Here is a 90166-nt window from a genome sequence, read left to right on the forward strand (position 1 = left end):
GCCCACATTCCCCCGCCCGCCTCTGGCCCCGCACCGCGGCAATGACTAAGTTCGCATCCGAACCGAAGGGAAAGGCCCGGAACTCATGGTCATTGGCGCCATCGCCGACACGCTCACCCGCAGCGTCGAGAATGTCACCGGCACCCTGTCGGAAACCTTTTTCGAGCCGACCCTGCGGCTGGGCGTCACCGGGTTGTCGCGGGCCGGCAAGACCGTCTTCATCACCTCGCTGGTGGCGAACCTGATGGACCGCGCCCGCATGTCTCAGCTGGTGGCCGAAAGCGAACAACGCATCCTTTCGGCCTTTCTCCAGCCCCAACCCGACGACACGCTGCCGCGCTTCGACTATGAAACCCACTTGGGCGCACTGACCGCCCGGACGCCACAGTGGCCGGACAGCACCCGCGCCGTGTCCGAACTGCGCCTGTCGCTGAAAATCCGTCCCGCCGGGCTGCTGTCGGGCCTGCAGGGGCCGCGCACGCTGCATATCGATATCGTGGATTACCCCGGTGAATGGTTGCTGGACCTTTCGCTGATGGAGAAATCCTATACCGAGTGGTCGCAGGACATGCTGGAACGGCTGAAGCTGCGTCCCGGCGGGCCGGAAACGCTGGACCGCCTCCGCTCGGAGGACGCCAGCGCGGAACTCGACGAGACCCGCGCCCGCGCGCTTTCAGAGGCCTATACACAGAGCCTGCACAGCGCCCGCGCCGCCGGGTTTTCCGACTGTTCGCCGGGGCGCTTCCTGCTGCCGGGCGAACTGGAAGGCTCGCCCGTGCTGACCTTTGCTCCGCTGCCACCGATCGATGGCGCCCCGCGCCGCTCGCTCTACCGCGAATTCGAAAGACGCTATGACAGTTACAAGGCGCGTGTCGTCAAACCCTTCTTCCGCGACCACTTCAGCCGCATCGACCGCCAGATCGTGCTGGTGGATGCGCTCGGCGCGATTCACGCCGGGCCGCGCGCGATGGAGGATCTGCGCCGCACCCTGGCCGAGATCCTGACCGCCTTCCGCCCCGGCACCAATGCCTTCCTGACCAATCTTCTGATGGGCAAGCGGGTGGAAAAGATCCTGTTCGCCGCCACCAAGGCCGATCACCTCCACCACCTGCAACATGGCCGCCTGACCGGCATCATGGAGGCCCTGACCCGCGAGGCGCGCGACCGGGCGCGCTTTGCCGGGGCAGAAACGCAGGCCATGTCCATTGCAGCCCTGCGCGCCACGACCGAACAGATGATGACCCACCAGGGCAACGAGCTGCCCTGCGTGCGCGGGACCCTGATGGGCAGCGGCAAACAGGCCGCTTTCTACCCCGGCGAATTGCCGGAGGACCCCGCGCATCTGCTGGGCAGCGCCCGCAACGGGGCGGAAAACTGGCTCGATCAGGATTACTCGGTGATGAATTTCGCACCCGCGCCGCTGACCCTGAAACCCGGTGAAGGCCCGCCGCACATCCGGCTGGACCGCGCGGCGCAATTCCTCATCGGGGACCGGCTGTGACGACCGCGGCGATCACCCTGCGCGCCGCGGACCCGGGCGATGCCGGACGGCTGGGCGCGATGATCACAGAGGCGGTGGAGGCGCGCGCATGGAAGCCGCGCCTGCATTCGGCCGCGCAGGATATCGCGCACGCCGGGACGCTGATCGACCGGGGGTGGGTCACGGTGGCGGAACTGGGGCCGGAGGTGGCGGGCTTCCTCGCCCGCGAAGGAAGCGAGATCCACGCGCTTTTCGTGGCGGGCTGGGCGCAGGGACGGCGGCTGGGCAGCGCCTTGCTGGACAACGCCAAAGCCCGGACCGATCGGCTGGAACTCTGGACCTTTCAGCAGAACGCGGGAGCGCAACGCTTCTACCTGCGCCACGGTTTTGCCGAGACCGGTCGCACCGCTGGCGACAACGAGGAAGGCCTGCCCGACATTCACTACCTATGGCGCCGCGATGCGGGCGCCATCAAGGAGCCCGTGACATGAGCCATCCCCCCAAGGGTCCCGTCCTGATCGACCTCGACGACGACGCAGCCGCACCCAGCCCTTCCGAGGCGCCGCCTGTCCCCGAACCGCACCTGCCCCCGCCAGAGGGCACCGCGATGACCACCGTCGCGGCGCTGGCCACCCGTGATCCCTCGCCGCTGGCACGTTGGTTCTGGCGGCTGCTGCTGGCGCTGGTGGGCACGCTGGTCTCGATTGCGGCCTGGCGCTTTGTAACCGACCTGATCGCCAGCAACCCGTTGCTGGGCTGGGCCGTGACGGCGCTTTTTGCCGCCTTCGGCCTTGTCTGCCTGATGATCATCATCAAGGAAATCGCAGCCTTCTCGCGGCTCGCCCGGATCGACGCGCTGCACCACGCCGCCGAAACCGCCCTGGCCGACGAGGACCTTGCCGGCGCGCGCAAGCTGACCGACGATTTGGTGACGCTCTACAAGGGGCGCGAGGACACGCGCTGGGGCCGGGACAGGCTGAAGTCCCGGCGGGACGAGATTTTCGACGCCTCGGGATTGCTGACCCATGCCGAGGATTCGCTGCTGGCGCCACTGGATGCCGCCGCCCGGCGCGAAGTCGAGGCGGCGGCGCGACAGGTGGCGACGGTGACGGCGCTGGTGCCGCTGGCGCTGGCCGACGTGGTGGCAGCGCTGACCGCCAACCTGCGGATGATCCGCCGCATCGCCGAAATCTATGGCGGGCGTTCGGGCACGCTGGGCAGCTGGCGGCTGACTCGGGCGGTAATGTCCCACCTCGTCGCCACGGGGGCCGTGGCGGTGGGCGACGACATGCTGGAACCGATCCTGGGCGGCGGCCTTCTGGGCAAGCTGTCGCGGCGCTTTGGCGAGGGCATGGTCAACGGCGCCCTGACGGCCCGCGTCGGCGTCGCGGCGATGGAGGTCTGCCGCCCGCTACCCTTTGGCAAGGGCAAACGCCCCTCTGTCCGGGCGATCATCCGCACATCTCTCAGCGGGCTGGTGATGCAGAACAAAGGCTGATCCAGCGCCGCGCCCGGGGTCCGGCATTCCGGACCTGTGCAGTGCCAGCCCGCCGTCCTAGACTGCGCGACCGAAGCCATCGGAGACCCTCGACGGATGGAAGCGCTACTCGTCATTCTGGGATTGGGCCTTCTGGCCCTGCCCATCGTGGTGATCGTCATGGTCATCATGCAGGTTCGTACGCGCCGCGAAGTACGCGCCTTGCAAGCCCGCCTGCAGGATCTCGAACGCAGCCTTGCGCAAACCACCCGGCCTGTCCCCAGAGAGGGGCCAAGGCCCGTCGCCGTGACCGCCACTGTACCGCGGGACGCCGCCCGATCCACTGCACCAGAGCCGGCCAACCTGTCGCCCGCGCCCGGAGAGGCGCCCAAGGCGCCTTCGAATCAGGCCGACGCGTCAAGGTCTCTCGCGCCCCGGACTACGCCGCCCCGGACCGAAGCGTCCCGTCCCCCCGCTCCGGCCCCTGCGGCGCCATCGGCCTTTGACCGGCTGGGGCGCTGGTTACAGGAAAACTGGTTCTACGCCATTGCCGCCGTCTCTCTGTCGCTGGCCGGGATCTTCCTGGTCCAATACGGCATCGAGACCGGGCTGCTGACACCGACAGCCCGCGTGATCGCGGCCCTTGTGTTCGGCGCGGCCCTGATCGGTGGAGGCGAGACCATCCGCCGACGGTTCGGCGACGACGAAAGCAGCTCGACCATCTACCTGCCCTCGGTGTTGTCGGGGGCAGGCCTTGTCTCTCTGATGGGGGGCGTCCTTGCGGCACGGCTGCTGTATGATCTCATCGGGCCGGAATCCGCCTTGGCGGCGCTGTTCGGTGTCGCACTGTTCGGGCTGGTCCTGGGTTGGCGGCACGGTCCTCTGCTGGCAGCCATCGGGCTGATCGGCGGCACGGGCGCCCCCTTTGTCGTCGGCGGGCAAAGCGACGCGCCAGAGTGGTTCCTGGTCTATTTCGGCCTGCTCGCGGGCATGGGACTTGGCATTGACACCCTGCGCCGCTGGGCCTGGGTCAGCGTGCTGTCGGTGGTTCTGGCAATTGGCGCCGGGCTGCTGCTGGCCGCGTCGGGCGGCGAGACAATGATGGCAGGCCTGGGAGCCTTTGGCGTCGCGCTGGTGATCATGGTACTGCTGATCCCCTCACGCGGACTGGCGCCCGACCATCAGGGACCGGGCCTTGTACAATCGGTGCTGGAGACAGGGGCACGCGGGCGTCCCGGTTTTCCGCTGATCCTGGCCCTGGGCACACTGGCCGCCTCTTGCGCGATCCTCGGGTATGCCGCCCCTGAAAGCGCACTGACCTGGTGGCTGTCGCTGGCGCTTGCCTCCGGCCTTGCCGTGGCATTGGCGCTGTGGTCACGCGGCGCGCCGGCCTTGCAGGAGCTGGCGGCGCTGCCGGTGCTGACCCTGTTGGCGCTGATCGGGCTGCCGGATCTGAATGCCCCGGCGCAGGACGCGCTAACGGCTCGGTTCATTGCCGGGCAGGACCTGACCGAACAGCGGATGCTGATGGAATTCACGCTGATCCTGCTGGCAGCAGTCCTGCCCGGGCTGGCCGCGGCCTGGCGCAGCCTGCAACCCGAAGGCCATGCCACCTGGGCGGCAGCAGCGGCTCTGATTGCGCCGCTTGCAGGCTTGGCGCTGGAATTCGGCTGGCACCCGTCGATGATGATCGGCGCCTGGCCCTGGGCACTGCATGCGCTGGCTCTGGCCGGGCTGATGGTGGCCAAGGCCGCCCGGTTTGCCCGCGCCGACACAACGGACCGCCTGCGGCCGGCCTTGGCCACGGTCTCGACCCTGGCCTGCATCGCCTTTGCCCTGACCATCCTGCTGACCGATGCCGCGCTGACGCTGGCACTGGCGGCGGTGGTGGTCAGCGCGACCGCGCTGGACCGACGGTTCGACCTGCCGCAGATGACCGGCTTTGTCGCGATGGGCGTGCTGGCGTTGGGTTATCGGCTGTTGATCCAGCCGGGGCTCGACTGGGCGCTGGAGGCGCCGGCGGTCGAGATGCTGGGCGCCTATGGCGGAACCCTTGCCGCCCTGCTGGGCGCGTTGATGCTGGGCCAGCCCCGGCCAAGACCCCGCGCACAGGTCTTTCTGGAAAGCGCCGCCTGGTCGGTGGGCGGCATGACGGTCAGCCTGACGCTTTACCACGCCATCGAAGCCTACGTGGGCCATGTCCCGAAAGAGGCGCACTGGGCGCTTGGCCTGTATGCAACGATCTGGACCGGCACCGCGCTGGCCCAGCTGGAACGCCTGAAAGCGGGCGGCGTGCTGCGCTGGCTACGCGCCGGTCTGGCTGTCGTCTTTGGCCTGGTGGCGCTGATCTGGGTCTCGCTGGGGGTCACTCTCGGCAATCCGCTTATCGAGGAACAGGTTGTGCACGGCCCGATCGGGGTGAACACGCTGGTCCCGGCTTACCTGTTGCCAGCGACGGTTCTGTTGGTCGGCGCGCTGCGGCTGACCCACCTGCGGCGCTGGCTGCGCGTGGTGATCGGCGCGCCCGGTGCTCTCTTGGCACTCTTTTGGCTGGGGCTTGTGATCCGCCACGCCTGGCAGGGCGGCACATTGATGCACACGGCCAACGGTATCACCGACGGCGAGTTGTACAGCTATACCGTCGCCCTGCTGCTGGCCGGGGCCGGGCTGTTCTACCAGTCGCTGGCACGCAGCTCTGACGGGTTGCGCCGGGCCGGGATCGCCGTGATCGCAGTGGCGGTGGCCAAGGTCTTTCTAATCGACATTTCGGGACTGGCGGGGCTGGTGCGCGTCTTTTCCTTCCTGCTCCTGGGCCTGTCGCTGGCGGGGCTGGCTTGGGTCAACCGCTGGGCACAAACCCGCGCCACGGCGGCACCCGAAGCCTGAGGGTGCGACGCCCGCGCCCTTGACCGCAGGTTCCGGCAGCGCCAACCAAGAAGGACGGGACAAGGGAGAGCGGGCGCATGGAACTGCCGGAACATGGCCATTCCGAAACCGAAATCGCAGAGCGGCTGGCTCATCCGCCCGGCCGTGGCGACCTGAGCGATGCGGTCTATGGCGCCATAGACGGCTGTGTAACAACCTTTGCCATCGTCGCCGGGGTGGCGGGCGCCGGCCTGTCGCCCTTCGTGATCGTGGCGCTTGGGCTGGCCAACGTGCTGGCCGACGGGTTTTCGATGGCGGCCGGAAATTACTCGGCCACCAAGGCCGACCGCGACAACAAGTTGCGCCTGCGCCAGGTCGAGGAACGCCATATCCTTCTCTATCCCGATGGTGAGCGGCGCGAACTGCGCGAGATCCTGCGGCAAAAGGGCCTGTCCGGAACGACTCTGGACGAGGCGGTCGCGCAGATTGCGCAGAACCGCAAGATCTGGATCGAAACGATGCTGGAAGGCGAATACGGCATCGGGTCCGTCGACCCCCACCCCATGCGGGCTGCGCTGGTCACATTCGGCGCCTTCCTGGTGGCCGGGGCCGTGCCGCTGTTGCCCTTCCTGATCGGGCTGACGCATGGTTTTACCGTGGCCAGCGTACTGACCCTGGTGACCTTCTTTGCCATCGGATCGCTGAAGAGCATCTGGTCCCTGGCGCCGTGGTGGCGCTCGGGACTGGAGACACTCGCCATCGGCGGGGTGGCGGCGGGGATCGCCTACTGGGTGGGGTCCTTGTTCGGATAGTCCACGGGAAAGTCGGGTTTACCGCACTCGCGCCAAACGTGCCTCCGGCACAGGATGGCGGTGTTGTTTCCGCCCATTCCCATTTGCCCGGATCCTTTTCCAATGATCGATTTCCTGTCCAGCGCAAAGCCAGAGGACATCTTTCGCGCCATCGGCCTCTGCGGTTTCTTCCTCTACGTCGGTGTCTACGCGGCGCTCAGCTTTCGCGTGGTGACCGGGGATTGCCTATCCTATTTCGTCGGCAATACGGCTGCCGCATCGCTTGTGCTGATCGGCCTCAGCCATGATTTCAACCTGGCCTCGGCCCTGATTCAGGCGTTCTGGATTTGCATCGGCATTGCGGCCATTGTGCTGCGCCTCCTGCGCAGGGCCTCCGACCGCAGGGCAGAGGCCGCGCTGGCAAGCCGCGTCATGCTTCGGGCGGCACAAGCGAACCGAACGGAGGCAGAAGGTCCCCGCAGACAAGCCGCGTCAGGATACCCTGAATCGGTTTCAGCGTAGACATCGGGTACAGCACCCGGTCGCGCAGGATGGGCAGCAGGCGGCTGTCGCCCTGGTATTGGGGCGTGAACAGCCGGCTCATCAGCTGGTAACTGCGGACGTGCCAGCGCCGCGCCCGGGCATAGGTCAGCGCGGCAAGCGGCAGATCGTCATGCGCCAGTTTAAGCGCCTGCGCCAGGGCCCAGGCATCCAGCAGCGCCATGTTCGCGCCCTGCCCCAGCTGCGGGCTGGCGCGATGCGCCGCATCACCGATATGCACGACCCCCTCGCGAAAAGGGCGCCGGAGGGTGCCATGCGCGTAGCGCGCCATCGTCATCTGGCCCGGATCGGTGATCTGGCCGATGAAGGGCGCGAAATCCGGCCAGAGCGCCACGGCCTCGGCGCGCCAGGCCTCCAGCCCTCGCTCCTGCCAGGCGGCATGACTGTCGGAGGGCAATGACCAGAAGATCGCGCTGCGAAATCCCTCCTGCTCCGGAACGGCCCCCAGCGGCAGGACGCCCATCATCCGGTCGGCGCGGCGATAGGCCTGCCGCAATTCGTTGCGCGGCAATTCGGTCGCGTCCGGCCAGTTCACCGTCGCCCAGAGCGCGCCATAGCCCAGCGGCCGCGCGCGCATCGGTGACAGTGGAGAGCCAGCCCCCGTGGCATCCACGATGAGATCGAAAGGACCTGCACTGCCCCTGTCGAACAAAAGCATGCCGTCCCTTTCGCCGGTGACCCGGTGGCCGGGTTCCAAACGGGCGCCAGACGCCAAGGCGGTGTCGAACAGCGCCTGGAACAGAGCGGCCCGGTGAATCGCCAGGCCAAACCGGGGCACACCCGGGGCGTCATAGGCCACGTCCAGCACCGGCAGGCCGTTGCTGGCCTCGTGGCCGAACATGCGGTGGATGCGGTTGCCCTGCGCCATCGCGGCAGGCAACGCGCCGAGGTGTTCCAACACATCCAGCCCCACGGGCTGCATCACCAGCCCCGAGCCCACCGGCGCGGGCGCCTCGAACTGGTCGAAGACGGTCACGTCGTGGCCGGACTGCCGCAGCGCCGTGGCCGCCGCCAGCCCGCCCATTCCGGCCCCGGCGATCGCGATGTCGAGTTTTCTGGACATGCCGCCCCTCCCACCGGATAGGGAAAGCCGGAGAGGCGTGGTAGCGCAAGCGGCGCACTGCCGCAGGCGGCCCGAATCTGCAGTGATCTGCACCGTTTGAGGCAAAAAAAGACCGGGGCCGGTCAGACCGGCCCCGGTTTGTGCCCTTGTCCGAGGTCGATCACTCGGCGGGGACCGCCGGTGCGATCGGCGCGCTCGGACCGTCGGTGTCCGCTTCGGGCGGGACGCTGCCCGGTGCCGGGTCCACGGCCGAGGGCCCGGTTGCGGGATCGCCGGTCGTGTTCGGATCCACCGCGGCGGGCGCTTCGGCAGGTGCGACCGGCTCGGTGGTCGCGCCGGGGCCGAAGGCGATCAATGCCACGATGCCGATGGCAACGATCAGCGCCACGGCGATGCCCAGTGCCGAGCCGCCTGAGCGGCGCGAACTGGCAAGGCGCTCGTCGATGCGCTCTTCGGGAGCGTACCGGGCCTCGTGTTGTCGCAGGTACGGGTCTGTCGTTTGATGTGTCATCTGGCCTTCCTTTCCTCCTCGCGCGCCGGAGTGCCCGGCGCCTGTCTTTCAGATGGAGATGAAAAGCGCCCGGAACAGCCGTCGATCCCGCGCGCGGCGTGGGATCGGAAAAGGCCTGCCGAAACGGCAGTTTCGACTCGGCGGGTTCCGGCGGAATCAACCCAAGGCTGTCATCCGACAGCCATTTCCCGCCCATGCTGCAAGGCGGCATCGCAGGTTCCCGCCGACCCCTGCCCACTTTACGCGCCCGCGCGGCGGGCCTATAAGGCCCGCAAGATGACGTATCATGTGTTCATCATTCGAATTACATGCCCGGCGCTCTGAGGATACGAGCCGCCGGGACAAGGCGTATGAGACGTCGCGCCGCCCCAACATCCTGACCGACACCAGTGATTCAAAGGACGCCACAAATGTGCGCCGACACGACCGAAACGACAGTGCCCGACTACAAGGCCACGCTGTCCCTGCCGAAAACCGATTTCCCCATGCGCGCCGGCCTGCCCAAGCGCGAACCCGACTGGCTGGCCCGTTGGGAGAAAATCGGCGTCTATGACCGCCTGCGCGAAAAGGAGGGCCGCCCGGCCTTTACCCTGCACGACGGCCCGCCCTACGCCAACGGCAACCTGCACATCGGCCATGCCCTGAACAAGGTGCTCAAGGATTTCATCGTCCGCTCGCAGCAGATGATGGGCCGCGACGCACGTTATGTGCCCGGCTGGGACTGCCACGGCCTGCCGATCGAATGGAAGATCGAGCAGAAGTACCGCGAAAAGGGCCAGAACAAGGACGAGGTCGACGTGGTCGACTTTCGCCAGGAATGCCGCAAGTTCGCCGAGGGATGGATCGACATCCAGCGCGAGGAGTTCAAGCGCCTGGGCGTGACCGGCAACTGGGCCGATCCCTACCTGACGATGAATTTTCACGCCGAACGCGTGATCGCGGAAGAGTTCCAGAAGTTCCTGATGAACGGAACGCTCTACCAGGGGTCCAAACCGGTGATGTGGTCCCCGGTGGAAAAGACCGCCCTGGCCGAGGCCGAGGTCGAATACCACGATCACAAGTCGCACACGATCTGGGTGCCGTTTGCCGCGCAGAACGCGACCGGCGACTTGGCCGGTGTCCGCGTCGTCATCTGGACCACCACCCCCTGGACCATCCCCTCGAACAAGGCCGTCGCCTACAATCCCGAGATCTCTTACGGTCTCTACGAGGTCACGGGCACGCCCGAGGAATGCTGGGTCAAGGTCGGCGACAAATACTTGCTGGCCGATGCGCTGGCCGAGGAAGTGCTTACAAAGGCGCGCCTTTCGGACGGCCAATGGACGCGTGTGCGCGATGTTTCTGCCGATGAACTGGCAGGGTTGACCCTTGCGCATCCCTTCCGCGGCGTCGAGGGCGGCGAAGGCTTCTGGGACTACGACGTTCCGATGATCGACGGCGACCATGTCACCGACGAGGCCGGCACGGGCTTTGTCCACACGGCGCCCAGCCACGGCCAGGAGGACTATGATGCCTTCGTCAAGCGCGGCTGGATGGACCGGATGACCCACAACATCGGCGAGGCGGGCGAATTCCTGTCTCATGTGCCGCTGCTCAAGGGGCTGGAGGTCATCACCGCCAAGGGCAAGGAAGGCAAAGCAAACACCGCTGTGATCGACAAGCTGGTCGAGGTCGGCGGGTTGATCGCACGCGGGCGGATGACACACAGCTATCCGCATAGCTGGCGGTCCAAGGCCCCGGTGATCTACCGCAACACGCCGCAATGGTTCGCCGCCATCGACCGCGAGGTCGGCGACGGGCAGGACGACTATGGCAAGACGATCCGCGAACGCGCCCTGACCAGCATCGACAAGCTGGTGACATGGACGCCGCAGACCGGGCGCAACCGGCTGTATTCGATGATCGAGGCGCGGCCCGACTGGGTCCTTTCGCGGCAGCGCGCCTGGGGTGTCCCCCTGACCTGCTTCGTGAAACGCGCCGCGATGCCGACGGATGCGGATTTCCTGCTGCGCGACGAGGCCGTGAACGCCCGCATCCTGGAGGCCTTCGAGGCCGAAGGCGCGGATGCCTGGTACAAGCCCGGCGCCAAGGAACGCTTTCTGGGCAATGACTATGACCCCAGCGAGTGGGAACAGGTGTTCGACATCCTCGACGTCTGGTTCGACAGTGGGTCGACCCATGCCTTCGTGCTGCGCGACCGCCCGGACGGGTCCGAGGACGGCATCGCGGACCTGTATCTTGAAGGCACCGACCAGCACCGCGGCTGGTTCCATTCCTCGATGTTGCAGGCCTGTGGCACGCTGGGCCGCGCGCCCTATCGCGGCGTGCTGACCCATGGTTTCACGCTGGACGAGAAGGGCAACAAGATGTCCAAGTCGCTCGGCAACACCGTGGCGCCCGAGGATGTGACCAAGCAATACGGCGCCGATATCCTGCGGCTCTGGGTGGCGCAGGCCGATTACACCGCCGACCTGCGCATCGGCCCGGAAATCCTCAAGGGCACCGCGGACGGCTATCGCCGGTTGCGCAACACCCTGCGCTACATGCTGGGAGCGGTGACGCATTTCACCGAGGACCAGCGCGTCGACGCCAAGGACATGCCGGAACTGGAACGCTACATCCTGCACCGTCTTGCGGAGTTGGATCATGTGGTGCGCGAAGGCTATGCCGCCTATGATTTCCAAGGCGTCTACCAGCAGCTTTTCAACTTCTGCACCGTGGAACTGTCGGCCTTCTACTTCGACATCCGCAAGGACGCGCTGTACTGCGACGGCGACACCGCGCGCCGCCGCGCCGCGCGGACGGTCATGGACCTGCTGTTCCACCGTCTGACCACCTGGCTGGCGCCGATCCTGGTGTTCACCATGGAAGAGGTCTGGCTGGAACGGTTCCCGGGTGACGACAGTTCGATCCACTTGCAGGACATCCCCGAGACGCCCAAGGACTGGCTGGACGAACCTCTTGCCGCCAAGTGGCAGATGGTGCGCCGCGCCCGCCGCGTCGTTACCGCCGCGCTTGAGGTGCAGCGGACCGACAAGGTGATCGGCGCCTCGCTGGAGGCGGCCCCGGTGGTGCATGTGCGTGAGCCCGACATGCTGACGGCGCTGAAGTCGGTCGCCTTCGAGGACGTCTGCATCACCTCGGACATCTTCCTGACCGGAGATCCGATGCCCAACGAGGCCTACCGTATGCCCGAGGTCGAAGGCGTCGGCGTGGTCTTTGAAAAGGCCGAGGGCGAGAAGTGCCAGCGTTGCTGGAAGATCCTGCCCGACGTGGGCCACCATGCCCACCCCGCCACCTGCAAACGCTGCGACGCCGCCCTGGGCTGAGCCACGGCGCGCATCGCGGACGCGAAGAGGCCCGAAGTCCCTGCCGGACTTCGGGCTTTTTCATGGTTGCCAAAGGGGCCGCCATCGGACGTTGCCCAAAAAATGACGTGGCGTTAACCTGACCGAAAACCAGACGAGAGTTGCCATGAACCGCCGTTTCTTCCTGCTGGCCACCGCCGCGCTTGTCCCTGCCTGTGGCATGATGCCGAGCCAGAATCTGACGCTTGCCCCCAACTCCACGCTGATCGTCACCCGCCACGCCGACCGAGACGGCGAGGACCTGAATGCACGGGGCCACGAACGCGCGCGGGCGTTGGTCGAGGCGGTCAAGGATTTCGACATCGACCTGATCTTCAGCCCCGGCATAAAGCGCAACCTCGACACCGCCGCGCCCCTGGCGGGCGCGCGCGGGCTGGCCGTAAACCGCCTGCCACAGGAAGCGCCGACCGCCGGCCTGGTACAGAGCGGTGCCGGGAAAACGCTGATCTGGATCGGGAACAAGGGCAATATCGCAACGATCTGGGAAGACCTGAACCTGTCCGCCCCCATGCCGATCGAGTACGGCGACCTGCATATCGTCCGGGCGGATGCACAGGGGCGCGTGACGATAGAACGGCGCCGCTATGGACCCAACTGACGCAGAGATCGCCTCTGCCCTGATGGATCTGGCCCGAGCACGCGGGCCCGGCAAGAGCCTGTGCCCGTCAGACGTGGCAAGGACGCTGGCCCACGACTGGCGCCCGCTGATGCCAAGGGTGCGCCGGGTCGCTGCGACGCTGCCACTGACTGCCACGCAGAAGGGACGTCCCGTGGACCCAATGGTCGCCTCCGGCCCGATCCGCTTGGCCTTGCGCCAAGAGTAGAACGAACGCGGGCCCGGTGTTCAGATCAGTCCCCGGTCCCGCCCGATCATGGCGGCATGTGTCCGGTTGCGCGCCTCCAGCTTGCGCGAGAGCGTCTTGACGTGAAGCTTGACCGTGACCTCCTGCAGTTCGAGATCGCGGGCGATTTCCTTGTTGGACTTGCCCTCGCAGATGCCTTGCAGAACCTGCTGTTCCCTGCGGGTTAGAATGTCATCCTCGCCCTTGCCAGAGGATTTCAGGAACTCGATCGGGGTGTAGACCTCTCCTGCGGCCATGAACCGGGCTGCCGTCAGCAGCGACCGGGCGCTGAGGGTCTTGGGGATGAACCCTTGTGCCCCCTCTTTCAACGCCGCCGTGGCCACGTCGCGCGTGGCGCTGCCGGACAGGATTGCCACGGGCCGCCCCTCGTTCGCGGCGCGCATGCGCTCCAGCCCCTCAAGTCCATTCATGCCCGGCATGTTGTAATCCAGAAGGACGAGATCAAAGCTGCCGCTCGACCTGGCGAGCGAAACCGCGTCCTGCAGCGTGGCAACGGTACAGACTTCTTCGACATCCGCGCCATCCAGGTAAGCCGCAATCGTATCCCGCACCAGGTCGTGGTCGTCTGCAACCAGAATTCTCATCTTTCAACTCGTCCCATCTGTGCCAATGGCGGATATACACGCCGGGGTAATATAGCTCGGCGCGGCGTCTCAGGAACCCTGAAATATACAGAAAACGATATCTAATACAAACCCCAGTTCCGGTCAGATGGCCGCCTGACCAGCTTTGGCCTCTTGCATCCGCCCTTCTGCCCCGTTTTTCTGGGCAGGGCCGTTGGCCAGCTAGGAGATCCGGATGATCCGAGCCACCCATGCCTCGATCACGCAAAGATACAGCCAACCGCGCTCTTCCTCGGGCGGCTGCGCCACATGACCCAGGGAACCGAAGGCACCGCCCGGGGCCGCGACGGACCCGCCTGGACATCCGGCCTGCCGAACTGGGTGACGGGGATCGTCCTCGTGATGATCATTTTGTCCATCGCGGTGCTGGTCCTGGACCTGCAGAAACAGACACGGCGGCTGGCCTCCTCGGCGGCGGACAACATGCAATGGACCCTCGGCCAGGCCGAAGTCGAATTGATGGCGCTGGAAATCGCCGCCCTGCGCGCCGCCACGGGCGATGGTTCCCTGAGCGAAGTCCGCTTGCGCTATGACATCTTCTACAGCCGGATCGAGACGCTGACCGAGAGCCACCGGTTCGAAACCCTGATGCAGATCGGCGTGATGCCTGAACGGATCGAGGAAATCCGGGCCTTCCGCGGCAAATGGCTCCCCCTGATCGACGGGCCGGACGCAGCCTTGGAGGCCGCCCTGCCCGGACTGGCCGAAGACACGCGATCGGTGCGCAGTATCGTGCGCGATACCAGCCTCGCCGGGGTCGAGTTCTTTTCGCAACAGGGATTTGAACAGCGCGACAGCCTGAGCCGGAGCATGGTGCGCGTCGGCCTTCTGACCGTGGCCCTTGTGATCCTCCTGGCGGTGCTGGCCCTGATGCTGTTCCGACTGGCCCGCAAGAGCGAGGCCGAGGCCCGCGCCAACCGCGAAACCCGCGAGCGGATCGAGACCATCCTTTCCACATCACTGGACGCGGTCGTTGTCTCTGACGCCGGTGGGCGCATCCTCGACTACAACGGCGCCGCCGAGCGCATCTTCGGCTATGACCGCAACCAGGCTCTGGGCGCGGACATGGCCGACCTGATCGTACCGGATCACTACCGCGCCGCGCATCGGCGCGGGATGGCCCGGTTCCGCCGGGACGGCGACGCGCGCGTGATCGGCAAGGGGATCGTGCGGCTGGATGCGCGCCGCAGCGACGGCACGGTCTTTCCCGTCGACCTGTCCCTGGCCCGGGTTCAAAGCCCCAAGGGCGAAATCTACGTTGCCTTCCTGCGGGACATCTCGGATCGGGTGCGCAACGAGGCCGAGCTGAAGCGCGCCCGAGACCGCGCCATTGCGGGCGAAAGGCAGAAGGCCGAGCTGCTGGCCGTCATGAGCCACGAAATGCGCACGCCGCTGAACGGGATGCTGGGCACGCTGGAACTGGTCGACGATCGGTCGCTGGATGCGCGGCACCAGCGCTACTTGCGGATCGTGCGCGATTCCGGGCGCATTCTGCTGGGCCATGTGAACGACGTTCTGGACATCTCGCGGCTGGATGCGGGCAAGATGACCCTGCGCAAGACAGGCTTTGACCTGGTAACGCTGCTGGAGGACATCGTCGACAACCAGAGCCAGCACGCAAGCGCCCGCGGCAACAGATTGATCCTGGTCCCGCCCAACCCCGAACTGCACCGGGTCTACGGCGACCCTGACCGGCTGCGCCAGATCCTGCTGAACCTCGTCGGAAACGCGATCAAGTTCACCTGGAACGGGCGCGTCACGGTGGAAGCGGATTGTGCGGCCGGGCTGGAAGCGGTCGAGTTGCGCGTGACGGACACCGGGATCGGCATCGCCGAAGAGGACATCGACCGGATCTTCGAGGACTTCGTCACCATCGACAGCACCTATGGACGCAGCACCTCGGGCACCGGGCTGGGGCTGGGTATCTCGCTGCGACTGGCCTCGGTCCTGGGGGGCGAACTGGGCGCGGAAAGCGAACCGGGTGATGGCAGCGTCTTCTGGCTGCGGGTGCCGCTGGCCCCACCGGAAGAGAAACCCATGCCCGAGCCGCCCAGCAGGGAACCAAGCGCACCTCCCCCGGCCTGCGATGTCCTGCTGGTCGAGGACAACGAGATCAACCGGTTGGTGGGGCGCGACCTGCTGGAGCGCGACGGCCACCGGGTCGAGACCGCGATTAGCGGCGAGACGGCGCTCGAGATCCTGGCGTCCCGGCGTTTCGACGTGATCATGATGGATATCTCGATGCCCGGAATGGACGGGATCGACGTGGCGCGCGCATTGCGGCGCGCCGATGGGCTCAACGCAGCGACACCGGTGGTCGCCACCACAGCCCACGCCCTGCCACAAGAGGTCGATGCCTTTTATGCCGCCGGAATGCAGGCGGTCCTGATCAAGCCGTTGACGCTGGACGCGATCCGCAATGTCCTGACCGAGGTCCTGACAGAAGGAGCGCCGGTCCGCCCTGCACCGCTGACCTCACCCGCGACGGGTGACCGGACCGCCGTGATCGACGAGGCACACCTCGAGGAAATGCGTCAGGGACTGGCCCCGTCGCGTCTGCGGCACCTGCACGAGAGATTCCTGTTCGAAATGACCGATTTCCAGCATTCCATGCCAGACCTCGCCAAGGCCGGTGCCGGTGGGCGGGCCACGTTGGCGGCAGAGGCACACCGCATGGCCGGTTCCGCCGGGATGATAGGTGCGGCCCGGCTAGGGGCGCTGTTGCAGGAGATCGAACAGGCGGCCAAGGCCGGGAACACACTGGAACTGGGCGCGCACCAGGCCGATCTGGCCGAATGCTGGCAGACGACCCGGGATGCGCTTTCGGCCCTCTTGCAGCCGATCGACCACCCGCAGTGAGCGCGCTTTACCCCCCGTGCAACCTGCGTTTAAACACGAGGGACCAGCCCAGCAGGAGAGCCCCATGCCCAACCCGCTATACGACACGCTCCTCGGTCATCAGACCGCGAACAGCTCTGTCTTTCTGCACCTCCCGGACGGTGGGCAGATCAGCTATGCCGGGTTCACCGCGCGCGTGGCCCAGTTCGCCGGGGCGCTGCGCGATCTGGGCCTTGCACCCGGCGACCGGCTGGCCCTGCAGGTGGAAAAATGCGCCGACGCGCTGGCGCTGGTCTTTGGCTGCATCCAGGCTGGGGTGGTCTTTCTGCCGCTGAACACCGGCTACACGGGCGACGAGATCGCCTATTTCGTCGAGAACTCGGGCGCCCGGGTGCTGGTCTGCGACCCGGCCGATGCCCGCCTTCTGGGCGAGGTCGCCGCGCGCTGCGGCGCCCATTGCGAGACGCTGGGCCCGGACGGGACGGGCACGCTTGCCGAACGGGCAGACGCAGCCCCCGAAGAAGCCGCCGTCGAACCGCGCGCAAGTGATGACATCGCCGCCTTTCTCTACACATCGGGCACCACGGGCCGCTCCAAGGGCGCGATGCTGAGCCAGGATAACCTCCTGTCCAACGCGCTGACGCTGGTCGACCTCTGGCGATTCACCAAGGACGACGTGCTGTTGCACGCGCTGCCGATCTTCCACACCCACGGGCTGTTCGTGGCGACCAACGTGATGTTGGCGGCGGGAGGCGCGATGGTGTTCTTCCCGAAACTGGACCCCGACGCTCTGATCGACTGGATGCCCAAGGCGACCAGCCTGATGGGCGTGCCGACCTTCTACACCCGCCTGCTGGACAACCCGCGTTTCGGGGTCGAGGTGGCGGGGAACATGCGGCTGTTCATCTCCGGCTCGGCGCCCCTGCTTGCCGAAACGCATCGCCAGTTCGAGGCACGCAGCGGGCACCGCATCCTTGAACGCTACGGCATGACTGAAACCAACATGAGCACGTCCAACCCCTACGACGGCGACCGCCGCGCCGGCACCGTCGGCCTGCCGCTGCCGGGGGTGGAGGCCAGGGTCTGCGACGAAGCGGGAGCCGAACTGCCGCGCGGCGAGATCGGGATGCTGGAGGTGCGCGGCCCGAACGTCTTTCAGGGCTACTGGCAGATGCCGGAAAAGACCGCGGCGGAATTGCGAGAGAACGGCTTTTTCATCACCGGCGACCTCGCCCAGATGAGCGAGGACGGTTACGTCACCATCGTCGGACGCGGCAAGGATCTGATCATCTCTGGCGGGTTCAACATCTACCCCAAGGAGATCGAGGAACTGCTGGATGACCAACCGGGCGTGCTGGAAAGCGCCGTGGTCGGCGTGCCGCATCCGGATTTCGGAGAGACCCCGGTGGCGGTCATCGTGCCCGAACCGGGCGCCACACCCGACCTAGACGCCGTCCGCGGCGAGGTGACGGCAAAGCTGGCGCGGTTCAAGCATCCCCGGCACATCGAAGTCGTCGACGCCCTGCCGCGCAACACGATGGGCAAGGTGCAGAAGGCGGCCCTGCGCGAGCGTTTCGGGGGGCTGTTCTCAGGTTGAGACACCGGGCTTTGCCCGCGCCTGAACGGCAAAGGAACACCGGTACGGCTTGATATCCAGAAGCGGCGTGTTGTTCAGGCAATCCAACCCGCGCACCGTGAGGGCTGCGCCATCGCGTGCGATCAGCCGGACGATACTGGTGCCGATGGGATTGGGGCGCAGCGGGCTGCGCAGTGAAAAAGTGCCGCGTGTCCGCCCGTCGGCCTTTGGGCTTTGCGTCAGCAGATCGCGCCGCGCCTCGTGCAGCCAGTACAGCACTTCGATGAATTCGAACTGTTCGATCCCGTCCAGTGCGGGTGAGTAGACCGCATCAAGGATCACGGTACAGTCCGGCCCCTGCTCGGGATCGCCCTGCCGGGGGCAATCGGCGCGCACCCTGAAAGGCGTCTCGATCCAGCCGATGAACCGCAGACCCGCGTCGGTGGCAGGGGGAAACTGCGCAAGGGTTTCCCCGGGACGCAGCTGGTCGCGATGGGTGGATGTGGACATGGGGGATAGAGTGCCCGTGTCGTCCGCTTTGGACCAGTGGATTTTTGGCCGCAGGCGGGGTTTACGCGCGTGGACAGCCTAGGAAACCATGGACTCAGGGTTCTTGTGAACGGCTTGTCGGCATGTCGTGGTGTGTCAGTGGAAACCGCCTGCAGGTCCCGCCGGTCTGCCAAGCTTATTCGATCTGCATCCAGTTCGGCCGGGGCAAACGGCCATGTCTATCACAATTCGCTCACGGTTCGATTTGACCGCTTCTGCAAGTAGCAAGCCGCAATCCTTCGAAAGCTTGGATCAGAACGCGGGCCCATGGCCATTATTGACAGATTGAGCGCCCGGCTTGACTTGCCTCAATTCCGGCACCCAAGCAAAGACAGGAATTGAGCAAATGGAATCACACGTGTGGCAACCACAGATTGAACAAATTAAACGTGTACCGCCAAGGGAACGCCTGGGCGATTTCAATTCAGGATTGTCAACAGAAACCGATTACCAGATGTAAAACTCCCTGTCTTTGAGGCGCCGCAAGGCAAATCGAATCCGCATTGATTAAAATTAGTGGACAACCACGATAGAAAAGCCGGGAGGTGGCGGAAATTGAGTAAGGTTAAATGTGATCTCTTGGGGCGGTTGACCCAGGAAGAACTGGATAGCGCAATCGACTTTGTGGAGTGTTTTCATTGCGGTGTAACGGCAATGGAGTTGATGCGGGTGGGCGCCGCGCTGGACGTCTGCGGTGACGAGTTTTGTTCTGATATCTGTAGCGGTGAACGCGTGTTTACGGCCATAGCGCTTTGCCGGTCATGTCACTGCAAGAACCACCAGGAAGAGAAAAATTACAGGTTTTCCTGAAGCTTTGTTTCCACGTTGGAATGCAGCTGGATAAGGATTGACGGCTGTATTGGTTGCACGGTGAAGGGATTGAGGTGCGCGGAAGATGCGCACCTTACGCCAGAACAACGCGCGGTTCCGCCCTGCCCCGAGCATCCGTCTTGAAAACAAAGGTGTTCCCTGCCGCCCCGTCCTCCTCCGGGCGGCCTTCGGCGGCAGAGGTGACCATCAAACGGTCGAAATCCGCCCCCCCGAAGGCCGGGCAGGTCGTCTGCGTAGTGGGCAGGGCGAAACTGCGCAGGAACCGCCCGTTCGGCGCGTAACTGGCAACGCGGCTGGCCTCCCATTGCGCATTCCAAAGGTTGCCTGCCGCATCGGTGACAGCGCCATCGGGGTTCAGCCCCTCGGGCCGCAGGTCCAGCCAGGTCTCCGGATCGCCCACAGGCCAGCCCTCGGCGTCCAAGGCGACGCGGCGGATCACCCGGGTCGGCGTATCGGTGAAATAGGCGTGCCCGCCATCGGGGGCGAAACAGATCGCGTTGGGAATAGTAATCTCGCCAAAAAGCTGCCGCAACTCGCCCTTGTACCACCGATAGATCGCCCCGGCTCCCGGTTCGGCCTTGTATCCCATCGTCCCGATCCAGAAACCGCCCTGCGGATCGGCGCGGCCATCATTGGACCGCGTCACCGGGTTGTCGGCCTCGAGGTCGCAGAGACGGGTTTCCGAGGCGCTGTCCAGGTCGAACAGGAACAGGTCCCGCTCGGAGGCGATCAGCAGGCGCGAGACCTCCACGATACCGGCCGCCGAAACCGCGCGATCGAACTGCCAGTGTCGTTCCGTTTGCCCGTCGTGTTCGTAAAGCCGGTGCCCCAGGATATCGAACCACAGGAAACTGCCGCGATCCGGGTGCCACAGCGCCCCTTCGCCAAGAATGCATCGGGTGGCGGAAAGCGTGGCGGGTTGCGGCATCTTTGATCCTTCAGGCGGCGGTGGTGACGACCCCGCCGTCGACGGCAAGGCATTGTCCGGTAATCATTGCGCTGGCCTTGGAAGCCAGGAAAAGCACGGGCCCGGCAAGATCCGCCGGTTCCAGATGACGGCCAAGACACTGCTTGGTCAGAAAGTCGTCCAGGGCCTCGGGCGAGGCCCAGAGCCGCAGCTGGCGTTCCGTCAGGACCCACCCCGGCGCCACTGCGTTGACGCGGATGCCGTCGCGGCCGAATTCGCGCGCGTGGCCGCGTGTCATGGCGGTGATCCCGCCGTTGGCGGTGGTATAGGCCGTCATCTCTGCCATGCCCAGCATGTAGCTGATCGAACTGAAGTTGACGATGGCCCCGCCGCCCGCCTCCATCATACCTGGCACGGCGATCTGGGTTGTCAGGAAATAGCTTTTCAGGTTGACCGCGATCAGGTCATCCCATTCGGCAGAGCTGATCTCGAGCGTATCGTGGCGGGTGTCATTGGCCGCGTTGTTGACCAGCACCGTGATCGGGCCATGTTGCCGCGCCGCCTCGGCCATCGCGGCGCGCAGCGCGGGTTCGTCGGTGACATCGCATTGCAGGAACAGCGGGCGGTTGCCGTGCCGGGTTTCCATCCGGTCGCAGAATACCGTCACGTCCGAGCGCTGGCAAAAGGCCACCCGGGCGCCCTGTTCGAGAAAAGCCTCCGTCAGCGCGGCCCCGATCCCCGCGCCGCCGCCGGTGATGAAGACCGACGTGCCGCGCAGGTCCGGGAACACCGCATCCCCCGCAAGTTGTTCGGTCACTGGCTTTCTCCCCTGCAGACATCCCTGTCACTGTCGCCGCGCAGACCGTTCCGCGCAAGAGCCTGTCAAAGGGCTGGAATCATGGCGCGATATCGGGTCTAGTCTGCGCACGACCGGAAAGGAGGGTTCCATGAACTGCGTATTCGTCCAGATCCGATGCCGCCCCGGCACCGCCTATCGCGTGGCCGGCGACATCGCCCTGCGCGAAATCCATTCCGAGCTCTACTCGACCAGCGGCGAGTATGACCTGCTCCTCAAGATCTACATCCCCAAGGAAGAGGACACGGGCAAATTCATCAACGACAACCTGCTGGACATCGACGGGATCGAACGCACGCTGACGACGCTGACGTTCCGCGCGTTCTGACATCTGACAACCGGGAGAATTCCATGAGTCTCAAGACATTGACGACGGGCGGGCTGCTGTGCGCCGCCCTTGCCCTGCCGGCCGCGGCCGAGGTCAAGGTGGGCATGATCACCACGCTGTCCGGCGGTGGTGCAAGCCTTGGCATCGACACGCGCGACGGCTTCATGCTGGCCATCGAACAGTCGGGACGGACCGATCTCGAGGTGGTCATCGAGGACGACCAGCGCAAACCCGACGTGGCCGTGCAACTGGCCGACAAGATGATCCAGTCGGAAAAGGTCGACCTGCTCACCGGCATCGTCTGGTCCAACCTCGCGATGGCGGTGGTGCCTTCGGCAACGGCGCAGGGCAAGTTCTACCTGTCGACCAACGCCGCCCCGGCGCAGCTGGCCGGGCGGGGCTGCAATGCCAGGTATTTCTCGGTCTCCTACCAGAACGACAACCTGCACGAAGGCGCGGGCGCCTATGCCACGCAGGCCGGGTTCAAGAACACCTTCATCCTCGCGCCCAACTACCCCGCGGGCCAGGACAGCCTGACCGGCTTCAAGCGCTTCTACGAAGGTGACCTGGCGGGCGAGGTCTATACCAAGCTGGGCCAGACCGACTATGCCGCCGAGATCGCGCAGATCCGGGCCAGTGGCGCGGATTCGGTCTTTTTCTTCCTGCCCGGCGGCATGGGCATCTCTTTCCTCAAGCAATACGCGGATTCCGGCGTGGACCTGCCGCTGGTCGGCCCGGCCTTCAGCTTTGACCAGGGCATCCTGCAGGCCGTGGGGGACGCGGCACTTGGGGTCAAGAACTCTTCGACCTGGTCCAAGGACCTGGACAACGCCGCCAACGCCACCTTCGTCGAGGCCTTCGAGGCGAAATACGACCGGCTGCCGTCGATCTACGCGGCGCAGGGCTATGACACCGCCAACCTGATGCTTTCGGCGCTGGACAAGGCCGAGATCTCGGACGAGGCCGGGTTCGGCGCGGCGCTCAAGGCGGCAGAGTTTGACAGCGTGCGGGGTGAATTCTCCTTCGCGGCCAACAACCACCCGATCCAGAACGTCTACGTCCGCGAGGTCATCAAGGAAGGCGACATCTTTACCAACAAGATCGTCGCCACCGCTATGGAAGACCGCGCAAACGCCTACGTCGACGACTGCAAGATGTAACACACCTGTACGCCCCGGGCCGTCCCGGGGCGTCCGACCCGACGACATTCCCCATGACAACCACCCTGATCCTCGAGCAGTTCCTGAACGGTCTGCAATCCGGCATCATGCTTTTCCTCATGGCGGCCGGTCTGACGCTGATCTTCGGCGTCATGGGGCTGATCAACCTGGCGCATGGCTCGCTCTACATGGTCGGCGCGTTCTGCGCGGCCACGGCGGCGGCCGCAACCGGGTCCTTCGCGCTGGGACTTGTGGCCGCACTGGCCGGCGCGGCGGCGGCGGGGGCATTGATCGAACTCGTGGTGATCCGGCGCCTCTACGACCGCGACCACCTTGACCAGGTGCTGGCCACCTTCGCGCTGATCCTGATTTTTTCCGAAGGCACGCGCTGGGTCTTTGGCTCCTTCCCGCTCTACCTCGACGTGCCGGAAGCGCTTTCCGGCCCCGTGACCCTGCCCGGCGGCATCCAGTATCCGCTGTATCGGCTGACGCTGATCCTCGCCGGTCTTGCCGTGGCGGTGGGCCTCTTCTGGCTGATCGCGCGCACCCGGATCGGCGTGCAGATCCGCGCGGGCGAGAACGACCGAGAGATGATCGCCGCGCTGGGAGTCGATATCGACCGGCTCTATACCTTCATCTTTGCGCTCGGCGCGGCGTTGGCGGGACTGGCAGGCGCGCTGGTGGGCGCAATCCAGTCGGTGCAGGTGGGCATGGGTGAACCGGTTCTCATCCTGGCCTTTGTCACCATCGTGATCGGCGGGATCGGCTCGATCAAGGGCGCACTTGTGGGCGCACTGCTGGTGGGGCTGACGGACACGCTGGGCTCGGTCTTCCTGCCGGAACTGTTCAAGCTGTTCATGGCACCCGCCGCCGCCACGCAGACCGGCGCCTCGCTCTCTTCGATGGCGATCTACATCCTGATGGCGGTTGTCCTGATCTGGCGCCCGACGGGCCTGTTCGGAGCACGCGCATGACCCGCGAAACCCTGTTCAACCTCGCCGTTCTGGCGGGGCTCGTCGCATTGCCGCTCTACGCGCATCTGGCGGATGAGCCCTTTACCATCACGCTGGCCACCCGCGCCGTGATCCTGTCGCTGGCGGCGGTGGGGCTGAACATGGCATTGGGGATCGGCGGGCTGGTCAGCCTGGGGCACGCGGTGTTTTTCGGGATCGGCGGCTATGCGATGGGCATTCTCGCCTTTCACGCGCAGAACTACATGCCGCTGATGGAGACGCCTTTCCTGATAGAGGGCACCAAGTCGATGCCACTGATCTGGCTCGCGGCGGTCGTCGCCTCAGCGCTGGCGGCCCTGGTCATCGGCCTGCTGTCGCTGCGCACCAGCGGTGTCTACTTCATCATGATCACGCTCGCCTTCGGACAGATGTTCTACTATTTTGCCATCTCGTGGTCGGCCTACGGCGGAGAGGACGGCATGTCGATCTATGTCCGCAACGGCTTCCCGGGCCTCAACACGCTGGTGCCGATCCAGTTCTACGGCCTCTGCCTTGCGGCACTGGTGCTGGCGCTCGGGTTCAACGGCGCATTGGCACGCTCACGCTTCGGACTCGCGCTCAACGCGGCGCGACAGGTGCCCGAGAGGGTGCGCGCCGTGGGGCTGGACCCGTTCCGCCTGCGCCTTGTGGCCTTCACGATCTCGGGCGCGATCACCGGGCTGGCGGGCGCGCTGTTTGCGGACCTCAACCGATTTGTCTCGCCCACCATGTTCAGTTGGCAACTGTCCGGAGAGTTCATCGTCTTCATCATCATCGGCGGCACCGCGCGTCTGTTTGGCCCGGTCGTCGGCGCCTGCCTCTTCGTGGTGCTGGAACATTACATCGGCGGCTGGTCGGACTACTGGCACATCTGGTTCGGCCTGCTGTTGCTGGGCATCGTACTGTTCGGACGCGGCGGCGTCATCGGGCTGATCGCCGGAAAGGCGCGGGCACATGGCTGAGGCGGTTCTGGAAACCAGGGGCCTGCGCAAGGCGTTCGGCGCTCTGCAGGCGACGGATGACGTCTCGATCTCGCTGCGCGCCGGAGAGATCCATGCCATCATCGGACCGAACGGGGCCGGAAAGTCGACGCTGATCGCGCAGATCAGCGGCGCGCTGGCCCCGGATGCAGGGCAGGTGATGCTGGGTGGTCGCGACGTCACCGGTTTGCCGGTACAGGCCCGCGCCCGCGCCGGTCTGGCAAGAACCTTTCAGATCAGTCAGTTGGCGATGGAGGACACGGTTCTCCAGAACGTCGCGCTGGGGGCGCTTGGCGCGCAGGGACGCCCCTTTGGCATGTTCCGCCCGGCGCTGCGCGACCGGGCGATCCGGGACCGTGCCGAGGCGGCGCTGGAGCGGGTCGGGCTGGCCGGGCAAGCGGCGATGCGAACCGCAGAGCTGTCGCACGGAGAGCGGCGAAAACTGGAGGTGGCGGTGGCGCTGACTCTGGACCCCCGCGCCTTTGTCATGGACGAGCCGATGGCGGGCCTGGGCACCGAGGGATCGGCACAGCTGACCGACTTTCTGGACGGGCTGCGGGCACAGGCACCGATCCTGCTGGTCGAGCATGACATGGACGCGGTCTTTGCGCTGGCCGACCGGGTCAGCGTGCTGGTTTATGGACGGGTGATCGCCAGCGGCACGGTCGAGGACATCCGCCGTGACAGGGCCGTGCGCGACGCCTACCTGGGGGACGAGACATGAGCGCGCTCTTGCAGGTCGAAGGGCTGAAAGCCACCTATGGCGCCAGCCAGGCGCTGTTCGGCGTCGACCTTCAGGTCGCCTCGGGCGAGGTCGTTGCGCTGATGGGGCGCAACGGCATGGGCAAGACGACGACTGTGAAATGCATCTGCCGCCTGCTGCGCGCCGAGGGGCATATTTCGTTTGACAGCAAGGATTTGCGCCGCCTGCCAGCACATCGCGCCGCGCGACTGGGGATCGGGCTGGTGCCCGAGGGGCGGCGCTGTTTCGCGGACCTGACGGTGCAGGAGAACCTGACCGCCGCCGCCCGCCCCGGCCCCTGGGACATGGGCAAGGTGGGCACCTTGTTTCCGCGCCTGAGCGAGCGCAAGACGCAGGTCGCGCGCTCTTTGTCGGGTGGCGAGCAGCAGATGCTGGCGATCGGGCGGGCGCTGATGACGAACCCGCGCCTGTTGATCCTGGACGAGGCGACAGAGGGGCTGGCGCCCTTGATCCGGCAGGAAATATGGGACGCGGTGGGACAGCTCAAACGCGAAACGGGCATGGCCATCCTGATCATCGACAAGAGCCTGAAGGAACTGACACAGGTGTCCGACCGGGCGGTGATCCTGAACCGGGGGCGCACCGCCTGGACCGGGGTTCTGGACGATCTGAGCGCCGATCTGGCGCAGCGTTACCTGGGCGTCTGAGCCCCTGACGTTTGTACGTTTTGTACAAAACGTACGGCGATTCCGGCATTTTGTACAAAGCGGTGAAGTTTCGTTAACCCGCCTCTTGGCGCCCTATTCGAATCCGACCGGGCGGATCATCAGATCCCATCCCGCCAGCGCCGGCACGTCGATGTAGCGGGCGCTGGCCCAGCCGGTCTGCCCGCCGTTCCGGACCTGGTACCAGACCCCCTGCCCGTCCGCCGAAAGGGCGCAATCCAGCACATCGACCGGCGTTCCCTCGGACCAGCGGGCAAGCCGGTCGCCGCCGGGCGCGGTGCGGATGTTGACGTTGGACCCGAGCCGCGCACCGGACCAGTCCATCGGCAGGATCGGCGCCTCGGGCGCATCGTAAAGCTCACCGACCCAACTGTAGGCCTCCGGGTCTTCCTCTTCGAAGAACCGGTTGCCCGCGTCCCAGCGGTAGTAGCGTGTGGTCAACTGCCCGCCGTGACAGCCGAGGCTGTCCGCAAGCAGGGCGCCGGTGGCGCGTGGCAGGGTGTCGCCGTGCTGGCTGTAGCCATAGTCGTTGCGTGGCGCGGCACACCAGCCGCCGCCAGTGGATTGGCGGCCACAGTCGCCGAAGGGCGTGATGCCCAATGTGTCGCCCTCCTGCCACTCGATGCTGCATCCATCGTTGGCCAGCCGGCGGTCGCCGTATCTTTCGAACAGGGTCCGCAGCGGTGTGTCATCGGGAAACTCGCTGCCAATTTCGACCGGCCAGAACTCGTACCCGGCGGCGATCATGTCCCGGCCCTTTGAGTAAGTCAGGTACTGGCACATGTTGAACGCGTCGCGCTGGGTCAGCCCCGCCAGCGCAAGCGGCGTGCCGCCCTTGGGTCCGGCGACGGGAACAAAAACCATGAAGCGCGTCACCAACCCGCCGCGCAGCAGGAAGAAATCATTCGGCCGGCGATAGTGCAGTGCGTTTTGCACCAAGGCCGAAGGCGCGATGCCGTTGCCGATCAATTGGATGTACTCCGACATGATCTGGTAGGTCAGATCCATCGCGGCGGCGATTTCCGTCTGCCGGGCCTGCTGGTCCAGCGGGACGAACGGCATGTGAAAGCCCAACCGCGCGCCCTGTTCGACATAGCGCACCGACCGGCCGGAATCGCGTGGCAGGGCCGCCAGCGCAAAGGCCACGGCGCAGGCGGACATGCATTCGCTTTCGGCCAGCACGACAACACCGTTCAGCGCGGGATCGCCGTTGCCCTGACGGTACAGGCGCAGGGTTTCGCCCATCGCCACGCCTTCGAGGAAGTTGCCGCCCGGGCTGTCAAGGACGACGGCAAAGGAGGTGACCGAGTCCTCGGGGCCGATCAGCGCGGCCAGCCGTTCGGCATCGCCGGGTTCGATCACACCGGAAACGGAGATGATCCGCAGCCCGCCGTAATAGGGATGGTTCACGGATCCGGCGGGCAACAGGACGGGGCTGTTGCGGCCCGCGTTGGTGTCCTCTCCGTAGATCGGCCAGAGCTGGGCCAGCCTTGGGCGCAGGTCATCGCGCAGTGAAATCTCGGCCGCCTGGGCCGCGCCGCCAACAAAGGCCAGCGCCGCGGCGAGGACCGCGCGGATCACGCCCATCACTCGATCACGTAGCTCTTGAAGGCATAGTCGACGGTGCCGCCATCGAGTGTGACCTTGCCCGAAAGCTGCCCCTTGTTGAGGTCCGCCAGCACAAGCCGCAGCGCCGATTTCAGCTCTGCCGCGTCGCTGACGCCGCTGCTGCTGCACAGGTATCCGATGCGATGTTCGCCTTTTTCGTCCTGCTCCTGCACGACGACGGCATATTGGCTGGTGGGGGTGACCTGATAGCGGGTCTGGCCGGGCCCAAGATCGACCTTTTCGAAAATCTCCAGCGGGATCGGTGTCAGTTGCAGGCTGGGCGAGATGTCGACGAAGGCCGGCGTGCAGTCCGATGGCATATCGGCCACCAGAGACAGTTCCCCGCCCACCCCGAGGCTGTCGGGAAAGGCCGACATGAGCATCGGCTGGGGTTTGGGTGCGGGCAAGGGCCCCGGTTTCAGAACCTTCGACTGGCCGATGATCTCGGCCATCGGGATGCCGTAGTTGATGCCCACGTTGCGGTTGCCGGAATTGTGCAGCGCGATCACCTGGCGGGCGGAACTGTCGATGATCGGAGAGCCGGAATTGCCGCCCAGCGTATCGCAGGTATGGCGCACCCGCTGACCGGACTGGGACTCGGGCGCCTTTTCCAGCGGCGGGCGCGCGGCGCGGCAGCCCTCGCGGCTGATGTGCTGGGACTTGCCCATAGGGTGGCCGATGATCCAGAAGGGCATCCCCTCGACCGGCGGGGCCGAGGAGAGCGGCAGCGGCGGAAAGCGGTCGATCGGCACGCCCGTCACCTCGAGCACGGAATAATCCAGTTCCGCCGAGCTTTCGACCGGGACCGGGTTGACGGCGAAACGGGCGGTTTCCTCGTCCCGGCCCGGTTCGACGAAACCGGCGATCCAGGTGACCGAGGTGATTTCGGTGGCGCCGATGCGCGGGTCTTCCAGTACGCCGGGAATGCAATGGTAGTTGGTCATGATATGGGTGGCATCCACCAGGAAGGCGGTGCAGGGGTTTTCGCCCGCGTCTGTCCGGATCTGCAGCTTGCCGACGCCGCGGCCCAGTTTCCGGAAATCCGCGCTGGGAGAATAGGTGTAGATCGCCTCGTTGTTGTAGCCCTCGATGGCCAGTTCCTTGACGATACCGTCATCCGCGCAAAGCGCGGCAGGCAGGGCGACAAGCGTGGCGGCCAGGGCCGGGAGGCGGGCAAAGAGGGGCATGGCAATCCTCTGGTCAGACAAATCCGCGGCAACCATAGCAAATCCCTACCTGCGCGCTTGGAAAAAATGCGGTAAGTGAAAACGAAAGCGATTTCGTCTATCCTGTCGCAACAACTTCAGGGGGCCACGATGCACCGTTCCTTTTCCTTTCCGCCAATTGGCCGTCGCGCCCGGCCCGCGCCGGGCCTTGCGCGCATCGGCAGGATGGGACGTGGCTTTGACGCCCGGGTTGCGGCCACCGCCTTGAACCGCCGGCGACAATGGGCAATCGTGCGCCCCGCTGTGCTTTCCTTTCGACCAACGCTGGATATTGCCATGACCAAGACAATGTTTCCCCTTCTTGCCGCCGCGCTGGTCCTTCCCTCCGCGGCCCTCGCCCAGTCGACCGTGACGCTGGACAGTTTTTCGCTGGGTGATGCGCCCAAGCCCGATGCCGACGCCGCCGAGATGCGCGATTGCCTTGTCGACCCTTCTGCCTGCGAGAACTCCGAATTCAGCGGCGGCTCAAAGTTCACGCTGGACGACGTGGTCAACCTGGGCGTGGTCAAGCGCCAGCCCAAGCCGCCCGCCTCGGAGACGCAGGCCCGGATCGGCGGGACCATCGCCGTGGAAGACCGCACAAAGAAACCCGAGCCGCTGCCGACCATCGACCTGGAAGTGCTGTTTGACTATGGATCGGACGCGCTGACCCCGCAGGCGATGGCGAAACTGTCGACCCTTGCCAATGCGCTCAGCGATCCGCGGCTGAAGGACAGCAAGCTGATCTTCATCGGCCATACGGACGCGGTGGGCAGTGCAGAATACAACAAGGCGCTGTCACAGCGCCGCGCGAATTCGGTCGCGCGCTTCGTGCAAGGCACCATGAGCCTGGGCACCGGCCAGATCGAGGCGGTGGGCGTGGGGTTTGACTATCTCAAGAACACCCGCCGTCCCGACGCGGCCGAAAACCGGCGCGTGCAGCTGGTCCTGGTGCCCGGCGCCTGACCAGCCGGACGGTTTGCCGACGACAAGGGGGCCCATCGGCCCCCTTTTTGCTGCGCGCATGGGCAAAGACCGGCAAATGGGGCCGGTTTTTGGCCCCGACAGAATTTTACCGTTTGATAAAATTCCGACCTGTGGCAGGCTGATTCCACAAGAACATGAAAACAGGGAGAGGCCATGACCAGCCCGCAGACCCCCGGCATCCAGTCCGGGCGCCTCAGCCAGGATCAGTTGGCTCGGAACTTCGAGGATCTTCACGCGCCTTACGACCCGCACGAGGCGGCGGTGGCAGCGGACCGCTGCTATTTCTGCCACGATGCGCCCTGCGTGACCGCCTGCCCGACCGAGATCGACATCCCGCTGTTCATCCGGCAGATCGCCACCGGCCAGCCGGAAGCGGCGGCGAAGACGATCTTTGAACAGAACATCCTGGGCGGCATGTGCGCCCGGGTCTGCCCGACCGAAACGCTCTGTGAAGAGGCCTGCGTGCGCGAGACCGCCGAGGGCAAGCCGGTCGAGATCGGGCGCCTGCAACGCTATTCCACCGATGCGCTGATGGCGCGGCAGGGCCATCCCTTCGACCGCGCGGCCGAAACCGGCAAGCGCGTGGCAGTGGTCGGCGCTGGCCCGGCGGGCCTGGCCTGTGCGCATCGCCTGGCGATGAAGGGCCATGCCGTCACGATCTACGAGGCGCGCCCCCGCCCCGGCGGGCTGAACGAATACGGCATCGCCGCCTACAAGACGGTGGACGGCTTTGCGGCGCGCGAGGTCGACTGGCTGATGGGCATCGGCGGAATCACCATCGAATACGGCAGCACGCTGGGGGTCGAGGTGACCCTGGAGGGCCTGCGCGAGAACTTCGACGCGGTGTTCCTGGGGGTCGGCCTGGCCGGGGTGAACCTGCTGGAACTCGAGGGGGGCGAAAAGGCCGGGGTCGAGGACGCCGTGCGTTTTATCGCCGACCTGCGGCAAAGCGAAGACCTGGCCGCCCTGCCGGTGGGCCGCAACGTGGTGGTGATCGGCGGCGGCATGACCGCCGTGGACGCCGCCGTGCAGTCGAAACTGCTGGGCGCCGAGAACGTGACGCTGGCCTATCGCCGGTCGCGCGAAGAGATGCCGGCCAGCGGCTTTGAACAGGACCTGGCGGCGTCAAAGGGCGTGCGGCTGATGTTCAACGTGATGCCGGTGGCCATGCACGGCAACGGCGCGGTGCGCGAGATCGAACTGGAATACACCGCACTGGTGGACGGCAAGCTGCAGGGCACGGGCGAAACCATGCGCCTGCCTGCCGACCAGGTGTTCCGGGCCATCGGCCAGACCCTGGCGCCGGTCGAGGGGCTGGACCTGGACGGCCGCAAGCTCAAGGTGACGGAGACAGGCCGCACCTCTCTCGCGGGGGTCTGGGCCGGGGGCGACTGCACGCCCGGCGAGGACCTGACCGTGGTCGCCGTGGCCGAGGGCCGCGACGCCGCAGAGGACATTCACGCGACGCTGATGGCGACGGCGGGGTAAACCCCGCCCGACGCCTCACCCCCAACGGGAGACGAGACATGGCTGATCTGACAACCGACTTCCTGGGCATCACCTCGCCCAACCCCTTCTGGCTGGCCTCGGCGCCGCCGACCGACAAGGAATACAACGTCCGCCGCGCCTTTGAGGCGGGCTGGGGCGGTGTCGTCTGGAAGACCCTGGGCGCCGAAGGACCGCCCGTGGTCAACGTGAACGGGCCGCGCTATGGCGTGATTCACGGCGCCGACCGGCGCGTGCTGGGCATCAACAACATCGAGTTGATCACCGACCGGCCCCTGGAAACCAATCTCGAAGAAATGGCGCGGGTCAAGGCGGACTACCCCGATCGCGCGCTGATCGCCTCGATCATGGTGCCCTGCGACGAGGCCAGCTGGAAGGCGATCCTGCCGCGCGTGGCGGAGACCGGCTGTGACGGGATCGAGCTGAACTTTGGCTGTCCGCACGGCATGTCCGAACGCGGCATGGGCAGCGCCGTGGGCCAGGTGCCGGAATACATCGAGATGGTCACCCGCTGGTGCAAGCAGTATTACGACAAGCCGGTGATCGTGAAGCTGACGCCCAATATCACCGACATCCGCAAACCCGCCACGGCGGCGAAGAACGGCGGCGCCGATGCGGTGAGCCTGATCAACACGATCAATTCGATCACCTCGGTCGATCTCGACAATTTCGCGCCCGAACCGACCATCGACGGCAAGGGCAGCCACGGCGGCTATTGCGGCCCGGCAGTCAAACCCATCGCCCTGTCGATGGTCTCGGAGATCGCCCGCAACGCCGACACCCACGGCCTGCCGATCAGCGGCATCGGCGGCGTGACGACCTGGCGCGACGCGGCCGAGTTCATGGTGCTGGGCTGCGGCAACGTGCAGGTCTGCACGGCGGCGATGACCTATGGCTTCAAGATCGTCGAGGAGATGAAGCGCGGGCTGAGCCAGTGGATGGACGAGAAGGGCTATCGCTCGACCTCCGAATTCATCGGCAAGGCGGTGCCCAATGTCACCGACTGGCAGTACCTGAACCTGAACTACGTCACCAAGGCCAAGATCGACCAGGACGCCTGCATCAAGTGCGGCCGCTGCTATGCCGCCTGCGAGGACACCAGCCACCAGGCGATCTGGATGAAGGAAGGCCGGGTCTTCGAGGTCAACGACGCGGAATGCGTGGCCTGCAACCTTTGCATCGACGTCTGCCCCGTCGAGGATTGCATCACGATGGAACGGATGGAGGCCGGCAGCACCGACCCGCGCACCGGCAAGACCGTGTCGGACGACTATGCCAACTGGACCACGCATCCGAACAACCCGATGGCCAAAGCCGCGGAGTGACGCGGGAGGGGCCGTGCCCCATCGCCTGCGGCACGGCCCCGTCGGGGCATGTGACAAGGAAGCAAGGGAAGCGCCGGAGCGGGATGGCCGTTCCGGCGCTTTGCACATCCGGGGGCCGGTCGCGCCGGGGGCTTGCCCGGCGCCACGCGGCTTGCCATTCTGCGCGGTGGGAGGCGGATCATGGCGCTGTTCAATCTCACCCGCTGGCCGGGTTTTGCCGTGTTCCTGCTGGCCGGCGGGGCGGCAGTGACCTTTGCCTTCGTGACCGTGAACCTGTTTTCACAGGCCATGGCCAGCCTCGCCTTTCTCAAGAAATTCGGCTGGGAGGCGATCCGCCACGGGGCGCTGTGGCAGGTGGCCGAACTGGCGGTCTGGGGGGCGCTGTCGCTGTTCTGCTGGCTGGTGTTCAAGGTCTGCGAACACCAGCTGACGGACCGCTACCTGACCTGGGCGCGCCGCAGACCCGAGCGCGACGACCGCTAGGGCGTCAGCAGGCGCCGGAACAGCACGTCGAGATGCGTTTCGGCCCCCGGAAAGGGATCATCCGCGTTCAGCACGGCGCGCACCTGCACGTCGAAATCCGCGTAATGCTGGGTCAGCGACCAGACAGAGAACATCAGGTGGCGCGGGTCGACCGGCGCCAGCCGTCCCTCGGCGATCCAGCCGTCGATCACCGTCGACAGATTGTCGACCATGCCCCGCAACTCGCCCTCGAGCACGGGCATGATGCGCGGCGCGCCCTGCACGATCTCGTTGGCGAAGAGCCGACTTTCGCGGGGAAAATCCCGCGACATCTGCAATTTCCGGCGGACGTAGCCAAGCAGTTCCTCGACCGGCTCTCCCTTTGGGTCGATGGCCTGCAACGGGTCCAGCCAGGTTTCCAGCAGCCCGCGCAGGAGCGCCTCGTAGATCGCCTCCTTGGAAGGGTAGTAATAAAGCAGGTTGGGTTTCGACAGGCCCGCCTCGCTGGCGATTCGATCCAGCGTGGCGCCGCGGAACCCGGCCTCGGAAAAGACCGTCAGACCGGCCTCGAGGATCGCCTCGCGCTTGGCCTTCTGGATGCGTGTCTGAGGCACGGCCTTTCCGTTTTTCCCCGATGCCGATTTTCCGATCATGGCCACGCGCCCCTGCCCTTTTTACCAGCATCTGCCGGATTTGACGGCAGGACGCTTGACTGACTCCATCCCTCTGGTAGCGTTGATTTGACCGGTTGGTCAAATCGGAACACCCGCGAGAGACGGGGAATTTCACGGGAGATACGACATGGCCGCACCTGCTGCAAACATGACCATCAATGCCGACCGGCTGTGGGACAGCCTGATGGAGATGGCCAAGATCGGCCCCGGCGTCGCGGGCGGCAACAACCGCCAGACCCTGACCGACGCGGATGCCGAGGGGCGCGCCCTGTTCCAGCGCTGGTGCGAGGAGGCCGGCTGCACGATGGGGCTGGACACGATGGGCAACATGTTCGCCCGGCGCGAGGGGACCGACCCGGACGCGCTGCCGGTCTATGTGGGCTCTCACCTCGACACCCAGCCGACGGGCGGCAAGTACGACGGCGTGCTGGGCGTGCTGGGCGGGCTGGAACTGATCCGGACCCTGAACGACCTGGACATCAAGACCAAACACCCGATCGTCGTGACCAACTGGACCAACGAGGAAGGCACGCGCTTTGCGCCGGCCATGCTGTCCTCGGGCGTCTTTGCCGGGGTGCATGAGCAGGACTGGGCCTATGCGCGCGAGGATGCCGAGGGCAAGTCCTTTGGCGACGAGCTTGTGCGGATCGGCTGGAAAGGCGACGAGGAAGTGGGCGCGCGCAAGATGCATGCCTTCTTTGAGCTGCACATCGAACAGGGGCCGATCCTCGAGGCCGAGGGCATCGACGTGGGCGTTGTCACCCATGGCCAGGGTCTGTCGTGGACGCAGGTGACGGTGACGGGCAAGGACGCGCACACCGGCTCGACCCCGATGCCGATGCGCAAGAACGCGGGCCTTGCCATGGCGCGCATTCTGGAAAAGGTCGAGGAAATCGCGCTGAGCCATGCGCCGCACGCGGTGGGCGCGGCGGGCCATATCGACGTCTACCCGAACTCGCGCAACGTGATCCCGGGCAAGGCGGTCTTCACCGTCGATTTCCGCTCGCCCGAACTGGCGGTGATCAAGGACATGGAGGCGCGGCTGAAAGCGGCGGCAGAGGAAATCTGCAAGCACATGGGCCTTGAGGTGGCGTTCGAGAAGGTCGGCGGGTTCGACCCGGTGGCCTTTGACGAGGGCTGTGTCTCGGCGATCCGGGGCGCGGCGGAGCGGCTGGGGTACAGCCATATGAACATCATCTCCGGCGCCGGGCATGACGCCTGCTGGATCAACCGGGTGGCGCCGACGGCCATGGTGATGTGCCCCTGCGTCGACGGGCTGTCACACAACGAGGCCGAGGAGATCAGCAAGGACTGGGCCAAGGCCGGGGCGGACGTGCTGTTCCACGCGGTGGTCGAGACGGCGGAGATCGTGGAGTGACAGCTGCGGTGCAGACCCCGACAGAGGTTGCGTCATGTCCCGGCTGCTGACCTTCGGCAACATTGCGTCCGCGATCGGGTGCCTTGCCGCGGGTTTTGCATTGGGTCAGGCCATGACAGGCAGCGCCCGCTACGAAGAAGGCGTCGTAGACGGTCGCGCCCGGCTTTCCTCTGCCGAAGATGCACTGAGCAAGCTGAACCAGGTGATCGTGGATCCGACGGTCACGGCCCTCTACACCGAGGACACGCGGGAAAGGCTGGATTCCCTCTCCGCGGCTGTCGCGGCACGGGACTACGACGAGATCGACAGGCTTTTGCCATTCGACCTGGTCCTTGTGGACGATGCCGGTTGCCTGCCGAACGGCAAGGCCGACACCGTAACGCCGCAAGACAACGTCAGGGTGAACTGCGAAACTGGTGTGACGGCGATCTTTGTCGTCGTAAACCAGAACCGGATCGACACCACGCTGGGGACCCAGATGAAGTCTCTTCCACAGGGCCAAGCCGGAACCTGGACACTAACGGACGGACAAGAGTGCAGTGTATTGGTGACTCACGCATCGATCGCCGGGGACAACCCGACTGCAACCATAATGTTTCAAGACTGCAAGGGGAGTTGAGCCAATGACCACAGTCATCAAGAACGGCACCATCGTCACGGCGGATCTCAGCTACAAGGGCGACGTGCTGGTCGAGAACGGCATCATCACCGAGATCGGCGAGAACCTGAAGGGCGACGAGGAACTCGACGCCACCGGCTGTTACGTCATGCCGGGCGGGATCGACCCGCATACGCACCTCGAGATGCCCTTCATGGGCACCTATTCCTCGGACGATTTCGACAGCGGCACCCGCGCGGCGCTGGCGGGCGGGACGACGATGGTGGTGGATTTCGCCCTGCCCTCTCCCGATGGTCAGGGTCTGCTGGATGCGTTGCAGATGTGGGACAACAAGGCCGGTCGCGCCCATTGCGACTATTCCTACCACATGGCGGTGACCTGGTGGGGGGAACAGATCTTCAACGAGATGAAGACGGTGGTCGAGGATCGCGGCATCACCACCTTCAAGCACTTCATGGCCTACAAGGGCGCGCTGATGGTGCAGGACGACGAGATGTTCGCCAGCTTCCAGCGTGTCGGCGAGCTGGGCGGGATCGCGCTTGTCCATGCCGAGAACGGCGACGTGGTGGCGGACCTGTCGCAAAAGCTGCTTGCCGAGGGCAACACCGGGCCGGAGGCGCACGCCTATTCGCGCCCGCCGCAGGTCGAGGGTGAGGCCGCCAACCGCGCGATCATGATCGCCGACATGGCGGGCGTTCCCCTGTATATCGTGCATGTCTCCTGCGAAGAGGCACATGAGGCGATCCGGCGCGCGCGCCAGCAGGGCAAGCGCGTCTGGGGCGAGCCGCTGATCCAGCACCTGACGCTGGACGAAAGCGAGTATTTCAACAAGGACTGGGACCATGCGGCGCGGCGCGTCATGTCGCCCCCCTTCCGCAACAAGAAGCACCAGGAAAGCCTGTGGAACGGGCTGATGTCCGGCTCTCTCTCGGTCGTGGCGACGGATCACTGCGCCTTCACCACCGATCAGAAACGCTATGGCGTGGGAGATTTCACCAAGATCCCCAATGGCACCGGCGGACTTGAGGACCGGATGCCGATGCTCTGGACGCATGGGGTGGGCACCGGGCGGCTGACCCCCGAGGAATTCGTCGCCATGACCTCGACCAATATCGCCAAGATCCTGAACTGCTACCCGCGCAAGGGGGCGATCCGGGTCGGGTCGGACGCGGATATCGTGGTCTGGGACCCGGAGAAGGAAAAGACCATCAGTGCCGCCAGCCAGGTGTCTTCGATCGATTACAACGTCTTCGAGGGTAAGGCGGTCAAGGGCCTGCCGCGGTTCACCCTGACGCGGGGCCATGTGGCGGTGCACGACGGCGAGCTGCGGTCGCGCGAGGGGCATGGTGAGTTCGTCAAGCGGACACCGGGCACGCCGACCAACAAGGCCCTGTCGAAGTGGAAGGAACTGACCGCGCCGCGCCCGGTGAAACGCACGGGCATCCCGGCGAGCGGGGTGTAAGGCTTGGTGCGAGGCGGAACAGGGGCGACACCCGTTCGCACGGGTGTCACGGCGCCTTCGAAGCGCCTGGCGGCGCGGCGCCCGGAGCGTGACGCAACGGGGGCGCCATGACCGCCCCTACCCTCTCCGGCGTCCTCGAAGCCGCCATCTATGTCGATGACCTCGACGCCGCCGAGGGGTTCTACGGCGGCATCCTGGGACTGGAAAAGATCATCCGGGTCGAGGGGCGGCACGTCTTCTTTCGCTGCGGCAGCTCGGTCGTGCTGGCCTTCATCGCCGAGGCCACCGAGGAACCGCCGAAACCGGACGCCCTGCCCGTGCCGCCGCATGGGGCGCGGGGGCCGGGGCACTTGTGTTTCGCCGTACCGGCGGCAGAGCTTGACGCGATGGTGTCGCTGTTGACGGAAAGCGGCATCGCCATCGAGAGTGATTTCAACTGGCCGCATGGGCCGCGATCCGTCTATGTCCGCGATCCGGCGGGCAACAGCGTGGAATTCGCCGACCCGGCGCTTTGGGAGATGCCGGAATGAACGTGACCGCGTCAGGCCGGAACCAATGCCTCCAGTTCGGGCAGCAGGACCACGGATTCCTGTTCATGAGGGTCGGTGCGGGCGATCACCGCGACGGCGGGTTCGTCGCCGTCATTCAGGGGCAGATGCGGCATGTCCGCCGGTATGTAGATCATGTCGCCCGGCCCCGTCTCCATGCAATGTTCCAGCCGCTCGCCCCAGTACATTTTCGCCCTGCCGGAAATGACGTAGATCGCGGTTTCATGGGTCGCATGTTTATGCGCCCTGGCCCGTCCGCCCGGCGGAACGGTCAGCAGGTGCATGCAAAGCCCCTGCGCGCCGACGGTCTCTTTCGCGATACCCTCGAAATAGGAAAAGCCCTGCTTGCCGTCATATGTGCCCCCCGGGCGCAGCTTTTTGCAGTCGGTCATGGTAGAGCCCCGGTATCCAACATCCTGAAAGTCCAGCCTACAGCGGCCCTGCCGCTTCGCCAAACAAGGATCACGCGTGTTGAGCGATGAAGAAATCATGAACTGGCCGGAGGCGGGAACCGCCACCGCCGCGCCCGTCATCCGGGCCGACCACCTCGACCTGACCTTTCAGACGAATGACGGGCCGGTGCATGCACTGAAGGACGTCAGCCTGGACATCGCAAAGGGCAGTTTCGTCAGCTTCATCGGCCCCTCGGGCTGTGGCAAGACGACCTTCCTGCGTTGCATCGCGGCGCTGGAACATCCCACCGGCGGCAGCCTGACGGTGAACGCCATGACCCCGGACGAGGCGCGCCGGGCGCGGGCCTATGGATATGTCTTCCAGGCGGCGGGCCTGTACCCCTGGCGCACCATCGGGCGCAACGTGGCGCTGCCGCTGGAGATCATGGGCTATTCCAGGGCCGAACAGGCCGAGCGCGTGGCGCGGGTGCTGGAGCTTGTGGAGTTGTCGGGTTTTGAAAAGAAATTCCCCTGGCAACTGTCCGGAGGGATGCAGCAACGTGCGTCCATTGCAAGGGCGCTGGCCTTTGACGCGGACATCCTCCTGATGGACGAACCCTTTGGCGCCCTCGATGAGATCGTGCGCGACCGGCTGAACGAGGAACTGCTGAAGCTCTGGGACAAGACCGAAAAGACCATCGGCTTCGTGACCCACTCGATCCCCGAGGCGGTCTACCTGTCGACGCATATCGTGGTGATGAGCCCGCGCCCGGGCCGGATCACCGACGTGATCGAAAGCCCCCTGCCCAAGGAACGCCCGCTGGACATCCGCGACACGCCGGAATTCATCGAGATCGCGCATCGCGTGCGCGAGGGGCTGCGCGCGGGGTACGAGGAATGAGTGTCACGCGGCGCATCCCCGCCCCGGACCTGAGCCGGGACCACCACGCCCCGTGCCGGGAGGGAACGCATGGCTGAGGCAAGCGATCCGAAGGCCGGAACCAGCGCAGGAGGCTGGCCCCGCTGGCTGCGTCTGCCGCCGGTGCTGGGCATGGTGCTGGCCCTTCTGGCGATCTGGTACGTCGCCGTCGTGCCGATGAACGTCAAGGAAGTGCTGACAGCGGCGGAGCGCGCCGGCGTCGAGGTCTCTCCACCCTCCGCGGTGGACCGGCGCGACATGGGCAACTGGGCGCTGGTCTTTCGCAACACCCATGCGCTCGGGCAAAGCTGGAGCTCGGACCGTCCGAAACTGCCCGCGCCGCACCAGGTGCTGGTGGAACTGTACGACTCGACCATCGACGAAGAGCTGAACGGGCGGCGCGGGATCATGCGGTCGGGGACGCTGTCGAACCGCAGCCTGATCTACCACGCGCTGGTGACGCTGAACGCCACTTTCCTGGGGTTCCTGATCGGCGCCCTGCTGGGCGTGGGCCTGGCGGTGGGGATCGTGCATAGCCGCGTCATGGACATGAGCGTCATGCCCTGGGCCATCGTCAGCCAGACCATCCCGATCGTGGCGCTGGCGCCGATGATCATCGTGGTGCTCTATTCCATCGGGGTGCAGGGGCTGATCCCCAAGGCGGTGATCTCGGCCTATCTCTCCTTCTTCCCGGTGGTCGTGGGCATGGTGAAGGGGCTGCGCAGCCCGGACGCCATGCAGATGGACCTGATGCGCACCTATAACGCGCCGACCTCTTCTGTGCTGACGAAACTGCGCCTGCCCTCGTCGATCCCCTATCTCTTTGCCTCGCTCAAGATCGCCATAGCGGCGAGCCTTGTGGGTGCCATCGTCGGGGAACTGCCAGTGCAGAAAGGCGGGCTTGGCGCGCGGATGCTGGCGGGCAGCTACTACGGACAGACGTCGCAGATCTGGGCCGCGCTCTTGGTGGCGGCGGCGCTTGCGGCCCTGCTGGTCTGGGCCATCGGCGCGATCGAACGGCGCACACTGCGCCGGATGGGGATGATGCCATGACCTTGGTGATTTTCGCACTTGTGCTCTGGGCCGTGGGTTTCGGGTTGAACGTGATGCTGGCGAACGGGCCGGCACGGGACACGGGCGCGGTGCGCCTTGCGGTGCCGTTGATCTTTGGCCTGACCATCCTGGGCATGTGGGAGCTGATCGTGCGGGGCATGCAGGTCTCGACCGTGATCCTGCCGCCGCCCTCGCTGATCGCGGCCAGTTTTGCCGAGAACCTCGGCCTTCTCTGGGGCGATTTCGTGCAGACGATCCTGAAAGGCGCCCTGTCGGGATACATCATCGGCTGCGGCGCGGCCTTTCTGACCGCGTTGCTGGTGGATCGTTCGGACTACCTGCGCCGGGGGCTCTTGCCGCTGGGCAACTTCATGGCGGCCCTGCCCATCGTCGGCACGGCGCCGATCCTTGTGATGTGGTTCGGCTTTGGCTGGCAGTCCAAGGCGGCCGTGGTCGTTCTGATGGTCTATTTCCCGATGCTCGTGAACACGGTTGCCGGCCTGTCCGAGACCACCTCGATGCAGCGCGACCTGATGCGGACCTATGCCGCGACCTGGGGGCAGACGCTGTGGACGCTGCGCCTGCCCGCTGCCCTGCCCTTTGTCTTCAACGGGCTCAAGATCTGCTCGACGCTGGCGCTGATCGGGGCCATCGTTGCCGAGTTCTTCGGCAGCCCGACGCTGGGGCTGGGCTTTCGCATCTCGACCAGCATCGGCCAGCTTGACCTTGGCATGGTCTGGTCGGCCATCCTCGTGTCGGCGCTCTCGGGGACGCTGTTCTACGGGCTCGTGGCCCTGGCCGAACGCCGCATGACATTCTGGCACGCCTCGCACCGGGGCGGCCGATAACCGGACCGGACAAAACCGGCCACACGACACTAGGCACCAAGGAGGTACTGAAGATGAAACAGACATGGATCGCCGCCGTTGCGGCCCTGGGGCTGGCCAGCCCCGCGCTGGCGGCGGACGAGGTCACGCTACAGCTCAAATGGGTCACGCAGGCGCAGTTCGCGGGCTATTACGTGGCGCTGGAAAACGGCTATTACGACGAGGCCGACCTGGACGTGACGATCCTGCCCGGCGGGCCGGACATCGCGCCGACGCAGGTGATCGCGGGCGGCGGCGCCGACGTGATCGTGGAATGGATGCCGGCGGCGCTCTCGGCGCGCGAGAACGGCCTGCCGCTGGTCAATATCGCGCAGCCCTTCAAGTCCTCGGGCATGATGCTGACCTGCTGGAAGGATGCCGGGATCTCGGAACCCGCCGACCTGGACAACCGTACGCTGGGCGTCTGGTTCTTCGGCAACGAGTTCCCCTTCCTCGCCTGGATGAGCCAGCTGGACATCGCCACCGACGGCAAGGCCGAAGGGTCGGTCGAGGTGCTGAAGCAGGGCTTCAACGTCGATCCGCTGCTGCAGCGCCAAGCGGATTGCATCAGCACCATGACCTACAACGAGTACTGGCAGGTGATCGACGCGGGCGTGTCGCCCGAAGAACTGATCACCTTCAAGTACGAGGACCAGGGCGTCGCGATGCTGGAGGACGGGCTCTACGTCCTTGAGGAGAACCTCGAAGATCCCGAGTACGTGGACAAGATGGCGCGTTTCGTGGCCGCCTCGATGAAAGGCTGGAAATGGGCCGAGGAGAACCCCGAGGACGCGGCGATGATCGTGCTGGACTATGACGAGACCGGCGCCCAGACCGAGGGCCACCAGATCCGCATGATGGGCGAGGTCGCCAAGCTGACGGCGGGTTCGAACGGCGCGCTGGACCCGGCAGATTATCAGCGGACCGTGGACACGCTGCTGGCCGGCGGGTCGGACCCGGTGATCACCAAGGAGCCGGAAGGCGCCTGGACCCATGTGGTCACCGACGCGGCGCTGGACTGAGCCCCGGCCCCTGGAGTTGGAGAATTGAGAAAAGCCGCGGAAACGCGGCTTTTCACTTTTTAGGGTTGCTGGGGGCGCGGCCCCCAAACCCCCGGAGGTATTTTCGGCCCAAAGAAACAGGGGGCGGCGCTCACCCCCCCTTGACGCCGGCGACGTTGACGTAGAGCGCGTAGACCGATTGCGAGGCGGCCATGAACAGGCGGCTGTTGGCCCGCCCGCCGAAACAGACATTGGCGCAGCGTTCCGGCAGCGCGATGCGCCCGATGGGGCGCCCGTCCGGGGCAAAGACCATGACGCCGTCGAGGCCCGGATCGCCCATGCCCCAGCCGCACCACAGGTTGCCGTCCACGTCGCAGCGCATCCCGTCCGGGGTGCCCGGCCCGGCGTCGATCTGGACGCGGCGGTTGGACAGGCTCTGCCCATCCGCGGCCACATCATAGGCCAGGATCTTGCGGTTGGGCGTGCCGCGCGATTCGACGATGTAGAGGATGCCCTCATCCGGTGAAAAGCACAGACCGTTGGGGCCGAGGATGCCGTCGGCAACGACCGATGCCTGCCCCGTCTCCGGGTCCAGCCGGTAGACCGCCTCGGGCAGTTCCGGATCGGACCTGTAGCCCTCGTAGTTCCCCAGGATGCCGAACACCGGGTCGGAGAACCAGATCGAGCCGTCCGATTTCACGATGATGTCGTTGGGCGAGTTCAGGCGCTTGCCCTCGAAGCTGTCCATCAGGACCGTGATCGAGCCGTCGTATTCGGTTCGGGTGATGCGCCGCTGCCCATGTTCGCAGGAGATCAGCCGCCCCTGCCGGTCGCGCGTGTGGCCGTTGGCGAAATTCGACGGCGCGCGGTACTCGCTGACTGTGCCGGTTTCCTCGGTCCAGCGCATGATGCGGTTGTTGGGGATGTCGCTCCACAGGAGGTGGCGGGCATCGCCGAACCAGACCGGACCTTCGGCCCAGCGCAGGCCCGTGGCCAGCCGTTCGACCCCGGCCAGCGGCAGACGGTACTTGTCGAAAGCCGGATCGAGCGATTGCACCGCCGGGTCGGGATAGCGCGTGGTCGGCGCCCAGCCGTTCGGGAATAGATCCTTGTCGCTCACCTGTCGTCTCCTCCTGCTGACTTCGCGACGAACCTCGGGCGTGGCAGCCGGATTGTAAAGCCTCACCGGCGCTTCAGCGCGATCCCCTGCCCGGCCTCGGGCGGGTTGCCAAGCGGCTGGTGCACCGCCAGCACCTGCGCCAGCCTTTCGGCGACCTGCGGCTGCCAGGCTTCGGCGCGGCGGCTGTTCAGGTTGAACCCCAGCATCTTGGTCTCGTTCGTGGCGCTTGGGGTGCCATCGGCGTCCAGAACCCGGTGGAACAGGACGAACCGCTTGGCATCCACGTCCAGCAGCTGGGTCTCGATGGAAAAGGCCGCGCCCTCTGCCAGTTCACCGGTATAGGTGACGTGGTTTTCGACGATGGCGTATTCGTGGCCGGCGCGGGCCTCGATCGTCTGGACCGGCGCATTGATCCAGTTCCAGAAGGCCCAGTTCGCCTGGTCGCAGATGGTCAGGTAGTGGGCCATGTTCAGGTGGTGGTATTCGTCCACCCAGTCGGGTTTGACCGTATTGCGGACAAGGGTCAGCGGAGCGGCGATTTCCCCGGTCCAGTCGTGCAGGAAGGTTTCCGTGACCAGCATCAGCGGCCCTTCCAGACCGGATCGCGCTTTTCCGAGACCGAGGCGATGCCCTCGACGGCGTCTTCGCTGTCGTAGACGCGCCCGTAGGCGCCAAGGTCGCCGGCGCGCATGCGGTCAAAGGCTGCGCGTTCACCCAATCCGTCCGTGGCGCGGTCGATCTCCTTGATGGCCTGCAGGGAAAGCGGCGCCGAAGCGGCGACACGGTCTGCCAGTTCCAGTGCCGTCTCAAGCAGGGTTTCGGCGGGGACCACGCTGTTGACGACGCCCCAGCGGTGCAGATCCTCTGCCGCGGCGCGGCGGCCCGTCATCAGCATTTCCATCGCCACCGCGCGCGGCAGGCGGCGCGGCAGGCGGATCACGCCACCGCTGTCGGGCACGACGCCGATGGTCGCCTCTGGCAAGGCAAACTCGGCGTGGTCGGCGGCGACGATCATGTCCGCCGCCAGCGCCAGTTCGAACCCGCCCCCCAGCGCCAGCCCGTTGACGGCGGCGATGACCGGCTTGGTCAGGTCCCAGTATTCGGTCAGTCCGGCGAAGCCGCCGACCCCTTGCCAGGCATCCGCCGCCTCGCCTTCGGCGGCGGCCTTGAGATCCCAGCCGGCGGAAAAGAAGCGCGACCCGCCGCCGGTGACGATGCCCACGGAGAGGCCGTCGTCGTCTTGCAGGGTGCGAAAGGCCTCGCCCAGCGCGATGCTGGTGGCGGCGTCGATCGCGTTGGCCTTGGGCCGGTCCAGGGTCACCAGCAGCACGCGCCCGCGCCGCTCTGTCGTCACATCGCTCATGTTTCCACCAGTCGCGCCAGATAGGCGCCGTAGCCGGATTTTCCGAACATGCGCGCGCGCTCCATCAGCGCATCTGCATCTATCCAGCCCTGTTGATAGGCGATCTCTTCGGGGCAACCAACCTGCTGGCCCTGCCGTTCCGACAGCGTCCGGACAAAATTGCCGGCATCCAGCAGCGAGCCATGCGTGCCGGTGTCGAGCCAGGCATAGCCGCGCCCCATCTGCTGCACGTTGAGCAGTCCGTCACGCAGGTAGGTCTCCAGCAGCGAGGTGATTTCCAGCTCGCCGCGGGCCGAGGGCGTGACGGCGCGCGCCCGTTCCGGCGCGCTGCCATCCAGAAAATAGAGCCCCGTGACAGCATATGGCGATGGTGCCCTTGTCGGTTTCTCGATAATCGACCTCACCGTGCCATCGGGACCGAAATCCACCACGCCGTAGCGTTCCGGGTCCGCGACCCGGTAGCCGAACACCGTGCCGCCCGTCTGCTGGGCGTCGGCGGTGCGCAGGTGTTCCGGCAACCCGTGACCGAAAAAGATGTTGTCGCCCAGAACCATTGCCGACGGCGCACCGTTCAGAAAGGTTTCGGCCAGCAGATAGGCCTGTGCCAGTCCGTCCGGAGAGGGCTGCACGACGTAGTCGAGCGAAAGCCCCCACTGGCTGCCATCGCCCAGCGTGCGGCGGAACTGCTCCTGGTCCTGCGGCGTGGTGATGATGCAGATCTCTCGGATGCCGGTCAGCATCAGCACCGACAGCGGGTAGAAGATCATCGGCTTGTCGTAGATCGGCACCAGCTGTTTGGAGATGCCCATCGTGATCGGGTACAGCCGCGTGCCCGATCCGCCCGCCAGAATGATGCCCTTGCGCCTGGCCATGCGACCCCCTGAAATCCCTGCGTTCCATCCCTAGTGCCCCGCTACTCTGTCAAGAGTTTGGCAAAAGGGGAAACAATCAGTGTCCTGACAATCCGCTTGCGCCTTACAGTTGCCGCCTCCTTTGGGTAAACAGGCAACGGATTTCGACCGATGGGGGCCAAATGCTCGACGTTCAAGCCACCGCCTTGCCTGGTGTGCTCATCCTGACCCCGCGCCGGTTTGGCGATGCGCGCGGTTTTTTCAGCGAAAGCTGGAACCGCAAGCGCATGGCCGAACACGGCATCGAGATCGACTTCGTGCAGGACAATCATTCTCTTTCGGCCGAGCCGGGGACACTGCGCGGGCTGCATTTCCAGGGCCCGCCCCATGCCCAAGCCAAGCTGGTGCGCTGCGGGCGCGGGCGGCTCTTCGACGTGGCGGTGGACATCCGGGTGGGGTCTCCGACCTACGGCAACTGGATCGGGGTCGAACTGAGCGCGGAAAACGGCAAGCAAATGCTTGTGCCCAAGGGGTTTCTGCACGGCTTCGTCACGCGCGATCCCGACACGGAGGTGCTCTACAAATGCTCGGACTACTATGCACCCGACAGCGAAGGGACGGTACGTTTCGATGACCCGGCCATCGGCATCGACTGGGGGTTGGAAGGGCCACCGATCCTGAGCGAGAAGGACGCCAAGGCGCCACTGTTGGCGGAAATCTCCAGCCCCTTCGCCTGGGAGGAAGGGGCATGAAACTGCTGATCACCGGCGGCGCAGGTTTCATCGGCTCGGCAGTGGTGCGTCGCGCGATCACCGACGGACACCAGGTGGTGAACCTCGATGCGCTGACCTACGCGGCCTGTCTCGACAACGTCGCCTCGGTCGCGGACGACCCCGGCTATGTTTTCGAACATGCCGACATCCGTGACCGCACCGCGCTGGACCGGATTTTCGCGCAGCATCGCCCGGACGCGGTGATGCACCTGGCCGCGGAAAGCCATGTCGACCGCTCCATCGACGGGCCGGGCACCTTCATCGACACCAATGTCATGGGCACCTTTCACCTGCTGGAGGCCGCCCGCGCCTACTGGACCCGCGAGGGCCGGCCCGAGGGGTTCCGGTTCCACCATGTTTCCACCGACGAGGTTTTTGGCTCTCTCGGCGCGGAAGGACAATTTACCGAGACCAGCCCCTATGATCCCCGTTCGCCCTATTCGGCGTCCAAGGCCGGGTCCGACCACCTGGTGCGCGCCTGGCACGAGACCTACGGCCTGCCCGTCGTTCTGACGAACTGTTCCAACAACTACGGCCCCTTTCATTTCCCCGAAAAGCTGATCCCGCTGGTGATCCTGAACGCGCTGGCGGGCAAAGCTCTGCCGATCTACGGGGACGGATCGAACGTGCGCGACTGGCTTTTCGTCGAAGACCACGCCGAGGCGCTGCTCTTGGTGGTGCAGAAGGGGGCGGTGGGCCGCAGCTACAACATCGGCGGCGAGAACGAGCGCACGAACCTCGACCTGGTGCAGACGCTCTGTAGGATCCTTGACCGCAAGCGCCCGCGCGACAACGGGTCCTATGCCGACCTCATCACCTTCGTCACCGACCGGCCCGGACATGATGCCCGCTATGCCGTCGACCCGGCGCGCATCCGCGAGGAACTGGGCTGGCGCCCCTCGGTGACGGTGGACGAAGGGTTGGAAAGGACCGTCGACTGGTATCTTGCGAACGCGCCCTGGTGGCGTGCCCTGCAGGCCCGGCACGGCGTGGGAGAACGGCTGGGGGTGGGCGCATGATCCTGGTCTTCGGCAGGAGCGGACAGGTCGGGACAGAGTTGCAACGGCTGGGCAATGTCACCGCGCTGGACCAGGATCAGGCCGACCTTTCCGATCCTGACGGCTGCGCCGAGGCGATCCGCGCCCGCCGCCCCCGGACCGTCATCAACGCCGCCGCCTACACGGCGGTCGACCGGGCCGAGGACGAAGAGCCGCTGGCCACCACGATCAATGGCGCGGCCCCCGCCGCGATGGCGCGCGCCTGCGCCGAGATCGGCGCGCCGCTGGTCCATATCTCGACCGATTACGTCTTTGACGGTTCTGGCAGCCTGCCCTGGGCTCCGGGGGATCAGACGGCGCCGATCAACGCCTATGGCCGGTCGAAACTGGCCGGCGAAACCGGCATCCGCGCCGCGGGCGGCCCCCATGCCATCCTGCGGACTTCATGGGTCTTTTCCGCGCATGGCGCCAATTTCGTCAGGACGATGCTGCGGCTGGGGGCGGAACGGGACCGGCTGAGTATCGTCGCCGACCAAGTGGGCGGCCCCACCTCCGCCGCCGCCATCGCGCGGGCCTGCCTGACCGTGAGTGAGGCATTGTGCCAGCAGCCGGAAAAGACGGGCACCTATCACCTGTCCGGCGGGCCCGATGTCAGCTGGGCCGATTTCGCCCGGGCGATCTTTGCCCGGGCGGGACTGACGGCCGAAGTGAAGGATGTTCCCAGCAGCGCATATCCGACACCGGCGGCTCGCCCGCTCAATTCGCGTCTCGACAACACGGCACTTGCGCGCGCCTTCCACCTGAGCCGGCCCGACTGGCAGGCCGACCTGGACGCGGTGCTGCGCGACCTCGGCCACCTCCAGGCCGCGCGCGCCGGTCGTTCAGCACAGGCGATACGCCAGACCTAGCGCTGCACCACCACCTCGGCGCCGCGCAGGGGGGGCTCTTCGTCCACCAGCGTCTCGGGGAAACCCGGCGCCCGCACCGAGAGGCCCGTGCCCGCCTCCAGCCTCTCGATCATCCTGTCGGACTGCGCCCGGGCGCCCATCCTCTGCTGGCCGTCGCGGATCATCGCGATCACCTGCGGCGAGAGTTCCAGCGGTACGCCATGCTCATCTGCCAGCGCCTGGAACAGGCCAACATCCTTCATCACCAGGTCCAGCGCGAAGTCCACGTCACGGCTGCCGGACAGGATCAGCTGGCTTTCGGTCTCGTGGACAAAGGAATTGCCCGAGGAAATGCGGATCGCCTCGTAGGTCGTCGCCATGTCCAGCCCCGCAGCCTGCATCGTTGCCAGGGCCTCGCAGAGCGTCAGCAGGTTGGCGGTGGCCAGGTAATTGGTCATGACCTTGAGTTTCGAGGCGGTGCCGACTTCTCCGGTGTGCAGCACCTGCCGCCCGAGGATCGTCAACAGCGGCAGGACCGCCTCGAAACTGGCGCGCGGGGCGCCGCAAAAGACCGAGATATTGCCCGTCGCCGCCCTGTGGCACCCGCCCGACACCGGCGCCTCGATCGCGACCGCGCCCGTTTCGGCCACCCGGGCCGCCTGGGCCACGATCACCGCCGGGTCGGTGGTCGACATCTCGACCCAGGTCTTGCCCGGCACCATTTCGGGCAGCATCTCGGCCAGCACCGTCTCCGAGGCCGCGGGACTGGGCAGGGAGGTGATGACCACGTCGCAGCGCGCCATGACCTCTGCGGCCGATCCTGTCGCCTCGGCGCCCTCTGCGACCATTCCGGCAAGGCGCGCCGGGTCGAGGTCGAAGACCGTCAGTCCGACGCCGTTGCGCAGCAGGTTGCCTGCCAGCTTGGCGCCCACAGCGCCCAGTCCGATGAATCCCGTCTGCATCCGTACCTCCTGTTTTCAGCCAGCCTGCGACGACACCCTGCGCACAGTCCGCGCCGTTTGCGACAGAAAACTTGTGCGCGGCGTCGCCGGCCCCTAGCCTTTCGCCATGACATGGCCCGTCAAAACCCCGTCGCAGCATGCCGCCACCCGACTTGAGACCGGCAGGCAATGCCCGCGCGGCCTCGCCGCGGATCACGGCCGGCGGGGGCGCATGATGCGGGCGGGGTCAGGCTGATGCCCCGGACCTGTGTCGAGACCCCAACCGGCCCTTTCGAGATCAGCGAGACAGACGGCGCCATAACCCGCGCCACCTGGACCCGGAGCGATGCCTGCGACGACACGCCCGTTCTGCGGCGCGCGGCGGACCAGGTCGCCGCCTATTTCGACGGGAGCCTGACCGCCTTCGACCTGCCCCTGCGGGTGGCGGCAAGCCCCTTTCAGCAACAGGTCTGCGCCCAGATCGCCGCGATCCCCTTTGGCGACACCCTGACCTATGGCGATATCGCCCGCACACTTGGCGCGCCGCCGCAGGCGGTAGGGCGCGGCTGTGGCGGCAACCCGATTGCGCTGATTATCCCCTGTCACCGCGTGCTGGGCCGCGACGGTCTGGGCGGATTTTCCGGCGGCACCGGGGTCGAGACGAAGGTATGGCTGCTGCGCCACGAGGGCGCGGGCGGATTGCTGATCTGATGGCGGCAGGCCAATCACCACCGCAGCAATAGACCCGCTGCCTGCCTGTGCGCAGAAACCGTTGTCATCCACAGATGGATCCCGTCTGCCGAACCGGCGCACCTATTAACGCGGCCGGGACAGATCGCCCCCGGCGCGGGAGAGCGCCCACCTAAGCGTAGCGGATCAGTCCCGGCGCGGATCGCGGGGATAGACGCCCAGGATTTCCAGCATGTCGGTGAAGTAGTCCAGCTCTTCGAGCGCACGCTTGACGCCGGGGTCCTCGGGGTGGCCCTCGATGTCGGCGTAGAACTGGGTCGCCGTGAAAGAGCCATTGACCATGTAGCTTTCCAGCTTGGTCATGTTGACGCCGTTTGTCGCGAAACCGCCCATCGCCTTGTAGAGCGCGGCGGGGATGTTGCGCACCTGGAAAATGAAGGTGGTCATCATGCCGTGGCTGCCCCGGCGCGAGATGTCGGGCTCGGGCGCCATCAACAGGAACCGCGTGGTATTGTGAGCGTGGTCCTCGATGTGGCGGGCCAGGATATGCAACCCGTAGATCTCGGCCGCGAGGTCCGAGGCCAGCACGCCCTCGTCGCGCAGTTCCGCCTTGGCCAGTTCGGCCGCCGCGCCGGCGCTGTCCGCCGCGGCGATTCCCCGGATTCCGTATTTCGACAGAAAGCTCTGCGCCTGCGGCAAGAGCACCAGGTGCGCGCGGACCCGTTCCAGCTCCTCGATCTGCACGCCGGGCAGCGCCATGAGGCTGATGTGCACGCGGACGAATGCTTCATCAACGATGCGCAGACCCGATTCCGGCAACAGCCGGTGGATGTCCGCGACGCGCCCGTAGGTCGAGTTCTCGACCGGCAGCATGGCCAGGTCCGCCCGACCTTCGCGCACCGCGGAAATCACGTCCTCGAAATTCCGGCAGGGCAGCACCTCGGCGCCCGGACGGGCCTCGGTGCAGGCCTGGTGGGAATAGGCGCCAAGCTCTCCCTGGAAGGCGATCCGCTGTGTCATCTGAGGCCCTCGTCGCAAATCCCGCTGCACGCGGGCGATTGGTCGCGCCTTCTACCGCTTGCCCAAGGGGATGGAAAGCAATAGATACGCGCCCGACAGAGATCCAAGCAGACAGGGCTTCCCATGTTCGATACCATGACCTTTACCAAGATCGTCGGCGGCCTGTGCGGCGCCTTGCTGATCTTCCTGATGGGCAAATGGGCTGCGGAGAGCCTGTATCACACCGGTGGCGGTCACCACGGCGAAGAACATGCCGCAGGTTTCGCGATCCAGGTGGAAGAAGCCGAGCCCGTCGAAGAGGAAGAGGTTGATTTCGCCGCGCTGATGGCCTCGGCGGACGCCGGCAAGGGCGAGCGCGTCTGGGGCAAGTGCCGCGCCTGCCACAAGCTGGACGGGTCGGATGCCGTCGGCCCGCACCTCGACGGTGTGGTCGGCCGTGATGTCGGCGCAGCGGCCGGTTTCGGCTACTCGGGCGCCCTGAGCGAGGCGGCCGACGTCTGGACCCCGGAAAACCTCTTTGCCTTCCTCGAAGACCCCCGCGGTTACGCGCCCGGCACCTCGATGGGTTTTGCAGGCCTGCCCAAGGCCGAGGACCGCGTCAACCTGATCGCCTACCTGCAAACGACCGGCGGCTGATCTGACCGCACCGCGAGCATTCAAAGGGCCGTCCCGACCGGGCGGCCTTTTTTCATGCGCATTTGCCGCGCAGCCCCCCGCCGACACCGGGGTGGACCACCCCAGAGGCGTTGACGTTTCCGTAATCTCGTCTTGAATGTGGTCGCGCGGAAAACTTAGCTTAGAATTAGCAAGGAAAAGCGCTCGATTACCGGGCCGAACCGCCGGTTGACAGGGAGATGACCATGACGATCCAGGCCAAACGACCACACCGCCGCAGCACGGCCCGGGCCCGCGCCTTGCCGGACCTTCGGTTCGTCGCCACCGGGGCGCTTGCCATCGGGGTGGCCTTGCTGGGTGTGGCCGCGCTGGCGCAGGATGGCGATGAAAAGATCACCACCGCGCATGGCTATTCCTACTTCGGCAATCTCGACTACCCGGCGGACTACACCCATTTCGATTTCGTCAACCCCGACGCGCCCAAGGGCGGCGAACTGGTGATCGGCGCCACCGGCACCTTCGACAGCCTCAACCCCTATTCGCGCAAGGGCCGCCCCGGCACCCTGACCACGGTGATGTACGACCAGCTGATCGAATCCGTCGAGGATTCCGTTGGCCAGTATTACTGCATCCTCTGCGAGAGCATCGAATACCCGGAAAGCCGCGACTGGGTCATCTTTCACATGCGCGAGGACGCCAAGTTCTGGGACGGCACCCCTGTCACCGCCGAGGACGTGGTCTACTCGCACAAGCTGTTCATCACCCAGGGCCTGCCATCCTACGCGCAGGCGGTCGGCCGCATGGTCACCAGTGCCGAGGCGCTGGACGATTACACCGTGAAATTCACCTTCAACCCCGAGCTGACCAAGCGGTCGCGGATCGAGACCGTGGGCTCGACCCCGGTATTTTCCAAGGCCTGGTTCGAGGCCGACCCGGAAAACCGCCGCCTCGACGAACCGCGACTGGAGGTGGCGCTGGGGTCCGGCCCCTACAAGCTGGCAACCTACGAGGTGAACCGCCACATCGTGTATGAGCGCGATCCGGATTACTGGGGCAAGGATCTGCCCTACAACACCGGCCGCTACAACTATGACAGCATCCGGGTCGAGTATTTCGCCGACCAGACCGCCTCTTTCGAGGCGTTCAAGGCCGGAACCTATACGTTCAAGGTGGAAGGCGACCCCAAGCAATGGGCGACGGCCTACAATTTCCCCAAGGTCGAGGAAGGCGTCGTCAAGCTGGAGGAAATCCCGGACGGCAGCCCGCCGAACCCGACCGGCTTTGTGTTCAACCTGGCCAAGCCGCAGCTGCAGGACAAGCGCGTGCGCGAGGCCATCGCCCTGGCCTATAACTTTGAATGGTCGAACGAGTCGCTGCTCTACGGGCTTTACTCGCCGCGCAGCTCTTTCGTCGAAGGCACTCCGGTCGAGGCCAAGGACGTGCCCGAAGGCGCCGAACTGGAGTTCCTCAAGAGCCTGGGCGACATCGTACCCGCTGACCTTCTGGAAGAGCCGGTGCGCATCATGCATGAATCCGACCCGGCCCGCCTGCCCGACCGGCGCAACCTGCGCGCGGCATCGCGGCTCTTGTCCGAGGCAGGCTGGGAAGTGGGCGACGACGGCATCCGGCGCAACGCGGATGGCGAGACGCTGCAGGTCAACATGCTGATCCCGACCAATATCGAACCCTCGGTCGAGGCGATGCACGAATCCTTTGTCCGCAACCTGGTCCAGATCGGCGTGGATGCCAGCTTTGAGCGGATCGACCCCTCGCAGTACACGCTGCGCCGCCGGGAACGGGACTACGACCTGCTCTATTCCACCCGCTATGGCGCCTTCCTGTCCACCGGTGGCGGGTTGACGCAGATGTACGGGTCGCGAGAGGCCGAATTCAGCCTCTTCAACCCCGCGGGACTTGCCAGCCCGCTGGTCGACGCGATCATCGAGGCCAGTTTCGAGGCCGAGAGCCAGGCCGATACCGACGTGGCGCTGATGGCGCTAGACCGGGCGCTGCGCTACGAGTTCTTCGTGATCCCGACCGGCTATATCGCCGACCACTGGGTTGCCTACTACGACATGTACGAACGCCCCGAACAGATCCCGCCCTACGGGCTGGGTTACCTGAGCTTCTGGTGGGTCAACCCCGAGAAGGAAGCGGCGCTCAAGGCGGAAGGTCAGCTGGACTGACATGGGAGCCTACATTCTCCGACGCATATTGCTAATCATCCCCACGCTGCTGGGGATCATGATCATCAACTTCGTGCTGGTCCAATTCGTGCCCGGCGGCCCGATCGAGCAGATCATTGCCCAGATCGAGGGCCAGGGCGACGTGTTCGGCGGCTTTGCCGGCGGCTCGGAATCGCCCGATGCCGGCAGCATGACCCCGGGTGACGAAACCTATGCCGGCGCGCGGGGCCTGCCACCGGAATACATCGCCGATCTGGAACGGCAATTTGGGTTCGACAAGCCGCCGCTGGAACGCTTTCTGGACATGATGTGGAACTACATCCGCTTCGATTTCGGCGAGAGCTATTTCCGGTCGATCAGCGTGATCGACCTGGTGGTGGAAAAGATGCCGGTCTCGATCTCGCTCGGCCTGTGGTCGACGCTGCTCGCCTACCTGATCTCGATCCCGCTGGGCATCCGCAAGGCCGTCCGGGACGGGACCAGTTTCGACACCTGGACATCCAGCATCATCATCGTCGCCTATGCGATCCCCGGTTTCCTCTTCGCGATCCTGCTGCTGGTGCTCTTTGCCGGGGGGTCCTACTGGCAGATCTTCCCGATCCGCGGGCTGGTCTCCGACAACTGGGAAGACCTGAACATCTTCATGAAGGTCGCAGACTACTTCTGGCACATCGCCCTGCCGATCACCGCCTCGACCATCTCGGCCTTTGCGACGCTGACCCTGCTGACCAAGAACAGCTTTCTGGACGAGATCAAGAAACACTATGTCATGACCGCCCGGGCCAAGGGCCTGTCCGAGGACCGCGTGCTGTATGGCCATGTCTTCCGCAACGCCATGCTGATCGTCATCGCCGGCCTGCCGGGCGTCTTCATCGGCGTCTTCTTTGGCGGGTCGATCATCATCGAGACGATCTTTTCGCTCGACGGCCTCGGCCGGCTCGGCTTCGAGGCGGCGGTGGCGCGCGACTACCCGGTGATCTTCGGCACGCTCTTCATCACCTCGATGATCGGGCTTGTCGTCGGGCTGATCTCGGACCTGATGTACGTGGTCGTCGACCCGCGCATCGACTTTGAAAAACGGGAGGGCTGAGGCATGGTCGCGAACCCGCAGCCCGATCAGAACCCCGACAGCCCCCCGGCGGTGACGATGCCGCCGGAGCCGAAAAAGGGACTGTTTTCGCTGTCGCCACTGAACCAGCGACGCTGGAACAATTTCAAGCGCAACCGCCGCGCCTTCTGGTCGCTCTGGATCTTCGTGATCCTTTTTGGCCTGTCGCTCTTTGCCGAGTTCATCGCCAACGACAAGCCGATCATGGTGCGCTATCGCGGTGAGACCTTCACCCCGATCTTCAACTTCTACCCCGAAACCCAGTTCGGCGGCGATTTCCGGACAGAGGCCGCCTATCGCGACCCCGAGGTCCGCTGCCTGATCATCACCGGCGGGCTGGACGCCTGTTTCGACGATCCCGACGGATTGATCGAAGATGCAGAGGCCGGCGTGCTGACGGATGACAATTTCCACAAGGGCACGATCCTCTGGCCGCTGATCCCCTACAGCTATGACACGCCCGTGGACCGGCGTGGCGCGGCCCCCCTGCCGCCCAACGAACAGAACTGGCTGGGCACCGACAAGGGCAAGCGCGACCTGCTGGCGCGGGTGATCTACGGTTTCCGCCTGTCCATCGTCTTTACCCTGATCGTCACCGCCTGCGCCTCTGTGATCGGCATCGTGGCCGGGGCATTGCAGGGCTATTTCGGCGGTTGGCTCGACCTGATCTTTCAGCGGGTGATCGAGATATGGGGGGCGACGCCGTCGCTTTACATCATCATCATCCTCTTCGCGATCCTCGGGCGAAGTTTCTGGCTATTGGTCTTTCTCACCATCCTGTTTGGCTGGACGGCGCTGGTAGGCGTGGTGCGGGCCGAATTCCTGCGCGCGCGCAACCTGGAATACGTCCGTGCGGCCAAGGCTTTGGGGGTGTCGAACTGGACCATCATGTTCCGGCACATGCTGCCCAACGCGATGGTGGCAACGCTGACCTTCATGCCCTTCATCGTCACCGGCACGATCTCGACGCTGGCGGGGCTCGACTTCCTCGGCTTCGGCCTGCCCTCTTCGGCGCCGTCCCTGGGGGAAATGACTCTGCAGGCGAAACAGAACCTGCAGGCGCCCTGGCTTGCCTTCACCGCCTTCTCGGTCTTCGCGATCATGCTGTCGCTGCTGGTCTTCATCTTCGAAGGGGTCCGCGACGCATTCGACCCCAGGAAAACCTTCTCATGAGCGCATTGCTACAGGTCAGCGACCTCAAGGTCAGCTTCCGCCAGGACGGCGTCACCATCCCGGCGGTCAAGGGCGTGTCCTTCGACATCCAGAAAGGCGAGACGGTCGCGCTGGTGGGCGAATCCGGCTCGGGCAAGTCGGTCACCGCCTTGTCGACCGTGTCCCTGCTGGGCGAATCCGCGCGCGTCGAAGGCTCGGTCTTCTACAACGGGGCCGAGATGATCGGCGCCGCGGACAAGCGCCTGCGCGACGTGCGCGGCAATGACATCAGCTTCATCTTCCAGGAGCCGATGACATCGCTCAACCCGTTGCACACGCTGGAAAAGCAGATCCGCGAGAGCCTGGAACTGCACCAGGGACTTACCGGTGCCAAGGCCCGCGAACGGATCATCGAACTGTTGACCAAGGTCGGCATCCGCGATCCCGAAAGCCGGCTGGGCTCTTACCCGCACCAGCTGTCGGGCGGGCAGCGGCAGCGGGTCATGATCGCGATGGCGCTGGCCAACGGGCCGGAACTGCTGATCGCGGACGAGCCGACCACCGCGCTCGACGTGACGATCCAGGCGCAGATCCTCGACCTTCTGGCCAATCTCAAGACCGAGGAGGATATGAGCCTGCTGTTCATCACCCATGACCTTGGCATCGTGCGGCGCATCGCCGACCGGGTCTGCGTGATGAAAGACGGCGAGATCGTCGAACAGGGCCTGACCTCCGAGATCTTTGCCGCCCCGAAACATCCCTACACGCAGATGCTGCTGTCGGCGGAAAGCACCGGCAAACCGGATCCCGTGGACGAGGGTGCCGAGGAAATCGCCCGCACCGACAACCTCAAGATCTGGTTCCCGATCCAGCGCGGGCTGATGAAACGCACCGTCGGCTACGTCAAGGCGGTCAACGACGCGACCATCGCCGTGCGTGCGGGTGAAACCGTGGGCATCGTGGGCGAAAGCGGATCGGGCAAGACGACGCTGGCGCTGGCGATCATGCGCCTGATCAAGTCCGAAGGCGGGATCACCTATCGCGGCCAGGACGTGAACGCCTGGTCCACCAAGCGCCTGCGCAAACTGCGCTCGGAAATGCAGATCGTGTTTCAGGATCCCTACGGGTCGCTGAGCCCGCGCATGACCTGCGAACAGATCATCGCCGAGGGGTTGGAGGTGCATGGCGCGCCGGATGGCCGCCCCCACCGCGAACTGGTGGCCGAGGTCATGACCGAGGTCGGCCTGGATCCGATGACCATGCACCGCTACCCGCACGAGTTCTCGGGCGGCCAGCGCCAGCGCATCGCGATTGCCCGTGCGATGGTGCTGCGACCCCGGCTGGTGGTGTTGGACGAGCCGACCTCGGCGCTGGACATGACGGTGCAGGTGCAGATCGTGAACCTGCTGCGCAACCTTCAGCGCAAGTACGACCTGGCTTACCTGTTCATTTCACATGACCTGAAGGTGGTGCGCGCGATGAGCCACAAGGTCATCGTGATGAAACAGGGCGACGTGGTGGAATATGGCCCCGCCGAGGCGATCTTTGACGCGCCGCAGACGGACTATACCCGGGAGTTGCTGGCCGCCGCCTTCGACGCGGCCTGAGCGGCGTCAGATCGCGCTGGAATGGCCTGCCTTCGACAGGTCGTAGGCGTCGAAGGCCCGCGCGACGATGCGGGTCAGCGGCCGTGCCTCCTGCGGAATGAACAAACCGTCGTCGCTGATGATCAGCATGTTCTCGAACCGCGCGTTCGCCTCGCGGAACAGGGTGAACAGCACTTCGCGCGAGATGGCGAAATCGCGCAGGATCTCGGCGGCGTCGATGCGGAAATCGCACATCAATGCCTCGATCAGCCGGGCGCGCAGGCGGTCGTCACCCTTGAAGGTATGGCCGCGCGCGGTGGCGAACCGACCATCCCGCACCGCCGCGATGTATTTCGACGTGCCGGGCGCGTTCTGGGCGTATCCCTGCGGGAACTTCGAGATCGACGACGCCCCCAGCCCGATCAGGACATCCGAGGTATCGTCGGTATAGCCCTGGAAATTCCGTCGCAGGGCGCCGGCGCGCCGCGCCAAGGCCAGCCCGTCTTCGCGGGTGGCGAAATGATCGATGCCGATCTCGGCATAGCCGTCCCAGACGAACAGGCGCCGCGCCGTGTCGAACAGCTCCAGCCGCTCTTGCGGTGTGGGCAGCGCGTCCGAGGGCAGCATCTGCTGCCGCTTGGCCATCCAGGGCACATGCGCATAGCCGTAAAGCGCCACGCGGTCCGGCGCAAAGCTGAGCAGCTTTTGCACGGTTTCGGTGATGCGGGCACGGGTCTGATGCGGCAGGCCGAACAGGATGTCGGCGTTCAGGCTCTCGATCCCGCGCGCACGGATCAATTCGACCGCCGCCCGGGTCACGTCATAGCCCTGTTCCCGGCCGATCGCGCCCTGGATCTGCGGGTCGAAGTCCTGCACCCCGATCGAGGCGCGGTTCATGCCGCCCTCGGTCAGGGCATCCAGCCGCTCCGCATCAATCTCGTTCGGGTCGATCTCGACGGAAAATTCGTAGCCTTCGGCAAAATCGGCGACCCGCCGGGTCGCCGCGATCAGGCGTTTCATGAGGTCCGGGGGCAGCAGGGTTGGCGTGCCGCCGCCCCAGTGCAGCCGCGACAGGCGCACGCCCTGCGGCAAGGCACCGCGCAGCAGGTCCAGTTCCCGTTCCAGCACGGTCACATAGCTTTCGACCGGGCCAAGGGTTGACGTTCCCTGCGTCCGACAGGCGCAGAACCAGCACAACCTGCGGCAAAATGGTACATGCAAATATAGGGATATGTTACCATCTACTGGAACAGAGCGAACCCACTCTTCGAATCGTGCCGGCCCCACGTCGCCGTCGAAATGCGGTGCGGTCGGATACGATGTGTACCGCGGCACTTTGGCGTCAAAGAGTCCAAGCCGCGCGAGTTGAGTTCGGTTCGCCATACGCGTACGGTTAGGGCACGGAAAAGCGCCGGGCTTTGACGCAGATCAACATAAGGCAGGCGATATGCTGAATGAACGAAGCTTGAGTGTCGCGCCCGACTGCAACGATTGCCCGATCCGCCATCGGGCGGTCTGTGCACGATGCGAAAGCGACGAACTCGAGCGCCTTGAGCAGATCAAGTATTACCGCAAGTTCGAGGCTGGCCAGTCGATCATCTGGGCCGGCGACCGCATGGATTTCGTGGGCTCCGTCGTGTCCGGAATCGCAACCCTGAGCCAGGCGATGGAAGATGGCCGTACGCAGATGGTGGGCCTGTTGCTGCCCAGCGATTTCGTCGGCCGCCCCGGACGCAACACCGCCGCCTACGACGTGGTCGCCACGACCGATGTCGTCATGTGCTGTTTCCGCCGGTCCCCCTTCGAAGACCTCATGACACGCACGCCGCATATCGCGCAGCGCCTGCTGGAAATGACCCTGGACGAGCTTGATGCGGCGCGCGAGTGGATGCTGGTCCTGGGCCGCAAGACCGCGCGAGAGAAGATCGCTTCGCTGTTGTCGATCATTGCCCGCCGCGACGCGACCCTGAACAAGCGCGGCGCCGCGGCTGGTCCGATCGTCTTCGACCTGCCCCTGACCCGCGAGGCGATGGCAGATTACCTGGGCCTGACACTGGAAACCGTGAGCCGCCAGATCTCGGCCCTGAAACGGGACGGCGTGATCCAGCTGGAAGGCAAGCGCCATGTCACCGTGCCGGACATGTCCCGCCTGATGGACGAGGCCGGCGACGATGCGGATGGTGGCCTGCTTGTCTGAGGGATTGCCCTTTTGCACCTGCGACGTCTTCACCGAAACCGCCTATGCCGGCAATCCGCTGGCCATCGTCGAGGATGCGGACGGGCTGAGCGACGTCGCGATGCAGACCATCGCGCGTGAGTTCAACCTGTCCGAGACGATCTTTGTCCGGTCCCCAGCCGATCCGGCGCATACCGCCGGCGTGCGGATCTTCTTTCCCACGGCGGAGATCCCCTTTGCAGGGCATCCCACCATCGGCTGTGCCACCCACCTCGCGCTGAAAGGCGCACCCGAGGGCGATTTCGAAACCCGGATCACGCTGGAAGAAGTCGCCGGGCTGGTTCCGGTGCAGGTCTGGCGCCGGGCCGGTCGACTGGGCGCAGAGTTCCGCGCGCCGGTTCTGCCCCACGCGGCCAACACCGGAGAAATGCCCGGTGCCAAGGACATCGCCGAGGCGCTTGGCCTCTCGGCGGACCAGATCGGGTTCGAGGATCATCGCCCTGCCCTGTGGCAGGGTGGACCGGCCTTTGGCTATATCCCGCTGCGCGACCGGGCCGCCCTGACCGCTGCCCGGCCCAATGGTCCGGCTTGGGAGACGCTCTGCGCCGTGACCGGCCTCGACTCGCATTACCTGTATGCGCGCGGGCAAAAAACGGATTTTTCCGCACGCATGTTCGCCCCCGGCGACGGCATCCCCGAGGACCCGGCCACGGGATCGGCCTCGGCCATCCTTGCAGCACAACTGCTGGCCTCTGGCGCCCTGTCGGAGGGCGAAACGCGGTTGGTGCTGGAACAGGGCGTGGACATGGGCCGCCCCAGCCGCATCGGGCTGCGGATCCAGACCACCGGCGGCGCGCTGGAGCGGATCCATGTTCAGGGCTCTGCGGTGCCCGTCAGTTCGGGGCGGCTTGTGCCGCCCGCAGACTGACCACCCATCCGAACAGGGCCGCCCGTGTTCCCGCACGAACGGCCCCGGTCCGCTCACCGCGCCCGCATCAATGGGCCATGAAAACCGACACGCCAGCCTGTTCCAGCATGTTGCGCGTGGCCCCGCCCAGGATCGCCTCGCGAAAGCGCGAGTGGCCGTAGGCGCCCATCACGACCATGTCGGCGCTGATGTCCGACACATGCCGCAGCAGGACATCGGACACGCGCGGCATCGTCTTGGCCAGCACGTCGATCTCTGCCTTGACGCCGTGGCGGGCAAGGAATTCCGACACCATCCCACCCGGGTCCGACCGGTTTGGACCGTGTTTCGGCGGGTCGATCACCACCACATGCACCGTATCAGCCTGTTTCAGCAGGGGCATGGCGGACCGCACCGCGCGCAAGGCCTCGTTGCTTTCGTTCCAGCCCAGAACGATACGCTTGGGCTTGGCCGCCGGCTCGACATCATCGGGCACGACCATGACCGGCACCTGGCCCTCGAACAGCGCGCCTTCGAGGACGGGTTCCAGTTCCACGCCCTTGCCCTCGCCATAGGGCTGCGGCAACACCACGAGGTCGGTGAAGCGTGCCCGCGACGCCACGTGGCGGCCGATATCGGCCAACTGCGCCACGCCGTGATCGACGCTCCACAGCGTGTCGGTCTTTTCCAGCTCGCCGCGCGCGGCGGTTGCCAGCGCCTCGGCCTCGGCGGTGGCCCGTTCCAGGGTTTCCTGCAGGACCATCGCGTTGGCCCCGGCGTAGTAGTACCCCGTCTGGGTGCGATCCACGCCAAGACACAGGGCGCCAAGATGCGCGTCATGGATCTTGGCCACCGTGGCGGCATGGGAAAGCGTCGAGGTCATGAGATCATGGTCGGTGACCACGGTCAGTATGGATTTGAAGGACATTTGCGTCTCCGTCGCTGCGTGGCCCGAGGCTAACCCCGCGCCTTTCGTCGCACCTTGACCCGCGTCAAGGTTAGCGTGGCCATCCATTGATGCAGATCAAGGATGCCTTTCGGCGAACATAGCTAACACGTCCCCAGTCTAAAACCGCCCCTGCGGGCAACGAATCGCGCGGGTCAGACGAAGGGACGAAAAATGTTGAATTATCTCAAGCTCATCGTGCTTGGATTGATTGCGATATTCTCGATGATCGCAATCAACTACGCACGAGATGTGGCTTACCTGATCCATGCGATCATTGTCCTGGCGGTCTCCGCCGGGCTGTTTCTGTGGGTCCTGCGCCACACCGACGAGCCGGCGGCACCGGCTCCGCAAAACGAATACATGGACGATGTCGTCCGCTTCGGCGTCATCGCGACCGCCTTCTGGGGCGTGATCGGTTTCATCGCCGGGACCTTCATCGCCTCTCAGCTGGCCTTTCCCGCGCTGAACTTTGACTGGGCGCAGGGCTACCTCAACTTCGGCCGCCTGCGCCCGCTGCACACCAGCGCGGTGATCTTTGCATTTGGCGGCAACGCGCTGATCGCGACCTCGTTCTACGTCGTTCAGCGCACCAGCGCCGCACGGCTCTGGGGCGGCAACCTGGCCTGGTTCGTGTTCTGGGGCTACCAGCTGGTGATCGTGCTGGCCGCGACCGGCTATGTGCTGGGCTCGACCCACGCCAAGGAATACGCCGAGCCGGAATGGTACGTCGACTGGATGCTGACCATTGTCTGGGTCGCCTACCTGGCGGTTTTCGTCGGCACCATCGTCCGCCGCAAAGAGCCGCACATCTACGTGGCCAACTGGTTCTACCTGTCCTTCATCCTGACCGTCGCGATGCTGCACGTCTTCAACAACCTGGCAATCCCGGTCTCGATCTGGGGGTCGAAGTCGGTGCAGGTCTTCTCGGGCGTGCAAGACGCGATGACGCAGTGGTGGTACGGCCACAACGCAGTGGGTTTCTTCCTGACCGCCGGCTTCCTGGGCATGATGTATTACTTCATCCCCAAACAGGCCGAACGCCCGGTGTTCAGCTACAAGCTGTCGATCATCCACTTCTGGGCGCTGATCTTCATCTATATCTGGGCCGGTCCGCACCACCTGCATTACACCGCGCTGCCTGACTGGGCCTCGACGCTGGGCATGGTGTTCTCGGTCGTGCTTTGGATGCCGTCCTGGGGTGGCATGATCAACGGCCTGATGACCCTGTCCGGTGCATGGGACAAGCTGCGCACCGACCCGGTGATCCGGATGATGGTGATCTCTGTCGGCTTCTACGGCATGTCCACCTTCGAGGGTCCGATGATGTCGATCCGCGCGGTCAACTCGCTGTCGCACTACACCGACTGGACCATCGGTCACGTCCACTCCGGCGCGCTTGGCTGGAACGGCATGATCACCTTCGGCGCGCTCTACTTCCTGGTGCCCAAGCTGTGGAACCGCGAGCGTCTGTATTCGCTCAGCATGGTGTCCTGGCACTTCTGGCTCGCCACTATCGGCATTGTGCTCTACGCGGCATCGATGTGGGTGACCGGCATCATGGAAGGCCTGATGTGGCGTGAAGTGGATGCCAACGGCTTCCTCGTGAACAGCTTTGCCGACACCGTGGGCGCCAAGTTCCCGATGTATGTCGTGCGTGCCTTGGGTGGCGTGCTCTACGTCGCCGGTGGCGTCATCATGTGCTACAACCTGTGGATGACCGTGAAACGCGCACCGGCTGTCGAAGCCCGCGCCGCCACGGCCCATGCCACTCCGGCCGAATAAGGAGGACCGGACATGAGCATTCTTCAGAAACACGCCGTCCTTGAAAAGAACGTCACCCTGCTGGCCATTTTCGCCTTTCTCGTGGTGACGATCGGGGGCCTGGTGCAGATCGTGCCGCTCTTCTACCTCGAAAACACCATCGAGGATGTCGAAGGCATGCGCCCCTACACGCCGCTGGAACTGGCGGGCCGCGAGGTCTACCTGCGCGAGGGCTGCTACGTCTGCCACAGCCAGATGATCCGCCCCATGCGGGACGAGGTCGAACGCTATGGCCACTACAGCCTTGCGGTCGAGAGCAAGTACGACCACCCGTTCCAGTGGGGATCGAAGCGGACCGGGCCCGACCTGGCACGGGTTGGCGGCCGCTACTCTGACGAGTGGCACGTCGATCACCTGCGCGACCCGCAGTCGGTGGTGCCGGAATCGGTCATGCCCAAGTACGGCTTCCTCGAGGCCAAGCTGATCGAAGGCACCTATATCGGTGACCTGATGCGCACCAACCGCATGGTGGGCGTGCCCTACAGCGACGAGATGATCGAAGCTGCACAGGCCGACTTCCTGGCACAAGCCGACCCGGACAGCGATTACGACGGTCTGCTGGAACGCTACGGTGAGAACGTGAACGTCCGGAACTTTGACGGCGCCCCCGGCGTCTCCGAGGCTGACGCGCTGATCGCCTATCTCCAGATGCTGGGCACGCTGGTCGATTTCTCGACCTTCACGCCTGACGCCAGCCGCTGAGGAGGGAAAGACATGGAAACCTATTCCTTCCTTCGCCAATTGGCTGACAGCTGGGGACTTCTGGCGATGTTCGCCTTCTTCGTGGGGATCGTGATCTGGGCCTTCCGGCCCGGATCGGGAAAGGTCCACTCGGACACGGCCAACATCCCGTTCCGCCACGAAAACCGCCCCGCGCCCGCTTCGGGCGACGACACACCCGCCGCAAACTGAGGAGGCCGGGAAAATGAGCAACAACAAGAAGAACGACGATCTCGACTACGAGACGACGGGCCATGAGTGGGACGGCATCCAGGAGTACAACAAACCTCTGCCGAAGTGGTGGCTGTGGACCTTCTATGCCTGCATCGTCTGGGGCATAGGCTATACCATCGCCTATCCCGCCTGGCCGGGCATCTCGGGGGCGACCCCGGGGCTGTTGGGCTTCTCGACCCGCGGCAACGTGGAAAAGGCCATCACCGACCACGAGGCGGAACTGGGCCCGATCAACGACAAGCTCGCCTCGGTCGAACTGACAGCCATCGCGGATGACCAGGAACTGCTGCAATACGCCAACAACGCCGGCGGCGCGATCTTCCGGACATGGTGCGCACAGTGCCACGGGTCCGGCGCCGCAGGTGCCAAGGGCTATCCCAACCTGCTGGACGACGACTGGCTCTGGGGCGGTTCCATCGAGGCGATCCACGAGACCGTCAGCCACGGCATCCGCAACGAGGTGGACGACATGGCCCGCTGGTCGCAGATGCCCGCCTTCGGCCGGGACGAGTTGCTGGAAAACGAAGAGGTCGTGCAGGTCGTCAACTACGTCATGCAGATGTCCGGGCAGGAGCCGCGTGATCCCGCCGCCGCCGAAGCGGGCGCCGAAGTGTATGACATCAACTGTTCGGGCTGCCACATGGAAGACGGCACCGGCGACCGGTTCCAGGGCGCGCCCAACCTGACCGACCGGATCTGGCTCTACGGGGGCGATTACGACTCGCTCTACGACACGGTCTACAACTCGCGTTTCGGCGTGATGCCCCCGATGGGGGGGGCCGACCTGACCGAGGCAGAGATCCGCGCCGTTTCGGTCTATGTCCACGGCCTGGGCGGGGGCGAAGCCTCGGAAGAGTGACGCCCCGCATCATGGGAAACACAGCGATCCCCTCGCCGAAAGGCGGGGGGATCTCTTCATGCCGGGCCCCCGCAGTCCGCCACGCCGCCCCAGTTCGACACCCATTCCCGAAGAACAAAAAAACCGCGCGGAGACCCGGCGGTTTGATGCAAGTCAAGGCTGCCCGGTGACGGCCTGTCTATTGTGGGATCAAGGTCGTCGGGAACATCATCCCGATGCAGACTTCCCGGCCTGAAAGGCTGGGCATGGCGCTGGTGTCCTGTCCTGTTCGCGCGTTTCCTGGGACACCAGCGCCCTTTTCACTTCCTTCACCGACGATCCACCGGCAAGGCGCCCGCGGGGGATCCACTGTCCGGGCGCGGCGCACGGCAGCCGGTCGGCAATGCGACGCCGCGCCAGAGGTCGGGACGATAGACAATCGGGTCAATCATCGCGCCCGCTCCGGCGTCCGGCATGATTGCGGAACGGCAGGTCCTCGTCGAGCCAGCCCAGCTTGGGCAGATCCTGCGCGTTGCGATGCGGCGCCCGTGTCTCGTTGCGGGTGGCGGTGAGAAAGCTCTTGGCGAAAATTCCGAACATCTCGATCTCCTTTGCATGTCCTGTTCTGTCTTCAACTTGACGCAAGGGACTGCCTCATGCGACTCAGGAATAAATCCGCGGTGTAACTTTGGCTTACATGTGAACTGGTCCTCCCTGCCTCCGCTCGCTGCCCTGCGCGCCTTTGCAGCCTACACGGAAACGCGATCTGTCAACGCGGCCGGGGACTTGCTTAATGTTAGCCACGCTGCGATCAGCCAGCAGATGCGCGCGCTGGAAGGCCACCTGGGCGTCGCCCTTCTGGACCGGTCCGGGCGCAAGCTGGCCCTGACCCACGAGGGAGAGACCCTGGGCCGTACCCTGATCGAGGCTTTCGGATCCATCACCCAGACCGTCGAGGCGCTGACCGGTGCCGATGCCTCGCGTCCGCTTCAGATCTCGGTCACGCCGACCTTTGCTGCTGCCTGGCTGATGCCCCGGCTGAACGGGTTTCGGGAAAAACACCCCGACATCAACCTGATGATCGACCCTTCGGCGCTGGTGCAACCGCTGGAGCCCGGAGGATTCGACATGGCGCTGCGTTATGGCGACGGGAACTGGCCGGGTCTCGAGTCCGACCTGCTGATCCGGTCACCCATCGTTGTGGTCGCCGCGCCTGACCTTGTCGGCACCCGCGACATCACGTCACCCGCCGACCTGCGCGACTATCACTGGCTCCAGGAACTGGGCACCAACGAGGCAACGGAATGGTTCGCCCAGCACGGTGTCGACCGCGATGCCGGGCGCGGCTTTACCGCCCTGCCCGGCAACCACATGCTGGAAGCCGCCCGTGCCGGACAGGGCGTCGCCATTGTCGCTGGGGTTTTCGTGGAAAACGACGTTCGTGCCGGGCGGCTTCGCAAGCTGTTCGAAGACAAGCGGAAAAAGGGTTATCACATCGTCACGCGTCCCGGCGTGCCGCGCCCCCCGCTCAAGGCCTTCCTGACCTGGCTGCGCCGCGAGGCCGGCAAAAGCTGAGTCACAAATTCAAAAATTGATGCAGGTCAAAGCTCCTGTCCCGCCGCTCTGGGTAAACCGCTCGCGAACCCGAGTCCAACGGAGCGATTCCCCGTGTCCGACAGTAACCCACCGTCCCTTTACGCAGCGCGCGAACCGATCTTTCCAAGGCGGGTCAGCGGCAAGTTCCGCAACCTCAAGTGGGTGATCATGATCGTCACGCTGGGCATCTACTACATCACCCCCTGGCTTCGCTGGGACCGCGGCCCGCAACTGCCTGACCAGGCGGTGCTGATCGACCTCGCCAACCGTCGCTTCTTTTTCTTCTGGATCGAGATCTGGCCGCACGAGTTCTACTTTGTCGCCGGTTTGCTGATCATGGCCGGACTGGGGCTGTTTCTGTTCACCTCTGCGCTGGGCCGGGTCTGGTGCGGCTATGCCTGCCCCCAGACCGTCTGGACAGATCTCTACATCCTCGTCGAACGCTGGGTCGAAGGAGACCGCAACGCCCGTCTGCGCCTGCACCGCCAGGAAAAGATGGATTTTCGCAAGATGCGGCTGCGGCTGACGAAATGGGCGATCTGGTTCCTGATCGGCCTGGCCACCGGCGGCGCCTGGGTTTTCTACTTTACCGACGCGCCGACGCTGCTGGTCGATCTCGTGACCGGGCAGGCGCATCCGGTCGCCTACACCACCATGTTGATCCTGACGGCGACGACCTTCTTCTTTGGCGGCTTCGCACGCGAACAGATCTGCATCTATGCCTGCCCCTGGCCGCGCATTCAGGCCGCCATGATGGACGAGGACACCTTGACCGTCGGCTATCGCGAATGGCGCGGGGAACCGCGCGGCAAGCACCGCAAGGCCGAGGGCGCCGAGAACCTGGGCGACTGCATCGACTGCATGGCCTGCGTCAACGTCTGCCCGATGGGCATAGACATCCGCGATGGGCAACAACTGGAATGCATCACCTGCGCCCTGTGCATCGACGCCTGCGACGACATGATGGCCAAGATCGGCAAGCCTCGCGGGCTGATCGACTACCTTGCCCTGTCTGACGAACCGCGCGAGCGCGAGGGTAATACTCCCCGCCCGATCTGGCAGCATATCTTCCGCGTGCGGACCATCATGTATACGGCGCTGTGGTCGCTGGTCGGCATCGGGCTGGTCTTTGCCCTCTTTATCCGGCCGGATATCGAGATGACGGTTGCTCCGGTCCGTAACCCGACCTTCGTGACCCTGTCCGACGGCTCGATCCGCAATACATACGACGTGCGGCTTCTGAACAAGCACGGCGAGGACCGTCCGTTCCGGATTTCGCTGACCGGAAACGAATACCTGCGGGTGCAACTGGAAGGCACACCCTATGAAACCGTGGACGTGCCCGCCAACGAGACCTTCCTGCAAAAGGTCTATGTCATCGCCCCGCCCGACTCCGGCCCGGCAGAGGCAGAGCGCACGGAATTCCGGTTCTGGGTCGAGGATCTGACCAACGGCGACCGGGCCCATAGTGACACAATCTTCAACGGAGCGGCGAACTGATGGCCAAGAAAGAGTTCAAGCTGACCGGCTGGCATGTACTGGGGATCTTCGGTGGCGCCTTCGGCATCATCATCGGGGTCAACATCGCGCTGGCGGTCAATGCCGTCAGCACCTTCCCCGGGCTCGAGGTGGCCAACTCCTACGTCGCCAGCCAGACCTTCGACAAACGCCGCGCCGCGCAGGAGGCCCTGGGCTGGACCGTCGAGGCGCGGCTGGAGGAAGACATGCTGATCCTGTCGATCACCGACGAGGACGGGCGCCCGGTGCAGGCGGGCAAGCTGACCGCCAAGGTCGGCCGCCCCACAAACGGCCGTGAGGACCGCGTGCCCGAGTTCGCCTTCAACGGTCACGCCTATATCGCCTACGAGGACCTGCGCCCCGGCAACTGGGACGTCTGGTTGGATGCCACCGCACTCGACGGAACGCCATTTCAGCAACGGCTGCAAATGACGGTGGCAAACTGAGATGACCGCAACCCTGCGCCCGCCCGCCTCGGCCTGCCCGGCCTGCGCCGCCGCCCCGGCGGCAGAGGCGCTGGCAGAACATGACACCCCACGCGAGGCCCATATCGTCCTGTCGCTTCCCACGATCCATTGCGCGGCCTGCATGTCAGCCGTGGAACGGGCGCTGAACGAGGTCCCCGGGGTCCGTTCGGCGCGTGTCAACCTGACCATGAAACGGGTCAGCATCGAAGCCGACCCCGAATTGACCGCCGCCGACGTGATCCCGGTGGTCCAGGGGGCGGGCTACGAGGCGCATGAACTGGACAACACCGCGATTTCCGCGACAGCCACGGACAAGGCCGGGCGCGACCTGCTCATGCGGCTGGCGGTTGCCGGTTTCGCGGCGATGAACGTCATGCTTCTGTCGATCGCGGTCTGGTCGGGGGCAGAGGGGCCGACGCGCGACCTGTTCCACTGGATCTCGGCGGCGATTGTCCTTCCGGCGGTCGGTTTCTCGGCCATGCCCTTCTTCAGGAACGCCTGGATGGCGCTGTCTGCGCGCAGCCTGAACATGGACGTGCCGATTTCACTGGCGATCCTGCTGGCGGTGGGCACCTCGCTCTGGGAAACCTCGCTCTCCGGCGAACACGCCTATTTCGATGCGGCCATCGCGCTGACCTTTTTCCTGCTGACGGGTCGTTACCTCGATCACCGCACGCGTTCGGTGGCCCGGTCCGCGGCCGAGGAACTGGCCGCGCTGGAGGTGCCCCGCGCCTGGCGCGTCACGGAGGCGGGCGAAACGCAGGTCCCGGTGGGCGAACTGGCCGTCGGTGACCTGATCCGTGTGCGCCCAGGCGGGCGGATGCCGGTGGATGGCGAAATCGTCTCGGGCACATCAGAGCTGGACCGATCCTTGCTGACGGGCGAGACCCTGCCCGTTTTCGCGGAACCCGGGCGCAGGGTCAGCGCCGGAGAGGTCAACCTGACCGGCCCGCTGACCATTCGCGCCAGCGCCGTTGGCCGCGACACCTCGCTTCACCGCATGGCCGATCTGGTGGCCGTGGCCGAGTCCGGCCGCTCGCGCTACACCTCGCTGGCCGATCGGGCCGCGAAACTCTATGCCCCCGGCGTCCATATCCTGTCGGCGCTGGCTTTCGTCGGTTGGCTGATCTACGCGGGCGACCTGCGCGTGGCCCTGAACATCGCCGCCGCCGTTCTGATCATCACCTGCCCCTGCGCCCTGGGCCTGGCCGTGCCTGCCGTCACCACAGCTTCCTCTGGCAGGCTGTTCAAGCGCGGGCTGCTGATCAAGGATTCGACCGCGCTCGAACGGCTGGCGCAAGTCGACACCGTTGTCTTTGACAAGACAGGTACGCTGACCTCCGGAACACCGGAACTGACCAACCTCGGCGATTTCACCCGCCGCGACCTGGAAATCGCGCTGGCGCTGGCCGAAGGCTCCAGCCACCCGCTGTCGCAATCCCTTGCCGCCGCCGCGCGCGAGGCCGGGATCAATCCCGAGCCCCTGACGGACGTGACAGAGATCCCGGGCCACGGCACCACGGGCATCTGGCGCGGGCAGGAGGTCCGGCTGGGCCGGGCAAGCTGGGTCGGTGGCGGCCAGACCGACCGGACGGCCGCCTGGCTACGGGTCGGGGACGGGCCGGCCCAGGCCTTTCTCTTCACCGACCGGCTGCGCGACGGGGCCGAAGAGGCCGTCACCGCCCTGCAGGAGGCCGGCCTCAATGTCATCCTGATCTCCGGCGACACCACGCGGGCGGTCGAGTCCCTGGCCGAACGCCTGGGCATCACGCAGTGGATGGCGGAGGCCCTGCCGCAGGACAAATCCACCCGCATCGCCACGATGAGCCGCGATGGCGCGCATGTGCTGATGGTGGGCGACGGGCTGAACGACACGGCGGCGCTGACCGCCGCCCATGCCTCGATTTCTCCGGCCTCGGCTCTGGACGCCGCGCGCGTCGCCTCGGACATCGTCCTGCTGGGCGGCTCGCTGGCGCCGATCCCCGAGGCGGTGCAGACCGCCCGCAAGGCCACACGCCGCATCCGCGAGAATTTCACCGTGGCGACCTGGTACAACATCATCGCGGTTCCCCTGGCGGTGGCCGGGCTCTGTTCGCCGCTGATTGCCGCATTGGCCATGTCGGCCAGCTCGATTACCGTGTCGCTGAACGCGCTGAGACTGCGATAGGAGGCCTGTCATGAACATCCTGACCTACCTGATTCCGATCTCGCTGGTGTTGGGCGGCGCGGGCCTGGCCTTTTTCGTCTTCACCTTGCGGTCGAACCAGTACGACGATCCCGAGGGCGACGCACAGCGCATCCTGTCGGGCGAATACGACGACCGGCCAAAGCAGGACTGACAGGCCCATTCCGCGCGCGGACAGCCTGGCAGATCGGAACATTCCCCTTGGGACACAGGCGCTCCAGTCCTCTCCGGCCCCCTTCCGGCTTCTTCTCTGCAAAAATACTCCGGGGGTGAAGGCCGCAGGCCGAGGGGGCAGCGCCCCCTGACCCCGTTCAACCCGTCGCAACGTCGGCTCCAAGGGTTCAGCGCCGCGCCGCTGGCACCGCCAAAGCATGGGGGCGCTGCAAGTATCGGCGAAGCTGGGCCCCCTCACACCGGCAGGGCCGTGGTCCGGAAAACCGTGCGCAGGGCGAAGGAACTTTGCATCTGCGCCACGCCCGGCAGGCGGCTGAGATACTGGCGATGGATGCGGGCGAAATCCTCGGTATCCTCTGCCACCACCTTGAGAATGTAGTCTGCCGTTCCCGCCATCAGGTGACATTCCAGGATCGCCGGGACCCGCGTCACCGCCTTTTCAAAGGCTTCCAGCACCTCGTCCGCCTGGGTCGTCAGGGTGATTTCCACGAAGACCGTCGACGGGAAACCCATTCGGCGCGCATCCAGCAGCGCCACGTAGTCGCGGACGTAGCCTTCGGTCTCCAGTCGCTGGACCCTGCGATGACAGGCCGAGGCCGACAGGTGTACCTCGTCGGAGAGGTCGGCGTTCGAGATGCGCCCCTTGCGCTGTAATACGCGCAGAATGCGCCTGTCTGTCTCATCCAGCGTCATATACGCAAGATCCTCCACCCCAAACGATCAATCATCGAAAATTCGTGCGCCATGCCCCGTCAGAATGCGCGAGCTTGCGACCCCTTTGCAAGACTTCGCTGGCATACTGTCGGATACACCCCAGGAGGAGAACACATGAAGATCGGTTGCCCCACCGAGATCAAACCCCAGGAATTCCGCGTCGGCCTGACCCCGAATGCCGCCCGCGAGGCGGTGGGACATGGTCACGAGGTCATCGTGCAAAAAGGCGCCGGTGCCGGCGCCGGCTTTGTGGACGAGGATTACACTGCCGCTGGCGCCAGGCTGGCCGAGACCCCGGCCGAGATCTTTGCCGAAGCCGAGATGATCGTGAAGGTCAAGGAACCGCAGGCCGCCGAACGCGCCATGCTGCGCGAGGGGCAGTTGCTGTTCACCTACCTCCACCTGGCCCCCGATCCTGCACAGACGCAAGACCTGTTGACCTCCGGCTGCACCGCCATTGCCTATGAGACCGTCACGGACGAGCGGGGCGGCCTGCCGCTGCTGGCGCCGATGTCCGAGGTCGCCGGTCGGCTTGCGCCGCAGATGGGCGCCTGGACGTTGCAGAAGGCCAATGGCGGGCGCGGCGTTCTGATGGGGGGCGTGCCCGGCGTCGGCCCGGCGCGCGTTCTGGTGATCGGTGGCGGTGTCGTCGGCACCCATGCGGCGCGCATTGCCGCCGGCATGGGTGCGGACGTGACAGTCCTGGACCGCTCGCTGCCCCGATTGCGCTATCTCGACGACGTCTTTGGCGGCACCTTCGGCACAGGCTATTCCAGCACCGGCCTACTGGCCGAGCACCTGGAACAGGCCGACATGGTGATCGGCGCGGTGCTGATCCCCGGGGCAGAGGCGCCCAAGCTGGTGAGACGTGCCGATTTCGCATCCATGAAACCGGGTGCGGCGCTGGTGGACGTGGCCATCGACCAGGGCGGCTGTTTCGAGACATCGCGCGCCACGACCCATGCGGATCCGATCTACGACGTGGACGGCATCATGCATTATTGCGTGGCCAACATGCCCGGCGCCGTGGCACGGACCTCGACCATCGCGCTTGGCAATGCCACCATGCCCTACATGCTGGCATTGGCGGACAAGGGGTGGAAACAGGCCTGCGCCGACGATCCCCACCTGCTGAACGGTCTTAACGTGCACGCGGGCAAGCTGACCTATTACGCGGTTGGGCAGGCACAGGGCATTGACGTGACCTCTCCGCAACTGGTGATCAAGGGCTGAGGCCCGGTCCAGGCTAGAGAACCACGATCCCGCTGTGCTTGGCCTTGTGCTCGGGCTCGACGTGGATCGTGACACGGCACCCGTCGAAGGCGGCCATCATGGCCCCCCCTCGACCCGGTCACAGATATCGTGCGCCGCATCGACGGACATTTCCCCCGGCACCACCAGGTGAAACTCGACAAAGGTCGCCTGCCCCGCGTGGCGGGCGCGCAGGTCATGAGCCTCGACCGCGCCTTCGGCATGGGCCGAGATCAACTCTCGCATGGCCTCGAGGTCGGCTTCGGGCACGCTTTCGTCCATCAGCCCGCCGACAGAGCCACGCAGAACATGCCAGCCCGACCAGAGGATGTTGACCGCCACGAGGGCCGCCAGCAGCGCGTCCATCCAGAGCGCGCCCGTCAGAACGGCGGCGACTACGCCGATGGCGACTCCGGCAGAAGAAACCACGTCCGTCATCAGGTGCCGCCCGTCGGCCGCCAACGCGGGTGAGCGCAGGTTGCGCCCCTCGCGCATCAGCACAAGGGCCCAACCCGCGTTCACGATGCTGGCCAGGCCGATCAGCAGCAGGCCGGTAAAGGGCGCGTCGATGTCGCGCGGCGCGTTCCAGGCGCCCCAGGCCTCGTTCAGGATGAGGATCGCCGCCACGACGATCATCACCCCCTCCATGACGGCGCTGAAATATTCGGCCTTGTGATGGCCAAAGGGGTGGTCCGCATCGGCCGGTTGCACCGCGATGCGGACGGCCACGAAAGCGGCGATGGCCGTGGCCACGTTGACGATGCTTTCCAGTGCGTCCGACAGCAGAGCGACAGAGCCGGTCATCCACCAGGCAAGCAGTTTTATCGCAAGCACGGCAAACCCGACAGCGATACTGCCCAGGGCGATTTTCACGGCTCTTGGCATGACATCTCCTGGCAGGCGCGTCGCACCGGCCTGATAGCCAAGGCCCCCGGGCCGTGCAACCCGGGGGCACCGTTCAGCCCCGCTTCAACGCGTCGCGGATCTCCAGCAGAACTTCCAGTTCGGTCGGCCCCTTGGGCGCTTCGGCGACGGGCTCTTCCTCTTTTTCGGCGGCTTCCTTGATGCGGTTGACCATCTTGACCAGCAGGAAAACCACAAAGGCGATGATCAGGAAGTTGATCACGGCCATGACGAACTTGCCAAAGGCAAACACCGGCGTCCCCGCCTCTGTCGCGGCATCGAGCGAGGCATAGTCATTGCCGTCCATCGCGTAGAACCAGCCGGAGAAGTCGATGCCGCCGGTAAACAGCGCGATCACCGGATTGATGATGTCGCCCACCAGGGAGGTCACGATGGCCGTAAAGGCCGCACCGATGATGATACCCACGGCCATGTCCATGACATTGCCCTTGGCGATGAAATTCTTGAATTCTTCCAACATGGCTCTTTGTCCCTTTTCCGGCGCATCCGCCTGTCCACATGCGTTCTGCGCAATCGCACAGCCCGGCCCCTGTGAAACCGGGAAAAACACGCCTAGCTTTCCCCCAAACCGGAAAAAGGCCAAGAAAATGTTCGATCTCGCCACTCATCCCGTCGCGGCCCGCTGGCCCGCCCAGCACCCCGAGCGCATCCAGCTCTACTCGTTTCCCACGCCGAACGGGGTCAAGGCCTCGATCATGTTGGAAGAGACCGGCATGCCCTACGAGCCGCACCTGGTCACGCTGGCGGATGCAGACGTCAAAAGCGATGCCTTCCTGAGCCTCAACCCCAACAACAAGATCCCGGCAATCATCGACCCGGACGGCCCGGACGGGGCGCCGCTGGCCCTGTTCGAATCCGGTGCGATCCTGCTGTACCTGGCAGAAAAAAGCGGCACGCTGCTTGGGAACTCCGCCCGCGAAAAGCATCAGATCACACAATGGCTGATGTTCCAGATGGGCGGGGTGGGCCCGATGCTGGGCCAGCTTGGTTTCTTCCACAAGTTCGCGGGCGGCGAGATCGAGGATCCGCGCCCGCGTGAGCGTTACATCAACGAGGCCAGGCGCCTGTTGAACGTGATCGAAGGCCAGCTGGCGGACAGGGACTGGATCGCCGGCGACTATTCCATCGCCGACATTGCCATCGCGCCGTGGCTGAACATCCTCGATTTCTACGGCGCGCGCGACGTGGTCGGCTGGACCTCGTTTCCCCGCACCAATGCCTATCTCGAACGCTTCCTCGACCGTCCGGCCGTCAAGCGTGGCATGAAGATACCGGCGCGCGAAGCATGATCTGACCGGCTCCGGGGCGGTGTTTTCCCGCCCCGGAGACTCAGCCCGGCAAAGCGCCCGTCAGGACGTAACGCAGGACCTGCACAACCTCTTGCGGCGTGCGCGCCACCGCCAGCGCGGCGGCATCGACCTCTTTCAGGGCGTGATCGTGTTCCGGCGGTTGCAGGATGATCAGCGATTTGCCCAGCGCGCTGGCATAGCCCGCGTCAAAGGCGGCATTCCACTGCTTGTACTTGTCGCCGAAACGCACGACGACCACGTCCGCGTCCGCGATCCCCTTGCGGGTGCGGATGGCATTGACCATCGCACCCTTGTGGTCATGCCAGTACTTGTTGTCCTCTGCGCCCAGAATCTGGACACCGCAGTCGTCGCTGGCCGCGTGGTCGGTGACCGGCGCGTTGAAGGTGATGTCCAGCCCCTGCGCGCCGTCGATGATCTGGTCGCGCCAGTCGGTGTGGATCTCGCCCGAGAGATAGACGTTCAGTCCCATATCCGCTCCTTCCCATGAAAAAGGGCGCGAAAGGCGCCCTGTTTCCTGTCAACATATCCGGCCCTGCGCACATGGCAAGGCGAGAGCGACCGACGCTCACCCGTCGACCCGGATGACCTCGTTCTTCGGGTCGTAGGGGCTGTCCTGGGTGATCGTCGCGTCCCAGAGCTGGTCCAGCATCTTGACCTTCAGTCGCGTACCTTCGACCGCCAGCTCGGGCTTGACGTACCCCATGCCGATGGACTTGCCGAACGCGACCGAGTAGCCGCCCGATGTCAGACGCCCGACGCGGGTGCCATCCGGCGCGTAAAGCGCCTCGCGGCCCCAGGGATCGGCATCCGCCGGTCCGTCGATCAGCAGCGTCACGCATTTGGACCGCACGCCGGTTTCCTCCAGCTTGGCCTTGCCGTGGAACTCCTTGGTCAGGTCGACAAAGCGTGGCAGGTCGGCCTCCAGCGGGGTCGCGTCACGCCCCAGTTCGTTGCCGAAGGCACGGTAGGATTTCTCCTGCCGCAGCCAGTTCTGGGCGCGGGCGCCGACCAGCTTCATCCCGTGCTTTTCGCCGGCGGTGGTCAGTTGGTCCCAAAGGTTGTTCTGCATCTCGATCGGGTGATGCAGCTCCCAACCAAGCTCACCGGTATAGGCCACGCGGATCGCCATGACGGGCACCATGCCCAGTTCGATGTTGCGCATCGACAGCCAGGGAAAGCGCTTGTTGCCCAGCACCGTCGACGGGTCGGCATCCTTGACGATCTCTTTCAGAACGTCACGCGATTTCGGACCGGCGATGGCAAAGACGCCCCATTGGGTGGTCACGTCATGACAGGAAATCCAGCCGAATTCGTCGCGCTTGTCCTCGATCGCCTTGCGCAGGTAGTCGCTGTCATAGGACGTCCACGCCCCCGCCGAGACCAGGTAGTACTTGTCCTCGGCCAGGCGCACGATGGTGTATTCCGTGCGGGTCGTGCCATGGCTGGTCAGCGCGTAGGTCAGGTTGATGCGGCCGACCTTGGGCAGCTTGTTGCAGGTGAACCAGTCCAGGAACCGCGTCGCGCCGGGTCCTTCGACGACGTGCTTGGTAAAGGCGGTCGCGTCGATCAGGCCCACGCCCTCGCGCACGGCCCTCGCCTCTTCCACGGCATACTGCCACCAGCCGCCGCGACGAAAGCTGCGCGCGTCGTGGTCGAAGTTCTCCGGCGCATCCAGCGGGCCGTAGTAGTTGGGACGCTCCCAACCATTGACGAACCCGAACTGCGCGCCCCTGGCCTTTTGCCGGTCATATGCGGGCGCGGTGCGCAGCGGACGGCAGGCGGGGCGTTCCTCGTCAGGGTGGTGCAGGATGTAGACGTGGTCGTAGCACTCTTCGTTTTTGCGCGCGGCAAACTCGGTGGTCATCCAGTCCTGACCGTATCGTTTCGGGTCGAGCGAGGCCATGTCGATCTCGGCTTCGCCGTCCACCATCATCTGGGCGAGGTAGTACCCGGTGCCGCCCGCGGCGGTGATGCCGAAGGAAAACCCCTCTGCCAGCCACATGTTGCGCAGGCCCGGGGCCGGGCCGACCAGCGGGTTACCGTCCGGCGTGTAGCAGATCGGGCCGTTGAAATCGTCCTTGAGGCCGGATTCCTCGCAGGAGGGCATCCGGTGGATCATCGCCATGTACTGCTCCTCGATCCGTTCCAGGTCGAGCGGGAAGAGGTCGGCGCGGAAGCTGTCCGGCACGCCGTATTCAAAGCAGGCGGGCGCGTTTTTCTCGTAGACACCCAGGATCCAGCCGCCCCGCTCTTCGCGGACGTAGGATTGCGCGTCTGCATCACGGATGACCGGGTGCTCGGGGTTGCCCTCGGCCCGCCAGCCCTGCAACGCAGGGTCCGCGTCCGTGACGATGAACTGGTGCTCGACCGGGATCGCGGGGATCTTGATGCCCAGCAGTCTTGCGGTGCGCTGTGCGTGGTTGCCCGAAGCGGTGACAACATGCTCGGCGGTGATCGTGACCGTCTCGTCGCTTTCGACCAGGTTGCCGCCCTTTTCCACCATCTTGGTGCAGGTGACTTCCCAGTGCGTGCCGGTCCAGTTGTAGCTGTCGGCCTGCAGCTTGCGCACGATCTCGACGCCGCGCTGACGGGCGCCCTTGGCTATCGCCTGCGTCACGTCGGCCGGATTGATGTAGCCATCCGTGTGGTGGTACAGCGCGCCCTTCAGATCCTCGGTGTTGATCAGCGGCCAGCGTTCCTTGATCTCGTCCGGGGTCAGCCAGACGTAGGGCACGCCACAGGTTTCCGCGGTCGAGGCATAGAGCCTGTACTCGTCCATACGCTCATCGGTCTGGGCCATGCGCAGGTTGCCGACCACGGCGAAACCGGCATTCAGCCCGGTCTCTTCCTCGAGGGTCTTGTAGAAATCCACCGAGTACTTGTGGATGTGGGTCGTCGCATAGGACATGTTGAACAGTGGCAGCAGGCCCGCTGCGTGCCAGGTCGAGCCGGAGGTGAGCTCATCACGCTCGACGAGCATGACGTCTTCCCAGCCGGCCTTGGCCAGGTGATAGGCGATCGAGGTGCCGACGGCGCCACCGCCGACGACCAAAGCTTTGACATGGGTTTTCATGACGCGACTCTCCGGGTTCATTTTCCCTTCAATACCGCGCCGCACATCCCGGCGCCGCGCGCGCCCGACACGTCATGCGGGGAAAACGACGCGCAAGAAGATCGCTGTGCACGCAAAAAGCCGCGGAACGGCGCCGCGGCCTTTCTCATGCGTCATGCACCTGTTCCTAGCATTGGTAACGGTAGGTAAAGACCAGCGTATCCGTGCGCCATTCGCCAGTCGGCTGGCAATTCCTCTGGACCTGGTATTGCCCCGTGACCTGAACGCGCAGGGGGTTCTGCAGGACCGGCCCCTCGACATGGTATTCCAGCGGCGTACTCGGGCAATACTTGGAAAACCGCCGCGCCGTACCGCTGTACCACTCGCCGTTTTTCCAGCCATTGAACAGCAGCGTGCCGGGGGTCACGCCCGCCGGATACTGCCAACTGTGTGGCGTCGTTTCGTACCAGAACCAGCGGTTGTTGCCCTGATCGGTCAGGCGCATGATGGATCCGTTATGATCCCAGCAGGAATCCGCGACTGCCGGGCTGGCCACAATGCAGGCTAGGATCATGGAAATCAGTGGTTTCATTGGAATGCCTCTCGCGTTGACGCCTGGTAAGATTCCAGTCTCCGCTCTGGCTCTGGAACCTGTCAAACCTTTTCGCTCTTTCGATTTTTCCGCTTTCGATGGCATGACGCCAAACGCGTACCCGACTTGAAGGCCAGCAGATCCCCTATGGGCTGCACGGGGGTTGGGAATGGCACGCGTAAGGGTTTCGGCTTGCTGGCCCTTGCCGGGCAGACCGGCTTGGCGCTCTGCACGCACTTGCGGGACGAAACGCCCCCTGCCCGACCTGAATCCGACAAACCCCGGGCCACGCCCGATGCCCCGCGGCATGGCCGGCAGAGATCCGGCAAAAAAGTCCACCACCCTGATTTCGCCTGCCTGACAAGGCGACATGCGGCGATTCCCCGCTGATTTGCCCCCCTGCCCCCCTTCCGCATCGAGTGGCTCAGCCCTATAACGGCGCTGGCCCGGACTGGCAGAGTCGCGGGCCAATGAGGCAATGGGGCAAGAGCAATATGTTTGGCATGGATGGCATCCTGGGCCTGTTTTCTTCGGACATGGCCATTGACCTGGGGACCGCGAACACGCTGGTCTACGTCAAGGGCAAGGGGGTTATCCTGTCGGAGCCCTCGGTGGTCGCCTACCATGTGAAGGACGGCCAGAAGAAAGTCCTGGCCGTGGGCGAAGACGCCAAGCTGATGCTGGGCCGGACTCCCGGCAGCATCGAGGCGATCCGCCCGATGCGCGAAGGCGTGATCGCGGATTTCGACACAGCCGAGGCGATGATCAAGGAATTCATCCGCAAGGTTCACCGCCGCTCGACCTTTTCCAAGCCCAAGATCATCGTCTGCGTGCCGCATGGCGCGACACCGGTCGAAAAACGCGCCATCCGCCAATCGGTGCTGTCGGCCGGGGCGCGCAAGGCGGGCCTGATCGCCGAACCCATCGCCGCGGCCATCGGCGCCGGCATGCCGATCACGGACCCGACCGGCAACATGGTCGTCGACATCGGCGGCGGCACCACCGAGGTCGCCGTGCTTTCGCTGGGCGACATCGTCTATGCGCGTTCCGTGCGCGTAGGGGGTGACCGCATGGACGAGGCGATCATCAACTACCTGCGCCGCCAGCAGAACCTCCTGGTGGGCGAATCCACCGCAGAACGCATCAAGACTTCCATCGGCACCGCCCGGATGCCCGACGACGGGCGCGGCAGCTCCATGCAGATTCGCGGCCGTGACCTGCTGAACGGTGTCCCCAAGGAAACCGAGATCAGCCAGGCCCAGGTGGCCGAGGCGCTGAGCGAACCCGTGCAGGCGATCTGCGAGGCGGTGATGACGGCACTCGAGGCGACTCCGCCGGACCTGGCCGCCGACATCGTCGACCGGGGCGTGATGCTGACCGGCGGCGGCGCGCTGCTGGGGGACCTGGACTTGGCGCTGCGCGAGCAGACCGGACTGGCCGTTTCCATAGCCGACGAGTCGCTCAATTGCGTGGCATTGGGCACCGGCAAGGCGCTGGAATACGAAAAACAGCTGCGCCACGCCATCGACTACGACAGCTGACGGCGACCGGGACGGGTGCCTCGGCAGTTGGCCGGCACCCGCTGTACCGAAGCGCCGGGTCCCTGTATCATCCGCCAAACCTGACGCGAGAGACACTTGGCCAGCGACCGCAACGCATCCGACGACTTCACCGGCCCGCTCAGGCGGCTGTTGCTTGTCGTCCTTGCGCTGGTGCTCTTCGGGTTTTTCCTGCTGTGGCGGATCGACAGCCCGCGCGTGGAACGGTTCCGCGCGCAGGTCGTCGATGCCGTGGTGCCGCGCATGGACTGGGCGATGGCGCCGGTGACGGCCACCATCCGGCTGGTGCGCGATTTCCAGAGCTATCAACAGCTATTTGAGCAGAACGAGGAGCTGCGCCGCGAGCTGCGCAAGATGACCGCGTGGAAAGAGGCGGCGCTGCAGCTGGAACAGGAAAACGCACGGCTGCGCGATCTCAACAATGTGCGACTGGACCCGCGCCTGACCTATATCACGGCCGTGGTGCTGGCGGACTCCGGCTCTCCGTTCCGGCAGTCGGTGCTGATCAACGTGGGCGGGCGCGACGGCATCGTGGACGGCTGGGCAACGATGGACGGCATCGGGCTGGTGGGCCGTGTGTCCGGGGTGGGTGCCAATACCAGCCGCGTGATCCTGCTGACCGATGCGACATCGCGCATCCCGGCGGAAATCCAGCCTTCGGGCCAGCGCGCCATCATCGCGGGCGACAACACCTCTGCGCCGCCCATCGACTTCCTGGAAAACCCGGACCTCGTGCGCCCCGGCGACCGCATCGTGACCACCGGCGACGGCGAGGTCTTTCCCCCCGGCCTCCTGATCGGGCAGGTGGCGCAGGATCCCGGCGGGCGGCTGCGCGTACGTCTGGCCGCCGACTATGAACAGCTGGAATTCCTGCGCGTCCTGCGCGACCACGGCGCGCGCCGGGTCGAGGCGCCCTCGTCGCTGATCCTGCCGGAGGTGCTGCCCGACGCCGGTACGCCACCGCCCGCCGCAGCTCCGGGAACGCCCGGCGATGGCTGAGAACAGCCCGGCGCGGCTCTGGACCATGCGGGCCACCTACGTGGCGCTCGCATTGGCGATCTTCTTCGTCCACCTGTTGCCGCTGCAGATCATGCCGTCGCGCATCGCGGGGCCGGACGTCCTGACGGCGCTGACCTTTGCCTGGGCGCTGCGGCGGCCCGACTATGTGCCGATGTTGTCCATCGCCGGGGTCATGCTGTTGGCGGATTTCCTCTTTCATCGGCCGCCCGGACTTTGGGCGCTGCTGGTGCTGCTGACCTCCGAGTGGCTCAAGGTGCGGGGCCGGCATGTGCGCGAGAACACCTTTGCCGCCGAATGGCTGACCGCCGCCACCGGCCTTCTGGTCATCACCGTGATCTACCGCGTCACTCTCGCACTCTTGATCGTGACGCCGGGAATGCTTTCTCTATGGGTGATGCAATATGGTATGACGGTCGCGATCTACCCCATGGTGGCCGCGGTCAGCTACCTTGCACTTGGCGTGCGGCGCAGCACGCCCGGCGAATACGATCACACGGGACGCCCGCTATGAGACGAAGCCCACGCGAAACCGCCGACAGTGCCCGCCGCATCACGCGACGCGGGCTGATCCTTGGCGGGCTGCAGCTGGGCTTTGCCGGGGTTCTGGCATTGCGCATGCGCCACATGCAGGTCGACCAGGCGGATGAATTTCGCCTGCTGGCAGAGGAAAACCGAATCAACATCCGGCTCATTCCCCCTGCCCGCGGCCGCATCTTCGACCGCGAAGGCCGGGTGATCGCCGAGAACGAACAGACCTACCGCATCACCCTGACGCGCGAGGACGCGGGTGATGTGACCACGGTGATCCGGCGCCTGGGCCAACTGGTGGAACTGGACGAGGACGACCTGAACCGCGCCCTGGCCGAGATGGAGCGCACGGCGCCTTTCTTTCCCGTCACCATCGCCGACCGCGTTCGGTGGGAGGACATCAGCCGCGTCGCGGTCAACGCCCCTGCCTTGCCCGGCGTCACCCCCGAGGTGGGCCTGAGCCGCGTCTACCCGAATCGCGATCTCTATGCCCATGTGGCGGGCTATGTCGGACCGGTCTCGGAACGCGACCTGTCGCGCTACGAGGATCCGCCGCCGGTGCTGCGCATCCCCCGGTTCCAGATCGGCAAGGTGGGCGTCGAGGCAAAATACGAGGAACAGCTGCGCGGCAATGCCGGCGCCAAGCGGGTCGAGGTCAATGCCGTGGGCCGCGTCATGCGCGAGCTGGACCGGCGCGAGGGCGAGGCCGGCGCCGACCTGCAGTTGACCGTCGATACGGCGCTGCAGGAATACGTTCAGGCGCGCCTTGGCCAGGAAAGCGCCTCTGTCGTGGTGATGGACGTCAACCGGGGCGACCTGCTGGCCATCGCTTCGGCCCCGTCCTACGACCCCAACAAGTTCGTGCGCGGGATTTCGGTGGCCGACTACGGCGAGTTGCGTGACAACGACCACCGCCCCCTGGCTTCGAAAACCGTGCAGGACGCCTATCCGCCCGGCTCGACCTTCAAGATGGTCACGGCGCTGGCCGCGATGGACGCAGGTCTGATGACGCCCGAAGACACGGTCTGGTGCCCCGGCCATCTCGAGGTCGGCGGGCGCAAGTTCCACTGCTGGAAACGTGTCGGGCATGGCCATATGACGCTGGAGCAGAGCCTTCGCGAAAGCTGCGACGTCTATTACTACGAAATGGCGCTGAAGGTGGGTATCGAGCGGATCGCCAGCATGGCGCGACGCCTCGGGCTGGGCGAGGCGCATAACATCCCCATGTCCGCCGTGACCAGCGGCCTGATCCCGGACAAGAACTGGAAACGGCTCAACCGCGGCGCGGACTGGGTGATCGGGGACTCTGTCAACGCCTCGATCGGCCAGGGCTTTGTCCTGTCCTCGCCGCTGCAACTGGCGGTCATGACGGCGCGCATCGCAACCGGCAAGGCGGTGACGCCGCGCCTCGTCAAGAGCGTCGACGGCATCGAGACCGTGCACCTGGAGGGGGCCGATCTTGGGCTGAACCCAAACCACCTGCGCCAGATCCGCCGCGCCATGTTCGCGGTGTCGAACCACCGCCACGGCACCGCCTACCGGTCGCGCATCAACGCCGCGGAAATGCGCATGGCCGGCAAGACGGGCACCAGCCAGGTCCGCAACATCACCGCCGCCGAACGTGCACGCGGTGTGACCTCGAACGACGACCTGCCCTGGGAACGGCGTGACCACGCGCTGTTCGTGAACTTCGCCCCGGCAGAGGCGCCACAGATTGCCGTTTCGGTGGTTGTGGAACACGGCGGCGGCGGCAGCACCGCGGCGGCCCCGATTGCCCGCGACGTCACGCTGCAGGCGCTTTACAAGGGCGATCCCCCGCTCGAGGCCTATCCCACGGCGGACCGACGCCGCATCAAGGCCCAGCAGGAACGGCTGGCGCGCGAACGCGCCGAGCGCCGCGCGCAAGGGAGCGACAGCGCGTGACCTATCTTGAATACAACGTCAAGACGGTCCCCACCGGCTGGCGCAAGATCCTGCACCTGAACTGGCCCTTGATCGTCTTGCTGACGGCGGTGGCGGGTATCGGTTTCCTGATGCTCTACTCGGTCGCGGGCGGATCGTTCAGCCCCTGGGCCGAACCCCAGATGAAACGCTTTGGCCTTGGCCTGGCGTTGATGTTCGTCGTTGCGATGGTGCCGATCTGGTTCTGGCGCAACATGGCGCTGGTCGCCTATTTCGGCGCGCTCGGCCTTCTGGTGATGGTCGAGCTGTTCGGTGCCGTGGGCATGGGCGCGCAGCGCTGGATCGACCTTGGTTTCATGCGGTTGCAGCCCTCCGAGGTGATGAAAATCGCGATGGTCATGCTGCTGGCCGCCTACTATGACCGGCTGCCGCTGTCGCGGACGTCGCGGCCGCTCTGGGTGCTGGTTCCCATCCTGATCATTCTTGTGCCCACGGGCCTGGTCCTGACCCAGCCGGACCTGGGGACGGCGATCCTGTTGATGACGGCAGGCGGGCTGATGATGTTCCTTGCCGGGGTGCACTGGCTTTATTTTGCCACCGTGATCAGCGCTGGCATCGGCACCATCTGGGCCGTGTTCCAGAGCCGCGGCACCGATTGGCAACTGTTGGCGGATTACCAGTTCCGCCGTATCGACACGTTCCTTGACCCGTCACAGGATCCGCTGGGCGCGGGCTATCACATCACCCAGGCCAAGATCGCGATGGGCTCGGGCGGCTGGACGGGGCGCGGTTTCATGCAGGGCACGCAGTCGCGGCTGAACTTCCTGCCTGAGAAGCACACCGACTTCATCTTCAACACGCTGGCCGAAGAGTTCGGTTTTGTCGGCGGGGTGTCCCTGCTGGCGCTCTACGTGCTGATCCTGCTGTTCTGCATCGTGGCGGCCCTGCAGAACCGTGACAGGTTCTCTTCGCTGCTGATCCTTGGCATCGGGCTAACCTTCTTCCTGTTCTTCGCCGTGAACATGTCGATGGTCATGGGGCTGGCGCCGGTCGTCGGCGTGCCGCTGCCGATGGTCAGCTATGGCGGGTCTGCCATGCTGGTCCTGATGCTGGCCTTTGGCCTGGTGCAAAGCGCCCATATCCACCGCCCAAGGTGATCCGGGCTGCACCCGGCCCGGTGCACCGGCTTTCCCTTGGCCCGTGCGCGTGGTCTAAGGGGCAAAAAGCAGACCGGAGCCCCGACCATGACCAATATCCTCTTCGCCGCCCGCTCCGAGAAATGGGAAGACTACGAGGTCCCCCTGCGCAGCGCGCTTGACGCCGAGGGGCTGGACTATCGACTGGACACCAACCTGCCCGCCGACGAGGTCGATTACATCGTCTATGCGCCGAATTCCGACGTGCAGGATTTCACGCCGTTCACCCGGCTCAAGGCCGTGCTCAACCTCTGGGCCGGGGTCGAGGGGATCGTGGGCAACGAGACCCTGACCGTGCCACTGACCCGCATGGTCGATGAGCACGGCCTGACCCAGGGCATGGTGGAATGGGTGACCGGCCACACGCTGCGCCATCACCTTGGCATGGACGCGCATATCGTGAACCCGGACCGCAAGTGGGATACGACCCCGCCGCCGCTGTCGGCGGACCGCCCGGTGACGATCCTCGGGATGGGCGCGCTGGGGCAGGCCTGTGCCAGCGCGCTGACCGCGCTGGGTTTCCCGGTCACGGGGTGGAGCCGCACGCCAAAGGATCTGCCCGGTGTCACTTGTCATGCAGGCGAAGACGGACTGCGCAAGGCGTTGACCGGCGCGCAGATCGTCATCCTTCTGCTCCCGGACACGCCTGCCACCCTGAACCTGATCGACGCCGAGACGCTGGCCATGCCGGCGCGCGGCGCCTGTCTCATCAACCCGGGGCGCGGGCCGCTGATCGACGATGAGGCACTGATCGCCGCGCTGGACGCGGGCCAGATCGCCCATGCCACGCTCGACGTCTTCCGGGTCGAGCCGCTGCCGGAGGATCATGCCTTTTGGTCTCATCCGCGTGTCACCGTCACACCGCATATCGCCTCGATAACACGTCCCGGGACGGCGGCCCGCGTGATCGCCGAAAATATCCGCAGGGGCGAAACCGGGGACCCCTTGTTGCACCTCGTGGACCGCGACGCCGGCTACTGACCCCCTCGCGGGCTTGACCCGGCGCCGTTCAACGGCCAAATCCCTGTCCAACCGCCTTGCTTTCAGGAAATCCCATGCCCTTCGACCGCACCGTCAAGATCGCCCCGTCCATCCTGTCCGCCGATTTCGCCGACTTCGGGCGCGAGATCCGCGCCGTCGAGGATCAGGGCGCCGACTGGATCCACGTTGACGTGATGGACGGACATTTTGTCCCGAACCTCACCTTCGGCCCGCCCGCGGTCAAAGCCTTTCGCAAACATGTCAAGACGGTCATGGACGTGCACCTGATGATCGCCCCCGTCGATCCCTACATCGAGGCCTATGCCGAGGCGGGCGCCGACATCCTGACCGCCCATGTCGAGGCCGGTGCACATACCCACCGCACCCTGCAGGCGATCCGCGCCGCCGGCATGAAGGCCGGTGTGGCCCTGAACCCCGGCACCCCGGCGCAGGCCGTCGAACACCTGCTGGACCTGACGGACCTTGTCTGCGTGATGACCGTGAACCCGGGCTTTGGCGGGCAGAAATTCATCGACATGACCAGCAAGGTCCGCACCCTGCGCCAGATGATCGGCGACCGCCCGGTGCATATCGAGATCGACGGCGGTGTCGATCCGACCACTGCGCCGCTTGTGGTCGAGGCCGGGGCCGACGTTCTGGTGGCGGGCTCTGCGGTGTTCCGCGGCGGCTCGGTCGAGAACCCGGCGCCTTATGGTGAGAACATCCGCGGTATCCGCACCGCGGCCACCACGCTTGCCGCATGAGCCTGACCATCGCCTTCGACCTCGACGGCACGCTGATCGACAGTGTGCCGCATATCCATCACGGCGTGGCCTCGGCACTGGCGGAAATGTCGCTGCCCGGGATCGACCGCCAAACGACGCAGGGCTTTGTCGGACGCGGCTTGCCGATCCTGCTGGAACGGGTTCTGGATCACCTCGGCGTTTCGCATGACCATCATTCCGAGCTGACGCGCCGCACCATGCATCACTACGTCAACACGCCCAGCGACCCGGCGTCGGTCTATCCCGGCGCCCGCGAGGCGCTGACCGCATTGCAAGACGCGGGCCACCGGCTGACGCTTTGTACCAACAAGCCGCATGAGGCCACGCTCTCTGCCCTGCGCGACACCGGGCTGGCGCCGTTTTTCGATATCGTCATCGGCGGCGACAGCCTGCCCACGCGCAAGCCAGACCCGGCCATGCTGAACGCCGCACTCAACGGTGCCTCGCGCGCCCTCTACGTCGGAGACAGCGAAACAGACGTCGAGACCGCGCAGAACGCGGGCATCCCGTTCCTGCTGTTCACCGAAGGCTATCGCAAGACCCCGGTCGGCGACCTGCCGCACAGGGCCAGTTTCGCGGATCACGCCGATCTGCCCGCGCTGGTCGCGGATCTGGCCTAGGACAAGGTCAGGCCCGCCGCGCCGTCAAGACCGGTACTTGAACACACCGGTGCCCTTGGCGATCAGCTCGCCGGTTTCGTCGGCAATCTGCGCTTCGGCAAAAAAGGACGACTGCCCGCCGCCGGTCTTCCAGCCCTCGCCCTTTAGCAACTGGCCCTTGGGACGCGAGAGATACTGCACGTTCAGGCTCAGCGTCAGGCACAATTGCCTGCGTTCGGGGTCGCCGGTCCAGCAGCCCGCATAGCCCATGACCGTATCCAGCAGAGAGGCGTGGACGCCGCCGTGCAGATTGCCGTGGCGGTTCATGTGGAAAGCTTCCAGCGGCAGCTCGAAGGCGGCATAGCCCTCGCGCCATTCGATCATCTGCATGCCGATGTGCCGGGAATAGGCATAGGGTGCCTCGCGGAAAGCCTCATCCATAACCGTGCCGGGCCTCCAGCCCCATAGCTGCAAATTTCGGAACATAAGCGCCCATTTTCAAACCCTTGTCCGGGTTCGCGGCCGTACCGTCAAGGGCCCGTTTCCTGACCCCTTGCAGGATCGCTGCCATGCGAAAGAAGGCGAAGGCGACACAAAAGCCCAGACCCTCGACACTGTCGATGCCGCGTCGCGCGCAATAGGCCGTCACGAACGCCTCGTCCGAGGGAAGTCCCAGCGCCACCCGATCTACCCCGGCCAATCCGCGTGTCTCCGGCCCCGGCGGCAGCTGCCACTGCATCAGAACGCCGGCGAGGTCCGCATGGGGATGGCCCAACGTGGACAGTTCCCAGTCCAGCACCGCCCTGCACTCTGCCCCCTTTGGCGCGAACAACAGGTTATCGAGACGGAAATCTCCGTGCACCAGGGTGCGCTGCCCGTCATCGGCAGGCAAGGCCTGTTCCAGCCAGGTGATCAAGTCTTCCATGTCAGGCTGCCGTTCGGTTTCCGAGTCGCGGTACTGCTTTGTCCACCGTGCCAACTGCCGTTCAAAGTAGTTTCCGGGTGCACCATAGTCAGACAGGCCGAGGCGCGCCGGATCCAGGGAATGGATCGCAGCCAGTACGCGGTTCATCTCGTCCATGATCGCGGTCCGCCCTGTTGGCGCCTCCCCCGGCAGATCGGGCTCCACAAGAGTTCGGCCGACGACATGCTCCATAATGTAGAACGTGCTCCCCAGCACCGCGTCGTCCTGGCAGAGCGCCAACATCTTCGGCACGGGCACGCCCGTCCCGGCCAGCGCAGTCTGGACACGAAACTCCCTGTCCACCGCATGGGCCGATTTCAGCAGTTTGCCCGGAGGCTTGCGCCGCAAGACGTAGCGGCCCGAGGGGCTGTCCAGTCGGAAGGTTGGGTTGGACTGGCCCAGGTCGAATTTTTCGGCGCGGAGCGGCCCGTGAAAATCCGGTACATGGGCCTCCATCCACTCCGCCACGCGCGCGATTTCCTCCGCCTGCATTCCGCCCCCCCCCTGTTTCTTCACCCTTCAAATACATACCCCCTGCAGAGGCCGTCAGAGGCTCTCTTCGGCATATTTGCGCAGTTCCGCCCGTGCCACCTGTCGCCGATGGACGGCATCGGGTCCGTCGGCAAAACGCAAGGTGCGGATATGCGTCCACATCGCGGCAAGGTCATGGTCCTGACTGATCCCGCCCGCACCGTGAATCTGCATCGCCTCGTCCACCACACGGGCAGCCATCAGCGGAGCCACCACCTTGATCTTGGAAATCCAGGGCTGCGCCGCGCGCACGCCGGCGGTGTCCATCATCCAGGCCGCCTTGAGGCACAGCAGGCGCGCCATCTCGATCTCCATCCGGGCATTGGCGATGATGTCGTGATTGGCGCCCAGCTCGGCAAGCGGCTTGCCAAAGGCCTCGCGCGACAGGCCGCGGCGGCACATCATCTCCAACGCCTTTTCCGCCTGTCCGATAGCCCGCATGCAATGGTGTATGCGCCCCGGTCCCAGCCGCCCCTGCGCCACCTCAAAGCCGCGCCCCTCGCCCAGAATGACATTCCGGGCCGGCAGGCGCACGTCGGTGAACCTCAGGTGCATGTGGCCATGTGGCGCATCATCCTGGCCAAAGACGGTCATCGGCCGCAGCACCTCGGCACCGGGTGTTCCCGGATCCATGACGAACATCGTGTGCCGGGCATGTCGTGCCGCATCGGGGTTGGTACAGGCCATCAGGATATACAGTTCGCAGCGCGGATCTCCGGCCCCGCTGATCCACCACTTCTCGCCGTTCAGCACATAGTCATCGCCGTCTCGCCGCGCCTCGAAAGCCAGTTGCGCCGCATCCGAAGAGGCGACATTCGGTTCCGTCATGACATAGGCGGAACGGATTTCTCCCTCCAGCAGCGGCGCCAGCCAGCGGTCCTTCATCCAGTCCGCACCATACCGCTCCAGCACCTCCATGTTGCCGGTATCCGGCGCGCTGCAGTTGAAGACCTCCGCCGCCAGCCCGACCTTGCCCATCTCCTCGGCCAGGTAGGCATATTCCACCGTCGTCAGCCCATAGCCCCGGTCGGACTCCGTCAGCCAGAAATTCCACAACCCCCGTGCCCTGGCCTCGGTCTTCAACCCGTCCAGGATTGCCAGTTGCCGCGGCACCAAGGCAAAGCGGTTGCCCGAGGGATGCGTACCGACAAGCGCATGAAACTCGGCATCCAGCGGCGCGATCTCCTCGTCGATCATCCGCCGCACCTGCGTCACCAATGCGCGCACGCGCGCCGTCATCCCTAGGTCCATGTCCTCTCCTCTCGACAGCCCAGCGCCGCCCGCGCGTGGAGCGGCGCGCACGGGGAGTGCGGGTGGGCGTCGCGCCGCTC

Annotated in this window: 87 protein-coding genes and 1 pseudogene; 59 read left to right on the forward strand and 29 right to left on the reverse strand. The window is 65.4% G+C overall.

Translation table 11 applies throughout. The features are described 5' to 3' along the window. The first annotated feature begins 85 nt into the window (after nucleotides 1-85). The 6 genes from RBB42_RS15790 (at nucleotide 86) to RBB42_RS15815 (ending at nucleotide 7135) form a co-directional block, all read left to right on the forward strand. Nucleotides 86-1501 carry a YcjX family GTP-binding protein gene (locus tag RBB42_RS15790; RefSeq protein WP_305968915.1) on the forward strand — a complete coding sequence of 472 codons (1416 nt, stop codon included), beginning with the start codon at nucleotides 86-88 and terminating at the stop codon, nucleotides 1499-1501. Further along, on the forward strand, nucleotides 1498-1971 hold the full coding sequence (locus tag RBB42_RS15795; protein ID WP_305968914.1) for a GNAT family N-acetyltransferase: 474 nt from the start codon (nucleotides 1498-1500) through the stop codon (nucleotides 1969-1971). The genes RBB42_RS15790 and RBB42_RS15795 overlap by 4 nt, the downstream gene beginning before the upstream one ends. Beyond that, the gene (locus tag RBB42_RS15800) at nucleotides 1968-2978 is read left to right on the forward strand and encodes a YcjF family protein (RefSeq protein WP_305968913.1); all 1011 of its coding nucleotides are present in this window, start codon (nucleotides 1968-1970) and stop codon (nucleotides 2976-2978) included. Before RBB42_RS15795 ends, RBB42_RS15800 begins: the two co-directional genes overlap by 4 nt. Nucleotides 2979-3074: 96 nt before the next feature. Next, entirely contained in the window at nucleotides 3075-5843 is a 2769-nt protein-coding gene (locus tag RBB42_RS15805) for a DUF2339 domain-containing protein (RefSeq protein ID WP_305968912.1), read from the forward strand. A gap of 83 nt (nucleotides 5844-5926) precedes the next feature. Next, nucleotides 5927-6634: a VIT1/CCC1 transporter family protein gene (locus tag RBB42_RS15810; protein ID WP_305968925.1), complete on the forward strand. Its 708-nt coding sequence runs from the start codon at nucleotides 5927-5929 to the stop codon at nucleotides 6632-6634. Between the two features lie 102 nt (nucleotides 6635-6736). Further along, on the forward strand, nucleotides 6737-7135 hold the full coding sequence (locus tag RBB42_RS15815; RefSeq protein WP_305968911.1) for a CBU_0592 family membrane protein: 399 nt from the start codon (nucleotides 6737-6739) through the stop codon (nucleotides 7133-7135). Here the strand turns inward: RBB42_RS15815 and RBB42_RS15820 are convergent. Continuing rightward, nucleotides 7044-8237, reverse strand: coding sequence for an FAD-dependent oxidoreductase (locus tag RBB42_RS15820; RefSeq protein ID WP_305968910.1), 1194 nt, complete (start codon nucleotides 8235-8237; stop codon nucleotides 7044-7046). The genes RBB42_RS15815 and RBB42_RS15820 overlap by 92 nt on opposite strands. Nucleotides 8238-8397: 160 nt before the next feature. Further along, entirely contained in the window at nucleotides 8398-8748 is a 351-nt protein-coding gene (locus tag RBB42_RS15825) for a hypothetical protein (RefSeq protein ID WP_305968909.1), read from the reverse strand. A gap of 410 nt (nucleotides 8749-9158) precedes the next feature. On the opposite strand from RBB42_RS15825, the gene ileS reads away from it, so the two are divergent. The 3 genes from ileS to RBB42_RS15840 all read left to right on the forward strand — a co-directional run bounded on the left by ileS (nucleotide 9159) and on the right by RBB42_RS15840 (nucleotide 12940). Next, nucleotides 9159-12077, forward strand: a complete 2919-nt coding sequence (gene ileS, locus RBB42_RS15830) for an isoleucine--tRNA ligase (protein WP_305968908.1) — start codon at nucleotides 9159-9161, stop codon at nucleotides 12075-12077. Nucleotides 12078-12222: 145 nt separating this feature from the next. Then, nucleotides 12223-12714, forward strand: a complete 492-nt coding sequence (locus RBB42_RS15835; protein ID WP_305968907.1) for a histidine phosphatase family protein — start codon at nucleotides 12223-12225, stop codon at nucleotides 12712-12714. After that, nucleotides 12701-12940 carry a DUF3253 domain-containing protein gene (locus RBB42_RS15840; protein ID WP_305968906.1) on the forward strand — a complete coding sequence of 80 codons (240 nt, stop codon included), beginning with the start codon at nucleotides 12701-12703 and terminating at the stop codon, nucleotides 12938-12940. The genes RBB42_RS15835 and RBB42_RS15840 overlap by 14 nt, the downstream gene beginning before the upstream one ends. 20 nt (nucleotides 12941-12960) lie before the next feature. Here the strand turns inward: RBB42_RS15840 and RBB42_RS15845 are convergent, their stop codons facing one another. Next, the gene (locus tag RBB42_RS15845; protein WP_305968905.1) at nucleotides 12961-13563 is read right to left on the reverse strand and encodes a response regulator; all 603 of its coding nucleotides are present in this window, start codon (nucleotides 13561-13563) and stop codon (nucleotides 12961-12963) included. A gap of 288 nt (nucleotides 13564-13851) precedes the next feature. On the opposite strand from RBB42_RS15845, the gene RBB42_RS15850 reads away from it, so the two are divergent. After that, nucleotides 13852-16461: an ATP-binding protein gene (locus tag RBB42_RS15850; RefSeq protein ID WP_305968904.1), complete on the forward strand. Its 2610-nt coding sequence runs from the start codon at nucleotides 13852-13854 to the stop codon at nucleotides 16459-16461. A gap of 64 nt (nucleotides 16462-16525) precedes the next feature. Beyond that, entirely contained in the window at nucleotides 16526-18037 is a 1512-nt protein-coding gene (locus RBB42_RS15855; RefSeq protein ID WP_305968903.1) for a malonate--CoA ligase, read from the forward strand. On the opposite strand, the gene tsaA is transcribed toward RBB42_RS15855, so the two are convergent. From tsaA to RBB42_RS15870, 3 genes are all read right to left on the reverse strand, one after another. Continuing rightward, nucleotides 18029-18526: a tRNA (N6-threonylcarbamoyladenosine(37)-N6)-methyltransferase TrmO gene (gene tsaA, locus RBB42_RS15860; protein ID WP_305968902.1), complete on the reverse strand. Its 498-nt coding sequence runs from the start codon at nucleotides 18524-18526 to the stop codon at nucleotides 18029-18031. The two genes, RBB42_RS15855 and tsaA, sit on opposite strands and share 9 nt — an antisense overlap. Nucleotides 18527-19469: 943 nt before the next feature. Beyond that, nucleotides 19470-20324, reverse strand: coding sequence for an SMP-30/gluconolactonase/LRE family protein (locus RBB42_RS15865; RefSeq protein WP_305968901.1), 855 nt, complete (start codon nucleotides 20322-20324; stop codon nucleotides 19470-19472). A 10-nt stretch (nucleotides 20325-20334) separates the two neighbouring features. Beyond that, complete coding sequence (locus RBB42_RS15870) at nucleotides 20335-21120, reverse strand: SDR family NAD(P)-dependent oxidoreductase (protein WP_305968900.1); 786 nt, start codon at nucleotides 21118-21120, stop codon at nucleotides 20335-20337. A gap of 130 nt (nucleotides 21121-21250) precedes the next feature. On the opposite strand from RBB42_RS15870, the gene RBB42_RS15875 reads away from it, so the two are divergent. Genes RBB42_RS15875 through RBB42_RS15900 form a run of 6 tightly spaced genes read left to right on the forward strand, consistent with a single transcriptional unit; the run spans nucleotide 21251 to nucleotide 26029 of the window. Beyond that, nucleotides 21251-21487 (forward strand): Lrp/AsnC ligand binding domain-containing protein, encoded by a 237-nt coding sequence (locus tag RBB42_RS15875; protein WP_043136551.1) that lies wholly within the window; start codon nucleotides 21251-21253, stop codon nucleotides 21485-21487. Nucleotides 21488-21510: 23 nt separating this feature from the next. Further along, nucleotides 21511-22647, forward strand: a complete 1137-nt coding sequence (locus RBB42_RS15880) for an ABC transporter substrate-binding protein (RefSeq protein ID WP_305968899.1) — start codon at nucleotides 21511-21513, stop codon at nucleotides 22645-22647. A 53-nt stretch (nucleotides 22648-22700) separates the two neighbouring features. Then, nucleotides 22701-23621 (forward strand): branched-chain amino acid ABC transporter permease, encoded by a 921-nt coding sequence (locus RBB42_RS15885; protein ID WP_305968898.1) that lies wholly within the window; start codon nucleotides 22701-22703, stop codon nucleotides 23619-23621. Beyond that, a complete protein-coding gene (locus tag RBB42_RS15890) occupies nucleotides 23618-24601 on the forward strand; it encodes a branched-chain amino acid ABC transporter permease (protein ID WP_305968897.1) in 984 nt (327 codons plus the stop codon). Before RBB42_RS15885 ends, RBB42_RS15890 begins: the two co-directional genes overlap by 4 nt. Further along, nucleotides 24594-25343, forward strand: a complete 750-nt coding sequence (locus RBB42_RS15895; RefSeq protein WP_305968896.1) for an ABC transporter ATP-binding protein — start codon at nucleotides 24594-24596, stop codon at nucleotides 25341-25343. Before RBB42_RS15890 ends, RBB42_RS15895 begins: the two co-directional genes overlap by 8 nt. Next, on the forward strand, nucleotides 25340-26029 hold the full coding sequence (locus RBB42_RS15900) for an ABC transporter ATP-binding protein (protein WP_305968895.1): 690 nt from the start codon (nucleotides 25340-25342) through the stop codon (nucleotides 26027-26029). The genes RBB42_RS15895 and RBB42_RS15900 overlap by 4 nt, the downstream gene beginning before the upstream one ends. 93 nt (nucleotides 26030-26122) lie before the next feature. Here RBB42_RS15900 and RBB42_RS15905 read toward each other — a convergent pair whose 3' ends face one another. Together RBB42_RS15905 and RBB42_RS15910 are read right to left on the reverse strand one after the other, a co-directional pair. Next, entirely contained in the window at nucleotides 26123-27634 is a 1512-nt protein-coding gene (locus RBB42_RS15905; RefSeq protein ID WP_306043401.1) for an SH3 domain-containing protein, read from the reverse strand. Continuing rightward, a complete protein-coding gene (locus tag RBB42_RS15910; protein WP_305968893.1) occupies nucleotides 27634-28842 on the reverse strand; it encodes a trypsin-like serine peptidase in 1209 nt (402 codons plus the stop codon). Before RBB42_RS15910 ends, RBB42_RS15905 begins: the two co-directional genes overlap by 1 nt. A gap of 315 nt (nucleotides 28843-29157) precedes the next feature. On the opposite strand from RBB42_RS15910, the gene RBB42_RS15915 reads away from it, so the two are divergent. From RBB42_RS15915 to RBB42_RS15930, 4 genes are all read left to right on the forward strand, one after another. Beyond that, nucleotides 29158-29826 (forward strand): OmpA family protein, encoded by a 669-nt coding sequence (locus tag RBB42_RS15915; RefSeq protein ID WP_305968892.1) that lies wholly within the window; start codon nucleotides 29158-29160, stop codon nucleotides 29824-29826. 174 nt (nucleotides 29827-30000) lie between these two features. After that, the gene (locus RBB42_RS15920) at nucleotides 30001-31335 is read left to right on the forward strand and encodes an NAD(P)-dependent oxidoreductase (RefSeq protein ID WP_305968891.1); all 1335 of its coding nucleotides are present in this window, start codon (nucleotides 30001-30003) and stop codon (nucleotides 31333-31335) included. Nucleotides 31336-31373: 38 nt separating this feature from the next. Next, entirely contained in the window at nucleotides 31374-32678 is a 1305-nt protein-coding gene (gene preA, locus RBB42_RS15925) for an NAD-dependent dihydropyrimidine dehydrogenase subunit PreA (RefSeq protein WP_305968890.1), read from the forward strand. Nucleotides 32679-32858: 180 nt separating this feature from the next. After that, nucleotides 32859-33161: a hypothetical protein gene (locus RBB42_RS15930; RefSeq protein ID WP_305968889.1), complete on the forward strand. Its 303-nt coding sequence runs from the start codon at nucleotides 32859-32861 to the stop codon at nucleotides 33159-33161. On the opposite strand, the gene RBB42_RS15935 is transcribed toward RBB42_RS15930, so the two are convergent. Beyond that, nucleotides 33158-33793, reverse strand: a complete 636-nt coding sequence (locus RBB42_RS15935) for a TetR family transcriptional regulator C-terminal domain-containing protein (RefSeq protein ID WP_371931770.1) — start codon at nucleotides 33791-33793, stop codon at nucleotides 33158-33160. The two genes, RBB42_RS15930 and RBB42_RS15935, sit on opposite strands and share 4 nt — an antisense overlap. A 148-nt stretch (nucleotides 33794-33941) precedes the next feature. Here RBB42_RS15935 and RBB42_RS15940 point away from each other — a divergent pair, with 148 nt between their 5' ends. From RBB42_RS15940 to RBB42_RS15955, 4 genes are all read left to right on the forward strand, one after another. Further along, nucleotides 33942-35192 (forward strand): Zn-dependent hydrolase, encoded by a 1251-nt coding sequence (locus RBB42_RS15940; RefSeq protein WP_305968887.1) that lies wholly within the window; start codon nucleotides 33942-33944, stop codon nucleotides 35190-35192. 34 nt (nucleotides 35193-35226) lie between these two features. Beyond that, entirely contained in the window at nucleotides 35227-35811 is a 585-nt protein-coding gene (locus RBB42_RS15945; protein WP_305968886.1) for a hypothetical protein, read from the forward strand. A 4-nt stretch (nucleotides 35812-35815) separates the two neighbouring features. After that, nucleotides 35816-37273: a dihydropyrimidinase gene (gene hydA, locus RBB42_RS15950; protein WP_305968885.1), complete on the forward strand. Its 1458-nt coding sequence runs from the start codon at nucleotides 35816-35818 to the stop codon at nucleotides 37271-37273. 107 nt (nucleotides 37274-37380) lie between these two features. Further along, the gene (locus RBB42_RS15955) at nucleotides 37381-37803 is read left to right on the forward strand and encodes a VOC family protein (RefSeq protein ID WP_305968884.1); all 423 of its coding nucleotides are present in this window, start codon (nucleotides 37381-37383) and stop codon (nucleotides 37801-37803) included. 11 nt (nucleotides 37804-37814) lie between these two features. On the opposite strand, the gene RBB42_RS15960 is transcribed toward RBB42_RS15955, so the two are convergent. Continuing rightward, complete coding sequence (locus RBB42_RS15960; RefSeq protein ID WP_305968883.1) at nucleotides 37815-38213, reverse strand: cupin domain-containing protein; 399 nt, start codon at nucleotides 38211-38213, stop codon at nucleotides 37815-37817. 97 nt (nucleotides 38214-38310) lie between these two features. Here RBB42_RS15960 and RBB42_RS15965 point away from each other — a divergent pair, with 97 nt between their 5' ends. From RBB42_RS15965 to RBB42_RS15980, 4 genes are all read left to right on the forward strand, one after another. Then, entirely contained in the window at nucleotides 38311-39114 is an 804-nt protein-coding gene (locus tag RBB42_RS15965; protein WP_305968924.1) for an ABC transporter ATP-binding protein, read from the forward strand. Between the two features lie 150 nt (nucleotides 39115-39264). Continuing rightward, entirely contained in the window at nucleotides 39265-40185 is a 921-nt protein-coding gene (locus RBB42_RS15970; protein ID WP_305968923.1) for an ABC transporter permease, read from the forward strand. Further along, nucleotides 40182-41033, forward strand: coding sequence for an ABC transporter permease (locus RBB42_RS15975; RefSeq protein WP_305968882.1), 852 nt, complete (start codon nucleotides 40182-40184; stop codon nucleotides 41031-41033). Before RBB42_RS15970 ends, RBB42_RS15975 begins: the two co-directional genes overlap by 4 nt. 53 nt (nucleotides 41034-41086) lie before the next feature. Further along, nucleotides 41087-42073 carry an ABC transporter substrate-binding protein gene (locus RBB42_RS15980; RefSeq protein ID WP_305968881.1) on the forward strand — a complete coding sequence of 329 codons (987 nt, stop codon included), beginning with the start codon at nucleotides 41087-41089 and terminating at the stop codon, nucleotides 42071-42073. Nucleotides 42074-42203: 130 nt separating this feature from the next. Here RBB42_RS15980 and RBB42_RS15985 read toward each other — a convergent pair whose 3' ends face one another. From RBB42_RS15985 to rfbA, 4 genes are all read right to left on the reverse strand, one after another. Continuing rightward, nucleotides 42204-43172 (reverse strand): SMP-30/gluconolactonase/LRE family protein, encoded by a 969-nt coding sequence (locus RBB42_RS15985; RefSeq protein ID WP_305968880.1) that lies wholly within the window; start codon nucleotides 43170-43172, stop codon nucleotides 42204-42206. Nucleotides 43173-43234: 62 nt separating this feature from the next. Next, on the reverse strand, nucleotides 43235-43753 hold the full coding sequence (locus tag RBB42_RS15990) for a thioesterase family protein (RefSeq protein ID WP_305968879.1): 519 nt from the start codon (nucleotides 43751-43753) through the stop codon (nucleotides 43235-43237). Beyond that, entirely contained in the window at nucleotides 43753-44535 is a 783-nt protein-coding gene (locus RBB42_RS15995; RefSeq protein WP_305968878.1) for an enoyl-CoA hydratase-related protein, read from the reverse strand. Before RBB42_RS15995 ends, RBB42_RS15990 begins: the two co-directional genes overlap by 1 nt. Further along, nucleotides 44532-45407: a glucose-1-phosphate thymidylyltransferase RfbA gene (gene rfbA / locus RBB42_RS16000; protein ID WP_305968877.1), complete on the reverse strand. Its 876-nt coding sequence runs from the start codon at nucleotides 45405-45407 to the stop codon at nucleotides 44532-44534. Before rfbA ends, RBB42_RS15995 begins: the two co-directional genes overlap by 4 nt. Before the next feature lie 161 nt (nucleotides 45408-45568). Between rfbA and rfbC the strand changes: the two genes are divergently transcribed. Genes rfbC through rfbD form a run of 3 tightly spaced genes read left to right on the forward strand, consistent with a single transcriptional unit; the run spans nucleotide 45569 to nucleotide 48065 of the window. Further along, on the forward strand, nucleotides 45569-46138 hold the full coding sequence (gene rfbC, locus RBB42_RS16005; RefSeq protein WP_305968876.1) for a dTDP-4-dehydrorhamnose 3,5-epimerase: 570 nt from the start codon (nucleotides 45569-45571) through the stop codon (nucleotides 46136-46138). Further along, nucleotides 46135-47178, forward strand: a complete 1044-nt coding sequence (rfbB, locus tag RBB42_RS16010; protein WP_305968875.1) for a dTDP-glucose 4,6-dehydratase — start codon at nucleotides 46135-46137, stop codon at nucleotides 47176-47178. The genes rfbC and rfbB overlap by 4 nt, the downstream gene beginning before the upstream one ends. Beyond that, nucleotides 47175-48065 carry a dTDP-4-dehydrorhamnose reductase gene (rfbD, locus tag RBB42_RS16015; RefSeq protein WP_305968874.1) on the forward strand — a complete coding sequence of 297 codons (891 nt, stop codon included), beginning with the start codon at nucleotides 47175-47177 and terminating at the stop codon, nucleotides 48063-48065. The genes rfbB and rfbD overlap by 4 nt, the downstream gene beginning before the upstream one ends. Here rfbD and RBB42_RS16020 read toward each other — a convergent pair. Then, nucleotides 48062-49006, reverse strand: a complete 945-nt coding sequence (locus tag RBB42_RS16020; protein ID WP_305968873.1) for an NAD(P)-dependent oxidoreductase — start codon at nucleotides 49004-49006, stop codon at nucleotides 48062-48064. The two genes, rfbD and RBB42_RS16020, sit on opposite strands and share 4 nt — an antisense overlap. A 234-nt stretch (nucleotides 49007-49240) precedes the next feature. Here RBB42_RS16020 and RBB42_RS16025 point away from each other — a divergent pair, with 234 nt between their 5' ends. After that, entirely contained in the window at nucleotides 49241-49696 is a 456-nt protein-coding gene (locus RBB42_RS16025) for a methylated-DNA--[protein]-cysteine S-methyltransferase (RefSeq protein ID WP_305968872.1), read from the forward strand. A 165-nt stretch (nucleotides 49697-49861) separates the two neighbouring features. Here the strand turns inward: RBB42_RS16025 and RBB42_RS16030 are convergent, their stop codons facing one another. After that, complete coding sequence (locus tag RBB42_RS16030) at nucleotides 49862-50695, reverse strand: prephenate dehydratase (protein WP_305968871.1); 834 nt, start codon at nucleotides 50693-50695, stop codon at nucleotides 49862-49864. 123 nt (nucleotides 50696-50818) lie between these two features. Between RBB42_RS16030 and RBB42_RS16035 the strand changes: the two genes are divergently transcribed. The 5 genes from RBB42_RS16035 (at nucleotide 50819) to RBB42_RS16055 (ending at nucleotide 57363) form a co-directional block, all read left to right on the forward strand. After that, nucleotides 50819-51331 carry a c-type cytochrome gene (locus tag RBB42_RS16035; protein ID WP_305968870.1) on the forward strand — a complete coding sequence of 171 codons (513 nt, stop codon included), beginning with the start codon at nucleotides 50819-50821 and terminating at the stop codon, nucleotides 51329-51331. A 224-nt stretch (nucleotides 51332-51555) separates the two neighbouring features. Continuing rightward, entirely contained in the window at nucleotides 51556-53496 is a 1941-nt protein-coding gene (locus RBB42_RS16040; RefSeq protein WP_305968869.1) for an extracellular solute-binding protein, read from the forward strand. A gap of 1 nt (nucleotide 53497) precedes the next feature. Beyond that, on the forward strand, nucleotides 53498-54586 hold the full coding sequence (locus RBB42_RS16045; RefSeq protein ID WP_305968868.1) for a microcin C ABC transporter permease YejB: 1089 nt from the start codon (nucleotides 53498-53500) through the stop codon (nucleotides 54584-54586). Nucleotides 54587-54643: 57 nt separating this feature from the next. Then, on the forward strand, nucleotides 54644-55777 hold the full coding sequence (locus RBB42_RS16050) for an ABC transporter permease (protein WP_305968922.1): 1134 nt from the start codon (nucleotides 54644-54646) through the stop codon (nucleotides 55775-55777). Continuing rightward, nucleotides 55774-57363 (forward strand): ABC transporter ATP-binding protein, encoded by a 1590-nt coding sequence (locus RBB42_RS16055; RefSeq protein ID WP_305968867.1) that lies wholly within the window; start codon nucleotides 55774-55776, stop codon nucleotides 57361-57363. Before RBB42_RS16050 ends, RBB42_RS16055 begins: the two co-directional genes overlap by 4 nt. 6 nt (nucleotides 57364-57369) lie before the next feature. Here the strand turns inward: RBB42_RS16055 and hemN are convergent, their stop codons facing one another. Then, complete coding sequence (gene hemN, locus RBB42_RS16060; protein WP_305968866.1) at nucleotides 57370-58725, reverse strand: oxygen-independent coproporphyrinogen III oxidase; 1356 nt, start codon at nucleotides 58723-58725, stop codon at nucleotides 57370-57372. A gap of 64 nt (nucleotides 58726-58789) precedes the next feature. Between hemN and fnrL the strand changes: the two genes are divergently transcribed. Both fnrL and RBB42_RS16070 read left to right on the forward strand, forming a co-directional pair. After that, on the forward strand, nucleotides 58790-59539 hold the full coding sequence (gene fnrL / locus RBB42_RS16065) for a transcriptional regulator FnrL (protein WP_305968865.1): 750 nt from the start codon (nucleotides 58790-58792) through the stop codon (nucleotides 59537-59539). Further along, complete coding sequence (locus RBB42_RS16070; protein ID WP_305968921.1) at nucleotides 59523-60446, forward strand: PhzF family phenazine biosynthesis protein; 924 nt, start codon at nucleotides 59523-59525, stop codon at nucleotides 60444-60446. Before fnrL ends, RBB42_RS16070 begins: the two co-directional genes overlap by 17 nt. Nucleotides 60447-60513: 67 nt before the next feature. Here the strand turns inward: RBB42_RS16070 and RBB42_RS16075 are convergent, their stop codons facing one another. Beyond that, nucleotides 60514-61353, reverse strand: coding sequence for a universal stress protein (locus tag RBB42_RS16075; protein WP_305968864.1), 840 nt, complete (start codon nucleotides 61351-61353; stop codon nucleotides 60514-60516). 192 nt (nucleotides 61354-61545) lie between these two features. Here RBB42_RS16075 and ccoN point away from each other — a divergent pair, with 192 nt between their 5' ends. The 4 genes from ccoN to ccoP are packed head-to-tail and all read left to right on the forward strand — an operon-like array spanning nucleotide 61546 to nucleotide 65008. Next, nucleotides 61546-63156 (forward strand): cytochrome-c oxidase, cbb3-type subunit I, encoded by a 1611-nt coding sequence (gene ccoN / locus RBB42_RS16080; RefSeq protein WP_305968863.1) that lies wholly within the window; start codon nucleotides 61546-61548, stop codon nucleotides 63154-63156. 12 nt (nucleotides 63157-63168) lie between these two features. Next, the gene (gene ccoO, locus RBB42_RS16085; RefSeq protein ID WP_305968862.1) at nucleotides 63169-63897 is read left to right on the forward strand and encodes a cytochrome-c oxidase, cbb3-type subunit II; all 729 of its coding nucleotides are present in this window, start codon (nucleotides 63169-63171) and stop codon (nucleotides 63895-63897) included. 12 nt (nucleotides 63898-63909) lie between these two features. Further along, on the forward strand, nucleotides 63910-64107 hold the full coding sequence (locus tag RBB42_RS16090) for a cbb3-type cytochrome c oxidase subunit 3 (protein WP_305968861.1): 198 nt from the start codon (nucleotides 63910-63912) through the stop codon (nucleotides 64105-64107). Between the two features lie 13 nt (nucleotides 64108-64120). Further along, nucleotides 64121-65008 carry a cytochrome-c oxidase, cbb3-type subunit III gene (gene ccoP / locus RBB42_RS16095; protein WP_305968860.1) on the forward strand — a complete coding sequence of 296 codons (888 nt, stop codon included), beginning with the start codon at nucleotides 64121-64123 and terminating at the stop codon, nucleotides 65006-65008. Nucleotides 65009-65316: 308 nt separating this feature from the next. Here ccoP and RBB42_RS16100 read toward each other — a convergent pair whose 3' ends face one another. Both RBB42_RS16100 and RBB42_RS16105 read right to left on the reverse strand, forming a co-directional pair. Beyond that, the gene (locus tag RBB42_RS16100) at nucleotides 65317-65439 is read right to left on the reverse strand and encodes a hypothetical protein (RefSeq protein ID WP_305968859.1); all 123 of its coding nucleotides are present in this window, start codon (nucleotides 65437-65439) and stop codon (nucleotides 65317-65319) included. Beyond that, nucleotides 65432-65587, reverse strand: a complete 156-nt coding sequence (locus RBB42_RS16105; RefSeq protein ID WP_305968858.1) for a hypothetical protein — start codon at nucleotides 65585-65587, stop codon at nucleotides 65432-65434. The genes RBB42_RS16100 and RBB42_RS16105 overlap by 8 nt, the downstream gene beginning before the upstream one ends. Before the next feature lie 99 nt (nucleotides 65588-65686). On the opposite strand from RBB42_RS16105, the gene RBB42_RS16110 reads away from it, so the two are divergent. The 5 genes from RBB42_RS16110 (at nucleotide 65687) to ccoS (ending at nucleotide 70907) form a co-directional block, all read left to right on the forward strand. Further along, on the forward strand, nucleotides 65687-66562 hold the full coding sequence (locus RBB42_RS16110; RefSeq protein ID WP_305968857.1) for a LysR family transcriptional regulator: 876 nt from the start codon (nucleotides 65687-65689) through the stop codon (nucleotides 66560-66562). A 93-nt stretch (nucleotides 66563-66655) separates the two neighbouring features. After that, nucleotides 66656-68083, forward strand: coding sequence for a cytochrome c oxidase accessory protein CcoG (gene ccoG / locus RBB42_RS16115; RefSeq protein WP_305968856.1), 1428 nt, complete (start codon nucleotides 66656-66658; stop codon nucleotides 68081-68083). Beyond that, nucleotides 68083-68547 carry a FixH family protein gene (locus RBB42_RS16120; RefSeq protein WP_305968855.1) on the forward strand — a complete coding sequence of 155 codons (465 nt, stop codon included), beginning with the start codon at nucleotides 68083-68085 and terminating at the stop codon, nucleotides 68545-68547. Before ccoG ends, RBB42_RS16120 begins: the two co-directional genes overlap by 1 nt. A gap of 1 nt (nucleotide 68548) precedes the next feature. After that, on the forward strand, nucleotides 68549-70735 hold the full coding sequence (locus RBB42_RS16125) for a heavy metal translocating P-type ATPase (protein ID WP_305968854.1): 2187 nt from the start codon (nucleotides 68549-68551) through the stop codon (nucleotides 70733-70735). Between the two features lie 10 nt (nucleotides 70736-70745). After that, complete coding sequence (ccoS, locus tag RBB42_RS16130) at nucleotides 70746-70907, forward strand: cbb3-type cytochrome oxidase assembly protein CcoS (protein WP_043136439.1); 162 nt, start codon at nucleotides 70746-70748, stop codon at nucleotides 70905-70907. A 254-nt stretch (nucleotides 70908-71161) separates the two neighbouring features. Here the strand turns inward: ccoS and RBB42_RS16135 are convergent, their stop codons facing one another. Beyond that, nucleotides 71162-71620 (reverse strand): Lrp/AsnC family transcriptional regulator, encoded by a 459-nt coding sequence (locus RBB42_RS16135; RefSeq protein WP_305968853.1) that lies wholly within the window; start codon nucleotides 71618-71620, stop codon nucleotides 71162-71164. A gap of 135 nt (nucleotides 71621-71755) precedes the next feature. Here RBB42_RS16135 and ald point away from each other — a divergent pair, with 135 nt between their 5' ends. Continuing rightward, entirely contained in the window at nucleotides 71756-72874 is a 1119-nt protein-coding gene (ald, locus tag RBB42_RS16140; protein WP_305968852.1) for an alanine dehydrogenase, read from the forward strand. A 13-nt stretch (nucleotides 72875-72887) separates the two neighbouring features. On the opposite strand, the pseudogene RBB42_RS16145 reads toward ald, so the two are convergent. Together RBB42_RS16145 and mscL are read right to left on the reverse strand one after the other, a co-directional pair. Next, nucleotides 72888-73777: pseudogene (locus RBB42_RS16145) on the reverse strand (cation diffusion facilitator family transporter). Between the two features lie 73 nt (nucleotides 73778-73850). Then, nucleotides 73851-74276: a large conductance mechanosensitive channel protein MscL gene (mscL, locus tag RBB42_RS16150; RefSeq protein ID WP_305968850.1), complete on the reverse strand. Its 426-nt coding sequence runs from the start codon at nucleotides 74274-74276 to the stop codon at nucleotides 73851-73853. Between the two features lie 127 nt (nucleotides 74277-74403). Between mscL and RBB42_RS16155 the strand changes: the two genes are divergently transcribed. Beyond that, nucleotides 74404-75105 (forward strand): glutathione S-transferase family protein, encoded by a 702-nt coding sequence (locus RBB42_RS16155; protein WP_305968849.1) that lies wholly within the window; start codon nucleotides 74404-74406, stop codon nucleotides 75103-75105. A 40-nt stretch (nucleotides 75106-75145) separates the two neighbouring features. On the opposite strand, the gene RBB42_RS16160 is transcribed toward RBB42_RS16155, so the two are convergent. From RBB42_RS16160 to RBB42_RS16170, 3 genes are all read right to left on the reverse strand, one after another. Continuing rightward, complete coding sequence (locus tag RBB42_RS16160) at nucleotides 75146-75595, reverse strand: YtoQ family protein (protein ID WP_305968848.1); 450 nt, start codon at nucleotides 75593-75595, stop codon at nucleotides 75146-75148. A 96-nt stretch (nucleotides 75596-75691) separates the two neighbouring features. Further along, on the reverse strand, nucleotides 75692-78199 hold the full coding sequence (locus RBB42_RS16165) for a GcvT family protein (RefSeq protein WP_305968847.1): 2508 nt from the start codon (nucleotides 78197-78199) through the stop codon (nucleotides 75692-75694). A 166-nt stretch (nucleotides 78200-78365) separates the two neighbouring features. Beyond that, a complete protein-coding gene (locus RBB42_RS16170) occupies nucleotides 78366-78770 on the reverse strand; it encodes a hypothetical protein (protein WP_305968846.1) in 405 nt (134 codons plus the stop codon). A 503-nt stretch (nucleotides 78771-79273) separates the two neighbouring features. Between RBB42_RS16170 and RBB42_RS16175 the strand changes: the two genes are divergently transcribed. The 8 genes from RBB42_RS16175 to gph all read left to right on the forward strand — a co-directional run bounded on the left by RBB42_RS16175 (nucleotide 79274) and on the right by gph (nucleotide 87361). Next, complete coding sequence (locus RBB42_RS16175) at nucleotides 79274-80311, forward strand: rod shape-determining protein (RefSeq protein WP_371931771.1); 1038 nt, start codon at nucleotides 79274-79276, stop codon at nucleotides 80309-80311. Nucleotides 80312-80407: 96 nt separating this feature from the next. Next, nucleotides 80408-81328: a rod shape-determining protein MreC gene (gene mreC / locus RBB42_RS16180; RefSeq protein WP_305968845.1), complete on the forward strand. Its 921-nt coding sequence runs from the start codon at nucleotides 80408-80410 to the stop codon at nucleotides 81326-81328. Continuing rightward, on the forward strand, nucleotides 81321-81860 hold the full coding sequence (locus RBB42_RS16185; RefSeq protein WP_305968844.1) for a rod shape-determining protein MreD: 540 nt from the start codon (nucleotides 81321-81323) through the stop codon (nucleotides 81858-81860). Before mreC ends, RBB42_RS16185 begins: the two co-directional genes overlap by 8 nt. After that, entirely contained in the window at nucleotides 81857-83800 is a 1944-nt protein-coding gene (mrdA, locus tag RBB42_RS16190) for a penicillin-binding protein 2 (protein ID WP_305968843.1), read from the forward strand. The genes RBB42_RS16185 and mrdA overlap by 4 nt, the downstream gene beginning before the upstream one ends. Next, nucleotides 83797-84936 (forward strand): rod shape-determining protein RodA, encoded by a 1140-nt coding sequence (rodA, locus tag RBB42_RS16195; RefSeq protein ID WP_305968842.1) that lies wholly within the window; start codon nucleotides 83797-83799, stop codon nucleotides 84934-84936. The genes mrdA and rodA overlap by 4 nt, the downstream gene beginning before the upstream one ends. 87 nt (nucleotides 84937-85023) lie before the next feature. Continuing rightward, nucleotides 85024-85956, forward strand: coding sequence for a 2-hydroxyacid dehydrogenase (locus RBB42_RS16200; protein WP_305968841.1), 933 nt, complete (start codon nucleotides 85024-85026; stop codon nucleotides 85954-85956). Between the two features lie 74 nt (nucleotides 85957-86030). Next, nucleotides 86031-86720 carry a ribulose-phosphate 3-epimerase gene (gene rpe / locus RBB42_RS16205; protein WP_305968840.1) on the forward strand — a complete coding sequence of 230 codons (690 nt, stop codon included), beginning with the start codon at nucleotides 86031-86033 and terminating at the stop codon, nucleotides 86718-86720. Beyond that, complete coding sequence (gene gph / locus RBB42_RS16210) at nucleotides 86717-87361, forward strand: phosphoglycolate phosphatase (protein WP_305968839.1); 645 nt, start codon at nucleotides 86717-86719, stop codon at nucleotides 87359-87361. Before rpe ends, gph begins: the two co-directional genes overlap by 4 nt. A gap of 24 nt (nucleotides 87362-87385) precedes the next feature. Here gph and RBB42_RS16215 read toward each other — a convergent pair whose 3' ends face one another. The 3 genes from RBB42_RS16215 to RBB42_RS16225 are packed head-to-tail and all read right to left on the reverse strand — an operon-like array spanning nucleotide 87386 to nucleotide 90086. After that, entirely contained in the window at nucleotides 87386-87781 is a 396-nt protein-coding gene (locus RBB42_RS16215; RefSeq protein WP_305968838.1) for a PaaI family thioesterase, read from the reverse strand. Further along, entirely contained in the window at nucleotides 87774-88796 is a 1023-nt protein-coding gene (locus tag RBB42_RS16220; RefSeq protein WP_305968837.1) for a phosphotransferase family protein, read from the reverse strand. The genes RBB42_RS16215 and RBB42_RS16220 overlap by 8 nt, the downstream gene beginning before the upstream one ends. A gap of 54 nt (nucleotides 88797-88850) precedes the next feature. After that, entirely contained in the window at nucleotides 88851-90086 is a 1236-nt protein-coding gene (locus RBB42_RS16225) for an acyl-CoA dehydrogenase family protein (RefSeq protein ID WP_305968836.1), read from the reverse strand. Nucleotides 90087-90166: the final 80 nt, after the last annotated feature.

This window comes from Mameliella sp. MMSF_3455 (assembly GCF_030733205.1).
GTDB lineage: Bacteria > Pseudomonadota > Alphaproteobacteria > Rhodobacterales > Rhodobacteraceae > Antarctobacter.

Bases quoted from the DNA above. Each gene is read 5' to 3' on its own strand.
- RBB42_RS15920 (WP_305968891.1), top strand. From the start codon at position 30,001: ATGACCAGCCCGCAGACCCCCGGCATCCAGTCCGGGCGCCTCAGCCAG.
- RBB42_RS16220 (WP_305968837.1), bottom strand. From the start codon at position 88,796: ATGCAGGCGGAGGAAATCGCGCGCGTGGCGGAGTGGATGGAGGCCCAT.
- mscL (WP_305968850.1), bottom strand. From the start codon at position 74,276: ATGTTGGAAGAATTCAAGAATTTCATCGCCAAGGGCAATGTCATGGAC.
- RBB42_RS16155 (WP_305968849.1), top strand. From the start codon at position 74,404: ATGTTCGATCTCGCCACTCATCCCGTCGCGGCCCGCTGGCCCGCCCAG.
- RBB42_RS15960 (WP_305968883.1), bottom strand. From the start codon at position 38,213: ATGACCGACTGCAAAAAGCTGCGCCCGGGGGGCACATATGACGGCAAG.
- RBB42_RS15800 (WP_305968913.1), top strand. From the start codon at position 1,968: ATGAGCCATCCCCCCAAGGGTCCCGTCCTGATCGACCTCGACGACGAC.
- RBB42_RS16075 (WP_305968864.1), bottom strand. From the start codon at position 61,353: ATGTCCTTCAAATCCATACTGACCGTGGTCACCGACCATGATCTCATG.
- rfbB (WP_305968875.1), top strand. From the start codon at position 46,135: ATGAAACTGCTGATCACCGGCGGCGCAGGTTTCATCGGCTCGGCAGTG.
- hydA (WP_305968885.1), top strand. From the start codon at position 35,816: ATGACCACAGTCATCAAGAACGGCACCATCGTCACGGCGGATCTCAGC.
- RBB42_RS15890 (WP_305968897.1), top strand. From the start codon at position 23,618: ATGACCCGCGAAACCCTGTTCAACCTCGCCGTTCTGGCGGGGCTCGTC.
- RBB42_RS15980 (WP_305968881.1), top strand. From the start codon at position 41,087: ATGAAACAGACATGGATCGCCGCCGTTGCGGCCCTGGGGCTGGCCAGC.
- RBB42_RS15820 (WP_305968910.1), bottom strand. From the start codon at position 8,237: ATGTCCAGAAAACTCGACATCGCGATCGCCGGGGCCGGAATGGGCGGG.
- RBB42_RS15825 (WP_305968909.1), bottom strand. From the start codon at position 8,748: ATGACACATCAAACGACAGACCCGTACCTGCGACAACACGAGGCCCGG.
- RBB42_RS15970 (WP_305968923.1), top strand. From the start codon at position 39,265: ATGGTGCTGGCCCTTCTGGCGATCTGGTACGTCGCCGTCGTGCCGATG.
- RBB42_RS16175 (WP_371931771.1), top strand. From the start codon at position 79,274: ATGGATGGCATCCTGGGCCTGTTTTCTTCGGACATGGCCATTGACCTG.
- ccoP (WP_305968860.1), top strand. From the start codon at position 64,121: ATGAGCAACAACAAGAAGAACGACGATCTCGACTACGAGACGACGGGC.
- RBB42_RS16030 (WP_305968871.1), bottom strand. From the start codon at position 50,695: ATGACACAGCGGATCGCCTTCCAGGGAGAGCTTGGCGCCTATTCCCAC.
- mrdA (WP_305968843.1), top strand. From the start codon at position 81,857: ATGAGACGAAGCCCACGCGAAACCGCCGACAGTGCCCGCCGCATCACG.
- RBB42_RS15815 (WP_305968911.1), top strand. From the start codon at position 6,737: ATGATCGATTTCCTGTCCAGCGCAAAGCCAGAGGACATCTTTCGCGCC.
- RBB42_RS16165 (WP_305968847.1), bottom strand. From the start codon at position 78,199: ATGAAAACCCATGTCAAAGCTTTGGTCGTCGGCGGTGGCGCCGTCGGC.
- ccoS (WP_043136439.1), top strand. From the start codon at position 70,746: ATGAACATCCTGACCTACCTGATTCCGATCTCGCTGGTGTTGGGCGGC.
- rfbD (WP_305968874.1), top strand. From the start codon at position 47,175: ATGATCCTGGTCTTCGGCAGGAGCGGACAGGTCGGGACAGAGTTGCAA.
- RBB42_RS16040 (WP_305968869.1), top strand. From the start codon at position 51,556: ATGACGATCCAGGCCAAACGACCACACCGCCGCAGCACGGCCCGGGCC.
- RBB42_RS16035 (WP_305968870.1), top strand. From the start codon at position 50,819: ATGTTCGATACCATGACCTTTACCAAGATCGTCGGCGGCCTGTGCGGC.
- RBB42_RS15995 (WP_305968878.1), bottom strand. From the start codon at position 44,535: ATGAGCGATGTGACGACAGAGCGGCGCGGGCGCGTGCTGCTGGTGACC.
- RBB42_RS16135 (WP_305968853.1), bottom strand. From the start codon at position 71,620: ATGACGCTGGATGAGACAGACAGGCGCATTCTGCGCGTATTACAGCGC.
- RBB42_RS15895 (WP_305968896.1), top strand. From the start codon at position 24,594: ATGGCTGAGGCGGTTCTGGAAACCAGGGGCCTGCGCAAGGCGTTCGGC.
- RBB42_RS15905 (WP_306043401.1), bottom strand. From the start codon at position 27,634: ATGGGCGTGATCCGCGCGGTCCTCGCCGCGGCGCTGGCCTTTGTTGGC.
- fnrL (WP_305968865.1), top strand. From the start codon at position 58,790: ATGCTGAATGAACGAAGCTTGAGTGTCGCGCCCGACTGCAACGATTGC.
- RBB42_RS16025 (WP_305968872.1), top strand. From the start codon at position 49,241: ATGCCCCGGACCTGTGTCGAGACCCCAACCGGCCCTTTCGAGATCAGC.
- RBB42_RS15990 (WP_305968879.1), bottom strand. From the start codon at position 43,753: ATGCTGGTCACGGAAACCTTCCTGCACGACTGGACCGGGGAAATCGCC.
- hemN (WP_305968866.1), bottom strand. From the start codon at position 58,725: ATGGCGAACCGAACTCAACTCGCGCGGCTTGGACTCTTTGACGCCAAA.
- RBB42_RS16045 (WP_305968868.1), top strand. From the start codon at position 53,498: ATGGGAGCCTACATTCTCCGACGCATATTGCTAATCATCCCCACGCTG.
- ccoN (WP_305968863.1), top strand. From the start codon at position 61,546: ATGTTGAATTATCTCAAGCTCATCGTGCTTGGATTGATTGCGATATTC.
- preA (WP_305968890.1), top strand. From the start codon at position 31,374: ATGGCTGATCTGACAACCGACTTCCTGGGCATCACCTCGCCCAACCCC.
- RBB42_RS15865 (WP_305968901.1), bottom strand. From the start codon at position 20,324: ATGCCGCAACCCGCCACGCTTTCCGCCACCCGATGCATTCTTGGCGAA.
- RBB42_RS15965 (WP_305968924.1), top strand. From the start codon at position 38,311: ATGAACTGGCCGGAGGCGGGAACCGCCACCGCCGCGCCCGTCATCCGG.
- ileS (WP_305968908.1), top strand. From the start codon at position 9,159: ATGTGCGCCGACACGACCGAAACGACAGTGCCCGACTACAAGGCCACG.
- tsaA (WP_305968902.1), bottom strand. From the start codon at position 18,526: ATGTCCACATCCACCCATCGCGACCAGCTGCGTCCCGGGGAAACCCTT.
- RBB42_RS15940 (WP_305968887.1), top strand. From the start codon at position 33,942: ATGGCCGCACCTGCTGCAAACATGACCATCAATGCCGACCGGCTGTGG.
- RBB42_RS15850 (WP_305968904.1), top strand. From the start codon at position 13,852: ATGACCCAGGGAACCGAAGGCACCGCCCGGGGCCGCGACGGACCCGCC.
- RBB42_RS15915 (WP_305968892.1), top strand. From the start codon at position 29,158: ATGACCAAGACAATGTTTCCCCTTCTTGCCGCCGCGCTGGTCCTTCCC.
- RBB42_RS15955 (WP_305968884.1), top strand. From the start codon at position 37,381: ATGACCGCCCCTACCCTCTCCGGCGTCCTCGAAGCCGCCATCTATGTC.
- RBB42_RS15840 (WP_305968906.1), top strand. From the start codon at position 12,701: ATGGACCCAACTGACGCAGAGATCGCCTCTGCCCTGATGGATCTGGCC.
- rpe (WP_305968840.1), top strand. From the start codon at position 86,031: ATGCCCTTCGACCGCACCGTCAAGATCGCCCCGTCCATCCTGTCCGCC.
- RBB42_RS16120 (WP_305968855.1), top strand. From the start codon at position 68,083: ATGGCCAAGAAAGAGTTCAAGCTGACCGGCTGGCATGTACTGGGGATC.
- ald (WP_305968852.1), top strand. From the start codon at position 71,756: ATGAAGATCGGTTGCCCCACCGAGATCAAACCCCAGGAATTCCGCGTC.
- RBB42_RS16050 (WP_305968922.1), top strand. From the start codon at position 54,644: ATGCCGCCGGAGCCGAAAAAGGGACTGTTTTCGCTGTCGCCACTGAAC.
- RBB42_RS16020 (WP_305968873.1), bottom strand. From the start codon at position 49,006: ATGCAGACGGGATTCATCGGACTGGGCGCTGTGGGCGCCAAGCTGGCA.
- RBB42_RS16170 (WP_305968846.1), bottom strand. From the start codon at position 78,770: ATGAAACCACTGATTTCCATGATCCTAGCCTGCATTGTGGCCAGCCCG.
- RBB42_RS16105 (WP_305968858.1), bottom strand. From the start codon at position 65,587: ATGTTCGGAATTTTCGCCAAGAGCTTTCTCACCGCCACCCGCAACGAG.
- RBB42_RS15790 (WP_305968915.1), top strand. From the start codon at position 86: ATGGTCATTGGCGCCATCGCCGACACGCTCACCCGCAGCGTCGAGAAT.
- RBB42_RS16125 (WP_305968854.1), top strand. From the start codon at position 68,549: ATGACCGCAACCCTGCGCCCGCCCGCCTCGGCCTGCCCGGCCTGCGCC.
- RBB42_RS16090 (WP_305968861.1), top strand. From the start codon at position 63,910: ATGGAAACCTATTCCTTCCTTCGCCAATTGGCTGACAGCTGGGGACTT.
- RBB42_RS15835 (WP_305968907.1), top strand. From the start codon at position 12,223: ATGAACCGCCGTTTCTTCCTGCTGGCCACCGCCGCGCTTGTCCCTGCC.
- RBB42_RS15910 (WP_305968893.1), bottom strand. From the start codon at position 28,842: ATGCCCCTCTTTGCCCGCCTCCCGGCCCTGGCCGCCACGCTTGTCGCC.
- RBB42_RS15855 (WP_305968903.1), top strand. From the start codon at position 16,526: ATGCCCAACCCGCTATACGACACGCTCCTCGGTCATCAGACCGCGAAC.
- ccoO (WP_305968862.1), top strand. From the start codon at position 63,169: ATGAGCATTCTTCAGAAACACGCCGTCCTTGAAAAGAACGTCACCCTG.
- rfbC (WP_305968876.1), top strand. From the start codon at position 45,569: ATGCTCGACGTTCAAGCCACCGCCTTGCCTGGTGTGCTCATCCTGACC.
- RBB42_RS16055 (WP_305968867.1), top strand. From the start codon at position 55,774: ATGAGCGCATTGCTACAGGTCAGCGACCTCAAGGTCAGCTTCCGCCAG.
- RBB42_RS15935 (WP_371931770.1), bottom strand. From the start codon at position 33,793: ATGATCGGAAAATCGGCATCGGGGAAAAACGGAAAGGCCGTGCCTCAG.
- RBB42_RS16200 (WP_305968841.1), top strand. From the start codon at position 85,024: ATGACCAATATCCTCTTCGCCGCCCGCTCCGAGAAATGGGAAGACTAC.
- rfbA (WP_305968877.1), bottom strand. From the start codon at position 45,407: ATGGCCAGGCGCAAGGGCATCATTCTGGCGGGCGGATCGGGCACGCGG.
- RBB42_RS15880 (WP_305968899.1), top strand. From the start codon at position 21,511: ATGAGTCTCAAGACATTGACGACGGGCGGGCTGCTGTGCGCCGCCCTT.
- RBB42_RS16100 (WP_305968859.1), bottom strand. From the start codon at position 65,439: ATGATTGACCCGATTGTCTATCGTCCCGACCTCTGGCGCGGCGTCGCA.
- RBB42_RS15885 (WP_305968898.1), top strand. From the start codon at position 22,701: ATGACAACCACCCTGATCCTCGAGCAGTTCCTGAACGGTCTGCAATCC.
- RBB42_RS16185 (WP_305968844.1), top strand. From the start codon at position 81,321: ATGGCTGAGAACAGCCCGGCGCGGCTCTGGACCATGCGGGCCACCTAC.
- RBB42_RS15875 (WP_043136551.1), top strand. From the start codon at position 21,251: ATGAACTGCGTATTCGTCCAGATCCGATGCCGCCCCGGCACCGCCTAT.
- RBB42_RS16215 (WP_305968838.1), bottom strand. From the start codon at position 87,781: ATGGATGAGGCTTTCCGCGAGGCACCCTATGCCTATTCCCGGCACATC.
- RBB42_RS16225 (WP_305968836.1), bottom strand. From the start codon at position 90,086: ATGGACCTAGGGATGACGGCGCGCGTGCGCGCATTGGTGACGCAGGTG.
- RBB42_RS15805 (WP_305968912.1), top strand. From the start codon at position 3,075: ATGGAAGCGCTACTCGTCATTCTGGGATTGGGCCTTCTGGCCCTGCCC.
- RBB42_RS15975 (WP_305968882.1), top strand. From the start codon at position 40,182: ATGACCTTGGTGATTTTCGCACTTGTGCTCTGGGCCGTGGGTTTCGGG.
- RBB42_RS15945 (WP_305968886.1), top strand. From the start codon at position 35,227: ATGTCCCGGCTGCTGACCTTCGGCAACATTGCGTCCGCGATCGGGTGC.
- RBB42_RS15900 (WP_305968895.1), top strand. From the start codon at position 25,340: ATGAGCGCGCTCTTGCAGGTCGAAGGGCTGAAAGCCACCTATGGCGCC.
- gph (WP_305968839.1), top strand. From the start codon at position 86,717: ATGAGCCTGACCATCGCCTTCGACCTCGACGGCACGCTGATCGACAGT.
- RBB42_RS15845 (WP_305968905.1), bottom strand. From the start codon at position 13,563: ATGAGAATTCTGGTTGCAGACGACCACGACCTGGTGCGGGATACGATT.
- RBB42_RS16160 (WP_305968848.1), bottom strand. From the start codon at position 75,595: ATGGGACTGAACGTCTATCTCTCGGGCGAGATCCACACCGACTGGCGC.
- RBB42_RS15930 (WP_305968889.1), top strand. From the start codon at position 32,859: ATGGCGCTGTTCAATCTCACCCGCTGGCCGGGTTTTGCCGTGTTCCTG.